Genomic DNA, 96990 nt, shown 5'->3' on the forward strand with positions numbered 1-96990 from the left:
GCTCGTTGTTCAGTTTTCAAAGAACAATTTTTCAACAACGCGGTATATCATATCACGTTATCGAATTCAGTGTCAAGCTTTATTTTCCATCGAATTTCTATATGATATTCAGCTTTTCGTCCGAACCGCTTGTCTCTCGCGGCCGGAATAAGAATATACCATGGATTCTAATTCAAGTGCAAGCATTTTTTTAAAATTTTATTCATTCCAAAATATTGAAGCATGTCCAACACGGCTTCTTAACACGGTAGGATGGATGATTCGTAAAAAAACAAAAAACTGCGTAAAATAACGCCGTTGGCCGTTAACAGCCCACAAAGCATTGCTCGCAGGAGGTGAACCAAATGTCCAAGCAGCAAGGTCATGCGAATAAAAACACGCAAACCAAGTCTTCCGATAAGAAAGGCAATTCCTCCGGCAACAACCACTAATTAAAAAAGCAGAGATCTTTGCGCAAAGATCTCTGCTTTTTTTACAAGTCGTACTTGCTTCCATTAAGGGCGGACTTCATATACATGAAAATAGTATCATCTTCCGAAATAAACCCTTACATTAATGGAGGTTAAGCCTGAGGATGCCATTTCCAAGCAGTTCGCAATTCGTTCCCTTGAAACAAAACAATATAAACGTAGTTGATCCCGTCCGTGACGTTAACCCGGATGAAACAGACATTGTAGGAGATGCCCAGTTTCCCGCAGCTTACTATGCGTATGACGGAACCAACGTTTATTTTCGCATACGCCTAAACACGGACCCTAGGTTCAAAACCAGCTTCCGCAATTTCGCTTGGGGCGTATTGTTCGACACCGACAACAACCCGGCTACTTACGAATGGGAACTCGTCGTAAACGGATTGGACAACGAGGTACAGCTGATCGTGAACACCGTCAAGCTGCCAAATCTGCTAACCGACCAGGCGGAAGGAACCGACGGCAAAGGAAAGCCAAGCTTCAACGAAGCGATTTGCAATTTCGATATCGCAAGAGCCCAGCCCGCTGATGACGGCTCCCAGCTAGGCAGCGCAACCAATTATTTTATCGATTTCTTTGTTCCCGCACAAACGTTATTCTCCCTCCTTGGCATTTCCGCTCAGACTTCCATTCGGTTCTTGTTTTTTACAGCAACGAACAATAACAACTTCAATAAAGACTTTATTGGAGTCGGCCAAACCTTAAGCACATTATTCTGCGATCCGGTTACCATTGCCGGTGGAGACGTGCGGGCGAAGCTGACCGTCACGCAAACCGTACTTCCTTCCGTTTTCCCCGTCGTCGCCGGCCAGAGCTCAAACTTCACGGGAACAATTAACGTTGCAAATACGGGAAGAAGCCAGGCAACTACGATTTTTCTCCAGGCGCCATTCTTGTTCGATAAGCCCATTTCTTTATCCGTCGCGCAAAAAACGCAAGGTACTACGGCATACAATATTACAACAAATACATTAACCTGGTACATCGGCAACTTGGCCGCAGGAGCGGCAGCTTCGCTGACCTATCAAGCCTCCGGTCAATTCAATGCGGCTGGCTCCAGAACGGTTGATTCCAAAACGGTCACCGCCGTCGACAGCTTTACCGGCGGCACGATCGATACGCCAGTATCTTCGGCTGCGGTATCCGTTGTCGCTCTTGGCGGGGTAACCGGTACAATCATCGACAAGTCTACCGGCTTGCCGCTTACCGGGGTAAACGTCCAAGCCACGGCTGTACCCGCAGGCACAAATACCGGTCAGACTACTTCAAATGGCGGAGGCGTATACGGCCTTCCCCAGCTTCCTGCCGGAAGCTACAATCTCGCCTTCAGCCTTAATGGCTATCAAGCCGCTGCGGCAGCAGCAACTGTTATCGCTGGAGCCGTTCAAACCGTAAACATCACTCTTGTACCGATTCCGGCTGTCGTCCAGGGTACGATAACGGCTTCCGGCACCGGCGGTCCAATTGCCGGCGCGGTTGTGAGTGTTACGGATTCGATTGGCGTGCTGACAACCCAGACTGTTACGAACGCCGCAGGTTCTTACGTCGTAAACGGATTGACTCCCCGGTACTACCGGGTTAGCTTTTCCGCCGATCAATATCAGGCACAAGACTTTCCCGTTACCTTATCGGTTGCCGAGAACCGGATATTAAATGCCGCGTTAGCGCCCAATCCGGGAACGATCACCGGAGCAGTCACAAACGCGCAAACAGGAACACCATTACCCGGCGTGCTGGTTGAAGCTCTCGATAATCGCAACAGCATATTGGCATCCGCTACCACCGATGCCGCGGGCATTTATACGATTGCCTCGCTGTCTCCCGCGACAAATGACAGGCTTCGATTATCCGCCGATACTTTCGTGGCGCAGGTTATCGGTTTTTCTATAGCCGCAGGACAAACCAAAACCGTAAACGCCGCTTTATCGCCCGTCGCTGGAGCACTGTCCGGTACCATTACGGATGCCGTAACGGGGGCACCGCTCGCAGGAACAAGCATCCGGGTCTTTACCTCGGAAGGCATCACGCTTCAAACCACCTCCACGGCTGCAGACGGAAGCTATACGATTCCTTCGCTAGCGCCCGGCTCCTATTCCATAATCATCGCCGAGGAAGGTTACGCGGGCCAGACGATTGGGGCCATGATAAAAGCCGCTTCTACAACAACGCTTAATGTCGGGCTTGAGCAGCTTGCCGGCGCAATCAGCGGACGGGTTACGGATTCAGTAACGGGGGCATCCGTTCAAGACGCGATTATCCGGGTCTTTTTAAATAATATTATCGTGGTCAGAGTAGCCACTCTGGAAGACGGGTCTTATGATATCGGGAATTTGGCTCCCGGCGTTTATTTTGTCACCATTAGGGCTGACGGGTACGGCGGACAATCCTTTAGCGTAACGGTCAATCCAGGCCAGACGACCACCGAGAACTTTATTCTATTCCCTATTCAGGGTTCGCTTACAGGTACGGTAACAAACGCTGCGGGCAATCCTATTGCCGGCGCGATCATCTCGCTTAATGTCAACGTTGCTGGAGGCGGCTTGCTTCTTACCCGCTTTGTGACCCAAACGGACGGCACTTATCTGGTCGAAAATTTGCTGCCATTGCAATATCTCGTAACTGCGGCTGCCACCCCTTATCAAAGCACTTTCCAAAGCGTTGCCGTTGTGGCGGACACCCGCTCGGTTCTCAACTTCGTGCTAGAACCAAATCCCGGCTCCGTTATGGGAACCGTTGTTGATTCAAACGGAGTGCCTGTAGCAGGAGCGGCTGTCGCGATCAAGATGCTGTCAGGAACAGGCGTTGTTATCGCTACTATTTTCTCCGATTCGGACGGACATTTCCTGGTCAGCACCCTTACTCCAAGTATTTATACCATTCTGGCATCTGCCGCCGATTTCCAAACGGCATCCGCTACTCTGGGCGTTACGTCGGATCAGACTGCCAATGTCCGGTTGGTTCTTTACCCGGATCCGGGAAGCATCGCCGGACAAATTACAGATGCGGTCACAGGCTCAACCATATTAGGCGTAGCCGTAACCCTCACCGACAGCAATAACTTTCTCGTTGCTTCATTAATTGCGGATACAAAAAGCGGATACCAATTCGACGGCCTGCCTCCGGGCAGCTACACGGTAGCCGTTCACGCTCTGAATTACGAGGGAGAAGTGCTGGGAGGCATCGTTCATTCCAACTCCATTTCACCAATCAATTTTACCCTTCAGCCAAATCCCGGCACCTTGGCAGGAGAAGTCTCGCCGGCCATAGGCGGCGCAGTCGTTCAATTGTTCAACAATAATAACATTCTTATATCTTCCGTCTTCACACGGCCAGACGGGACCTTTACTTTTATCGGGGAAAAAATAGGCTCATATTATGTGACGGCGATTGCCATGGGCTACTCCTCTCAAGCTGCAGGAGCTTCCATTCTTAGCGGACAGACGACCCATGTAACGATTAATCTCTCGCCTAACCCCGGTCAAATATCCGGCACTGTCATTGATCCTGCGGGCAATCCGATTCCGACAGCTGTCGTGAAAGTACTAAACAGCAATGAATCCGTCCGCGGAATCGGTCCGACGCAAGGAGACGGCAGCTATGTCATTGATGCAATACCTGCTGGGACTAAAACAGTCATTGCATCCGCTCCAAACTTCAGCACCCAGGTACAAGGCGCATTTGTGGACCCCGGCGAAATCGTAAACGGAGTTAACTTCGTGCTTACGCCGGACCCGGGCACACTTAGCGGACAAATCACCGATCAGTCAACAGGGTTAGTAATACCTGGCGCAAGCGTCGAAATCCGGCTGAGCGAGGCTACCGGCCTCTCGATTGCCTCCGCAACCACAACGCCATTCGGTAATTTCCAAATAAGCGGGCTGCAGCCCGGTTCGTATACCGTTATTGCCAAAGCCAATCATTATGCAACCGGCGCACTCGGAACATCCGTCGAAAGCAACGGATTCTCTTTGGCAAACTTGGCATTAAGTCCATTATTCGGCGCAATTAGCGGTACGGTAACCGATACGGCAGGCCATCCAATCGGAGCAAACGACACAAGAATAAAGCTCTACTCCAAAGACGGCACCTTGATTGAGACTATATTCGTCGAGGTAGACGGAACCTTTCTCATTAACGGCGTATCGGCGGGTGAATATGTCCTTTCGGTATCTTCTCCTTTCTTCGAGACGGAAACCATCGGCCTTACGGTTAGAGCAGGCACTACAACCTCCGTACAGATTCAACTAACACCGCAGACCGCGACAGTAATCGGGACGGTTAAAAATAGTGCCACCTCAGCTCCAATTAGCGGCGGCCTTATCATTCTTACCGATATTGACGGACTTCCCGTTGATACGGTCTTTACCGATGATACGGGCAGCTTCACGATTTCGGGCGTCCCTGCTGGCAACTTAGTCATCTCGGCTGTGGCATCCGGCTTCGGGACCGGAGTATCGGCCGTTGTCACGCGAAGCGGCCAAACTTCCGTTACGGGTCTGCAGCTTACCCCGCTTCCGGGCGCAGTCGCAGGCTTCGTCAGCGATCTGACCAATGGAGCCAACGTAGCGGGAGCTGAAATCCGGATAACCGACGCTTCTACAGGCGCAGTGGTCGGTACCATTCTTAGCGATAACGGCGGAGAATACGCATTCCCGGCATTAGCTCCGGGCAGCTATAAAGCAATCGCCAATGCACCCGGCTACGCTGCCGAGTTTGGCGGATTTACTATAGCTTCAGGCGAGACTACCCGCTACAGCTTTGCCCTGCAACCATTGCCCGGACGGTTAATAGGCAGCGCGATAAATAAGCAAACCGGTGCACCGCTAGCCGGCGTTACGGTCCAATTGCTTCAATACAACAACTTCGGGCCGCCTCTATCTACGTTGTTAACCGACAATAACGGTCAATTCGATCTTGGCGAAGTAGCCGCCAGCAATTACGCATTAACCGCTTCGCTGCAAGGATTTACAACCCAGCAATCCTCTACCCTTGTTAAGCGGGGGGAGACAACGATCGTCACTTTTGCGCTTGTTCAAATAAAAACCGGAGTCGGCGGTACGGTAACTACCGGTCCGGGACGCCAGCCGCTCCCAAACACCTCCGTCACCATCGTCGATAACAACGGCGTAACCGGAGGCAACGGAATAACTGACAGCAACGGCGAATACGTTGTGCCTAGCATTCCGGCCGGTGAGCAGACCATTGTGGTAAGCCAGCCATCCGCGGGTACGTCAACAACGGCCATTCCGGGGCAGCTCGGCCAGACGCAAACCGCTAACGTTGCCATATCGGCAGTTGACCAATCTTTCCCTATAACGGGTATCGTCACGAGCAATGTCGATGCCGCTCCAATACCAGGTTCCGTTGTTCATGTATTGGATGCTTCGACGAAAATAGCGGTTCAAACCGCCATTACGGATCTTAATGGTTCTTACACGACAAACCCTGTTCCGCCAGGCACGTACAACGTTACGGGAACTGCGCCTTCGTACGGCTCTGCAGCAACTTCGCTGACGACTAATGCAACCACTATTTCAAGAGCAGACCTTACGCTAAGCGCAGCATTCGGAACGCTTCGCGGCACGATCAGAGATACTTCGGGCAACCCGCTGGATTTGGCGCTCGCCGAGATTAATACGGCCAACCGTGAATTGATCCGGCAAATCATCAGTAACAGCAGCGGTCAATACGCCTTCTCCAATATTGCGGCAGGCATGCCAACAGCGGAATTTTCCTTCCCGGGCAAGCAAACCGCGGTACGCATGCCAACGATCCTCGACGGCCAGACCACAATCTTGGATATCACTCTTATTGACGAAGAAGAGGAATAGCTGGAGAAATTAACCAGCGGTTCCTGCGCATTTGAATGTTCTTCCGATCGCTGTTGCCCCCGAATTTCTTCATTCCAAACCGCTTTAGCGGTTGAAATTGGGGGCAAAGGCGAACACTACCGTTTCTGTTATGGAGAGGAAACAAAAAAGGACCACGGAAGTTAATCCGTGGTCCTTTTTGCTGCACTGCCTCATAATAAGCATCCTGTTTCGGTGGGCCGGAAGGTGACGCATCACCTCACGAGATAACCATCCCCTCCCCAACTAGCCTCCGATTATCGATTATCCACTTTCTCCGGATACATATCATGATTAAACAGCCGCTGCTCGGCCATTTGCTCGTATTTGGTACCCGGCTTGCCGTAGTTGCAATACGGATCGATCGAAATGCCGCCGCGCGGCGTGAACTTGCCCCATACCTCGATGTAACGAGGCTGCATCAGCTCGATCAGGTCGTTCATAATAATGTTCATGCAGTCCTCATGGAAATCGCCATGGTTGCGGAAGCTGAACAGGTACAGCTTGAGCGACTTGCTCTCGACCATTTTTACATCGGGAATATAGGAAATATAAATCGTCGCGAAATCCGGCTGGCCCGTCATTGGGCACAGGCTTGTGAATTCCGGACAGTTAAACTTCACGAAATAATCCCGGTAAGGATGTTTATTATCGAAAGCCTCCAGCACCGCAGGCGAATATTCCATCGGATAACGCGTTCCCTGATTGCCCAGCAGGCTGATTCCTTGCAATTCCTCTTCGTTTCTTCCAGACATTGAATTGTCTCCCTTCTTCCTAAACACCGCGTTTGTTGCCCCATACCAGGGCATGTAGCTGCGGAAGCACTCTAACGTTCGTCATATCTTCGCGTTTCATAACTTGTTCAATAAGCCATTCATAGCGTTCAATCAGCTTGGCCGCCAGCTTCCCGTTATCTCCCTCAATCAAATCGTCATTGCCCGTCTGCACAAAAAAAGTCACGTCCGGGTAACGGTTATGCACCTTGGCGGCATAAGCCAAATCCTGTTCATCAAATACAACAACCTTCAAGCTGAAAGGGTTACTTCCACCTAAAAGCTTCTCAACGATTTCGTCAAGCACTTCCCAATTCGTCGTCATGCCGGAGCTTGGAGGCTTCGGCGACAAGGTCAGCTCGTCAATAGCTAGAAGCCAATCCTGCCAACGGCTGCCTTGCGTCTCTACCGCAACGCGAACGCCGTCGCGATGAAGGGCATCCACCAGCTCATCCGCATTTTTCAGCAAGGCCGGATTGCCGCCCGACAAGGTCACATGGGAAAAGGTATTCCCTCCGAGCTCCCGGAGCTCGCCTACAATCTCGCCTGCTGTCAGCATGCGGATATCGTCTTTCCCCGTTCCGTCCCATGTAAATGCGGAATCGCACCACGAGCAGGAGTAATCGCAGCCTGCGGTACGGACGAACATCGTCTTTTGCCCGATAACCATTCCTTCGCCCTGCACGGTTGGCCCGAATATTTCCATGACCGGAATACGTTTCTCAGCCATGGCTTGCCGCCTTCTTCGGACGGTAAATGCAGTAGCTGGTTGGCGTCTCTCTCAGGAAAACCTGTACGCAGGTTGCCTTATTCGGGGTTTCGTCGAGAAAAGCTTGGACAATCTCGTAAATCGTCCGGGCAACAACCTCAGTGGTTGGAAAACGGTTCGGGTCGTTATTGTCAAATACGTCTGTATGATCATTCAAATACGTATGGTCAAAGCGGTTATGAATAAGCTTCTTCACCGCTGCGAAATTCACCAGAAATCCGGACGAATCGAGCTCATCGCCGGCAATCGTCACGTTAGCGAAATACGTATGCCCGTGCACGCGCGCGCAATGTCCCGCTTCCTCGGTAGGAATGGAATGCGCTGCGGCAAACTGCATGTCTTTGTTTAATTCATATTGAAAGGAATGCTGGACGCTTGGATAAATTTGCTGAATCATTCCGCTTTCCCCTCCTCTTTGGAGGCCAAGTAACGGTTCAGCCCCTGGCTCCGCAGCTTGCAGGCCGGGCATTCTCCGCATCCATCCGCAATTACGCCGTTATAGCAGGTTAATGTCTTGGTCCGTACATATTCAAAAGCGCCAAGCTGGTCAGCCAGCTCCCAAGTCTCGGCTTTATCTAGCCACATCAGAGGCGTCTCGATCACAAACGGGTAATCCATCGACAAATTAAGCGTTACATTAAGCGATTTGATAAAAATATCCCGGCAATCCGGATAACCGCTGAAATCCGTCTCGCATACGCCGGTTACGATCGCTCTTGCTCCGATCTGCTTCGCAAGCACCGCCGCAAAGGACAGGAACAATAAATTCCGGCCGTCTACAAACGTAGTCGGCAAGCCGCCTTCCTGATGCTCGATCTCGATATCCGAGCGGGTCAGAGCGTTAGGTGTCAGCTGACCCAGCAGCGACATGTCAAGCACATGATGCCTTACCCCTAGCTCTTCGGCAATCTGCGCGGCGCATTCCAGCTCGAGCGCATGTCGCTGCCCGTAGTTGAAGGTGACCGCTTCTACCTCTTCGTAGCGTTCCAGCGCCCAGAACAGACAGGTTGTGCTGTCTTGCCCGCCGCTGAATACGACTACCGCTTTTCCTTTTTTCATCTTCCTTCTCCTCCCTTAAATGAGGGAGAGACCCTTCGAACAAAACCCTGTACACATGTCTCAAAACGAAAAAAATGGAATCAGAATAGATTCCAGTTCTTAGTTTTTTATAGAGGGAGTTCGCGAACCTCTCCTGAAGCTTCTGCTCCAGCATTTATTCGAATGTACCTACGTACTATACCATATCTCTAGTTATCCGGCTATATGCCAATTAATCGAAATCCTTGTGATGCCATTCGTCTTCCGGCAAGCCAAGATCTTCGCCAGAGAAACGCTGCTCGCGGAACGGATCGGCATAATTATGGAAGCCGTTTCTTTCCCAGAAGCCCGGACGGTCTTCCTTCATGAATTCAATCCCCCTGATCCACTTGGCGCTCTTCCAGAAATACAGATGCGGAACAAGCAGCCGCAGCGGCCAGCCATGCTTGGCGGTCAGCTGTTCACCGTCGAAGCTGTGCGCCAGCAGGATGTTGTCATGCAGCAGATCTTTAAGCGGAAGATTCGTCTCGTAGTCCTGATCGGCGTGGATCATGACGTATTTGGCTTCCGGATTCACTTGAACCAGCTTCATCAGATCCGTGAATCGAACGCCTTCCCATTCGGTATCCAGCTTCGACCAACGGGTAACGCAATGAATATCGTTCATCTGCTTTATCTGAGGAAGAGCCATCAATTGCTCGTATGTAAACACCTTTTCCTCTTCCACTTCGCCAAATACGCGCAAGGTCCATGTGGACATATCGTACTCCGGCACTTCCCCTTCATGCAGGATCGGGAAGCGGTCCGTCGTTGTCTGACCGGGCGGCACGCGATGAGCCAGCTCGGGAGCGACATTCGCCTTGAGTGAAGGAGCTTTCTTCAAACGTTCCGCTTTCTTGCTTGTGTTCATGTTGTTAGCCTCCTGAAAGAATGATCACCCTAACAGCTGAGAGTAGGCCGTTCGCGATGATTCTTGCTTCGTAAGCCTAAGCTTATGTATTTCCATTCTACTATAGCATGCAATCCGTGACTTGCGCCTTTCGGCTATTGACACCAATTTGTAACAATGATAATATTTCCATACAATTCCGAGTGGATTAATCAAATTAATTTATTCTATTTATTTCAATGGAGGTTTTGAATGATGAATGTACGGAACAAATGGATCCTTTCCGGATCGCTGGCATTATCCCTTCTTTTCTCTGCCGCCTTGCCCCTGTCCGCAGCCCAAGCTGCGGCAAGTCCAACAGTCTTGCAATCTTCTACTACATCTATAACAGAATACGAGCAGTTCTTGCAAGAGAAATTCGGCATTGCTTTCCAGCAAGGAACGGTTACAAAGGGACAATTCATTCAGCAAGTAGCCAAGGTGCTTCATCTCGGGGCTGCCAAATCCCAACCGGTCTTCAGCGATCTTGGAGCCGACAGTCCTTATTATTCATCCGCAGCGGCATTATATGAGCAGGGGATTATCACTTCTCTAAAAATCGAGGCCGATAAGCCGCTCCAAGCAACCAGCGCGCTTTTTATCGCCGTAAAAGCAGCCGGCCTGGCCGAGCTTGCCCATTCTTACCCGCAAAGCAAAACAACCGACGCGCTGAAGCAAATCGGCTACTCGCCTGCAGGACTTAGCCTGTCCGCCGCGCAGGAGCTTGCGGCTGCCGTACATAGCGGACTGCTTCCTTCCTCCTTCTATAAAGAAGTGAAAGGAAAAGCCGCATCGGCTGATCTGGCGGAAGCCCTTCTCGTACAGATCCTTTCCATTAAAGGAGAGTATAAGCATTATATCGGTTATACTTCCGATGCCGATATCTACGGCAAGCTGGCGGATGCCTACAACACCTCCGATATCATTCAGTCGCCTGAGCTCCAAACGGTAGTGGATACGGCCCTTAAGCAAAATCTCGTTACCGGCTACAATCTGAAGGATAACCGTTTCGACGCCAACTTCGTCGATTCGCTCACTCTTACATACGGCCACGATAACCTGAAGCATGCGGTTCAGCTGATCGGCTTGCTCCGCAGCGAAGGAATCCGTGCCAAAGTACAGTTCGAGCCTAAAACTTCCGCATTCATTTATTTGAAGGAGTGGGGCGAGCCCGTTCAAACGGAGAACTATAAGGTGGTCCAAATCGAGAACGGCAATTACATCGCTTACGCCAAAGAATACGATCTGAAATTCGAATTCGCGAATGCCGCGGACAAAGCCCGCTTCCAGCCGGTTATTCTGCAATACGCGAAGAAAAACAGCGAGGACCAGACCGGCCTTATCGCCAGCTCATGGTGGCAGCCGCTCTACTATTCCGCAACCAAGCTGGATGACTATATCCAAATCACAAACAACAAAATTACAGGAGCAGGCCACTATTACGCGCAATCCTTCTCGTTAAACGAGCCGTCCGCCGCTATTGCGGAAGGATTCAAAAAACTTGGCACTGGCCTCGACATCCAATCCTATCCGATTTGGGTCGACAAACCATTCTTTAATTATCTGAACGGCGAATCCCTATGATCCTATAGTAAAAAATATGGACTGTCCCATAGCCATCTGGCTGCGGGACAGTCCTTTTATGATCATTTATTCTTCCGATGCATCGCTCTTCGGATCCAGATTCGCTGCCATCCGGATGAAGATATCCGTTGCTTTATCAATATCGTCAAGCTCGAAGCCGTCATACAGTTTAAGCATAATACGCTCGCGCATTTCCATGACATGATCCACCAGCTTGCGGCCTTCGTCGGTTACGCTTAGCATAACGATACGACGGTCGTACTCGCTCCGCGAACGCTCCACGTAGCCCAGGTCGATCAGGCGATCCGAAATTCCCGTTACGGCGCCGCTTGTAATACGAAGCCATTCTGCCATGGCAGATGCCTTCTGGGGTCCATGCTGCGCAAGAATAATAACCATCTTGCCTTCCGTCATCCCAAGGCCGTGAACATTAAACCGGTTATATTCCGCGTTAATCAGCCTGCGCAGCTTGCGGAAAACGTCATCCATCTCTCTTAGTTTAAGAAGCTTCTCCTGATCCAGATTCATCCATCCACCCTCGCTAATACATTCATATCTATAAATATACCGTGTTTTGAACGCATAGCCAAGTCCAGCCCTAAGAATTAAGCAAACCAATCGATTCTTTGCTGAGTACGATCTTCCTTGCGCCTTGCCAGAGAAAGCGCATAGCCTCTTGCAGCGGCCATGCCGCGGTAGACGCAGCTGCAGCGACAAGACCGTAACGGTGAGTGTCGGACAGTCCCATCACAACCGGATGCGAGCCGTATTCAGGCATTTCCTGAATAAGCTCTTTCATGGACGCAATCTGCGAAGCCGTTAATCGATCGGTAAACAGGCAAAAGGTCGCCATATGCGTCATCTCCTCCCAACAGCCGGGAGCCGCAAGCTTATGTTCGCTAGGCACTATCCGTTGCCGCTGGGCGAATATCAGCTCATCCTTGCAATAAACGGACAAGCTGTTCCGAAATTCTCCGTATTGGAACTTCTCTTGGCGCAGCGTACGTCCCGGACAAAGAATATCCGCCTGCATCCACACGGCTCCGGATTCCAAATAGACATTGGTTTCGCTGCGCAGACTGGCGTCCTTAAACAGCATAACCGGCTCCGGCATATGTTCAATAACGGCTTCTGGACCAAGCCGGAAGGTTTGACAAATCGAGGACCCCACCTCCCCGCCATCAAGCGGACTAGGATGAACCTTCATATAAGACTGGGTCGTGATATAAGCATGTGAGAAGCCATGCGCCTGCCATTCCATTTCGTACCGGTCCCCGACCAGCAGACCGGGAGAAGAATCCATAACGATTACAGCCAACTGGTCTTGAAGCGGAAAACTCTTGGCGATCTTAATGGGCGAGGTATGATACTTATCCGAGAGCCGTGTTGCACCTTCCTTAAAATGAAAGGAAGCGCGCAGCACAGAGTTCCGTACCGCGCGCTCTTCCCGTAAATCTGCAGCCATTCCTAATGCTTATGAGGCATGGAGCCGAGCTGCACGATATGGGTGTGCGCTTCACCCCGCGCATGCGCAAGCTCATGCTCCAGCCAGCCAACGATTTCGGCTACCCCATCGCCGCCAAACATGTTGGAAAAGACAAACGGACGATCGCCCCGCATCCGCTTCGAATCCGCATCCATCACTTCCAGGCTTGCACCGACATACGGGGCAAGGTCGATCTTGTTAATCACGAGCAGATCCGAACGCATAATGCCAGGGCCGCCTTTGCGCGGAATTTTTTCCCCTTGGGCAACGTCGATAATATAGATAAAGAGATCCACCAGCTCCGGGCTAAAGGCAGCTGCCAGATTGTCGCCGCCGCTCTCGATAAAGATCAGGTCCAGCTTCTCGAATCTGCTCTGCAGCTCTTCAATGGCTTCGAAGTTCATCGACGCATCCTCCCGGATAGCCGTATGCGGACAGCCGCCCGTCTCTACTCCGAGAATCCGTTCTTCGGGAAGCACTCCCGTATTTACGAGAATCCTCGCATCTTCCTTTGTGTAAATATCATTCGTAATAACGGCCAAGCTGTATTTCTCGCAAAGCTCCCTCGACAGCCGCTCCACCAACGCGGTTTTGCCCGAACCAACCGGACCTCCGATTCCGATCCGAACCGGACGCGATCCATCGATAACCGGCTTCTCCCATTCTTTATGCGTATGACCTTGACCTTGGCACATTGCAATTCCCCGCTTTCTCATTATGGTTATGACATAAATAAACGCGAATACAAACCCTCATGCCGGATCATGGCAAGCTCTGCCATCGGCATATTCGAATACGCCTCCTCGGGTTCCATCGACATGGCCAGCTCCGTTGCTTCGTCTATTCCTAACGACAACCTTGCGATAAGCGATTGCCCCTCGGTCTGCCCGATGGACATAAGCCTTAGGGCGCTGTTCACGCATGTAACCACGCAAGTGTACAAATAGCCTTGAATAGCCCGTTCTTCCTCTACGCCAAGCCGCCAGCAGATATAACCGTGTACAAGCGGATGGGTAGCCTGACATTTCCTATGCCGCAAAGCTTCATTGAATAACGACCAATCAAGCTGAGGATGAATGGCAGCGGCAAGCTGCAGCAGACGGCGCCCCATCTTCTCCATGCCAACTCTCGTCTCTACCGCAATCCGCTGTACATGCACAAGCCGCTCGACGGCAAACAACCGGTTCCAATCATCATGCGGAGCATCCCTGTATACAGCCCGGATGATCATTGCATCCGAGGTTGCCCAGCTTTGCCGCATCATAACCGAAGCATATTCATATAGCTGCGAGCTATGAACGATCCGCCCTTCCTGCACCATCGTCTCGAGACCAAACGAGTGGGAAAACCCGCCGATCGGCAGGGCAGAGTCCAACAGCTGCTGCATGGCGAGCCAAGCCGCGGAATTACCCATCAGCTAACCGCCCTTCCTTAGAATAAAAAGTAACGCTGAGCCATCGGCAGCGACTTCGCCGGCTCGCAGGTCACAAGCTCCCCATCCACCGTTACCCTGTAGGTCTCGGGATCAACCTCGATCAAAGGCGTTGCGTCGTTATGAATCATGTCCTTCTTCGTAACGGACCGGCAGCCCTTTACCGGCTCGATCCGTTTCTGTAGACCAAGCTTCTGTTCAATGCCGTTGTCAAACGCCGCCTGCGAGACAAACGTAATCGAGCTGCCGTATACGGCCTTGCCGAAGGAAGCGAACATCGGCCTGCCGAATACCGGCTGAGGGGTTGGAATGGACGCATTGGGATCACCCATTTGAGCGTAGGCAATACTGCCGCCCTTCAGCACCAAATCAGGCTTCACGCCAAAAAACATTGGCTGCCAGAGCACCAGATCCGCGAATTTGCCGACTTCGACCGAGCCAACCAAATGCGAAATGCCATGCGTGATGGCCGGGTTGACCGTATATTTCGCCACGTAACGCTTGATACGAAAGTTATCGCTTACGGTATCGGGCGACAGCGGCCCTCGCTGCCGCTTCATTTTATCCGCCGTCTGCCAAGTCCGTATAATCACCTCGCCAACTCTCCCCATAGCCTGGGAATCCGAGCTGATCATGCTGAAGACACCGATATCATGAAGAATATCTTCCGCCGCTATCGTCTCCGGCCGGATCCGGGAATCCGCGAAAGCCACATCCTCCGGTATGCGGCTGTCCAGATGATGGCAGACCATAAGCATATCCAGATGCTCTTCTATGGTATTGATCGTAAAAGGCCTTGTCGGGTTGGTGGAGGATGGCAGCACGTTCAATTCCCCTGCCGCTACGATAATATCGGGAGCATGACCGCCGCCCGCGCCTTCCGTATGGTATGTATGAATCGTGCGGCCGCCAATCGCTCTAAGCGTATCCTCCACGAATCCCGCTTCGTTCAGCGTATCCGTATGAATCGCAACCTGAATGTCGTATTGATCGGCTGCCTTGAGGCACGCATCAATGGCCGCCGGAGTGGTCCCCCAGTCTTCATGCAGCTTCAGCCCAATCGCTCCCGCTTCAATCTGCTCGATTAACGGAGCAGTAAACGAAGCATTCCCTTTGCCCGTAAAACCAAGATTCATCGGAAACTGCTCTGCAGCTTCCAGCATTCTGCGCATATGCCAGGCCCCCGGGGTAACGGTTGTTGCGTTTGTTCCCGTCGCCGGCCCCGTACCGCCGCCTATCATCGTAGTGACGCCGGAAGAGAGAGCCGTCTCGATTTGTTGGGGACATATAAAATGAATATGCGCATCTATGCCGCCAGCCGTAATGATCTTCCCTTCGCCCGCAATCACCTCGGTACTTGCGCCAGCTATCATGCCGGGCGTAACCCCGTCCATAATGTCCGGATTGCCTGCTTTGCCTATCCCGACAATAAAGCCGTCTTTAATTCCGATATCAGCCTTCACGACTCCCCAATGATCGATAATAACGGCATTCGTAATAAGAGTATCAAGTACACCTTCATCCCGAAGAGCGCCGCTTGATTGTCCCATGCCGTCACGGATAACCTTACCGCCGCCAAACTTGCACTCATCGCCGTAAACGGTATAATCCTTCTCGATTTCGGCCCATAGCTCGGTATCCGCCAGCCGTACCGCATCCCCTGTCGTTGGTCCAAACATGGCCGCGTATCTATGCCTGTCAATGACGCTCATTCGCCTTCTCCTTCCCATGCGTTGAGACGCGCGCGGACTTCCTCCGGCAGCTTGCCGGCTTGCGCCTTGCCTTGGGATAGTCCGTTTAACCCGTAGGACAGCTTCGAACCGCCAAGCTCAACCAGCGTAACCGGTTTTTCTTCTCCCGGCTCGAACCGGATCGCCGTACCGGCAGGAATATGAAGCCTCATGCCAAAGGCCGCTTCGCGGTCAAACGATAAAGCCCGGTTTACTTCAAAAAAATGAAAATGAGAACCTACCTGAACGGGGCGATCGCCCGTATTCACAACGATCGATTTCACCGTCCGGCGTCCGGCATTCAGTACAATGGAGCCAGGCTTAATCCTGTATTCTCCCGGTATCATTTAAACTTCCCTCCTTGGCCGCGCCAGCTTAGCTGGAGATGGGGTGGTGAATCGTAACCAGCTTGGTTCCGTCAGGGAAGGTAGCCTCCACTTGGACCTCGTGAATCATTTCCGGAATTCCGATCATAACGTCTTCACGCTTTAAAACCTTTGTTCCGTATTCCATTAATTCCGCTACGGTCTTCCCGTCACGGGCGCCTTCCATAATCTCCGAGGTAATAAGCGCAACGCTTTCCGGATAATTTAGCTTAACTCCCCGGTTCAAACGTCTCCTGGCTAAATCGGCCGCAATGGTAATTAGAAGCTTCTCCTTTTCGCGTTCAGTTAGCTGCATGCTACCACCTCTCCCAAGTGTATTAGTTTCATTATAGACAGCTGTCTGTTTGAAGTAAATGGAATTATGTTAGGTAATATTACATAAATATGATCATTTCAAATAGATAAGCTCATTCACACAGACATAACTCTCCAAAACATGACATGAACTTGTCGAATTAACGGTTAATATGTAGAAAATAAATAAAACAAAAAACCCGCTGGAAGATTCGCTTTCATCAAGCGCCCTTCCGCGGGTTTTATTTTTGCTTATTACTTATTTTTTCGCTACATATTTACGGATGTCGAATGCTACGGCTACAACGATGATCGCGCCTTTGATGATCAGCTGCCAGTAAGGGCTCACTCCGATGTAAGTCAGACCGTAGTTGATTACCGTAAAGATCAATACGCCTGCAATAACGCCTTTCACGCGGCCAACGCCGCCTGTTGTGGATACGCCGCCGACTACGCAGGCCGCGATCGCATCAAGCTCGTACATGTTACCGTAGTTGTTTGTCGCGCCGCCGGTGCGAGCTGCTTCCAGAACGCCGGCCAGACCGTACAGAGCGCCGGCAATACCATAGATCCACATGAGACATTTCGCTACATTAATACCGGATACGTGAGCGGCTTGGATGTTGCCGCCGATCGCGTACATGTTTTTGCCGAGAGTCGTCTTGTTGAAAACAACCCATACGATAAACGCTACGAAAATCGCGATCAATACGATGTAAGGCAGAGACCAGTCACCGCTGCCGATCGAACCCGTGCCAAGCTCGCTGAAATCTTTGCGAAGACCGCCGATTGGCTGCGATTGGTTAGGCGGCATATCGAAATACAGGGAGTTCGCGCCGTATACGGCAACCATTGTACCCAGCGTTGCGATAAATGGCGGAACGTTAAATTTCGATACGATTATACCGTTGATCAAGCCGACAATGAGACCTACAACGACCGCAATCAGGATCGGAAGAATCAAAGGCAGATGCGGCAGGTTCGGGAAAAACTTGTTCGCGTAATCCGCGCTTTGCAGCATCGATGCGGATACAACCGCCGTCAAACCTACTACGCGGCCGGCCGACAAGTCCGTTCCCGCCGTAATCAGGATAAACGCTGCGCCTAAAGCGATGATAAGACGCGTCGACGATTGGACAAGCATATCCCGGAATGTCGTAATGGACAGGAAGTTCGTGTCCATAATCGTAATGGCAGCGATGAGAAGGATCAGAACGATCCAGATCGCGTTTTGTGAAAATATACTTCTAGCTCTTGAACCTTTTGTAGCTTCCATGAGTTGTTAATCCTCCTTCAAATCCTCATCATTAGCCCGTCTGAGCGGCCAGCCTCATAATGCTTTGTTCTGTCGCGTCTTTGCCGTCGAGGATACCCGTTGCGCGGCCCTCCGACATAACCATAATCCGGTCCGACATACCAATAAGCTCAGGCATTTCAGACGAAATCATAATGATGCTCTTTCCTTGCTTCGCAAGCTCGATAATGATCTGATAAATCTCGTATTTGGCGCCGATATCGATTCCGCGGGTCGGCTCGTCCAGGAGCAGAATGTCCGGATCCGTCAGCAGCCAGCGTGCGAGAAGCACCTTCTGCTGATTACCGCCAGACAGGTTGCGGATCAGCTGGTTGACCGACGGCGTCTTGGTTCTGAACTTCTCGACGCCTTTCTTCGCTTCAACGTGCATTTTCGATTCATTCAAGAAGCCAAAAGGTCCTCTGTACAGACCCAGGTTGGCGATCGCCGTATTCTCGGTGATGTTGAGCACCGGGAAAATACCGGTTACGCGGCGTTCCTCCGTCAGAAGCGCGATTTTATGCTTTTTCGCATCGATCGGAGATTTGATCGTAATTGGCTTGCCGTCTTTGTAGATCGCGCCGGATTTCACGGAACGAAGTCCAAACAAGGCTTCGATCAATTCGGTACGCTGAGCGCCGACAAGGCCGCCAACCCCGAGAATTTCGCCTTTGCGAAGCTCAAAGGATACGTCTTTGAAAGAATGAGGGAGTATGGAAGTGAGGTTCTCCACCTTGAGCATTACCTCTCCCGGCACGTTCGTGCGTTCCGGGAAACGCTCCGACAGATCGCGGCCTACCATGCGCTGGATGATCATGTCGATCGTCAGCTCTTTGGATTCCCAAGTTCCAATGTATTTACCGTCGCGCATGATCGTTACGTCATCGGAAATACGCAAAATCTCTTCCATTTTGTGCGAAATATAGATGATGGCTACGCCGCGTGCACGCAGCTTGTTAATAATCGCGAATAAATGTTCAACCTCGTTGCCCGTCAAGGAAGAAGTAGGTTCATCCATGACGATAACTCTCGAGTTGAACGACACGGCTTTCGCAATTTCAAGCGATTGAATTTTGGACACCGACAATTCGCCGACAAGCTGGTTCGGATCAATGTCCATGTTCAAATCTTCAAACAATGCGACTGTGTCTTTGTACATCTTTTTATGGTCAATAAACCGTAACGGACGAACGCCCGTCATCGGAAATCTGCCAAGCCAAATGTTCTCCATTACGCTGCGCTGAGGCACCGGATGAAGCTCCTGGTGAATCATGGATACGCCGCTGTTCAAGGCGTCCTTCGAGTTTTTGATATCTGCTTTTTGTCCGTTGAGGAAAATCTCGCCCGCGTCCGGATGATAAATCCCGAACAAGCATTTCATCAGCGTTGATTTGCCCGCGCCGTTCTCGCCCATCAAGGCGTGAACCGTACCCGGCCGAACCTTCAGCGTTACGTTGTCAAGCGCTTTAACGCCAGGGAACGTCTTCGTAATATTGTTCATCTCAAGCAAATAAGGATGCTGCTCTGCCATTAATATAGCCTCCTTTAATCCGGCTCCCATCCAAGAAGCAAGGTACAAAAAAACAGGGGGCGACGGAAGTGCGGTTGTCGCTCCCTGTTTTCGTTTCGTTATTTGTATTTTTCTGAAGCTTGTTACTGTCTATGCAATTACTTAGCGGACTCTTGCGTTACTTTTTGGTAAGGAATCCACACGTATTTGCCATCAGTGATGTCGTAACCCGTGTTTTCTTTGGTAGGAGTTTCGCCTGCTGCAAGAACCTTCATCAGCATAACCGTAGCTTTACCTTGGTTGTCGGCATCGTTCAGAACCGTACCAAGCATCGTGCCGTCTTTCAGGGCTTGCATTGCAGGGTCCGTTGCGTCAACGCCAACAACCGGCATTTTCTTGTCGCCTTTAAAGTAGCCTGCCGCTTTCAGAGCTTCGATTGCGCCGAGTGCCATGTCATCATTGTTTGCGATAACCGCTTCGATCTTGTCGCCATGGGAACCAAGGAAGGCTGCCATTTTCTCTTGACCTTTAACGCGGTCCCACATTGCCGTATCTTCAGCCAGCTTTTGAACCTTGATGCCTGCATCTTCGATCGCTTGAACGGAGAACTTCGTGCGAAGCTCAGCGTCTTGGTGACCCGGTTCGCCCTTCAGCATGACGTATTGCAGAACGCCGTCGCCGTTTTTGTCGGCTTCAGGATGCGACTTCCAGTAGTCGGCGATGATTTCGCCTTCCATTGTGCCGGACTCTTCCGCTTTCGCGCCTACGAAGAACGCTTTGTCCCATTTCGCAAGGTCGTCTGCAAGCGGTTCGCGGTTGATGAACACGACTGGAATGTCCGCTTTTTGAGCTTTGTCGATAATAACGCCCGCTGCCGTACGGTCAACCGGGTTAATCGCCATTGCTTTTACTTTTTTCGTGATGAACAAGTCAACTTTATCGTTTTGAGTCGGCTGGGAGTTTTGGCTGTCAACGATATCCACCTTAACGTTACCCTCAGCTGCTTTGCTGATCGAGTTCCGCACGCCGCTCATAAATGTATCGTCAAATTTGTAAATCGCTACGCCTGTTTTAGGAAGGCTTCCGCCGCCGGTGCCGCCGTTATTCGAGTTCGAGCAACCTGCTGCCGTAAGTGCCATTGCTCCCGCTACGAGAGCCACTGTCCATTTTTTCATCTCTGTAATACCCCCCGAGTGAATTAAGTAATGCGAGCTTGCCGTATTGCTTGCTTGCTGCATCCTTATTATGTCGAAATTTGAAATGGATTCGAATCTAATATTCTCATCTTTTTTATTAATATTCTCATCAGTTTCTAATCACTGAACGACGGGGAATAGAAGCTTCTGGTTATCCTTCCAAAACATGTTTTTCTTGTCGATCAGCTTGTTCTGAATTTCGACCCGGGATGGGACTTTATGGCCAAGCGCGGCTTCCATTGCATATTTCATTCCGAGGTACCCCATACTGAAAGGGTTTTGCACGATAAGCTTTTGCAGCTGATTCTCCTGCAGCAGCTCCAGCAGCTCCGGCGAGCTGTCAAAGCCGATAAGCTTAACCCGATTCCCCGCCTGCTCGTTCCTCAGCTCCATGGCAGCGCCAATCGAAGCTTCCGTATTCAAAGCGATAATGCCGTCGAGGTGCCGCTTATGCAGCTCCTCTGCTACCGTCTGGCTGCAAATATCTTGTTCGCCGCTGCATGTCACCTGGTCAACGATACGGATATTCGGGTATCTGGAGGCAGCATCAAGAATACCTTGGGCTCTTAGCCTGCCGTTAATCCCCCCGGCTGCATGGGCGATAATGGCGATATCACCTTGCCTTCCGAGCTGATCCGCCAATTCGCGGAGTGCTTGCCCGCCTGCCTCGTAATTATCCATGCCGATATACGATCTCGTCTTCCCCGAAGTAAGCACGCTGTCGATGGCAATAACCGGTATATGCCGCTCTGCGGCTTCCTTCAGGAATGGCGCGAAAATCTCGTCATCGCTGGCGGCAAGCACGATCGCATCGGGTTTTGTTGCAAGCGCCTGCCTAGCGGCCTGCATCTGCCCGTCGGCGTCCGTTTCATCGTAAGAAGCGGTCGTGTACATCGTAATGCCGAATTCCTTAACCGCCGCCTGGGCGCCAAGCATGACATTTTGCCAATAATCACCTTCGCTTGACCGTAAAATAACTTGAATCGTTATATCCGAAGGTTTCTGTTTCCGTTCCAGAATTCCAGGGTTGAAAGCGGAAATAAGCAGAACGAGGGCTGTCACGGCGAGTAATATACTAGCAATCATCCGTTGTCTCCGGTTCATTCTCCCTGCTCCCTCCCTTCCGCCTGCTTCAGTTCCATAGCCGGGAATCGAACCGTAACAATTGTTCCTTCCTCAAGCTCGCTTTCGAAATGCAGGCCGTAAGCCTGACCGTAAAATAGCCGAATCCGTTCCTGTACGTTCATAACGCCTACTCCCGAGCCCTTGGAGCTGGTCACATGGCCGGCATTGACCTGCTTCAGCCGCTCCTCGCTCATGCCAAGACCGTTATCATTTACTTCAATAACGATATCCTGGCCATCGAGCTTGGCAGACACCCGTATATGGCCTTTGTCTACCGAAGGCTCGATGCCGTGGACAAGAGCGTTCTCGATAAGCGGTTGAACGATTAGTTTCAGAGTGGCGTAACGCAAGACGGCGTCATCGGCCTCAATGGAAAAATCAAATTTGTTCTTAAACCTCATTTGCTGAATAACGAGGTAATTCCGGGCATGCTCTAGCTCATCGGCGATCGCAATGACGCTTTTCCCTTTGCCGAGACTAATCCGGAACAGCTTCGATAAAGAAGTGATCATCGTGGTCACTTCTTCGTTCTTGTTCATCCCTACCATGCGAACAACCGAATTAAGCGTATTGTATAGAAAATGTGGATTAATCTGGGCTTGCAAAGCCTCAAGCTCATAGGTGCGTTTGCTTTCCTGCTCCGTCACGATCTGCCTCATCAGCTTCTTGATCGTGCCGATCATGATGTTAAACCGGTCGGCCAGCTGCCGGACTTCAAGCGGACCTTCGCCAACGGCCGTCTGTTCAAAATTGCCGTGCTCCACATTTTTCATGGACAGCTCAAGCTGCTTGATGGGCTTGGATATGCGCCGCGAGACGATGCTCGAGAGCAGCACAACAATCAGAATTAATGCAAGAAGGAGCTGAAACATGGATCTGTTCAGCTCCGAAATGGAAGTCATGGCTTCATCCTTGTAGGACACGCCTACAACCTTCCAGCCTACGTTGCCGATTGTCTGAACACTGATGATTTTGGTTGCGCTGGAGGTTTTGTCGATAAAGCTGCCATACGTATGTTTGAGCGCGAGCTCAACGTTCTCGTTTTTTAGTCCGGCATAAATAAGCTGCAACTGGGGGTGATAAACAATATTGCCCGCCGATTCATCCAGAATGTAGACATAACCTTTCTCGCCGAGACTAACTCTGTCGGACAGCTCGTCTATCGTGTTGAAATTAACGTCAAGCAGCAGAACGCCTTGGATCGGCTTGCCGTTATGAATCATCGTAATACTCTTGCTAAGCGAAACGACCCATCTGAACTGCTCCTTATACAGATTTTGCACATGCGGCAGCGAGATGGACAAATGGTTGGGCGTATCCAGCGCGCTTTGGAACCAGCTTTCCGCGGTGACGTCCAAAGCGCTCTTCAACGTAACGTCGGGCAGGTCCATGACAAGCTGCCCTTTGTCATCGAACAAAGCAAGGGATACCGTATCCGCGCGGGTAGACAGCATCGTCGCCAGCTGGCGTTGGAGACTCTCCGCGTCCACGTCGCCGCTTTGCGTAATCGTGTGGTACATCATGTTGAACAGATCGGATGTCGCCTGCACGTTATTTTCCAGACTGTAGCTGACCTGGTCGACAATCTGCTGCGAATTGCGGAAGGCGTTCTCCTCCGCCGTAGTGGCAAACCGGCTGTACAGCACCGTGCTTACGACAACGATAATAACGACCGAGAACAGGATGAGGGAGACCGATAAAATGTATTGAATGCTTCTGCTATTCCCGCTTTTCATCTGGACGACTCCGTTAGGCCGCTGCGGTATTCCTTGGCGGATACTCCCGCGTACTTCTTAAAGCAAAGACTGAAATAGTTCGGGTCGGCAAAGCCAACCTTCTCCGCGATCTCGAAGGTTTTCAGCTCCGTCGTTCTTAAATATTCCTTCGCCGCTTCCATGCGCAGTTGCAGCAGGTATGCGCCGTAGGTCATCTTCACTTCCTTCTTGAACAAGCTGCTGAAATAGCCCGTGCTAATATGAAGATGCGCGCAGACAACGTTTATCGAGAGCTCGCGGTCGTTGAAATGGCTTCTCGTGAATTGAATCGCTTCCTCTACGATATGCTTATACGAATGCTGCCTCCGGCTCGCAATTCGGCTTCTTACTTTGCCGCAAAGATCGGTGAACCAGGCTTTGGTTTCATTAAGCGTATTCAGCTTCTGATATTGATCCAAGATGCCCACCGCAAAGATAGGGTCGTTGTCTTTGCCGTCGTCAATCATTTTGGACAGCTTGATAATAGCCGTTACCATCTCGAGCAAATAATGCTCGAAGGTATGCACCGGTACCGGCGCCTGTACGCGCGCGAGATCGTCAAACAGCTCATCGATGACGTCGGCCAGCTCCTGCTCCGTTCCCACCTTGATGGACCTGACCAGGTTCTGTTCTTTCCATTCGTCAAAGATCAGCTTCTCCTGCATGCGCTCTTCCATATCGTCGATGCAAATAATTTGATTAATCCCGAGAATTCTGCGGTAATCAAGCGCCACCTCTGCCGCCTCATACGAATACTTCAGGCTGCGGATATCCCGAGTGAACGTCCCTACTCCAATCATGACGGGGAGCTTCAGAAATCGTTCGATGCTCTGCAAAATTTCCTTCAGCGCATCCTGGGTCGCTTCCATCACTTCATCGTCCCGGCCATCCGGACTAACCGTAAATAGAACAACTTGATCCTGGTGGATAAATACTTTGCCCAGCTTATGCCTTGTCCAAATCTCGCCCGCAATGTTCGCAATGGAGAATAATTTCAGATCAAGGTCTTTTATGGAGGAGACCGCATGAAGAGGATCAAGCTCCTCCTCCGGCTTGTCCGAATGAAGAACAGAGATCACCGATACGACATAACCTTCTCCGTCCAGCTCCAGTCCGTATTTCTCCGCTTTCTCTCGGATGCTTGCTAACGACTGATGGCGGGTGATCAAGGAAGAAAGGAATTTTTCCCGGACAATCGGCAAGGTCATGCGGTAATGCTCCCGCAGAAGCTCGACGTTGTTCCGCATCTCCCTTTCTTCATCCATCCTCTGCTTCACTTGAAGCACCGTTTCCGTCAATTGGCTCCCCGAAAAAGGTTTCAGCAGGTAGTTTTCCACTTGCAAATTAATGGCCTGCTTGGCATATTCGAATTCGTCATGCCCCGTCAAAATAACGACGCGGGTAATCGGATACATTTTTTTCACCCAATCGGCAAGCTCGAGGCCGTTCATATAGGGCATGCTAATATCGGTAATGAGCACATCCGGCTCCATTTTTTCTATAAGCTCTGTCGCTTCTTTCCCGTTCCCGGCGGTTCTAACCTCGGAGAAGCCGCAGCTCTCCCAATCAATCTCCATCATTAGACCTTCCGTTACTTCCGGTTCGTCATCAACGAGCAGCAATTTATACATGATGTCTGTTTCCTCCTTCATCAAACCCGTACTCATTTTGCCACAAATAAAAAGACGATAACATTAAATTTGTCGAAAATTGTAGGCAGTTAGAGCGTAATGACCATAATAAGCCTTATTTGCTCTGTTTTACAAGCATTTACGGCCTATCGCGGCTTCTGCTCTTGTAGCCAAGGTTTATCCGATATGATAAACTCAAAGGTATGACATTACATGGGAGGGACTAGCATGGCGCCTAAGAAAATGAGATCAGACATGATTAAAAAAGGATTTGACCGCGCACCTCACCGCAGTCTTCTGCGGGCAGCAGGCGTAAAAGAAGAAGATTTCGGCAAACCGTTTATCGCGGTTTGTAACTCTTATATCGATATTATTCCAGGTCATGTCCATTTGCAGGAGTTCGGCAAACTGGTTAAAGAAGCAATTCGCGAAGCGGGCGGCGTGCCGTTCGAATTCAACACAATCGGCGTAGACGACGGTATCGCGATGGGTCACATCGGGATGCGTTATTCCCTTGCTAGCCGCGAGATTATTGCGGACTCCATAGAAACAGTAGTTAACGCTCACTGGTTCGACGGTATGGTCTGCATTCCTAACTGCGACAAAATTACGCCCGGCATGATGATGGGTGCCCTTCGCGTGAACATCCCAACCATGCTCGTAAGTGGCGGACCAATGAAAGCCGGCAGAACTTCTGACGGCCGCGCAATCTCCCTGACTAGCGTATTTGAAGGCGTTGGCCAATATATCGCTGGTACGATTGATGAAGTAGGTCTTACCGAACTAGAACAATTTGGTTGTCCGACTTGCGGATCTTGCTCCGGAATGTTCACAGCTAACTCCATGAACTGTCTTGCGGAAGGCCTTGGCCTTGCAATGCCAGGTAACGGTACGATTCTTGCTGTATCGCCTGAGCGTAAAGAGTTCGTTAAAGAATCGGCTCGCCAGTTGATGAAACTGATCGAACTTGGCATTAAACCACGTGACATTGTTACAAAAGAAACTATCGACAACGCATTTGCTCTTGATATGGCTTTGGGCGGTTCAACTAATACCGTTCTACACACGCTTGCAATTGCGCATGAAGCTGGTATCGAATACCCAATCGAACGCATCAATGAAATTGCAGAACGCGTTCCGCATCTTGCGAAAATTGCTCCAGCATCCGATTACCATATCGAAGATGTTCATGTTGCAGGCGGCGTAAGCGCCGTTCTTAATGAGCTGCTTAAAAAAGATGGCGCATTGGATGGCACGCGTTTAACGGTTACTGGTAAAACACTTCGCGAGAATGTTGAAGGCTGTGAAATTCTAGATACGGATGTTCTCCGTACGATCGATAACCCGCATAGCGAACGCGGCGGCTTGGCTGTATTGTTCGGCAACCTGGCTCCGGGCGGCTCGATCGTTAAAGTCGGCGCTATTGACAAATCGGTTGGCGGCTACCATAAAGGTCCTGCAATCTGCTTTGACTCCCAAGACGATGCACTGGCTGGCATCGCCGGCGGCAAAGTGAAAGAAGGTCATGTTGTCGTAATCCGCTACGAAGGTCCTAAAGGAGGTCCTGGCATGCCAGAGATGCTTGCTCCAACTTCGCAAATCGTTGGTATGGGTCTTGGCACTAAAGTCGGCCTGATCACCGACGGTCGTTTCTCCGGCGCATCCCGCGGCATCAGTATCGGCCACGTTTCTCCTGAAGCGGCAGAAGGCGGCCCGATCGCCTTCGTTCAAGACGGCGACATCATTGAGCTTGATATGAACAATCGTGGAATTAACCTGCTGATCAGCGACGAAGAAATGGAAAAACGCCGCGCCGCATGGCCTGGCTTTGAACCAAAAATCAAACGCGGCTACCTGGCTCGCTACTCGCATCTCGTTACGAATGCAAGTACGGGCGGCGTAATGAAGATGTAGTTCGCAGAATTGAGTGTAAAGCAGCTCCTTTTGGGGCTGCTTTTTTTGTGGGAGTTTAGCAGCACTCCGCAGACGTATATCTCTTCCGATCGCTGTTGGTTCCGGATTCCTTCGAATCAACTTGTTGCAAGTTGGAATCCGGTAACCAAAGGCGAACGCTTCGCTTCTCCAGAGATATACGTCTGCTCCGTTGGAGCAAACGACAGCAGCAGAGGCGACGTCGCTGACTCCATTCTGCTCCTTTTTGGGAGGAATGGGATGCACCTGTGCCTGATGACCCGGCACAGGTGATTGTTTGGCTGACAGCTTTTTAAGCTGTCGTGCCTTCAGTCTGGAGAAGCAGCCTAAAGCAAACCTAAACCAATCCTAAACCTAAAACCTAAACCAAACCTAAAAAAACCACCTCAACCACCCAAACATCCCAACACCTACTAAGACCAAAGCTATCCACGTTCCAAGCAACACTTGCACCTGATCTTCTAAGTTAAGCTGATGCACTGCAGTTGCAGATACCGTCCTCCCCAATACTACAAATTAAACTGATATGAGCAGCATCTCCACAACGTTTACATAGAACACATCAACCTACCCGGCTACCTTCTCTCCCATTGCTTAACGATGTGCGGCATCGTTAAGGTGATTCAAATTGGCGGGAATAAGCGGCCTAACAATATTGCATATAGTTAGGAAGGCGGGAAATCGGGGAATTTCGCTGAAACAGCTGATTTCGGGCTGGCTTTACGATGTGCGGCATCGTTAAGGTGATTCAGTATGTTGGGAATGAATAGCTTAACGATATGACATATCGTTAAGCTAGAAGAGGGATAACAAAGCCTGGCAGTCGTTGACTGCCAGGCTTTGTTTAGTTTAGATAACGGATGGATTGCTGTCCATTTCGGAATCATCCGTATTTTCGAGGGAAGGTGCCGACTTTGCCGCCGCTACTTCCTGATGAAGCTTGGCGCCTTTAGCCGTGGAAGCATGCGCTCCGTTTACGGCAAACATCAGAAGCTGATCCAGCGGCATCAACAGCATATGCGGCTTGATGGAATCCCGCTTTGCTTTGCCTCTTGCGTTGCGCTGTTTATTGGTAAGAACGCTGGCAAGGATTTTTAGATATATCCGCGTTGTCCGCGCGAACATGCCGTCCGGCAGCGGCTCCACCTGGAAGCCTAACCGGTCAGCGCCGCGATGGATCATGGTCACGCCATAAATCGAGCGCACCCCCTCTACTTCCGGGTCCTTGGCGAGCGTTCTCGCAAGCTGCGGCAAAGCCTGTTCCATTTCCCGGAGCAGCCGAATTCCCGTCGCTAACGGCGAGCCCGATTGCAAAGCAATCGAAGACAGCATCTTATTGTCAAAATGAAGCTCAACGATTTTGTCGCCGTGCCTCAAGAAGCCGTTATCCGCCAGCTTAACCGGCTCCCCATGGTACTTGATGACACGGTAATGGAATGCCGCATTCTCGCCCCCGACCGTTTTCAACCGGAAAACCACGTGGTACAGCTTCTCGTAGAGCAGCCATGCTCCAACCAACGCATTCTTCATTACAGACCGTTTCGGCGTTTTCTCTGTCAATTTCATCATCTCCGCTATGCCGACAAATCGAAAGCCCCGCTTCGTCGCTACTTCCATATAAGCTTCAAGAGCAAGCAGCATATTCGCCGGTGCCGTTGGATCCGCGCCTGGCGTACGGCCGCAATCATGCAGCAGCAGTACTTCTCCGGGACGCATCTTCTTCATCATTTTCTGCTTGAGATTCTCGGCGCCAAGTTTAACGTTCCAATCCCCGAAAATGGCCGACCACAAGATGATTTGCATCTTATTGCGGTTCATGAAATCAAAGACGTTAACAATCCCCCATGGCGGCCGATAAAAAGCGGAACGAATCCCGACGGCCTCCCGTATTACGTCTGAGGTACGATCGATCTGACTGCGAACCGTCTTTGGCCTCATAAACCAGTTGGTCTTATGAACATAATTATGAATACCGATTATATGTCCTTCCTCATGCATTCTCCGCAGTATTTCCGGATGCTTCTCTGCATGTGAGCCTACTACAAAAAAAGTGGCTTTCGCCTTATAACGGGCAAGCAGATCAAGCAGCTGGGGCGTATATTCAGGATCCGGACCATCATCGAAGGTTAAAGCGATATCGCTTGTGACACGGCCTTTCTTGAATACGCGAAATCCGAAAACACGGCTGATTAGCGCAGGGATAAAGGCATACAAGGACAAGAAGTAAAATGCCCAAAGCAGCAATTGTAACATTTTCTATACCCCACCGTTTATGAAAGTTAAAACACGATACCTTTAATTGTACCATATGAGCATTAATTATAGGCATCGTTTTAAAAATTATAGTACAATCACAACAGGGATTTGATTCCTGTACGAGAGGAGATTATTGTATGCTTCCGTTTTACAAGAAATACTGGCGTACCGCATTCGACATAGCGCTTATTGCCCTAACGGTGTATCTGGTTATGTTCGCCTTCAGCTATCTGTACAAGATCGCGACGCCTATTTTCTTTGCCTTTGTCATTTATCTGTTTATCGAACCGCTGGCCAAGCGGCTGAACAAAATCGGGATCAAAAAATCGATCGCTTCCGGCATATCCGTGCTGGTGTTCTCCCTCATTATTATTGGCCTTTTTTCCGGACTAGCCTATATCATTACAAGCCAAGGCGCCGACTTCATCAAGGTGAAATTGCCGCAGTACCAAGAGCTGTTCAAGGAGCAGGTGCAGGATGATTCCAGCGTGTTCCAGCAAAAGCTTCAAGCTCTGCCTCCTGAATGGGTCGAAAAAATCACCGAGTACATTAACGGAGCAACGGAATATTTGCCGAAGCTGGCCAATATTATTTTCACCGGTCTGATCGGATATATTTCCTCGTTCTCCACCTTTATATTCAACTTCGTTATCGGGATTATTCTGGCCTACTTCCTGAGCATTGAGATTAAAGTATGGAAGATAACCGCCAACAATAAGACGCCCCATACGTTCAAGAAAGCTTTCTTCTTCCTTAGAGAAAATGTATTTAAAGGTATCGGAGCTTATGTGAAGGCTCAGGCAAAAATGATGAGTATTACGTTCCTCGTTATTTTCGCGGCGCTGCTTGTTCTGAGAGTCGAAAATGCATTCGCCATCTCGTTAACGGCTGGGATCTTCGACGTATTGCCGCTTCTTGGCGTTAGTACGCTGTTTATTCCCTGGATCATTTATTTGTTCCTGGTTGGTCAAACGACGCTTGCCGTATGGCTGTCCGTGCTTTTGGTAGCGGTCGTGCTGACGCGTCATATCGTAGAGCCGAAAATTACGGGCGATACGCTGGGCGTATCCGCCTTCACGATGTTGTCCTGCATGATCGTATCGCTGCATTTGTTTGGCGTAGCGGGCGTAATTCTGTCGCCAATCATCATTATTCTGATCAAGGCGCTGTACGAGCAAGGCTTCTTCCACCGCTGGATCCGCACGCCGCAGGGCGAATATGACGTCAATCCGTTCCCGGCTGCCGCCGAGGAGGAAATCGACGGCAAGCAGCCTTCAACGGGAGTATAAAGCGAGAATGTCCATGACGCCGCGAAAAAGCTCCGTTGCCTGATTGCTGCTATCAGGCGGACGATTCTCCGCCAGCACCGCAACCGCATAACGGGGCTTTTGGGCCGGACCGTATCCCGTGAACCATTGGTTCACGCGGGGCGCTCCGGCCCTTATGATTTCGGCGGTGCCGGATTTGCCGGCTACCGCCCACAGTCCTTGGCGGATCGACCGGCCTGTTCCATGGTCGACAACCGCCTCCATGCCGTGAAGCAGCTTGCGCGCGGTGGCCGGACGAATTCGGCCATCCGCCGCAGGAGCGCTCTTCGCGGGGATAGTCACCATCCGCTGGCCGTTGGCATAGCGGATTTCCCGGACAAGGCGCGGCTCCATCACGCGCCCGCGGCCCAGCAGCGTGACGACCAAATTCGCCGCCTGCAGCGGCGTCATCAATACATCGCGCTGCCCAATGGCGGATTGCGCCATTACGCCGCCATCCGTATTGACGCCGGCCACAGCCGGGAATAGCCGCCCGGCTTCCTCTTCCTGTAGCAGCCGGAGGGGATGACGGAACGGCCCAAAGGCCCGTTCCGAATGCCACCCGGCCTGCTTCCCAATTCCCAAAGCGGTTGCCGTACGCTGCAGCTGCTGCGCGCTTAACCGTTCAGCGATTGTCGCGAATACGATATTGCAGGACTGCGCGAGTCCCTCCTGCAGCGTAAGCGTGCCATGCCCGCCCTCTTTCCAGCAGGACAAGCCGTATTTGCCGTATTCCCCGTTGCAGGTAAACCGCTCCTTCTCGTTTGTCACTCCAGCTTCCAGAGCGGCAGCTTCGGTTACCAGCTTAAAGATGGAGCCGGGCACGGCCGCCTGAATCGCATGATTGGCCCACTCCTTCTCGTTATCCAGCTGCAGCGGCTCCATCTGCGGCCTGGATATCATCGCCACAATATCTCCGTTTTCCGCGTCCAGAACAACAACCGCCCCTTCCTTAAGCGGTTTGGCATCGATATAGGCCTCAAGCCTGTTCTGCAGCTCAAGATCAAGCGTGGTCTGAACCTGTAGCGGATAATACGGATTTCCGGGCCCCGTAACGCGGTAATTAAGCCCCAGCAACGGCCCCTTGTTGCCGTCCGTAAAATAAGAGACCGATGTAGCGCCAGCGCCATGCAGCAAATCATCCAAAGACTTTTCAAGACCCGAACCGCCTATCAGCTCGTTGATTTTCCGTTTGCCCGATTCAAGCTCCTTCGCATACGCCAGCTCTAGATGCTCCGGATGCTGGCTGATATACCCAAGCGCCTGCTTGGCGGCAAATGCCGATAAATAACGGTTCCGGTATGGCAGAGCTCTTACTCCGTTCAAATGAAGCAAAGCCAGCTTCTGCAGCTGTTTGTCCGATAAGCGATAAGGAAGCTTGTCCTTCCCCTTATGCCAGAAGGACGGCTCCCGCAGCTCCTGCCACCAGCTTACCAGCTGTCCTTCCGTTACATTCAGCATCGCGGCAAGCTGCCGCACATTCTGATGCCACTTTTTCTCCGTTTCGGCATCTTCAAACCTCATATTCACGGGAAATAAGGCAATCGTATAATACGTCTCGCCGGTGATTGGCTTATTATATCGGTCTACGAAATCTCCCCGGCCTGAATCCAATATAAGATTCCGTTCCCGCTGCATAACCGACATCCGCTTCCAGCTTGTCCGGCTCATGGCAGCAGCGGCATTCTTATGCCCGAAACCGGGAGTCAGCTGCAGCCAAGCAAGCCTCGCAATAAACCCGGACAAAATAAATACGAATAATAACCCGATTACAGCAATACGTCTTCTCATGTAAGGCGCCTCCAGTCATTAGACATTATCACCTTACCGGAGCACAAAAAAACCGTCCAAAAGGATCTTTGATCCAATTGGACGGCTTACGATTAATCGATTTTGAAACGGGACAACGAATCCTTGAGACCGCGGGATACGGCATCTAGCTTCTCGGACAGGTTAACCAGCCCGTTGCTAATGCTAAGCTGCTCCGTGCTAAGCGACGCGACTTCTTCGGAAGTCGCCGAGGACTGCTGCGCAACGGCACTTACATTCCCCATCGCTTCCGTTAACACCGCTTGCGATTGATCCAGCATGGTGACCGAATTCGTTACCGAATCCAGCTTCTGCACGAATTGTCCCATCTGGTTCTGTACCGTGAGGAAGAGCTGGTTCGCTTCTTTAACTGAACCAATCTGCTCTTGGAACAACGGATACGCATCGGACAAAACCGTAACCGTCTCTTCGATCTGCGTCATGATCGTCTCCGTAATCTGGCCTACGACATCGATCGATTGACGGGATTGATCCGCCAACTTGCGAATCTCGTCGGCTACGACCATAAAGCCTTTGCCAGCCGCTCCGGCGCGCGCCGCTTCGATGGTCGCGTTCAGCGACAGAATGTTCGTCTGCTTCGTCAGATTGTTTAATACATCCAAAATTTTTACGATCGAACCGGTGCTCAGCTTGAGGCTATCTACCTTCTCTACCATGGAACGAGTCATTTCTTCCGTCATGCCCGTCTTCTGAATAAGAAGCCCCATGTACGCCGTACCTTGCTGGCTTGCTTTCTCCACTTCGCCGGCGGATTCTACCATATGGCCGGTTGCTTCCATAACCGATTTCATTTGATGATTGATATTGCCTGTCAGATCGCTGCCTCTTTCCGCCTCAACAGCAAGGCTGGATGCGCCGCTTGCGATTTCTTCCGTCGCAACGGAAATCTCTCTTGCCGAAATCGCCGTCTTCTTCGACACATCGGTCAGCTCGCCAGCCGTAGACAAAACATCGTCAGCCGACTGGGTTGTTTGCTTCGCAAGCGCCGTAATCTGTGTCATCATTTTGTTGAAGCTGTCGCCAAGCTGACCGATCTCATCCTGGCGTTTCTTCATATTCGAACGAACCGTCAAATTGCCGCGTTCGCCTTCATTCATCAGATTGCGCATCGCCATTAGCGGCATTGCAATGGTCCGGATAACAAGCATGCCAATGGCAATTGCGATAAACATCGCAACCAATGCAATCAGCCAGGTCATTTTGTTAATAACGCCTGCGTCTTTCACCAGTTCGTTAACCGGGATTGTTCCGACCAGTCTCCAGCCTGTTGTATCCAGCGTCTTGAATACGGACAGAACCTCTTCCCCGTCAGTGGATTTTTCTTTCAGCGATCCTTCCTCATCAATATTCAGTTTAACGACGTTGCCTTTGCCGATAAGACTGTTATCCGGAGATGAGATGTACTTATTATCGCTGTCCACTAGGTAAATGCTGCTGCCTTTGCCAAGCGATACGTCTTCATATTGGCCGCGGATATCCTCGAGGTTAAGCTCGATCAGTAGGATATACGAGGCCGCATTCGTTGTCGTGTTGTTCATCTGCCTGCTGAGACCAATCGACGGCAGCTTGTCCGATGTGCCAAAGCCCGTTGGCTGCGTTTCAATCCAGTTCACGCCGCCTTTAGAGGTTTTCGTCTTCTCGAACCAATCCGATTTCATCAGATCGGGAGCAACGGCCACGGAGGCCGTTCCGTACGTAATAACCGGTAGTTTATCGTCCAGCGGCAGCAAATAGGCACCGATAATGGCCTTGTTGGCCATCACCGCGTTTTGCAGACGGTCTCCCAAATTCTTCTCCGCCTCAAACAAATCAAAGGCTTCCGTGCTCTCCTCCAGGGTAGAAACAAGCTTATGGAATTCTTTATCGATCATGATCTGCATCGACAGATCCTCGTATGTCTTCAGAATAATATCCAGGTTCGCCGAAGCCTGTACAATGGTCTCGAAGCTTGCGCTTGAAACTTTGTCCTCAACGATACCTTTCGCTTTCGAATAGGCCATTTGACCCACAACCAATACGCACGCGATAATGCTGACGAAAATAATCAGGAATAGCTTTGTACCTACCGACTTTAACGGGTTGGAGAAAATGGATGTGAAAGTCTGCGTTACTTGCTTCGTTGTTTGTGCGGTAACCGCCTGCGCTTTTGATTGCGCTTTCATATTTTGCGGCTTCTCTTTAACTTTTTTAGGTTTGTCCGTTTTCTTCATGCAAGACACCGCCTCTTTATCGTTATGTAATTTGTCTGCTGGATCGGTCTAGTTCTATTACCCTATATTGGTATGTACAGTCCTATTATTTTATATCGGTCGGAAAATGTCAATTGATTAGTAGATTTGAACAACTATTTTTTCCCAATAAAAAACAAGGAAGGACAAATGTCCTTCCTCGTCGAGATTTTCCACCCTATTTCGCAGCCGTTTGATTGCTCGTTTCGATATTTTTCAGATGCTCTTTATACGTTTTGGCATAGAGATGCGTCTGCGAGCCGTCCTTTTTGGTGACGTAATAGAAGTAGTCGTTTTTCTCCGGATACAAAGCCGCTTTAATCGAAGAGAGACTTGGGCTTGCAATCGGACCCGGCGGCAGTCCGTCGATCTTGTACGTATTATAAGGACTGTCGATCTGCAGATCCTTCTCGTATAACCGTTCCTTTGGCTTATCCAGCAAATACTGAACGGTCGCATCGATCTGGAGAGGCATTCCTTTCGCCAGACGGTTATAGATGACGCCGGCCACAACCGGCCGCTCCTCATCGACAACAACCTCTCTCTCGATCAAGGAAGCAATCGTGAGCAGCTGATGAAGCGTCAGCTTGCGCTCGGCAAGGACATCCGTCCAGCCCTCGGGCAAGGTGTTCAGCTTCGTGTCCAGCTCCGCCATCATTCGCTTGAGAATATCCTCTTCCGTACTCCCCTTCTTCAGCTCATAAGTCTCCGGGAACAAATACCCTTCCAGCCGGTGATGAAGCTTGTCGTCGGCAGGTATCGATTTTACGGACTCCGCGCCTTCCCAGCCCGGGGCGGAATCCGCAAGCGCCAGAAATTTAGCCTTGTCGATCAGCTTTTCTTCCGACAGTTTGTCGGCAATCTGAAGCAAAGTGAAGCCCTCCGGAATCGTGAACCGGATCATGGCCTCTGCTACCGTATCCCCGCTGTTCAGCTTTGCGATGATCTCGTCATTCTCCATGCCCGGGCTTAGATCATAAACGCCGGCCTGGAAATGCGAGCCTTCATTCTTGGCCTTCAAGTAATATTTGAACAAAAAAGAATTCTTGATAATGCCATGCTTTTCCAACGTATCGGATACCGCGAACGCCGAAGCTCCCTTTGCGATTTCAATCCGGACGGGTTCGCCCGAAGCTGTCGGCTTTAACCCGTTCCAAACATACAAAAAGACACTCCCCGCTCCAATAATAAGGAGTGCCAGAAGTGATAAAACGACCCATAAGGCAATACGGCCTGCCGAGGGTCCTGATCTTGAATGCTGCTGTCTCGATTGCACCAACCGCGTTCCTCCTAAAAAGAATTATCACACAAACTATATTTCATCAGATTCATCCATTTTCCGACAATAATTTCCTTCGAAAGCCTGAGAAAAAGAGCGGTGGGAGCCGCTCTTCTCAACTTGCGTATGCAATTAAGGCATTTCGTCGTTTGCGAACAGAAGATCATCGTAAGCTTCCGCCGCAAGTTCCCACTCATCATCGTCCTCAATCGTTTCAAGCTGGGGTTCGCCGTTATCGGTCAGGATGACGCGGAACAGCTCAACCTCCTGCTCTTTCTTCATGTCAGGCGACTGCAGAGCGGCATAGACGTACGGGCCAAGCAGGAACTCCGCTTTGATCTCGAACTTGTCGAGACTTCCATGCTCGGAGACCAGCTCGATTACATTCCCGAACACTTCCCGAAGCCGCTCTTGCGGAACCGGAATAATGCGCTCGTCATCTGCCATTAATTTTCCTCCATCTCGCCGAGAAGGGTGTTGAAGGTTTCTTCAACCATATTCCACTCTTCTTCGTCTTCGATCGTATACAGCTTCAGGTCGTCGCCTTCTTCTTCGTAACGGAAAGCGTATACTTCATCTTCCTCGTCATTTTCGCTTGCAAGCGGAACAACCATCATATATTTCGAATCAGAGCCATCCACTTCAAACTTCATGATGACTTCGAATTCTTCTTCGTTGCCGTCTTCATCCGGAATATAAATAATTTCCGGTTCTTCGAACTGCAGGTCATCCTTTGTCATCGCAACCCTCACCTTTTCGTTTTAGAATCGAGATAATTTTGCAAAATAAGCGTTGCCGCCATTTTGTCTATTACTAGCTTTCGCTTCTTCCGGCTAACATCCGCCTCAAGCAAAGTCCGCTCGGCGGATACCGTTGTCAGCCGTTCATCCCAAAGGTGAACAGGCAAGTTTAGTGTTTGCTGAAGCTGCTCTGCGAATGCCATACTTATCTCGCCGCGGGGGCCAATCGTATTGTTCATATTTTTCGGCAGTCCCACAACGATTTCCGTTACTTCATGCTCTTTCACCAGCTCGGCAATCCGATCCATTTCGCCGCCGTCCCTGCGCCTGTGAACGGTTTCCAGTCCCTGCGCAGTCCAGCCGAACGCGTCGCTGACCGCAACTCCGATGTTGCGGTCACCGTAATCCAAACCCATTGTCCTCATATCCGGCTCCCAATTCTTATTTCTTGTTGTTCAGATAAAACCGGACAAGCTCTTCAATGAGTTCATCACGTTCTTTCTTGCGAATTAAGCTTCTGGCGTTGTTATGCCGTGGAATGTAGGCGGGATCTCCGGACAGCAAATACCCAACAATCTGATTGATCGGATTGTACTCTTTCTCCAGAAGCGCCTCATGCACCGTAAGCAAAATGTCTTGTGAGGAAGATTCGCCTTCCGCCTTCACATTAAACTTCATCGTGTTGTCCATGGAATTCATCGCCAGCACCTCGCTTTCCAACCGCATTTATTAACTAGTTTATTACATTTACACTGCTATCATATCACATTTGATTGGTTAAGAACCAGTTCTTCGGCAAGTTTCAAAGCTTCGTCCAGCTTCGAAGCGTCTTTGCCGCCGGCTTGTGCCATATCCGGACGTCCGCCGCCGCTGCCGCCGCAATGCGCAGCCGCTTCTTTGACGATCTTGCCGGCATGGAAGCCTTTCTTCACCAGGTCGGCGGATACGGCTGCAACCAGGCTTACTTTGTCCTCTTGCACGGCGCCGAGGATAATAACGGCCGAAGGCAGCTTCGCTTTCAGTTCGTCCGCAATGCCGCGGAGAGCATCCATGGTTGGCGCGCTGACTTTCGCGCTCAATACGGTTACGTCGCCAACCGTCTTCGCGCTTTGCTCAAGGGAGCCTGCTTCGATGCGGCTCAGCTTCGCCTGCAGCGATTCATTCTCGCGGCCCAGCTCTTTCACTTGCGCGAACAGAGCTTCAATCCGTTTTGGAACATCGTTGTTGTTTGCTTTAAGAAGCGCCGAAGCCTGCTTCAAGAGATCAAGCTGACCTTCCATATAGCCGTAAGCATGGCGGCCGGTTACCGCTTCGATGCGGCGTACGCCGGAGCCGATGCCGCTCTCGCTTACCAGCTTGAACATACCGATCTGGGACGTATTCGCTACGTGGCAGCCGCCGCACAGCTCGATGCTGTAAGTGCCGACTTGCACGACGCGCACAATGTCGCCGTACTTCTCGCCGAACAAGGCCATAGCGCCCATTGCTTTTGCTTCCGCAATCGGCTTGCTCTCGATAACAACGGGAGTTCCAATCCAGATTTGCTCGTTGACCTTGCGCTCGATTTCAGTCAGTTCTTCAGGCGTGATGCTGCCGAAATGGGAGAAGTCGAAACGCAGACGGTCTGCTTGCACCAGCGAGCCTGCCTGATTAACATGGTCGCCAAGCACTTCTTTCAATGCCTTGTGCAGCAAGTGAGTTGCCGTATGGTTCTTGATGACATCCTCGCGTACCGAACGGATTACGACCGCTTCCACGGTCTCTCCCTTACGAACGGTTCCGGAAGCAACCACGGCATGATGCACGCTTTGGCCATGCGGCGCCTTCGTGACGTCTTCAACCTGCAGCGTAAATCCGTTGCCTACGATCGTGCCTTTGTCGCCGATTTGACCGCCGCTTTCCGCATAGAACGGAGTGCGGTCGAGCAGCACAAGCACGCGGCTGCCTTCGCCTACGAGGTCTACCAGCGAATCTTCATGGACGATAGCTGTGATTTGAGCTTCTGTTACCAGTTCATTATAGCCAACAAATTCACTTTTAACCGTAAAGTCGGCCAGCGGACCGCCCTGCACGTTCATGCCGCCCGTATCCTGGCGGGCTGCACGTGCGCGTTCGCGCTGTGCTTCCATCGCGGAGTCAAAGCCTTCGCGGTCAACGGTCATGCCGTTCTCGGAAGCAAAGTCCTCCGTCAGGTCGAACGGGAAGCCGTACGTATCGTACAGGCGGAATGCGTCCTCGCCGCCGATCTCCGTTGTGCCCGCTTTGCGCGCCGCCGCAACCAGATCGGACAGCATTACCAGACCTTCGGACAACGTTTCGTGGAAACGTTCCTCCTCCGTACGGATAACGCGCTCGATAAACTCGCGTTTGTCGACAACCTCCGGATAGTAGACGCCCATAATCTCGCCAACAACCGAAGTCAGTTCATAGAGGAACGGACGGTCGATGCCGATTGTTTTTCCGTAACGCACCGCACGGCGGAGCAAACGGCGGATGATATAGCCGCGGCCTTCATTGGAAGGCATAACGCCGTCGCCCACCGCAAAGGCAACCGTACGGATATGGTCGGCGATTACTTTCAGCGCAACGTCATGGTCATCATTCACATGGTATTTCACGCCCGCGATTTCGCAAGTACGTTCAATGATCGGAATGAACAGATCCGTATCGAAGTTGGAGTCCACATCCTGCAAGATGGAAGCGAAACGCTCGAGACCCGCGCCCGTATCGATGTTTTTGTTCGGAAGCGGCGTGTAGCTGCCGTCTTTGTTATGGTTGAACTGGGAGAATACAAGGTTCCACACTTCGAGGAAGCGCTCGTTCTCGCCGCCAGGCCAGCATTCCGGATCGTTCAGGTCGCCGTATTTGTCGCCGCGGTCATAGAAGATTTCGGTACAAGGTCCGCATGGGCCTTCGCCGATATCCCAGAAGTTCTCGTCCAGCTTGTAGATGCGCTCAGCCGGAAGGCCGATTTTCTCGTTCCAGTACTTGTACGCTTCTTCGTCTTCCGGATAGACCGTAACGGAGAGGCGGTCGGGATCGAAGCCGATCCATTCTTTGCTCGTCAGGAACTCCCAAGCCCAAGTGATGACTTCTTCCTTGAAGTAGTCCCCGATGGAGAAGTTGCCCAGCATCTCGAAGAACGTATGGTGGCGGCGGGTTTTGCCGACATTCTCGATATCGTTCGTACGAATGCATTTTTGCGAATTCGTGATGCGCGGATTGTCGGGAATGACGCGTCCGTCAAAATAAGGCTTGAGCGGAGCCATGCCCGCATTGATCCAGAGCAGCGACGGATCGTTGTGGGGCACAAGCGATGCGCTTGGCTCGATATGGTGTCTTTTGCTTTCGAAGAAGGAAAGCCATTTTGAACGAATTTCACTTGCTTTCATTGTTTTACGCCTCCGTTTAACATTGAGCTGTACGCACTATGAGAAATTTCGAGCCTTTGGCCACTGTTGTTTTTGAATTTCTTGAACGATATGTACAAGGTTGAAATTCAAAAACAAAGGCGGGCGCTACCGCTCCAAAAGCTTCAAATTTTCTCTCCGTGCAGAAAGCTCTGATTTTTTAAAAAGTGTCTAAAACATGTTTTGAAACATAAAAAAGTCCCTGTCATAAGACAGGGACGAATTTAATATCGCGGTACCACCCTGGTTATTGCCCGAATGCACGCTTGACGCCGCATTCAAAAGCAATCTCCTCGTATGGACGATAACGGGTCCTCCCGGTGAAGTTCGTTCACACTCCGAAAGTAGCTTTCGGCCATTCTTCGTCCCAAGAGCTCTTACAGCCGACGCCCGAAGGCGAAGAAGCTCTCTCTCTGATTGACGGGCTATGGCTTACTTCCTTCCATCAACGCTTTGCATGTAATAGTTGCTGCAACTGTCTAAAGTATATCGGCCAACGCGACGTCTGTCAAATGGTCTTTCGCCTGACGTAATAAGCGAAGATATGCTGGACGATCACTTTAAGCGCCGCAAAGATCGGAACCGCCAGAATCATTCCGACAATGCCCGCAATCTCTCCACCGACCAGCAAAGCGAAGATGATCGCCAGCGGATGAATATGGAGCGTGCGCCCAACCACCTGCGGGGACACGACATTGCCCTCAAGCACTTGGCAAGCCATGTTGACGATGACGACAAACAGCACCATTTTCATCGAAATCGTGGACGCAACGAGAAGGGCCGGAGCCGCGCCAAAGAATGGACCCAAGTACGGAATAATGTTCGTAACCGACACAATGCTGGCGAGCAGCAGCGGATACGGAAGCCCGATAATGATGTAGCCGATATAAGCGAGTATGCCAACGATGATGCAGACGATAAATTGCCCCCGAATGTAGCTACCGAGCGCCGTATCGATATCCTTGAGCAGCCTGACGGTATGCTTGCGGTGCGACTTCGGAACGTAGGTAATAACCGTCCGCTCGAACAAATCGAAATCCTTCAATATATAAAATGCCAGGAACGGGATGATAAAAGCGATAAATACCGCATTTACGACAGACCCGATATTGTTGATGAAATGGGATACCGTATCCGACAGCTTCTTCTCCATCTGATAAATGGACTTGTTCATCCCGTCCCGGATGCTGTCCGGAAGGAAGGATGTATTGTTCAAGTCGCTCACGAGGCTTTCCGCGCGATAGGTCAGATCGGGAACATGGCGGTTCAACTCGTCCATCTGTTCCTTGAACATCGGGATCACGTTAACCAATATGACGGCGAGCGCCGCGCAAAACACGGCATAAATCAGCAGTACCGCCGCGGTCCGGGGAACCTTCCGCTCATGCAGCATCGTCACAACCGGATTCAGCACGTAAGATACGATCATTGCGATAATAAACGGGGCGAGGATCGACCTCAAGAACACGTAAAGATGAATAAAAATAGGCTTTACCAACAGCAGCAGATACAGGGCAAGAAGCCCCATAATGATATAAACCAGCCACACAAACAGACGGCTCTTCGTCAACCGTTCCACCGTCTTCACCCCCGCTTGTTTCATTCCCGTAAGCCATAGATTGACAGAGCAATCTGCTTCAGTATATGTACAAGCGCTCCTTTTCATCCATAAATGCCTAATTCGTATTTATTCCGCCACGATCCACTTCATCTGCAATAAGCGTCCTTCTTGGCATTCCCTTTGTTTCGGTTGGATTTGAACCTATAAAAACAGCAAAAAGGACGGCCCTAAGCCGTCCTGAAGTCGTCACCCGATCTATGAAACCGCTAATTGATTTGAATTTGCGGCATTTCCTCTTCAAAGAATAAATCGTCGAGCGAACTTAACGTTCCGTCCTCTTCCACTTGATAGACCGACATCTTCTCACCGTTCACCGTCAGCTCTATGAAGCAGCCCCAGCAGTAGAACTGATGGGAACCGATTTTACCAATATCCTTTGAATTGCAATTGGGACATCTCATCATCTTTCATTTCTCCCTATTTATCGAATTGGAAGCTGCGACAGGCTCCAATTCCGCTTCACTGACAGCAGGAACGATAATCGCGTCTTCCCCGAGCAGCACGGCATCCGGATCATCCGGGGCCTTCAGCCATTTGCGCCCTTCCATCAGATCCGATATAAAGCCATCCGTAAGCTCATAGCCTACTATTTGTGTACCCTGAAACGGGTAAAAATAAACATCGGATACTCTTCCTAGCTGTATGCCTTGCACCGTTACGACAGGCAATTCCTTCAGCTTTACCACGCCGGTCTCAAAAGAACGTCCGATTTCGGCCGCTTTAACCGGCTTTATGGCGGATTCCCTTGATATAAATACCGCGTCTTCGCCGCAGGTTAATACTTCTGCCCATTCCACGGTTTTAACCGATGTCGCAAACCATTTTGCGCCTTCTACGATAAGACCGATTAACCGCCAATGTTCATCGAACCAAGCGTCCTTGACAAAGCCGACATGCTTGCCGGAATGAATGACAAGCACCGGCAGCCCGATTAATTGCTGGAGTTTGATCATGGCGTGCTCGGGGCCTCCTACTGATTGGTACGGATCCGCTCCACGATTGTCGCGATTTTGAGTGCAGCGTCTTCCAGTTCCTCCACAGTATTCCCCAAACCAAAGCTGAATCGTACAGCCGAATTCAAACGTTCCTCCGGAAGGTTCATTGCCTTCAGCACATGCGACCTTTCGAGCGAACCCGACGTACAGGCGGAACCGCTAGCCGCGGCAATGCCTTCCATGTCGAGATTCATAAGCATCGTCTCCGTATCAATCCCGATAAAGCTGATATTTACGATATTCGGAAGATAATGCTCCGCGTTTCCGTTTATAACGATCTCCGTTTTCCCGGCCAGCGCGGCTTTCAGCTTGTCTACCCATTCTGTACGAAGCTTGTCCAGGAAAAGTTTCTTGTTATCCCGATCGTTCACACAAATTTCAACAGCTTTAGCGAAACCGGTAATGCCGGCGACATTTTCCGTCCCCGGTCTCCGCTTTCGCTCCTGCGACCCACCGTGAGCGATAGGCTCAAACGGCGTGCCGTTTGCCAAATATAAAGCGCCTACGCCCTGCGGACCGTTTATTTTATGCGCGGAAAAGCTCATCAAATCAACCGGCAGCTCGGACAGCCGGTACGCAGCCGTGCCAAAGGATTGGACGGCATCCACATGGAACAATATGCCATGGGCATGAGCAAGCTCGCCAATCTCTTCGATTGGCTGCAAGGTGCCGATTTCGTTGTTGCCGTGCATAATGCTGATAAGCCCCGTGGTTGGCCGAATCGCTGCGGCAATCTCGTCCACCGAGACGCGGCCTGTCTGATCTACCGGCAGGTACGTCACTTCATAACCTGCCTCGGCTAACGCCTCGCAGGTATGCAGGACGGCATGATGCTCCGCGCTTGATGTAATGATATGGGTTTTGCCCTTCTTCCTCATCGCCGCTGCTGCGCCGATAATAGCCGCGTTGTCGCTTTCCGTTCCGCCGGAGGTGAAGATCAGCTCGGAAGGCTTGCATCCGAGCGCGGCCGCGATCAAATCGCGGGCCCGGTTCACTCTCTGCTTCGCCGCGCGCCCGAAGGCATGCATGCTGGACGGGTTGCCGCCGGCCCCCGTCATCACTTCCAGCATCGCTGCGGCTACATCCGGGTGCATCGGCGTTGTAGCTGCGTGGTCAAAATAATACTTTTGCATACGAATCCCTCATTAAATATAGAACATATAGCTGTCGGCAACGCCGGCATCCTGGTAGTTCACCAGATCGGCCAAGGTTGTCTGATCAAGCACGCTTGCGATACTGTCGCGGATGCGCAGCCACAAATCGCGTTTGGCCGGGTCATCCTCTTCCGTGAAATCTACCGGGGAAATCGGGCCTTCCAATATACGAATCACGTCACCGGCCGTAATCGTCTCCGGTTCCTTGGACAAGATATAACCGCCATAAGCGCCGCGAATACTTTTTACGAGTCCGGCATTGCGAAGCGGTGCAACCAATTGCTCCAGGTAGTGTTCGGAAAGCTGATTGCGCTCGGCAATGCTCTTAAGTGAAATCGGACCTTCGCCGAATTTTCCCGCAAGCTCCATCATAATGGTGAGGCCGTAACGGCCTTTCGTCGATATTTTCATATTCGGGCACCTCTCTTAAGTAGTAGTTGTTCCAATCGATAGCGCGTATGTTAGCGTATTGTTTGTTATAATTACGGGTATTCCCATATCATATCTATGTTAACACAACCTTTTGCGACATGCGAGAAAAGGATTGACTTTTCATGAAAAAGTTTCTCGACTATGTTACAATAGTACGAAGTCCGTTCGCGGAGAGCAACTCTTGCGAGACGGTCTTAGAAGTGTGAAGAACAAGGTGGTGCGCGTGATGGTCAAATCGAAGCAGGAAACACGCGTCGTTGTCGGGATGTCCGGCGGAGTTGACTCCTCCGTAACGGCTCTGCTGCTCAAGCAGCAAGGCTATGACGTGGTTGGCATATTTATGAAAAACTGGGATGACACCGATGAATTCGGGCATTGCACGGCGGAAGAGGACGCTGAGGATGTGCGCCGGGTTTGCGACCAGATCGGGATCCCTTATTATACCGTAAACTTTGAGAAGCAGTATTTCGATAAAGTGTTTACTTATTTCCTCGATGAATACAAGCGCGGCCGGACGCCTAATCCGGATGTGATGTGCAACCGGGAGATCAAATTCGGGGATTTCCTCAAAAAAGCGAACGAGCTAGGCGCCGATTATCTGGCAACCGGCCATTATGCCCGGGTTGAACGGAACGAAGACGGCGAGACAAGGCTGCTCCGCGGCGTTGACGGCAATAAGGATCAAACTTATTTCCTGAGCGCTTTGAATCAGAAGCAGCTCGAGAAAGCCATGTTCCCGATCGGGCATCTTCCTAAGCCGGAAGTACGCCGCATTGCGGAAGAGGCGGGTCTGTATACCGCGAAGAAAAAAGACAGCACCGGCGTTTGCTTTATCGGCGAGCGCAACTTCAAGGAATTCCTGAGCGGTTATCTGCCTGCCCGCCCCGGCGATATGGTTGATATCCGTACCGGCGAGGTAAAAGGACGACATGACGGCCTCATGTATTATACGCTAGGCCAGCGTCAAGGCCTTGGAATCGGCGGATCCGGCAACGGCGAGCCTTGGTTTGTGGCTGACAAGGATCTGGAGCGCAACATTCTTTACGTTGTGCAGGGCGAATCCCATCCAAGCCTTTATTCCACGGGACTTACGGCAAGCGGCATGAACTGGATTGCGCCTCATCGACCGGAAGGCACCTTCCGTTGCACCGCGAAGTTCCGTTACCGCCAGCCGGATCAAGGCGTAAGCGTAACGCTGCAAGCTGACGGCACGGCGGAAGTTGTATTCGACAATCCGCAAAAGGCGATTACGCCTGGGCAAGCCGTTGTTTTATACGATGGCGATCTCTGCCTTGGCGGCGGCACGATTGATGTCGTTCACAAGATTGATGAAGCCGCGTTTGAAGCATTGGCCAAATAAATGAAGCAAGCCCCCTTGCCCGAATGGACAAGGGGGTTTATTTTTTCCTCATGAATGTCCCTCCGCTTTTCCTTCCGGACCGTATCTTCCTTTCCATACGCCCTGCTGCGCCTGCATGTTGAGCTTATGCAACAGAACGCGCGAAATCCGCAAGTGATCCGTTTCCTCGATAATAAACGCATATTCCCCGCCATAGTCAATCCGCTGCCCGCTTGTTGGCGGAATTTCGATCTGGGAGTATATCCAGCCGCCAATCGTATCGTAATTGTCGCTTTCGATATCCATGCCGAAATAGCTGTTCACTTCCTCGATCAGCATCATCCCGCTGATGGAGTAGACCGAATCGTCCCGTTTCTCGATCTCCGCCCGCTCTTCGTCAAATTCATCCTGAATCTCTCCAACTATCTCTTCCATAATGTCTTCCAGCGTAACGAGACCGGATGTCCCTCCGTATTCATCGATGAGCATGGCGATTTGCGCTTTTCTCTTTTGCATCAGGATAAGCAGATTGCTGATTTGCATCGAATCGGGAACCGTCGTAATCGCCCTTGTAATCTGCCGGATATCGGTCAGGCTATGCGTCGTGTCCTTCAGCAAGTCTTTTATATGAACGAAACCGATAATATTGTCCTTGTCATGATCGCAGACGGGATATCTCGTATGCATCTCGTTTAATGCGATAGCCTTGTTGTCTTCCAGAGACAGATGAACATACAGGCAGACCATCTCCGTGCGCGGAATCATAATCTCTCGGGCATTGGTCTCGGCAAATTCAAATATATTATCGACAAGAGTCAGCTCCGTATTGTTGATCAGTCCGCTCTTATGGCTCTCCTGCATGAGAATGCGGATTTCTTCCTCCGTATGGGCGGAATGCTGCTCGGATGCCGGCTCGACGCCAAGCCGCTTCAGGAGCTGATTCGCCAGACCGTTCAATACCCAGATAAACGGATACATCAGCTTGTGGAACATGACGAGAGGCGTTGCGGTAAGCAGGGTTACGGTTTCCGCCTTGCGGATAGCCAGCGTTTTGGGGGCGAGTTCACCGAGGACAATATGGAGAATGGTAATAAATAAAAAGGCGATGATGAAGGAAATCGAATGAATCCACACCGGATTGCCCCAGCCAAGCGCGAGAAACCACGGCTCGATCAAATCCTTGATCGCCGGTTCCCCTATCCAGCCAAGACCAAGCGAGGCCAGTGTAATCCCCAGCTGGCACGCAGACAAATAGGCATCGAGATTGCCCGTCAAATGCGAGGCAAGCTTCGCCCGCATATGACCCTCGGCCGCCAGCGTTTCGATCCGGGTGCCCCGGACCTTGACCATGGCGAATTCCGCGGCAACAAACAGACCGTTCATAAACACCAGAAAAACGATAAGAACCAGCTGCATAACCATCGGAAGCGGATCACTCAATACAGTCCCCTGCAGCCGTGCGACCTGCACAGCAGCAGGTGCACCTCCTTCGAGAAGGGAATTTGCGATTCTGTAAAGATACGGTAATTTAAGTTTATTCCGCGTAAACCTTGCATTATGACGATTTATTGCCTTCGAATATTGTTCAAAAAGGCAAAGTCGAAACGAATGCCCGATCTGTTATAATGACATCAATTCATCCAATAAAACAAAGGGGAATTTTCTGATGAAACGTATCCTTTTTATTTGCCTGGCCGCCTTATTCTTGGTGCCGGGCATCGCAATGGCTCATTCCAAGATTACCGTATCCACCCCTGCCAAGGAGGAGACCGTTACCGTCTCTCCTGCCGAGATTTCCATGACCTTCAACACCGATATCGAAAAGCTGAGCCAATTCAAGCTGCTCGATGAATCCGGCAAAGAGGTTCCGACCGGAGATATTTCCGTAAGCAAGGCGACCATGAGCGGTTCGGTGACAGAACCCCTGAAGAATGGGGCCTATACGGTAAAATGGACGATTATCGGCGCTGACGGTCATGCGGTTGACGGCGAATACGCCTTTACGGTTAATGCCCCGGAAGCAACGCCTTCTCCAACGCCGGAAGCCGCGGCAACCCCGGCTGATTCGTCTCCGTCTCCAAGTGCCGAAGTTACGGAAGCACCGGATGCAAGCGCATCCGCGGATGATAACGCCTCCGAGGAGCCTTCTCCTTCGGATCCGGCAGAGGACGCTAAGGCTGAGTCCGGCAATAACAATGGTGTCAATGCCGCGGTTTGGGTAATTGCCGGCGTGATTGTGATTGCAGGGGTAGCTATCGTGATCCGGAGGGGCCGCAAATGAGTTACGTCAGCGAGGCTCTGCTCTATGTCTGCTTCGCCATCCTGACCGGAACGTTTATTCTGCGGGTCGTCCCGGAACAAAGACGTCCGGAGATACATATTCCGAACTGGCTGCCACTCGTTTGCGCGCTTGCGATTCCGGTACTCGAATACGTGCCTATTCATGATTCCGCGGTGCTGTTTGCCAAGGATACGGACGTTACGTACGGCGAGATGGTGAAAAGCATCCTGCTGGAGCTGAACAACGGCAAGGCCTGGATCTGGTCGGCTGTGGCTTCCGTCGGCCTTGCTTTTCTGCTTGGCCTGCCCTCCTTCCGCAACGATAAGCATATGCCGAAGGTCAGCTTGTTCATTATGTTTCTGTTAATTCTCTGGATTGGTTATGCCAGCCATGCGACTTCGCTTTACGGCACCAAGGGCTGGCTTGTCCACTCCGCGCATTTCCTGGCCGTAACCGTATGGATTGGCGTGCTGTTGATCGCCAGCTGGTTCTCCGCGAGCAGCCGCAGCTGGGAGGCGTTCCTGGCCTGGTTCTCGCCGCTTGCCATCGGCTGCATGCTGATCGCTTTTATCGCCGGCATTACGCTTATGACCTTTACTACGCCGCAGTACGTCAATTCGTGGATGCTTCCTTACGGGCAAATGCTTCTGCTGAAGCATTTGCTCCTAGCGCCGCTGCTTTTATTTGCCTATACGAACGGCTTCGGCTACCGGAACAAGCTTAAGGAGTCAAGCGGCTTTAACCCCCTCCCGTGGCTCAGAGCGGAGAGTATCATCGCAATGCTGCTCTATATCGTCACAGGAGTGCTGGGTCAGCAGACGCCTCCCCATAACGTGAAGGAAACGCTGCAAGGGGTATCTCCTTCCAAGCTGTTCACGACCGTCTACAACGGACATTTCAGTCCCGATCTGTCCCTGAAGCTTTCCATCGGGCTGGACAGCATTCTTATGCTTGCCGCGGCTCTCGTCATGATCTACGGACTCATTCAGATGTACAAGGAAAACAAAATTTTACCGGCTTTTGTTATGGGGCTGCTGACGACGGTATTTGGTTACTTTGCTCTCATGTTCGGTATTGGTTAATGGATAGAAAAAAGCGCCGCTTCGTCATGGAAGCGGCGCTTTTTCGTCCTATTATTTTGTAAGCGTAATGCCATAGTTTTCAGCAAGCTGATCCAGCATCAGGTTAGCTGCTTTAATGCCGCCGGCCGTATTCCAGATCGCGTCGTCCACCCGGTAGGCATGGCCTGCTTTTACCGCGCTGAGACCTTTCCAGATCGGATCGTTTGTCCACTCCTGCTCTTGAGCGGAGCCCTTGCCGTCACCCGTATCGTAAGTGAAGTAGAAGATCCGGTCCGCATCCGCTTCCGGCAGGCGCTCCTTCGTGATTTCGTCGGCAAACGTTTCCTTCGAATTCAGCGTCATCTCATTGCGTGCCAATCCGATCTGAGCCGCGATTACGCCGGAGAAGGTATCCGTATGATAGACGCGCGTTTTTCCGCCCATGAAACGGACGAACGACACGGTTTCCTTCAATTTGTCTCCGGCTTGCGCTTTGAAATCTTCAATGCGGGCGTCAAAGTCGGCAATCAGCTTGTTGCCCTCTTCGGTTTTGCCAAGCGCTTCGGCATACAGCTTGAAATTATCCTTCCATGCGCCGCGAAGCGTTTCAGCTTCCACCGTTGGCGCGATAGCTTTCAGCTGTTCATAGATTTCCTCATGTCTCATTTTGTTCGCGAGAATAAGATCCGGCTGCAGTCCGGCGATAAGCTCCAAATTCGGCTGGCCTTCTTCGCCTACCACTTCCACGCCTTCCATGTCCGCCGCGATATGGTTGTACCACGGGTTGCCCGTAAACGATTTGACAGCGCCAACCGGCTTTACGCCAAGCGCCAATACGGCTTCCGTTCCTTCATTCGTAAGAACCACAACCCGCTTCGGCGTGCCTTTAATTTCGGTTTCGCCCATTGCATGCTTCACGATACGGGTCTCGTTCGAAGCGGCCTGCTCCGGATTACCTGCTTGGTTATTGGATGTATCTGTACCTGCGTTATTGTTGGAATTCGATCCGCAGCCTGCTGCCAGAACAGCGATAATCATTGTACAAAGCATCAGCCAAATCATTTTCTTTCCGTTAAAACGGTTCTTCATGTGAATGAGTGCCCCCCGATGATAATATTTCTCACTTGGACAATATAAAAGAAAACCGCTACATAGTCAACATAAATTTGATAACGATTCTCATATTCATTGACAGGGCAATAACTCCTCTATTAAAATTCACTAGGTACATAAATATAATAAGTTGCCATCCGAGATAAAGGAGTTCGCAAACAGCCATGAGACTAACAGGATTCATACTATCTCTCCTGCTCCTTGGAGCAGCGATTATATGCAGCATTGCCTTCGGCATAACGGATATCCCGCTTGCAACGGTATTTGATGCCATCTTTCATTATCAGCCCTCTAACCAAGAGCATTTGATCATACAGACGGCAAGGGTTCCGCGGGCTCTAGTCGCAGCTGCTGCCGGCGCCAGCCTGGCTGTCGCTGGCGCCCTGATGCAGGTCGTTACGCGCAATCCGATAGCTTCGCCAAGCGTATTCGGCGTCAATTCCGGAGCTTCCTTTATGGTTGTTGTGGCATCCGGCTGGCTTGGCATTAACGGCATGCAGCCCCTTACACTTCTTGCCCTGCTCGGCGCGGCAATCAGCGGTGCAATCGTATTCGTCCTTGGCAGCATTGGGCGTGACGGTATGACGCCAGTCAAAATCACGTTGGCGGGCGCTTCGATCGCCGCATTCTTCGCGTCGCTCACCCAGGGCTTTATGCTCTCCAGCGGCAAAATGTTCGATCAGGTGCTGGTCTGGCTTGTCGGCTCGGTTGCCGGCCGCGACATGCATATGCTTGTCAGCGTGCTGCCTTACATGGCGGTTGGCCTAATCATTGCCATGGCACTTTCCCGTCATTTGAACGTTCTTGGCATGGGCGACGATATTGCCCAGACGTTGGGCCAGCGGACCCCTGTTGTCAAATGGCTCGCTTCCGCAGCGGTTATTCTGCTGGCGGGCGCATCGGTTGCCGTTGCCGGCCCGATTGCTTTCGTGGGTATCATTATTCCGCATATCGTCCGTTATTTCGTTGGCGCGGATTATCGCTGGGTTATCCCTTATTGCGCCGTTCTTGGCGGCGTGTTGCTGGTAGCAGCCGACATCGGCTCCCGCTACATCGCAATGCCGCGAGAGGTGCCGGTGGGCGTGATGACCGCCGTAATCGGAGTACCTTTCTTTGTCTATATCGCCAGGAAAGGAAGACAGACATCATGAGCAAATACAAGACGGTCCGGCTGAGCAGCCCCAAGCTGTCCTATCTTCTCGAACGCAGAGCATTATGGACAACGCTCATTTTGCTCCTGCTCTGCGCTGCGGGCGCCATTATAAGCACCGGAATCGGCAGCCAGTTCATCTCGCCCCTTGACGTGGTCAAATCGATCATCGGAAAAGGGAGCGCCATGCATGACGTTATCGTATTAAAGCTCCGGCTGCCTCGCATCGTAATCGCCATGCTTGTTGGAGCGGCCCTGGCTTCGGCTGGCGCCGTGCTGCAGGGACTGATCCGCAATCCGCTGGCTTCGCCCGATGTTACCGGGATAACGGAAGGCGCGTCCCTCGGCACGGTCTTGTTTCTCTTTTTCCTTGGCGGCCGTGTCTCCGTCCATTGGATGCCCGTAGCCGCCATTCTCGGCGCTTACGCGGTTACGTTTATTCTCTATATTCTGTCCTGGAAAAACGGCGCTTCGCCGCTCCGGATGGTTCTCATCGGAACCGGATTGTCGGCTGCGTTCAAGTCCATCTCTTACATGTTTATTATTTCCAGCCCTTATTTCCTGGCAAATCGGGCGATGACCTTTATGACGGGCAGCATCTACGGTTCGTCCTGGGCGAAGGATGTTTATACGCTGCTTCCATGGCTGATTGTCCTGCTTCCTGCCACGTGGCTCATGGCCCGCCATATTAATGTACAAGCGCTTGGCGATGAGGTTGCCGGCAGCGCAGGCGCTCACGTGCAGAAGCACCGGTTTATCCTGCTGCTCCTAAGCGTATCGCTGGCAGGGGCTGCCGTTGCGATTGGCGGCGCGATTGCCTTTATTGGCCTGATTGCCCCGCATATGGCGCGGAAGCTTGTCGGCTCGTCCTTTGGCGGACTGCTGCCTGTCAGCGCTTTGATTGGCGCTATTTTATTGCTTGTATCCGATCTGATTGCCCGAACCGTCTTCGCTCCGCTGGACATACCGGCCGGCGTCTTCACCGCGGCTATCGGCGCGCCGTTCTTCTTATTTATGTTATATCGCCACCGCAACCAATAACGAAGCTGGAGGAAGTCAACCATGAGCATGCTTGAAGCGAAAGGAATCTCCCTTTCTTACGGCGGAGCATCCATATTTGAACAATTAAACTTAGCCATCCCCGATGGTAAAATAACAGTCCTGATCGGAAGCAACGGCTGCGGCAAATCCACGTTGCTGCGAGCCCTGTCCAAGCTGCTGAAGCCAACCAAAGGCGAAGTAACGCTAGGCGGCAAGGATCTGTCGTCCATACCGGCCAAGGCGGCCGCCAAGCAGCTTTCCCTGCTCCCGCAAGGCCCTGTTGCTCCGGAAGGACTTACCGTGCTGCAGCTTGTGAAGCAGGGCCGTTATCCTTACCAGACCTGGCTGCAGCAATGGTCGAAGGAAGACGAAGAAGCCGTGCAATCCGCCTTGCGCGCAACAGGCATTGAAGAGCTGGCGGAGCGTTCCGTCTCCTCCCTCTCGGGCGGGCAGCGGCAGCGCGCCTGGATCGCCATGACATTGGCGCAGCAGACAGGCATTATTCTGCTTGACGAGCCTACCACGTATCTGGACCTGACTCATCAGATTGAGGTGCTTGATCTGCTCCAGGAAATGAACGAGCGGGATGGCCGGACCATCGTTATGGTTCTGCATGACATTAACTTGGCCTGCCGGTACGCCGATCATATTGCAGCCGTGAAGAACGGTGCCATCTATTCGCAAGGGGCGCCTTCCGAAATTGTTGACGCTTCGATGATCGAGGAAGTGTTCCATCTGAAATGCGATGTCATTCGGGATCCGCTGTACGATACGCCGATGATTGTGCCCCATGGGCGGAAAAAGCGAAGTAATGACGAGGGGTAACATGACGGAGGATAGTGAATTGATCGCCATGGACAGGTATATCTCCTTCAGCCGCTGTTGTTTTCCCTTTTCCTGATCTCAGCTTTTAAGGGTTGAAAAGGGAAAACAAAGGCGGACGCTGCGCTCTTCAGAAGATATACCTTTACCCCGGCGCCATTCGCTTTTTAAAAGAAAAAGATAAAAACAAAAAGGACCTCTTGCTGGGTCCTTTTTACATACAAAAAATAAGGGTTGATGTAGGTATGAATTTGATTAATAATGAAGATTGGACGTTTTTTGCAAATACAAAATATGTATATTTATGCATACAATCTATTTTGAAAAGGATTATTACATATGAATTCTCGAAGGCAACTTCTTTTTTTAGTAACTTCCTTTACTATACTGAGTATTTTAACATGCTCAAAACTCGTTCTGACTTACTACTCCACGGGGAACGCAACGCAAACGACTTTGGCGAAGCAGTATATAACCATTGCGCAAGATATGGCGGCCGGACTGGACAAATCGGCGTACGAACATTTTCTTCAAACCAAGCAGCCGGATCCCTCCATCATTCAGTATCTCGAGGAGTACCGCTCCCGGATCCATGCTCTGTACGTTTATACGCTGCTCCTGGATGACACGGATGTCGCCAAGGTGATGTTGTCGGCGGTTCCAACCGAGTCCGAACTGCTACCAATCGGCTCTCCTTGCACGGTGCCGCCTAAACAGGTCAATCAGGCGAAAGACGGATTGGAGTATTATACCGGCATCATACAGGATAAGACGCATGGCGTCTATTTGTCCATAGGCGTGCCTATTGTCAGCGAGTCCGGGAAGCTGCTTGGCGTTATGGCCATCGATATTGATGCCAGCCAGCTGGAATCCATCAGCCAAGAGGTTATTAACAGCAACAAAGTTGTCTTCACCATCGACATTCTTTTTGCCGTCATTTTGCTGCTCGCCTTTTTTGTCCTTAGAAAATGGCACAAAACCCGTTTGAAGCAGGATCTTTACGAATCCGAGCAAATGTATATTTCCGAGATGGGGAAAGTCATCGATTCCATCAAATCCAGCCGTCATGACCGAATGAACCATCTTCAGGTGCTTCACGGTTTACTGACGCTGAAGAAGTACGACAGGGCAACGGAATATTTGAAGCAGCTGGCAGCCGACTCCAGGGCTCTTGATCTGTCGATGAAAATCAATAATCCCGTTATTCTGATCTTGTTCCAAAGCAAATGGGAGCTGGCGCAATCCAAAGGCATAGAGATGCAGTTTGAGACCGATACCGATGAATACAGCAAAATCGAATCGATGGATCTGGTCAAAATATTCTCGAACCTGCTTGATAACGCCATTGAAGCTACCGAGATTTATGAGGGCAAGCTGCCGCGGCGTATTCTGGTGACCTCCCGCTCCAAGGGTGTCAAAAACGTCTATACGGTAGAAAATCCGGCCATATTGCATGCGAAGGATCAGAAGAATCTGTTCCACACCGACGGATATACGACCAAAGCGAATCCGAACGCCATGCGCGGCAACGGGCTGTCGATTATCGCAAAGACGGTTCATAAATATAACGGCGATATCCGCTTCCGCTACGAAAACGAAACCGTCAAGATTCAAATTACGCTCTAAGCAAAGAGGATCTTCCGCCGGAAGGTCCTCTTTGCGAATTATTTGCCTCGCTTCTCCGGGTACCTCACGATAATGTCCCACGTACTGTATTGTCGTATCCGAATATAATGAATAACAACTGTCATTAAAGACACTACTCCGGTAAAGGTATATATCGCCGTGCTCTCATCGTTTTCAGCGGAAGCCCAAGACCCCAAACCGTATATTAAACAAATAAGAGTTAAGATAGAGCCTGCTAGTATATAGGCGAATCTTCTGAATCTCGACCTTTTCATCTTAGTCATAAAATATTGGTAACAAGTTTCGCATATAACTGTTTTTCTTTTTCCAACCAGCTGTAAACATTCTGGGCAGTAGTCTTTCCCGCAAAAAGGGCAAGTTGTTGCATATTCCTTTTCATCATGCACAAAACAAGTTTTCAGGATGATATCCCCTTATTATAAAAAATCTCCGTTTCGTAATGACAGTATATCTTTGATCCTATTCGTTGTCTGTCGAATAATGTAAAATAACAGGAAAGGACCTTCCGCCGGAAGGTCCTTTCCTGTTATTTTTTCCGCTGCCGGAGCTCCTGGTTCTGGCGAATTTTCCCTTCCATCCCCTGCTCGGTCGCTTTGTAGATCGTTACGCCCTTTAAGTTGTCCGGCAAATATTGCTGATTCACGTAATGGCCGGGGTAATCATGCGGATACTTGTAGCCCTCGTGGCCAAGCTGCTGGGCGCCTTTGTAATGCGTATCCCGCAGATGAAGCGGCACTTCCGCTTGTCCCGCCCCCTCGATAACGGACATCGCTTTGCCGATCGCAACCGCTGCCGCATTCGACTTCGGACTTTCGACGGCAAACAATATGGCCTGGGCAATATTGTACTTCGCCTCCGGCCAGCCGATCTTATGATACGCATCCATGGCCGTTACCGCCTGCACCATCGCCTGCGGATTGGCAAGACCGATATCCTCGCTGCAAGCCACGATAAGCCGCCGGAGGAAGGTCATCGGATCCATGCCAAGCTTCTCGACCGCATAGAGAAACCAGAACAAGGCGGCATCGCTCGAGCCCCGGATACTCTTGTGGAACGCCGACAGAACATCATACTGCGTAGACGTATCCGCCCGGACGGTTGGCTTCCGGATCGATTCCTGCGCAACCTCCATCGTAATCCGGACCGAACCGTCCGGCTCCGAAGGGGTTGTGACCGCTGCGAGCTCCAGTGCATTCAGCGCGCGGCGGATATCGCCGCCCGCCATCTCCGCGATATGCTGAAGCGCCTCTTCCTCGGCGTGAAGCGTCATAAAGCCAAGTCCGCGGTCCCTGTCCGTCAAAGCCCGCTTCATGGCCTCCAGCGCATGCTTTTCATTAAGCGGCTCCAGCTGGAACAGCGTTGAGCGGGACAAGAGCGCCCCGTTCACATGATGGAACGGATTCTCCGTCGTTGCCCCGATAAATATAATGATCCCCTGCTCTACGGCCGGCAGCAGCGCGTCCTGCCTGGACGTGTTAAACCGGTGAACCTCGTCGAGGAATAAAATCGTTTTTTTGCCGTACATCAGCTTGTTTGTCTTCGCCGTGTCAATGACTTCCCTGACATCCTTCACCGACGCGTCTACCGCGTTTAGCTTGACGAACTCCCCTGCCGTACGTTTCGAGATAATATTCGCGAGCGTCGTTTTGCCGCAGCCCGGAGGGCCGTACAGCAGGATCGACGATACCTGGTCGCCTTCTATCGCCCTGCGCAGCAGCTTGCCCGCTCCAATGATATGCTCTTGCCCGATATAGTCATCCAGCGTCTCCGGCCGCATTCGGTCGGCAAGCAGTCTTGCCCGCGGCGTCTCCGCCTCCTGATAGGAGAATAAATCCATTATGAAGTCACAACCTTTTTACCTGCATAAATGCGTTACTATGATGATAGCATACTCGCACATACGTTCGCCACCATCCGGAAATGGGACTGTTGCCATATTTTTTTGTTAAAACCTAGTTAATTTGTAGGTATTACTATAATATTTCACTACTAAAGAGCCGATATAAATTGCAGGAATATATTTCCTTTGTCATGCCGCGCAAAGCGGATGGCAAGCCACGAGAGGGAACTTAAAGAGATAAAAAACATTAGACAGAGAGAGAGGATAAGGAGAGTTGTGTTTTGTTCAAATCTGTGAAGAGCGAATGGGAATTAGCGGTGTTCAACAGCATTTGGGTCTCTGTATGGGAGGAAAAGGGCTATGAGCTCGAGCATGCGGCACAGGTCGTCGAACGGTACCTGGCTGTAGCCGAGGACGGACAATGCGTAGGAACGTCCGAAATTAAGCCTTACCTGCCCGGCCTTAACGAGATCGATACGGTCGCTCCTTTCAAACAGCATTTCAAAATCACCGAAGACCCCACCCGCGTAGCGGAAATCGATAAAATCGCAGTCTTACAGCATTATAGAGGACAACAGCCGATCTCGGATTTATTATCATCCGCCGTATATTGTGCCGAGAAGTACAATTTCCGCTACTTTATATCGCTGCTGGAGCCCGTATTCTACCGTGCTCTACGAATTACTTTCCGCGTTCCGATGGAAAAGGTTGGCGGCAAAACGTTCTATAAGGGAGATGACGTCATTCCCGTCATTTTCGACATGGAGTCCATCTACCGCAATAAAGAACAATACAACTGGCTGGTCTATCCGGCCGCCTCGCCTGCCAGATCTGCCAGCAGAGCTATGTAAGCCTTATAAAACCACTGTGTAAAGGTAGAGATCACGACTATGACCAAAGATCAGCTTATACTCGACAAACGGAATCGTTTATTTGTAAAAATTTTATGGGGACTGCTTGCTCTAGGCCTTCTTGCCGATCTAGGAGCAGGTCTCGGGACGGATATGATTGTTCTGCTGGCTGTCGTTGGCCTTATCAGCTGCGGGCTGGCAACCTTTATGACTTACAAACGGATTATGGTCCAGTACATCATGTACGTCGTTCCGGTCATTCTAACCGCCTTAACGGTGCTGCTGATCGTATCCGATCCGCATCCGATTATAAGTACATATTTCCTCGTCTACGTTAATATTGCCGTCATGACGCTTTACGCGGATTATAAGCCTATCATCTTCACCGGCGTTCTCGGCATGGGCGTCAGCACGTACATTTTCCTGGATTCCGATTTGCAGCAGCAATTATTCCCGAATGATTCTCTGCTCTACCTGTTCTTATATCTGATCTTTGCGACGGTCGCGCTCTCCTTCTCCGCGAAATTCAGCCAACGTCTGCAGTCCGATGTTACGAGCGAGCGGCGCGAAGCGCTGGAAGCGAAGGAACTTACCGAGAAGGTCGTCGAGAAGCTGAAATCGATGATTCTTATTCTTGGCGAATTCAGCAACGAGCAGAAAGGCACGGTCGAATCGACCGGCCAGATCTCGCGCGAGGTCACTACTACCTTTGCGGAAATGTCCGCCTCCATTGAGAAGCAGACTAGCATGGTGCTTAACGTCAGCGATTCTGCCCACACGATTGAAACGGCCGTCTCCCAGCTTCGCGAAGGCTCAACGCAATTGCAGCAATATTCCGCGGATACGGCCGTGCTTACCGTGGAAGGCAATGAGCTGATCCGGACCTTAACAACGGATGTGAACAGCGTCAAGGCGATTATCGCCCAGACCGTTTCCCTGATGGAGCAGTTGATTGAGCAGAACGAGCAGGTAAGCTCGATCGTTGGCTCGATCCGGGAGATTTCCGAGCAGACCAATCTTCTGTCCCTGAATGCGGCAATCGAAGCTGCCCGCGCCGGCGAGCATGGCCGAGGTTTCGCCGTTGTTGCCGGCGAGGTTCGCAAGCTCGCTGATAACGCGAATATTGCAGCCGGCGAAATAACGAGCATTCTGAGCACCATCCATACGTCGGTTACGGCCGTAAGCGAGCAGGTGCATCTCGGTCAGCAGGCTGTGGATACCAGCTACGAAGCATCGCAAAAGGTAAAGAGCATTATCAAGCGGATTAACAGCAATACCGAGCAGGTTAAGCAGCAATCCGATACCGTTGGCGAATCCTCCAAACAGCTGTATGACCAGTATTCCTCCATTTCAGGCGAGATGACGGGCATGGCCGCCATAACCGAGCAGAATATGGCATCCGTTGAAGAGGTTTGCGCCAGCATGGAAACGCAAGATGTGAAGATCGGCCATCTCGTGGAAGGTTACGCGCAGCTCGATGTCTTGATCTCCGAGCTTAAGCAATTAGTTGAACCAACAACCAAATAACGTGAACGACAAAACCGCGAGCGGATTCCGCTTGCGGTTTTTGTTCGTTTAACAGCCCCGTCCATTAATGACTTCTCATAGTAAATCGACAAAAAAATACAAAGCTTGATATAATGATTCAACATACATAGTTGCAGGTGGGCGGAATACTTATATGAGTTTATTTAAGCTGGATTTCTTGAAGAAAAATAAGAGACAAGAGGATATCCCGATTCTTTCCGAGTTGTTTAATACGTCCTTGTTTGATCATCGGTCAGACATCTTTCTGCTATTCGATCATAACGGACGGCTGACCGAAGCGAACCAGGCCTTTACGAATACATTAGGTTACTCTTTGGAGGAGTTCAAGCAGCTGACTTACGGCTCGCTTTTACCCGAGAATCAACGGCAGCGTGCGAAGGAGCACTTTCAAAAGCTGCTGCTTGGCGAAATTCAAATTTTCGAAATCCGCGTTCTTCATAAAACGGGCCAATTCATCGACTTGACGGTTACCGCTTTCCCAAGAAAGATGAACGATCAAATCGATGGTTTCTACGCCATTGCGAAGGATCTGTCGGATATCAAATTAATGGAGCAGAGATACATTTCCCTGTTAAAAAATATGTTCAGCGCTGCCTTTATCATCGATTTGCAAGGCAACGTCCTTGACGTGAACGATGCGGCCGTTAAATTAACCGGCTACGGCAAAGAGGAGCATGTCCACTTTAGTCAATTCATTAAGCCTGGGGACCTTGAGCAAGCGATGGCTTATAACCAGAGGGCTCTTGAAGGCGAAACTCTGTCTTTTCAAATTGCCATTCTTCACAAAAACGGGCATAGCGTTGATGTCATCACGACCCTCTCCCCCATTTTTATGCATGAGCAAATTACGGGCATCATTGGAATAAGCAACGATATCTCGGACGAAACAAAAAACAAGCAATTATTTCAGATTAACAAACAACGCTACGAATCCCTATTTGAACAGAACCCCGATGCGATCTCTTATTTTGATTTGAACGGCAACTTTATGGATTGCAACCCAGCGCTTGAAAATATATTAGGCTACTCCAGAGAGGAATTATTGTATTCCAGCTATAGTCACTTGATTGCCGAATATGAAAGGGATAAAGCCCAATTCTATTTCGATCAGGCGCTGCAGGGCACGGTCCAGAGCTACGAACTGGAATGCCTGCATAAGCAAGGTCATCTCGTTTACATGAAACTGACAAAGCTTCCTATCACGGTTGACAACCGTATTGTCGGGATTTATTCCATCGCCAAAGATGTCACAACAAGAAAACAAGCCGAGAATGCCCTCATCGAAGCCGAATCCAAATACCGCAGCCTGGTGGAAAAATCGATTGTTGGCGTCTATATTATTCAAAAGAATATCATCTTGTATGCCAATCCCCATCTGATAGACATGCTTGGTTATAAAGAAGCGATTATCGGAATGAGCATTTGGGACATTGTGTATCCGGACGACTACTCGTTTGTAAAACGAAACATTCAAATCCTGTATAACGAATCGGATGCCATCCGGCATCCTCTCCGCGTGTTAACGGCGGAAGGGAAAATGCTTGATGTCGAGACGTATTCCAACCGGATCATGTATCAAGGCTGCCCTGCCGTCATTGGTACCATCCTTGATGTAACGGAGCGGAAACGGGCCGAGGAATTGAATGCTTTTCTCGCCTATCACGACTCCTTAACCGAGCTGCCCAACCGTAGAAAGTTCGAAGAGATACTGGAGAATACCTTGGAGACAGCCAAGATAACCCGCCGTCATTTCGCGGTCATGTATCTTGACATGGACCGCTTCAAATATATCAATGACTCATTAGGGCATGCCGTTGGAGACCAACTGTTGATTGCCTTTGCCAAACGGCTGCAGGAACAGATCAGGGAGAACGATTTTGCGGCAAGAATGGGCGGCGATGAATTTACCGTTATTCTTCCGCATATCCGGGACAATAACAGCGCGATCGAGGTCGCGAGGCGTATTATCGAGAGGACCCGAGAGCCCTTTTATATCGAGGATTACGAGCTCTTTATTACAACGAGCGTAGGAATCAGCATCTATCCTAACGACGGGGACGATTCCTCCACTCTGATGAAAAACGCCGACTCCGCTCTTTATCGGGCTAAAGACCTTGGTAAAAACGGTTATCAGATTTTCACCTCCTCGATGAACGTGCAGACCTACAAAATCTTTACGCTCGAGAAGGATCTCCGCAAGGCTATTCAGCGTGACGAGCTGGAGATGTATTATCAGCCCAAGGTGAATATCCATACGGGCGAAATCGTTGGCGCGGAGGCGTTAATCAGATGGAATCATCCTGAGTGGGGACTGATAGCTCCAAATGAGTTAATACCGATATCGGAAGAAACCGGATTAATCGTGTCGCTTGGCAATTGGGTTAAGCGTACGGTATGCCGGCAAAACAAAGAGTGGCAGCTTGCGGGTCTAAAACCTATTCCGATCTCGATTAATGTAACGGCAAAACGGTTTCTATCCAAAGATATTTTGGATGCCACCCGGCAGATATTGGCCGAGACCGAGCTGGAACCCCGTTACCTGGAGATTGAAATTACGGAATCCTCGCTGCTTGAAAATGCGGAAACGGTCATGCATACCCTTGATGCGCTGAACAAGCTTGGCGTTACCATCTCGCTTGACGACTTTGGAACGGGCTACTCTTCCTTATCCTATCTGAAACGATTCAAGCATGCGATCAACATTCTGAAGATTGACCGGTCGTTTATTCATGACCTGCATCAAGGCAGCGACGATAATGCTATTATTAGCATGATTATTCAACTCTCCCTGCATATGAACATGTCGGTTGTCGCGGAAGGGGTAGAGACCGAGGAACAGCTTCATATTCTCAAGCTTTTGAAATGCGATCTGGTTCAAGGCTATCTGTTCAGCAGACCCGTGCAAGCCGAAGCGTTTGCCGAATTGCTAAAGCGCAGATTCCTGACTCCCCTTATCAAAGGAGTCGATGCCCCATTCGAGAACAGACGGGCTTATTTCCGGGTTCATCTCCCTCACCCTATCAGTGCTTTAATGACCGTCATCGAGATAAACGGAAGAAGCATTGAGCTTGGCAAAACGGAAATCGTCATCGAAAATGTAGGAGCCGGAGGCTTGCGATTCTTGTCTTCCATTCAGCTTGCCGTCCATCCCGGAATTCTGTTAGAGATAGAAGCTCAGCTTCTCTACAAAACCTTTAAGCTATACGGCAAGGTTGTCTGGCTAAAGGAGCTGGAACCCGGCATTTATCAATACGGCTTGGAATTCCACATCGATGGCCATGAACGAACGCCGTTAACCCGCGTTCTCCACGCGTTATCCGCGCAGCTTATGAAGAACCCGATTGTTCCCGGCTGCAGATTCATAAAAGAAGACAGCATTCAATATCTTCGTGCCTTCTCCGACCATCGCTCCTCCCTCTAATCCCAAAAAGAACCGCAAGCGAATCCCCGCTTGCGGTTTTCTTTCTGCCCCCTCCCCCGCAGGGTCTTTGGCACTGCCTTTTTCTTATTGATGCTGTGGGATTGGAAGAAAAGTATCGTCTGGAGGAGCGCAGCGCTTGCCTTTGCTTGTGCTTTGCCACCTCTGAATATTGTTCATGCAAAGCACAAGCAACAGCAACCGGAAGAGGATACTTTTCTGTAAATCCCACCCCAGCATCAACAAAAAAAGAAAGGCTGCCCAAAAGGACAGCCTTCCCTCTATACTTCAATTCCATGCTTCGCCAAAAGATCCTGCACCACTACGCTTACCATGATAAGCCCGGCAACCGGAGGCACAAACGCGTTGCTCGCGGGCGGCTGCTTCGCTTTGCGGATCTCCGGAGCATTCTCCGGCACGATGCGCTGCGTCACGTCCTCGCGAGGCTTCTTGGGCAGCTCGTCGGAGAAGACCACCTTCACGCCTTTCTTAATGCCGTCCTTGCGCAGCTTCGTGCGTACCACGCGCGCGATAGGATCCGTATGCGTCTTCGAGATGTCCGCAACGGTAAATCTCGTCGGATCCATCTTGTTCGCGGCACCCATGCTGGAGATGATCGGAATTTTCCGCTCCAGGCATTCCTTGATCAGATGGACTTTATACGAGATTGTGTCCGAAGCGTCCACGACATAATCAAGTTCATAAGCAAACAGCTGCTCATACGTCTCTTCCGTATAGAACATCCGCAGCGAGATGACATCGCATTCCGGATTAATCAGCTTAATCCGGTCGCGCATCAGATCAGCCTTCGGTTGTCCAACCGTTGTGGTGAGCGCATGAATCTGGCGGTTCACGTTTGTAATATCCACAACATCCTTATCGATAAGGATGATCCGGCCCACGCCGGTCCGGGCAAGAGCCTCGGCCGCGATGGAGCCTACGCCGCCGATGCCAAGCACGGCGACGGTACTCCCTCTCATCACGTCGAGGCCTTCCGGACCGATCGCAAGCTCGGTGCGAGAAAATTGATGCAGCATAATTCGTTGCCGCCTCCTAAAAAGAATTGTCACCTAAACAGCCTTATGGCTATTCGTGATGATTCTTACATCGAAAGCATAAGCTTAAGCTTGCTTGTTGCCTGCAGCAGCCGCTTCCGGCTTAGGCTTCAGAACAGTGCGGATATGAAGCTGCTCAAGCTGCGACAGCTCGACCGGAGACGGTGCGTCGCAGAGCAGGTCGGTTGCGCTTGCCGTTTTCGGGAATGCGATGGTCTCGCGCAGGTTCGTGCGGCCTGTCAGCAGCATGACGAGACGGTCGAAACCGAATGCGATACCGCCGTGCGGAGGCGTACCGTAATCGAATGCGTCAAGCAGGAAGCCAAACTTCTCATGCGCTTCTTCCATGTTGAAGCCAAGCGCGCCGAACATTTTCTCCTGAATATCGCGTTTGTAGATACGCATCGAGCCGCCGCCAACTTCGTAGCCGTTCAGAACGATATCGTAGGCTTGCGCGCGGATTTGTCCCGGATCCGTCTCGAACAGGTGCAGGTCTTCTTCCTTCGGACGCGTGAACGGATGGTGAACCGCTACGTAACGTTTTGCTTCTTCGTCCCACTCGAGCATAGGGAAGTCAACAACCCATACGAACTTGAACTTGGAGTCGTCGATCAGACCGAGCTCACGGCCGACTTTCAGACGCAGGTTGCCCAGAACGTCGGCAACGACTTTCGCTTTGTCGGCGGAGAATGTCAGGAGGTCGCCCTCTTCAACGTTCAGACGCTCAGTCAAAGCCGCGATTTCTTCAGGCTTCAAGAATTTAACGATTGGACCTTTCCACTCGCCGTCTTTAATCGTGATCCATGCCAGGCCTTTACCGCCGTAACGGGCAGCGAACGGCTGCAGATCGTCAAGCTCTTTGCGGCTCCAGTGGCCGCAGCCTTTTGCGTTGAACGCCTTCACGACGCCGCCGCTTGCCGCAACGCTTGCGAACACTTTAACGTCGCTCGTCGCAACGATATCGGTAATATCTTCGATTTCCATGCCGAATCGAAGGTCAGGCTTGTCGGAGCCGTATTTGTTCATTGCATCCGCGTAAGTAATGCGTTGGAGCGGAAGCTCAACCTCTACGCCAATCGTTTCGCGGAACAGGCGCGCAATCAGCTGCTCCATCATGCCGAGCAATTGATCCTGCGTCAGGAACGAAGTCTCGATGTCGACTTGCGTGAATTCCGGTTGACGGTCAGCGCGAAGGTCTTCGTCACGGAAGCAGCGGGCGATTTGGTAGTAGCGCTCAATACCGCCGACCATCAGCAATTGCTTGAAGATTTGCGGGGATTGCGGCAACGCGAAGAATTCGCCTTCGTGAACGCGGCTTGGTACCAGGTAATCGCGAGCGCCTTCCGGCGTGCTTTTCGTCAGGATTGGCGTTTCAACGTCGATAAAGCCTTCACCGTCAAGGAAGTCGCGGAATACTTTTGCCGCTTTCGAACGTAGCAAGAGCGTTTTGTGCATTTCCGGACGGCGCAGGTCGAGGTAACGGTATTTCAGGCGAAGCGATTCGTCTACTTCAACGCCGTCTTCGATAGGGAATGGAGGCGTCTTCGCAGCATTGATCACTTCAATCTCCGTCACGCGGATCTCGATTTCGCCTGTTGCCAGGTTTTTGTTGACCGTCTCCGCATCGCGTTCTACAACCGTACCTTTAACAGCCAGTACGAATTCGTTACGCGCACGGTCGGCGATTGCCAAAGCTTCGCCGGAGAAATCAGGGTTAAATACGGTTTGCACGATACCTGTACGGTCGCGCAGGTCGATGAACAAGACACCGCCAAGGTCACGGCGGCGTTGTACCCAGCCGTTTAGTGTTACTTCTTCGCCAATGTTGGCTTTTGTTAAGGTGCCGCACTGATGAGTTTTCAGCATCATAATGGATGTAACTCCCCTTTATAATTAGTTGGATTTCAGTTCCGAAGCCAGACTTGCAAGCGCCACTACGCGCTGCTCGCCTGTTGCCATTTCCTTTAAGGCAATCTCGCCGCGCGTCAGTTCGTCATCGCCGAGAATAGCCGTATACCGGGCTTGCAGACGGTCTGCCGATTTCATCTGCGCCTTCATTTTACGGCCCAGATAATCGCGTTCCGCGCGGATACCGGAGGTGCGCAGCTCGTAGACCAGTCTTGTTACTTCCCGTTCTGCCGCTTCGCCCAGCGCTACCACGTACACGTCAATCTGATGCGCGTTGTCCAGCTCGGCTTGTTGATGCTCAAGCAGCATAATCGTGCGTTCCAGGCCAAGGCCAAGTCCTACGCCCGGTTGATCCGGTCCGCCGATCTCGGCTACAAGTCCGTTATAACGGCCGCCGCCGCCAATCGTATCGATAGCGCCGATCCCTTCCGCCTTGTATTCGAAAGCGGTATGAGTGTAATAATCGAGGCCGCGAACAAGTCTTGGATTAATCGAGAATGGAATGCCCATATCCGTCAGGTACGTTTTTACCTTGTCGAAGTGGATATTGCATTCCTCGTCCAGGCTGTCGAGAATCGATGGCGCCTCTTCAAAGCGGGCCTGATCGGTCTTGCAGTCGAGTACGCGCAGCGGATTGCGCTCCATGCGGGACTGGCAGTCCTTGCAGAGCTGCTCGCGCATCGGCATAAGGAAAGCAAGCAGCTTCTCCCGGAAGGCTGCGCGAACCGCGGGCGTGCCAACCGAATTGATCTCCACGCGGACGCCCTTTAGTCCTACCTCCTTGTAGAAGGTATACCCCAGCGCGATAACCTCCGCGTCAATCGCCGGATCCACCGATCCAAGCGCTTCGATCCCGAATTGGTGGAACTGGCGGTAACGGCCGGCCTGCTGGCGCTCGTAACGGAACATCGGTCCGATATAATACAGCTTTGAAACATCCGGTTCGCCGTACAATTTGTTCTCGACGTACGAACGAACAACGCCCGCCGTTCCTTCCGGACGAAGCGTAATGCTGCGATCGCCGCGGTCCGTGAAGGTGTACATCTCCTTCTCCACGATATCCGTCGTTTCGCCTACGCCGCGTTGGAACAGCTCCGTAGCTTCGAAGATCGGCGTACGAATCTCGCGGAAATTAAAACGTCGGCAAATGTCGCGGGCTTTCTGCTCCGCATACTGCCAGCGCTCAACTACTCCAGGCAAAATATCCTGCGTGCCCGGTGACTTTTGAAAAGCCATTGCAAACCCTCCTAAAAAGAATTTTCGCGTCTTTTGCGGTAATTCTTGCCTCGTAAGCATAATCCTAAAGAATTGTCGCGTCTTTTGCGATGATTCTTGCCTCGTAAGCGTAATCCTCATAACAACTCTTAATCACGCAAAAAACTCCCGCCCCTAACGACATGCCGTTAAAGGCTAATCGTTAGGGACGAGAGTTGAACTCCCGTGGTGCCACCCATATTCCGGACAATGCAGTCCGCTCATTAACGGTTAACGCCCGTTACACGCAGATCGGCTAGTGGCAATGATCTTGCGGATCATTCGTTCACCGTCTGTTCTCCGGAAGGTCGCTTCATCCTGTCACCATAAAGACGCTTGCAGCCTTGGCGCCTCTCTCTGGGTACGTGCACGGGATTACTTTGTTCCATCAACGAATCAAAATTTATATACTGAGTCCTAATTCTAACCGTGTCGACAAAATAAGTCAATAGTCAATCACATTTCATCAGTATGCCTCTTTGCGGACAAAAAAAAACCTGCAGCCATCGTTGCAGGTCCAGAAATTATATTTTTAAAAAGGGGGTCGAGACTTATTATAGGATAGCGATGTTAAAAAACCGTTATAAACTCATTACAGTAATGTTACAAAATAGTAAGCGGTTCATTTACGAACATTCGCTTTTGAAGAAAAAAAGCTGCCCGGCAAGAGCAGCCTTTCGCTTATGTTCCACTTACATGCGTCCGCCGGGCTCACGCCGGTTCGAAGGGAATGCGAAAAATTCCTCCGCCGTCTCCACCTGTTCCTCCAGCCTCGACATCACGATCGCTTCGCGGCGATCCGTATGAAGAAGTCTGCGGGAGGCCCGCTCCACGCCTTGTTCCTTCCGGGATTGATGCATAAGTTAAGCTCCTTCTGCCAACAGATACTTGAGGCCGATTAAGCCATGCCTGTCTCTATTGTTGCCAGCCGGAGCCTATCTTACCCGCTATTTACTGCTTGCTGTCGATAATTAATGTCACGGGTCCCGAGTTCACGAGAGCGACATCCATCATCGCGCCGAAACGGCCCGTCTCAACGATCAGGCCTGCCGCGCGAAGCTGCTCGTTGAACCGATTGTACAGCGGTTCCGCCAGCTCCGGACGCGCGGCAGCCATAAAGTTCGGACGCCGCCCTTTCCTGCTGTCCCCGTACAACGTGAACTGCGAAATCGATAAAATCTGTCCGCCGACGTCAACGACGGAGAAGTTCATTTTCTCATTCTCGTCCTCGAAGATCCGCAGACCCGCTACCTTATCCGCCATCCAGCGGATATCCTCTTCCGTGTCTTCATGCGTGATTCCGACGAGAAGCATGAGACCGTTATCGATTGCCCCAACGACTTCCCCGTCGATGGTTACGCTTGCCTGCTTGCTGCGTTGCACAACTACCTTCACTGCGGGTAAACCTCCAACTAGCTGTTCATAATGCGCTGAACGGAGTAAACATCCTGAACGCGTTTGATTTTCTCTACTACCGAGGACAAATGATCAATATTACGGATAAGCACGGTCATATGAATCATCGCCATTTTGTTCTTCACCGAACGGCCCGTAACGGCCGAAATATTCGTCTTGCTCTCGGACACGGCCTGCAGAACTTCGTTCAGAAGTCCCGAACGGTCATGTCCGGTTATCTCGATATCTACGCTATAGTTGGATTCAATCGAATCCTCCCACTCCACCTCGATGACGCGGTCCGCCTCTTCACCTTCCGAATTGAACGGAATGTTCTGGCAGTCCATCCGGTGAACCGACACGCCTCTGCCGCGGGTGATATAACCGATAATCGTATCTCCCGGAACCGGGTTGCAGCATCGCGCAAAGCGGACCAGCAAGTTGTCGATTCCTTTTACCGTTACGCCGTTGGTCGGACGGTTCTTGCGGTGGCCCGGAGATTTCATCTCCTTCGGCTCGGAGGTCAGTTCAATCAGATTGGATTTCTCCGCCTCCTTGCGAAGCTTCTCCGTCAGACGCGTACAGATCTGGGCAGCCGTAATGCCGCCGAATCCGATAGCCGACATCATATCTTCGATATCGTTGAAATTGAACTTGTTCGCCACTTCCTGCAGCTTGTCGTCGCTCATCCAGGCAGACGGCTCAACGCCCAGGCGCTTCAGCTCTCGCTCGAGCAGATCACGGCCTTTGGCCACGTTCTCTTCCCGCTTCTCGCGCTTGAACCATTGGCGGATCTTGCTGCGCGCGTGGGAAGATTGCGCGATCTTCACCCAGTCCTGGCTAGGACCGTAGGAATGCTTCGACGTTAAAATCTCGATAATGTCGCCGGTCTTCAGCTTATGGTCAAGCGGTACAATCCGACCGTTGACCTTCGCGCCGATCGTCCGGTTGCCGACCTCCGTATGGATCCGGTAGGCAAAGTCCAGCGGTACCGAGCCGGCAGGCAGCTCAATGACTTCGCCGCTTGGCGTAAACACAAATACAAGATCGGCGAAAAAGTCCATCTTGAGCGATTCCATAAATTCCGAGGCGTCGCGCGCTTCGTTCTGAAGCTCCATAATTTCGCGGAGCCAGGACATTTTGTCCTCGAAATTGTTGTTTGGGACAATAGTCCCTTCCTTGTAAGCCCAATGGGCTGCGATACCGTATTCGGAGGTGCGGTGCATATCCCAGGTACGGATCTGCACTTCCGTCGGCTCCCCGTTTGGTCCGATTACCGTCGTATGCAAGGACTGGTACATGTTAGCCTTCGGCATCGCGATATAGTCCTTGAACCGTCCCGGCATCGGCTTCCACAACGTATGAATAATGCCAAGAGTGGCATAACAATCTTTAATATTGTCTACGATAATCCGGATCGCCATCAAATCATAGATCTCGTTAAACTGTTTGTTCTTGACGGTCATTTTCTTGTAAATGCTGTATATATGCTTCGGACGACCCGAAATATCCCCGTCGATACCCATTTCTTCGAGCTTCTCTTTGATCCGTCCGATTACATCGGAGATAAACAGCTCGCGCTCCGCCCGCTTCTTCTTCATCAGATTCGCGATCCGGTAGTATTGCTGCGGATTCAAATACCGCAGAGCGATATCCTCCATCTCCCATTTAATCGCGGAAATACCGAGACGATGAGCAATCGGGCAAAAGATTTCCAGAGTCTCGTAGGCGATCCGACGCTGTGCTTCCTCGGACTGGAACTTCAGCGTGCGCATATTATGAAGGCGGTCCGCCAGCTTGATCAGAATAACCCGGATATCCTGCGCCATCGCCAGGAACATCTTCCGGTAATTCTCGTTCTGCTGCTCCTCCTTCGAACGGAACTTGATCTTCTCGAGCTTCGTAAGTCCGTCGACCAGCATCGCGCAGGTTTCGCCAAAATTCGCGCGGATGACCTCAAGGTCAACTGTCGTATCTTCTACCACATCATGCAGCAGCGCTGCAATAATCGACAGTACGTCCATTTGCATATCCACGATAATTTCCGCAACGGCAACAGGGTGAAGAATATAAGGCTCACCCGATTTGCGCACTTGTCCGTGGTGGGCTTGGTCCGCAAATTCATAGGCTTCCCTGATGCGTACAAGATCCTGTTCTTTTATATAGGCCGACGCCTTTTCGATTAACTGCTCTATGCCCATGAATTGTCCTTTCCGAACGCTTGACTCCGATTCGCGCATTTTCCGAGTTTTCTTAATATTATGCTGGAAGTAGGCATCCGCGTCAACCTGCATCCCTCACCAAATTTCGCGCGGGGAAGCTAAACGGAATCGGCCGGAATGCGAATATGAACACGCGTGCCTTCACCTTCCGCACTCTCAATCGCCACGCCAAATTCTTTGCCGTAATAAAGCTGGATCCTCTCATGTACATTACGGATTCCGTAGCCTACGCGTTCCGCTCCTTCTCCGCTAAATATATGGAAAATCGTCTCCTGAGGCATACCATTGCCGTTGTCCGCAATAATCAAATGGACAACCTCCCCCTCCAGATAGCCGCTCACGTGCATATCAATCTGGTCTCCGCGCCAAGCATGCTCGAGCACATTCTCAACAAAAGGCTGAACGATCAGCTTGACGGTCGTGAGTTCGACAATTTCCGGGGAAATATTATAGTCGATTCGGACCCTGTCGCCGTATTTAATCTGCTGGATGTCCATGTAAGCCCGAACCTGCTCGATTTCCTTGCCGATTGGTATAATGGTCTGGCCTTCATTCAAGGACAACCGGTAAAACTTGGCCAGATTCATGACCATCTGATGCTGCTTTTCGACCTGCCCGAATTTTGCCAGCCGGCTGATCGAGGAAAGCGTATTATATAAAAAATGCGGATTGATCTGCGCTTGAAGCGTCTCCAGCTCCGCCTCTTTCTTTTTCAAATTTGTCGTGTAGACCTCTTCAATCAGGTTTTGCGTTCGTTTGCCCAGCTCATTAAGCGAAGACGCAATCGTCGTAAATTCATCGTTTCCACTGTAATGAATCCGCCGCTGAAAGTCTCCTTGACGGAAGGATTGAAGTACGGACATCACCTTTAACACCCGCCGTGAAAACGTTCTCGAGACAAACGTCGCGACCAGCAAAATCAGTACGCAGCTCGCGCTGCAAATAATCAGCGTCAACAGCTTGACCTTTTGCGTATCCTTCTCTAACACCGAGGATGGAACCATTGCCGTGAGACTCCAATTCAGACCGGGAAGCGGCTGCCGGATAACGAGATAATTTTTGCCTCTCCCCTCATCCCACAATTGCTCCGTCGACTGCTCGGTTGCTCCCGATGCATACAAAATATTCCGGCTGCCATCGGTAATAAACAGGGTGCTGCCTGCGCCAATCTTGCGGGAATCCACGCTCTGGAACAAATCGGACAAATAGACGCTGATTCGCATAAAGCCGATCTCTTTCGGCTTGGCCGACTCCAGATCAACTAACCTCCGGAGAAGCGATATCCGGTTATAACGATCGTCATCCTCAATCTGTTTCCACTGTTTCGTCTCTCCGTATTGCTCGGCGGGGTATGATTCGTACCAGGGCTTCTGCGTAATCCGATTCAAATGAAGCAGGTCGAAGAACTTGCCCTTCAAGGCAAGAGGATCGATATTTTTGCTGTCGTAGTAAACCTCCGGCAATGTCTCATTGCGCAAATAAACGGTCAGCCACATGCTGCGGTTCGTCGATTCGATGGTCTGCCGGAACTTCGGAAGCAGCAGCTTGGTTGTTGCTTCATAGCTGACCCAGCCTTCCTCGTAGTGCAGCAGCTGCTTCGACAAGGTTGTATCATAATAGAGAAGATCGGATAAGCGGACCGTATCCTCCAATTTATAGACGACGTTATCTTCGATTTGCTTCAACGTTCCTTTAATGGTGTTCGTCGTATTCGAACGGATCGAATCCGTCATGATGTCGCTGGCGAAATAGCCCAGCAGAAAGATTGGAATAATGATCAGCATCATATAAGAGATCAGCAGCTTGATGCCAAACGGAATAAACTTGCGGGGATGATTAGTGCCTGTAAGCGGCGATTGCGTCATATTAGCGGTGTCTCCTGAATTCGATTGGCGTCATGCCGAAGGTTTCTTTAAACTGCCGGCTGAAATAAGGCATGTAGCGGTAACCCACCTGGTCAGCGACCTCATATATTTTTACCTTCGGATCCTTCAGCAGCTCTCCCGCCCTCTCCATCCGCATCGTAATGACATATTCGCTAAAGCCTACCCCCATCTCTTCCTTGAACATCAGACCCAAATAATTAGGGGAAAAAGCGAACCTGTCGGCCACTTCCTTGAGCGTAAGGGAACGGTTCAGATGCTCCTTCATATAGGCGGTTACTTCCAAAATAAGCTTCGTATGCTTGCCCGGTTCAACGGTATCGGTCTGAGGCAGCGGCTGATATCGGGGAGCCGTACGTTTGGCAGCCTCCCGCCATTGCCTTTCTTCTTCCTGCTTTCTCGATACTTCATCCAGCTCCTTGGTCACGTGAACCAGCGCGTCAACGAGCTCGGAATCGTCCATCGGCTTCAGCACGTAACTGTATGCCCGAAGGGACAAGGCTTGCTTAACGTAATGAAAATCCTGATACCCGCTGACGAAAATCACTCTAAGCCCCGAGCAGCTTTCGGTCTCCTGCGCCTTGCGCGCAAGCTCCAGTCCGGACATGCTGGGCATATGCACATCCGTAACGAGAATATCGATCTCCCCGTCCTTCAATACCTCGTAAGCGTCAAAGCCGTTGTTGACGGCTGCCACAACCTCAAGCCCAAGCTCGGTCCAGGGAATAAACAAACGCATGCCTTCCAGGTCAAGCACTTCGTCATCCGCAATCAACACTTTATACATGAGGCATCTTCCCCCGTTCACGCAGAGTGGTTAAGCCGTGAAACGGCAGAACCGCCCCTATGCATAGGGACGGCGCCGACCGCTTGACCAAATTATACTCCAGCATTAGCCTGGATGTTAATTGCCTTTCATGCTTTTTAAGTTTTCCTGCCATTTCGTTGTCTTGTAAGCAAGCAGCTTGTCGTAGCCAATTGCTTCGGCATCCTTCTGCGCTTTGTCGAGGATCGCAAGAACCTCTTCATCGCTCTTCGCGTACAGCGCTTTTGCTCTTGCTTCCTTGTACAGCTCTTCGAAGGTTTGAGCGATAATGCCTTCCTCGGAATCAGGAGCCGGCGCAAGGTTGATGAATTCCGTAGCGTTCTTCTGCGTTTTCCACGTAATCGCATTTTGCCAGCGCGCTTCCCATGACTGCTGCTCTTCAGGCAAGGTCAGCTCGAATTTCATTTTGGACGTATCGATAAAGACGGTGTTGCCGTTCCATTGGAAGTTAACCGTTGCATCCATCATTTTCGTGCGGCCTTCCACGTCGGAGGTGTAAGCATCCGTAAAGATTGGGGAACCGTCCGCGTCCGTGCCTTTCCAATAGATGCCTTCAGGACCCCAGAACAAGGTGCGCGTGCCTTCAGGACCAGTCAAATAATCGAGGAAGGCGAAAATTTTCTCCGGATCTTTAGCCGATTTGGTAATGACGCTTACGTTCCAGCCCAGCTGCGTGTAAGTGCCTGCCCAAATTTTATTCTTATCGAGTCCTGCTTTATGAACCGGCCACACCATTATGTAACCGGAATTCGGATCCTTCTTCTTCAGCTCGGCGTCGCCAACCGCGCCGTATTCCGTTGGGCTAGCGCCGGCAAATACCGCGGCCGTTCCGTTATAGGCCTGCTCCTTTACTTGATCCTTCGTTTGCGTCAGGGCATCCGGAGACATCAGCTTTTCGCGGAACAGCTTGCTTGCGAACTGCATCGACTCGCGGAAGACCGGATCAAGGAACAGCGAGGTGAGCTTATCGCCGGTAGGCACGGCACGGTTCGAAACATACGCCGGCGAGTAATCCTCACCAAAGGCCGAATACAACACGTCAAGTCCTTGGCCGTCAATCGCCAAATCCGGGTTAAACGGCGTTACGTTCGGATATTTCTCTTTGACCATTTTCAAATAGTTGTAGAAATCGTCCGTTGTTTCGAGAGCCGGCTTGCCGAGCTCCTCATAGATCTTTTTATTCAAAAGGTAGCCGGCGTTGCCGTTAGGCTGGGACGTATACCAGTTCGGGAACTGATAAATCTTGCCGTCCTTCGAACGCAGCATGTTGATCGCCTCTTCGCCAACCCACTTCTTGAAGTTCGGATATTTATCGAGATAATCGTCAAAAGGAACCAGCATGCCCGCTTCGCGCAGCTTCTCTACATCCGCTCCGCGGTCCATCCAGATAACATCCGGAAGGTCGCCGGAGGCAATCATGGTGTTCAGCTTCTGTGCGGCATTGCCGCCCGATTGAACCGGCGTAATATCGACCTTCATATTGTCCTTAATCCATTTGGTTGCTTCATCCCCGCCCCAGGCTGGCATCGAATACCAGTCGTAATGCCCGTAAAAAGAAAACTTCAGCGGCTCGCTGCCTAGCTTCCATGCTCCCGAATCGCCAGCCGTGTTCGCAGGCGACTCGCTTTCAGCCGGCTTTTGGCTGTTTGTCGCTGCCGGTTCGTTGTTTGTCTTGTTTCCGTTACCGCTGGAGCATCCCGTCATTGCCAAAGTGATCGCCATTACGCTTGCTAGTCCAATCGTTGCCGATTTCCTCCATCTGCTCATCTTCATAATACCCCTCTCTCCCATGCTTTTAATTATGTTCAGCGGAAGCGGATTTGTCGATCCATGCTGCCGGGCAAGCGTATCCGTTTCACGTTGAAAACGCTGGTTGGACGCAAGCTCCCTATTCCTTCAAAGAGCCTACCAATACCCCTTTTACGAAATACTTCTGCACGAACGGATACACGGCGATAATCGGAATGGTAGCCACCATCATCGTAGCCATCGAAAGCGACTTGCTGGTCACGCTTTTCATCGAGCTGAGCCTGCTCTGGGATGCGGAATCCAGCTGCGAGAACTGTTCGCTCATAATATTGGAATTCAGAATCTGCTGCAGCATCGTCTGAATGGGAATAAGCTTTTCCTTCGTAATGTAGAGACTTGGGTAAAACCAATCGTTCCAGTGCCCCACCGCCGTAAATAAGGCGAGCGTAGCGATAACGGGACCGGATAGCGGCAAAATGATGCGAAAGAATGTTGCCCAGTAACCGCAGCCGTCGATTTGCGCCGATTCCTCGAGACCTTTGGGAAGTCCCTGGAAGAAGGTCCGGAATATAATCATGTTCCATACGCTGATCAACCCCGGAATGATAAAGACAAGAAAGTTATCCATAAGGCCGAGACCGCGGATTAACAGGAACGTCGGGATAATGCCCCCGCTGAAGTAGAGCGTAACAATGCAGGCGATCATATAAAACTTGCGGCCGATCAGCTCGCGCTTGGTCATGCCGTAAGCGAATATGGCGGTAAACAGAATAGAGCAGGCTGTGCCAATCACCGTCCGCATGACGGAAATATAAAATCCGTTGATAATCCGTTTGTCCTGGAAAACGATTTCGTAGTTATCGACCGTAAAAGCCCTCGGCCAGAAGGTCACGCCTCCAAGCGCCGTGTCCATCCCCTTGTTAAACGAGATTACCGCGGCGTTCCAGAACGGATAAAAGGTAAAGAAGGCGATAACGGTCAGGCTGATATAAACGAAGATCGATAAGCTTCTATCGCTTAAGCTGGATTTGATTCTCATACGCGGGCGGTCCTCCTTGTGCGATTATGTGCTTGCCTTACCATAAGCTGTTGCCGGTTCTTCTTGCCAGCAGATTGGCAAAGGTGAGCAAGCCAACGCTGATAACGGCCTTGAACAAACCAACTGCCGTCGCATAGGAGAAGCGCTGTCCGGTTATCCCCGTTCTGTACACGTACGTATCCAGCACATCCGATACGTCTCTCAGCACCGGATTAACGCCGAGCAGGAGCAGATCCTCAAAGCCTGCGCTAAGCAGGTTTCCGATTGCGAGAATAAGGAAGATGATGACGACGGGCATAATCGTTGGAATCGTAATCATAAAGATTTGCTTGAACCGGCTTGCTCCGTCGATGGAAGCGGCTTCGTACATGTTAGGGTCAATGCCGGCAATCGCGGCCAGGTAGACGATAGAGCTGAAGCCGATCTCCTTCCAGACTCCCGTCGTTACGATAATCGTCCAAAAGTATTCCGGAATGGACAGGAAGCTGATCGGTTCTTTGATGAAATGCACGGACTGGAGCAGAATATTCAGGCTGCCGTTCTCCACCGACAGGATCGACATCGCAAAGCCCGACACGATAACCCACGATAGGAAATGCGGCAAATAGCTCACTGTCTGTACAACGCGCTTAAAGTACATGTTCTTTACTTCGTTCAGCATAAGCGCCAGAACGATTGGCGCCGGGAAGCCGAATAAGAGCTTCAATACGCTGATGATGATCGTATTTCGCATCACCCGTTCAAACTCCGGCGCATGGAAGAACATTTCGAAATGTTTTAGCCCCACCCAAGGGCTGTCCATAAACCCTTTAAAGATGCTGTAATCCTGGAACGCGGTCAATACGCCGTACATCGGTATGTAACTGAATACGAAAATGAGCAGAAGCGCCGGAATAACCATCAACTGCAAATCCCATTGCTTAACGAAGCGTACCAGCTTGGATTTGCGCTTTAGCGCTTGTTGTTTCTCTGCAACGGCTACGGTGATCTCTGTCATTCGTTGTCCCCCCAAAAAGAATGGCAACACGTTTTTGGTTGCGATTCTTGCTTCGTTAAGCTTCAGATGGAAGCAAGTGCTCTTGCTTTTATTTTAGAATTAGAGAAGGTTCGTTTCTATTTGCCAGACCAACGAAAAATGATACATTTCAATTGATTAATGTTATTTTTCATAACACTCCATTCCGATGTATGCGGTTGCATTTTAAGCCCGGAAAATGAATCCGTTTCCACCTCACATCTCTTGAAAGGTGTATGAAATCAAAAAAACTGCCCCTTACGCTCACGCGTCAGGGACAGTTAAGGTAAAGACTTGATTTTAGTATGTTACGAGGGAGAACACTTCCACGCCTTCCAGCTTCTCGCGGCCCGTCAGGTAGGACAACTCGATCAGGAACGCGGCGCCAACCACTTCGCCGCCCAGCTGGCGGACAAGGTTCATCGACGTCGCGATTGTACCGCCGGTAGCAAGTAGGTCATCCGCAATAAGTACGCGCTGACCGGGAGAAATCGCGTCCTTATGCATCGCTAGGCTGTCATTGCCGTATTCCAGGTCGTAGCTGGCCTGAATCGTCTCGCCGGGCAGCTTGCCGCTTTTGCGGATTGGCGCAAAACCAACGCCAAGCGCCGTAGCAAGCGGAGCGCCAACAACAAAGCCGCGCGCTTCCGGTCCTGCGATAATGTCGATTTTCAGATGCTCAACCGCTTTGCGGATATCCTCGATAGCAGCACGGTATACGTCGCCATCCTTCAGAAGAGTTGTAATATCTTTGAATCTAATGCCTGGTTGCGGAAAATCGGGAATCACCCGGATGTAGTCTTTGAAATTAATATCGCTCATTCTCTTGTTCAATCCTTTCTCTACTTCCCATATCAATTATGCCATTACTTCGTTTGGAACATACGGCGAACGCAGCCTTTCGGCTTCGCGTTTCGCCTCTTGATACCTTTGCGACGTACCAAGATCACGCTTTTGCGGCGCTTCGGCAACAACGAAATGAGTGCCGTCTACCGCAATAAAGCCAAGCTCGAGGAATACCTCCAGCATGACGGTTATCATCTGCTCCGGCCAGCCGCATTGCCCGGAAAGATAGGCTTCGATTCCTTTTGCCGGAATACGCTGTTTCCTTCGGAGCAGCTGGTATACCTGTCCGAAGTGCTCCCGTTCAGGGAATCTCGCAAGCGCTCCCCCGAAATACAAATCATGAATATGAAGTTGGGCTTTGCGCTGGCCGTTCCATTCGTTAATCGACAGCTCGCCGACGAGATCAACGGGCAGACCAGTCTGCAGCTGATTCGACAGCTCTCCCAATCCGAATCCTACCGCATCCAGGGAAGCACGCCCGCTTCGGAGCGACAGCTTCAAATGCCTGGCATCCTTGCCCATCGTTCGATAGTCGGACAGCTCGGCGGATTGCAGCAGCAGCCTAGGCGAAGGATTGCCCGCTCCAAACGGCTCAAGCAAAGCAAGCTGGCCGATCGTATGGACGCTTGCGTCCCCAACCGAACAGACCAGATCAATAGCCGTCTTCGGAATCCAATCCTGCTCCGTCATCCATTCCATCGCCAGCTCGCCTAGCTTCTGCTCGAATGCAGGCAGCTGATCGCGGTGAAGGCTCATGCCGGCCGCCGCCTGATGACCGCCGTAATGGTCCAGCAGCTCGTCGCATTCGGTTAACGCGGCATGAAGATCATAGCCTTCAATGGATCTCGCCGACCCTTTGCACATTCCGCTGTCCGGATCGATGCCAAGGATAATAACCGGCTTGTAATAGCGCTCCAGGATCTTGGAAGCAACAATTCCGATTACGCCAACGTTCCAGCCTTCTCCAGCCAGAACGATGACGGCAGGCTCGGGTCTCGCTGCCGCTTGCGCAGCGTCCCGTTTCCCCTGCCACTGTTGTTCGGCTTCCTTCACGATGCCGTCTACGATTCGTTGTCTTTCCTTGTTGAGCACATCCAGCGAAGATGCTACCCTTATGGCCTCGTCGTAATCGCCGGTCGTCAGCAGCTCTACCGCGCGCTTCGCATGATCCAACCGGCCCGCGGCGTTAATGCGCGGCGCCATGCCAAAAGCAACAATCGTGGACGTCACTTGATCCAGCTCTATCCCGCATGCTTCCGATAAGGCGCGGAAGCCGGTATTGCCGGTATTTTGCAGCCGGGCGAGTCCAGCACGGACCAATACCCGGTTCTCATCGGTGAGGGGCATAATGTCCGCAATCGTGCCAAGGCTGACAATATCCGTCCATTCCATTGGAGGACGCCCCATAAGAGCCGTCGCCAGCTTAAAGGCTACCCCAACGCCGGCCAAGCCTTTGAACGGATAAGGGCAATCCTCCCGCTTCGGATTAACAACGGCAACCGCATCCGGAATCCGCTCCGGCGGTTCATGATGGTCGGTCACGACGATATCAATGCCCAGCGACTTCGCATATTCTACCTGCTCGTAAGCGCTGATGCCCGTATCAACCGTTACGATTAGACGAACGCCGTCAGCCGCAGCCAGATCAATCGCCCCGGTGTTCAGGCCGTAACCTTCCAAAGCGCGATGCGGAATATAATAATCAAAGGAATAACCTAGTTCGCGGAATACATGAATCAGCAGCGATGTACTGGATACCCCGTCCGCATCGTAATCCCCGTAAATCCGAATGAATTCGCCGTTATCCGCCGCCTGCCGAATCCGGTCAACGGCTTCTTTCATGTCCTTCAGCAGATACGGGTCATGCAGCCGGTCTTCCCCTCCCCGCAGGAAGGTTTCCGCCGCTTCCTTATCCTTATAGCCTCTCTGAACAAGAAGCTTGGCAACAAGAGGAGGAATTCCGAGCTGTGCCGACAACCGTTCCGCCTGCTGCTCATCCTCTTTATTCCAAGGCGCCAAATTCCAGCGTGTTTTTGCCTGTATCACGCTAAAGTTTCAACCCCTTTCCATTCTATTGCAGAAGCGTTGGCATATGCTCCTGGTTCGGATCATGATTCGATTTGTAAGGATAACCGGGATCATAAGGCTCTACATGGATCGTCACGTCCGTTACATGGCCGAACCGGGTAAGCAGCAGCTGCTTCGTCCGCTTAGCAATTTCATGGCCTTCCAATACGGAAATACGCGGATTTACGCTGATCACGATATCGGCAACAACGTAATGCCCTTGTTCCTTGGCTTGAATCGATTCCACGGTAATAACTCCTTCTACCCGCTGAATCAGCTGCATCAATATTTCCGTGTCTTCGCTTTGGATCTCGGCCTTTGCGTCTTTTCTTACAAATCCGGCGATCGTGCGATAGCCGCTTAACATGACAATGACTGCAATCACAATTGCAGCCGCAGGATCCAGATAATACAAAGCCGGCAGCGCCGCAGCCTTCCCAAGCATGGCTCCCCCTGCTCCAACAAGCGCCGCAAGCGAGCAATACAAGCTTGAGCCGCGCTCCTTCTGGGAAAAGAACATCTCACGAACAAGCAAACTAAGGAGAATGGCGGCAAGCGCGGTCCAGTGCGGCGGTTTATCGACCCCTTCCGCAATGGAGCGAATGGCGGAAATGCCAATCTCCAGGCTTGTAATCAGAAAAAACACGGCCAGGAAAACTTTCGTCAGCGCTTCAGTCCGGAGCATCGCGGCCGTTTTCTTGCTTCCCTCCTGCTTACCGGACAACAAAGCAAAAGCGGCGGCACATTCTGCCGCCGTACGGAAGGCATCGGCGAGCAGCGATTTGCTGCCCGCGAGTCCGCCTACTATGCCTTTAAACAACGCCAGCGCCGCAGTTCCCCATAAGCCCGCCTGTTCAGCCGGCTTTGCCTTCGCATATCGTTGTTCGGTTGACATTTATGCCTCCAGCGTGGAATGGAACGCCGGTAATGGAACAAGCCAGCTTCCATTCCACTTTTTCATAGAGTATTTTTCTATATTTGAAGCTAAAGCTTATACCGCTTTTTTAGCCGCCGCTTTCGTAGACGGCTTTTGCTTGCTCTTCATAACCATCCACAGCGGAGCCGCGATACAGATCGAAGAATAAGCGCCGCTCGCAAGACCAATCATCTTCGCGAGAGCGAACAGCTTAATCGATTCGCTGCCGAAGATGAACAGGCACGTAGCGATAATGAGAACGGCGAGTACCGTGTAAATGTTACGCGCCATCGTTTGCCACAAGCTTTGGTTCACAAGATCGCCGATTTGGTCGGCATTTTTTGTTTTGGCAAATCGAAGATTTTCGCGGATCCGGTCGAAGATAACGATCTTGTCGTTAATCGAGTAACCGATCGTTGTCAATACGGCCGCGATAAACGGCAGGTCAACCTGAAGACGGAAAATCGAGAACATCGTAATAACGACAAAGGCATCATACAAAATCGCAATGTTGGCCGCAAGCGCCATACGCCATTCGAAGCGGATCATTACGTAGAGCATAATCGCTACGCTCGCGATAATAACCGCGTAAATCGCTTTGACGCCAAGCTCCTGCGCCATATCAGGCGAAACTACGTTAACCTCGGAAGAAACATTATCACCGTATTTGGCTTTGAAAGCATCCTCAATGGCCTGTACTTTCGGCTGTTCGAGAACATCGTCGAACCGAGCCGAGACCCGGTCGCCGTTTGTGCCTCCAACCGTAGGCGTAATGTCGGAATAGCCTTGCTGGGACAAAATATCCTTGGCTTCCGCCTGGGTAATCTTTTTGCCTACGAGAATATCCATATTAGTACCGGCCTTGAAGTCAACCCCGAAGTTCATGTGGAAGATGCTGACCATCAAAATGCCGACAATCGTCAAAATAGCAGAGAACAGGAAAAACTTGTTGCGGTGTTTAATAAAGTCGAATCGAACCTTTGCATTATAGAGCACGGATTTCTGCCTCCTTCACGCCGTAGTAGCCAGGTTTAGTAAAGAGGTTACTGCGGATCAGCAAGTGAATCAGCAGACGCGCCAAGAAGATGTTGGTCACGATACTTACGAGAATACTGAAAATCATCGTCAGGGCAAAGCCGCGGATCGCGCCGTTACCGATGAAGTACAATACGACGCAAGAGATGATATTCGTTACGTTCGCGTCCATAATGGTACGGAACGAGTTTTTCGAACCGGCCTTCAGGGAAGACAGCAGGCTCTTGCCGCTGCGAATCTCTTCCTTGATCCGTTCGTACATAATGATATTGGCGTCAACCGCCATGCCTATACCGAGTACAAATGCCGCGATTCCCGGTAAGGTTAACGTAGCGTTCATGAGCTCAAACACGACAACGAGCAGCCAAGTGTAGGAAATAACCGTAATACCGGCTACAAAACCAGGAACGCGGAACAAGATGATCAGCAAAATCAAAATAATAATCGTGCCGATGATACCCGCGCCCACCGTATCTTCAAGCGATTTTTGACCAAGCTTTGCGCCAACGCTTTGCGTATAAATTTCGGTAAGTTTCAGCGGCAATGCGCCGAGATTGATCGTATCTTTCAGCTTGTTCGCTTCATCCAGGGTATAATTACCCGAGATTTGGGCCGAACCGCCTGTAATTGGATAGTTAACATTCGGGCTGGACAGCAATTCGTCATCCAAGTAAATCGACAACGTTTTGCCCGTCAGCTTGGTTGTTACATCTTCGAACTTTTTAGCGTCTTTCAGTTTGATGGTAATCATCGGATTACCCAATTGGTCAAACTCGACTTTGGCGCCGTTCTGCACGAAGTCGTTGCCTTGCAGCTCAACCGTGCCGTCCGGACCGCGGAATGTCAGATTAACCGGCTTTTTCAGCATTTCTCTGATTGCCGTTTCATCCGTAACGCCTGGAATTTTCACGCGGATCCGGTTGCTTCCTTCACGCGTAATTTCAGGCTCCGTCGTACCCGTGGAGTCAATCCGCTGCTCCAGGCTATGCGCCGTTTCTTTCAGCGACTCGGACGTTACCTGTTCGCCGCCTTCAAGTGGTGAGGCTTCGTACAATACCTCGAATCCGCCTTTCAAGTCAAGACCGAGCCGGATATCTTTGACAAGAGCCGGGCTCGTCCATGCGATAGCGCCAAACATGATGACAACGACCGCAAGGAAGGCAGTTAATCTCTTCCAGTTCATACGTACATAGTCCCCCTTAAGATCTCAATATTCCTATTATACTTAGGTTGTACTTGCGTGTAAAATTGCACGACAAAAAAAAGAAAACCCTTCCGTTAGAAATGGTTTCCCCGAAAAGCGCTCAGCGTCATAAAGTTCATAAATTTTGTCACCTTTAAGGACAAGATATCGTTTACGATCTGATGAAGCTCCGGCTGACCGGTCTTGCTATACTTCTCGCTTACGCATTCCCAAATCTCTTTCCCCGTTACATGTTCATATCCGATGAGATGAAATTCTTCCGCCTTGCTGTTGCACAGCTGTTCGATCGCGCTGTTCAGATCCTCATCTCCCACGGCTGTCTCCTCCTTCTGGCCTTGCAAATGCCTATCCCGATAGTGATAACTGTCCTCCTACCTATTCGCTACCGCTTGTCGATTTTCCTGCTGAATCTTTTGAATTGATAAATTTGGATGATTCATGATTCGGACATGCCGCGCATAAAGATGTACGGATACAATAGGTGGGATTATTGAAGAGATGAGGGCGACGAATGACGAAGCAAACGTTTATAAAAGGGGCTATGATTCTGCTGGCCGCCGGCATCATTAACCGGCTGCTCGGTTTTGTTCCGCGTATTGCTCTCCCGAGAATTATCGGAGCGGAAGGCGTCGGGCTGTACCAGCTCAGCTACCCGTTCTTGACGGTTATGCTGACCGTTATAACAGGCGGCATTCCGCTAGCCATTACCAAATGGACGGCTGAAGCCGTATCTCGCGGCGACTCTACGCGGGTCAAACAAATTTTCCGGACAGCAATGGGCCTTACAATCGTACTAGCTATCGTGATGACGGCTGCGCTGCTCCTCTTCGCGAAATGGATTACGACCCATCTGCTAACCGACTCCAGGGTCTATCAGACGTTTATGGTCATGACGCCTCTGATGCTTATCATAGGAGTTTCCTCGGTCTACCGGGGCTACTTCCAAGGCATGCAAAATATGATACCGTCCGCTGCCTCGCAAATCATTGAAACCGTCATCCGCATAATCGGCTCTCTAGCCTTTGCTTCCCTGCTGCTTCCGCGAGGGATCGAATGGGCTGCTGCCGGCGCCATGCTTGGAGTTGTCGCGGGAGAGATTGGCGCTCTAGCCGTTCTTCTCTGGACATATGCGAAGGAACGCGGGAAGTCCAATTCCGCTCCAAAACATGCATCCGATGATCTGCCCGAAAAAAATACCCCGGTGCTTCGCCGCTTGCTTGGCCTGTCCATTCCGGTTACCGGAAGCCGGATGGTTGGCTCCTTGTCTTATTTGCTGGAATCGATTCTAACCGCCCGGAGCCTTGCTGCCGCGGGAATTGCAACCGGTGTAGCCACTGCCCAATACGGCGCGCTGCAAGGGATGATCATTCCGCTGCTGCTCCTGCCAACGGCGCTAACCTTCTCGCTTGCTTCCTCCCTAGTTCCTTCGTTATCCGAAGCGGCGGCCAAGGGAGACAAAGCATCAATCCATATCCGCATGCATCAATCGATGCGGCTGGCTCTTGTTGCGGGAGCTCCGTTTGTTGTCGTGATGTGGCTGTTTGCCGAACCGATCTGCCGTCTGCTCTACAATCAAGCAGATATTGCTCCGATGCTCCAGCTAATAGCTCCAATCGGCATATTCATTTATTTGCAAGCTCCCCTGCAGGCTGCTCTTCAAGCTTTGAACAAGCCCGGAACAGCGCTGATGAACACGTTTATCGGGGCTGCCGTCAAACTCGTTCTGATCGTTATGCTTGCCTCAAAGCCCGAGCTTGGCATTTACGGCGCACTTATCGCGATTAACGTCAATATCGTGCTCGTTACGGTCCTCCACGGCATCAGCGTATTGCGCTTTATTGGCTTCCATATGCAGGTTCTCGATTTCGTAAAGGTTGGAGCAGCCATGATCGTTATGGGCGCCGCCGCCAGATGGATGATGAACACCCAGCCATTATCGCTCGAATGGATCAATCTGATGCTGGCCTGCATGATCAGCGGAATCCTGTATCTGCTCTTAATGGTCTGGATGAAAATAATCGACCGCTACGATATCGCCCGCATCCCGGTTCTGGGACAATGGTTCAAATGAGACGCTGCAAGAAAAAGCCGTGCTGCCTTGACCGGAAGCGCCCCCCTGTTCAAAATACGGCAGGGAGGCGCTCCGGCTAGGAGCGCGGCTTTTTGTCGCAATCGATAAACAGCTTTCCTTTATGGTCAATCGTGCACAGAAAGACTTCCTTGAAATCATGCACGCCCTGTTCCTGCAGCACATTTTTTAGCCAGAATCTGGTTTTATCGAGCTTGGCCAAATTCTCATCCTGAACTTTGCCGTCCATGATCAGCGGGATCGGCAGCATTTCGAACCGGAATCGGGCAGGCGTCTGGGATTGAGGCTTTAGAACAGGCTCGTCAGCAGCCGTCTTTGCCTGTTGCTCTTTTTGCGGCTCCTCTTGTTCCTTGGTCTCCGCGTTTTCTTTCTCGACAACCGATAATTTGCCCGTCGTCTCGAGAATCGCAAACTCGACATCCGCCACGTTGGTGATCTTATTTTCCCTTAATTGAAGCAACAAATCGTCCAGATTATAGCGCTGCTTGCGCATGACATCCCGGTTAAGCTTGCCTTTCGCAATGATGAAGCTTGGTTTCCCGTCAAACCATAACCTGAGCTTGCGGTTTTTCAAAGCAATAAACGCAATGCCCACCTGAACGATTAACAATACGACCATGGGCAAAATGCCTTCCCACATGGAACGGTCTACATCTTCGATGACGATAACGGCAATCTCGGCGATCATGACGGAGATTACCAGGTCAAACACGGAAAGCTTTCCAATTTCCCTTTTTCCCATAAAACGCATGATCAGAAATACGATGAAGTAAATCAATACGGTTCGGAGCAGCATGCTCCCATATTCCATCCTAACCGCCTCCTCGTTTTTGTCATGCCAGCTTCGGAACAGCACGTAAAGCTATTCTGGCCTTCAGCCTGACACATCATGCGATAAGCGGAGTAACGAATTTATGGGTAAATAACCTATGGCAACACAATAAAATAGATATATATGGTGGATATAACAAGGGCAAGCAGCGTTAACGGCGCTCCGATTTTCAGGAAGTCCACGTAGCTGAAGCCTTTGCCTTCCCGCATGGCCAGACCCGCTACAACTACGTTTGCCGATGCCCCGATAAGCGTTCCGTTGCCCCCTAAACAAGCGCCAAGCGATAGCGACCACCATAAAGGATTAAGATCATCGGGATTGGCAATGTTCATCTGAACTCCCAGATCTTGAATAAGCGGAATCATCGTCGCCACAAACGGGATATTGTCTATCGTCGCGGAAGCGATACCCGACACCCATAAGATCAGCATAGAGGTCTTGGTCATATCGCCGGAAGTAATCTGCAGCGTGACATTGGCCAGATCCGATATGATGTTCGTCTCCACGAGACCGCCAACAAGCATAAACAACCCGATAAAGAAAAAGATCGTCTCCCACTCCACCATGTCAAAGGCCGCTTCAGCGTCCTCCCGCTTCACCCCGATCAACATAAGAAGCGTGGCACCGCCCAAAGCAATCGCTGCCGCTTCAACGTGAATAACCGAGTGTAGAACAAAGCCGGCAATCGTCAGCAGCAGGATGGTTAAAGACTTCATCATCAACTTGCGGTCCGTGATGTAATCCTCCGCTTTTAAGTCCATAAGCTCTTGCTTTGATTCGTCGGTTACAATGAGCTTTTTCCGATAAATCCAGACAAGCAGGGCGATTGTGACAACCAGGATAACAAGAATAACCGGCGCAAGGTTTACAAGAAAATCATTAAACGTTAAATTCTCGTTCGCGGAACCAATCATGATATTAGGCGGATCGCCAATCAAAGTAGCCGTTCCTCCGATATTGCTCGACAAGATTTCAGCCAGCAGGAATGGCACCGGCGTGATTTTCAGTATTCGGGTAATCGAGAACGTAATCGGAACGATCAGAAGCACGGTCGTTACATTATCGAGAAAAGCCGAACCGAGACCCGTAAGCAAAGACAGGATAATAAAAATTTTAACCGGGTCGCCTTTCGCGGTCTGCGCCGCTTTTACGGCTGCATACTGGAACACGCCAGTCTTATTCGCAATGCCAACCAGGATCATCATCCCAATCAACAAGAAGATGGTTCCCCATTCGATGTGTTCGGTAAAAGCCAGCTTAATATCCAATACGCCAAGCACAATCATGATGACCGCACCAAATAAAGCAATGACGGTACGGTTTATTTTCTCCGTAATGATGATGGCATACGTTATGAGGAAAATCACGACAGCAGCCGTTACCTGCCAGGCAGCAGGATGGTAAATCTGTTCCAAACCAACAACTCCTTGTTTCAGCGATTCAAACAATAAAGCACATTATACAAAAAAGTTGCAAATATCGTCCAGTCGCGCCAAACGACAGGTCTAATCGGGGCAGCTTGACCATAAGGTGTACTAATAGTCTTGTACAAGGGGGGAATAAGATGAATTCGATCAAATCGATCGCCCGGCCGCCGCGTATCGGCTCTCCGCTAATTGCAGGCGTTATATATTCGATTATTTGGCTTGCTATAGGCGCACTGTTGCTTTCGTGTTTGCTTTACTTCAGCAATATGAAAGAAAACAACCTGCCTCAGTACTCGCTTGCCGTCCATGGCTTCTCCGCTCTGGCCGGAGGTTTCGTGTCGGGCAAACGCTCCGGCATGAAAGGCTGGTATCATGGCGCCCTGCTTGGCCTCATTTACGGCATTACCGTGCTGACCATCGGTTTTCTGGCAGCCAACAGCGGTTTGTCCGGCAAAAGCGCCATTATGCTGCTTGCTGCTATGCTGGCTGGCGCCTTTGGCGGAATGATCGGGGTTAACCTTAAGAAATAACGGTAATGAATAACGATGCCTCTGCACATACTACATGCATGCAAAAAAGAAGCTGACCCTAAGATCAGCTTCTTTTCATTTCGCATTATTCCGTTGCTGCCGGTGCGCTGTTCAGTACGGAGCTGATTGCGCTGCGGTCGAACGTCATCTTAGTCGTATCGTTTACGCGAAGTACAACCGTGTCGTCCGTAAGTTCAACGATTGTGCCTTGAAGGCCGCCAATCGTTTGAATTTTATCGCCCTTCTTCAACTGGCTGAGAAGCGAGTTCCGCTGTTTCGTTTTCTTCTGTTGCGGACGGATAAGCAAGAAATAGAACACCGCAAACATCAGAATAAAAGGCCAAATCATCTGGAAAATATTCGTGCTGCCTGCTGCATCTGCTGCTAGATATGTCGTCATGGAAATTCCCCCCTTTCCCTAAAATCTAAGCTTAAAAGCCCTTCTCGTTATCAAACAGTCCATACTTCGTGAAAAACTCGTCGCGGAAATCCAGAAGCCTGTCTTCCATAATCGCCTGACGCACATCACGCATGAGCTGTAATAGGAAATGCAAGTTGTGATAGGTCGTAAGCCGGATACCAAACGTCTCGTCCGCTTTGAGCAGATGACGGATATACGCTCTCGAGTAGTTTTGGCAAGTGTAGCAGGAGCATTCCGGATCAAGAGGACCAAAATCCTCAGCGAATTTGGCGTTGCGTACAACAAGACGGCCTTGGCTTGTCATCGTTGTCCCGTTGCGGGCAATACGCGTCGGCAATACGCAGTCGAACATATCGACACCGCGGATCGAACCTTCGATCAATGCGTCCGGCGAACCAACGCCCATCAGATATCTTGGTTTGGTTGTTGGCAGCTCAGGTACCGTGTAATCAAGCACTTCATACATCAAATGCTTAGGCTCGCCTACACTTAGTCCACCAATAGCATACCCCGGGAAATCCATGGAAGTCAAATCCTTCGCGCTCTGGATCCGCAGGTCTTTGTACATGCCGCCCTGCACGATTGCAAACAATCCTTGGTCATGCTTGCGGGCATGGGAATTAAGGCAGCGCTCCGCCCAGCGCGTCGTGCGCTCAAGCGATTGCTTCACGTAATCATAATCAGCCGGATACGGCGGGCATTCGTCAAAGGCCATCATAATATCCGAACCAAGCGCGTTCTGGATCTCCATCGCCTTCTCCGGAGAAATAAACAATTTGTCCCCATTCAGATGGGAGCGGAATTGAACGCCTTCTTCCGTAATTTTGCGCATGTCGCTTAAGCTGAATACTTGAAAACCGCCGCTGTCGGTCAGAATCGGACGGTCCCAGTTCATGAATTTGTGAAGGCCTCCTGCCCGGCCGACAATGTCATGGCCAGGGCGAAGGAACAAATGGTACGTGTTGCTCAAAATAATTTGAGCGTCCATCGTTTTTAATTCTTCCGGACTCATCGTCTTAACGGTTGCCTGGGTCCCAACCGGCATAAACGTTGGCGTCTCGATAACGCCGTGCGGAGTGTGGACTCGTCCAAGACGCGCGCCGGACTGTTTGCAAACTTTAATTAATTCATATTTTACAGCCACTAGTCATTCTTCCTGTCTATTTGAATTATCGTGCTTGCGCAAGCTGGTGCTAATAGATAAACATGGCGTCGCCGAAGCTGAAGAACCGGTATTCTTCACGGACAGCTTCCCCGTAAGCCTTCATTATCGCATCCCGTCCGGCCAGTGCGCTGACCAGCATAACAAGCGTCGATTTCGGCAAATGGAAGTTTGTCAGCAGGGCATCTACCAGCTTAAAATCGTATCCCGGGAAAATAAAAATATCCGTCCAGCCGTTGCACGCCTCAATAGGTCCGCTTTCAAACCTTGCGGCTACCGTCTCTAGCGTTCTCGAGGAGGTTGTGCCCACAGCTATTATACGGGCTCCCGACGATTTGGCTTCATTTATTATTTCGGCATTTTGTTCATCCAGCTCGTAATACTCCGAATGCATCTCATGCTCTTCAACTTTATCAACGGACATCGGCCGGAAGGTGCCCAAACCGACATGCAGGGTAATATAGGCAAGCTTAACCCCTTTGTCGACCAGTTGCTGCAGAAACTCCTTCGTGAAATGAAGCCCTGCCGTCGGAGCTGCCGCAGAGCCTTCATGCTTGGCGTATACGGTCTGGTAGCGTTCTCTCTCCTCCAGCCTCTCCTTGATATAAGGAGGCAGAGGCATTTCCCCTAGACGGTCGAGCAGCTCCTGGAAGATGCCCTCGTACTGGAAGCGGATCGTCCGTCCTCCCATATCGCCTTCATCCTCTACTACCGCACGGAGAAGAGGTTCACCGCTTCCGTTGTCGCCGAACCACAACTCGGAGCCTACCTTTATGCGCTTGGCCGGCTTGGCCAAAGTCTCCCAGCGGTCGCCCTCCAGCTGTTTCAGAAGCAACAGCTCGATCTTCGCGCCTGTATCGGGCTTTACTCCTGTGAGACGGGCCGGAATGACGCGCGTGTTGTTCAGAACAAGCACATCTCCCGCTTTCATATACTCGGCGAGATCCGTAAAGGTGCGGTGGGCGATTTCGCCCGTCTCTTTGTTAAGCGCCAGAAGTCTGGATGCCGTACGGTCCGCAAGAGGCGTTTGGGCAATCAGATGTTCGGGCAGTTCAAAATCAAACCAATCTACATTCATGAATCAATCATTCCTTAGCGATGGTTACATCTTTATAGTAGTATTGCAAGATATAAGAGTAGTCATACCCTTGCTGCGCCAGACCTAATGCTCCGTATTGGGATAATCCAATCCCGTGGCCATTCCCCGATCCAACAAAACGGAAGGAAGGATCCTTGGTTGTCGCGCGGAGCTGGCTGTCTCCGTTCATAACCATAACGTTGCCGTCCGCCTGCGTGACTTTGCCGCCTGCCTGAATCATATAGACGGGCTGCGCGGAAGAAGTCTTCGTGCGGGTCGAGCCGTTAGCCCCAAGCATGGTCACCTTCGCCGTCTCGTCTACCTTAAATAACGTGCTTGGCAAACCGCCAAGCGCCGAACGAAGCGCATCTGGATATTTTACATTGTAAGCCTGTCCATTGACAAGCAATTGGGTAACGCGGCCGGATGGCCCCGTTGTTCCGACATGCAAGGAAGTGATCGGCCCCGTAACGCTCGCCTGCTTCGTCATCGTAGCGAGAAGCTCCGCGGACGTAAACGGACCTTTCACCCAGGACATCGCGTTATTCTCGACCGCTTTGTCCAGAACGGCAACAACCGTTCCTTTATTCACTTGTCCGACTAACGCAACGGAATCTTCCACCTTCGGATTTTTCCGCACCTTGGAGCCGTCCGTATTCACGGTCATCAGCTTAACGCCTGCCGCATTCGTCTGACCCGAATCGGTCAGCAGATCTTCGCGGATATAACCGGTCGCGTTGTTCGGAAGAACAACGCGGTACCAGGCATACAAGCCTTTCTCCGAAGAGCTGTCCGTCGGGCTGGAAACGCTCTTCAGGTAGGCAACGGAATTGCCCCAAATTTCCGAAGCATCGGCCGTTTTGCCGCCGCCGTTCGACGAGAACAAAGCCTCAATAAGCTTGCCGTTGTACAGCATCACTTCGCCGGCCGTCTCGTCCACCGCTTGAATGGTAGCAGGCTTCTCGGTTACGGTGCCTTGATATTCCTGGCTGCTTACGGTATCCACCACATTGGCGATTTGGAAGCCTGAACCCTGGTACAACGCATACGTGCGTGCCGCTACCGCCTGGGCTTTAAGCGCTTCAAGCGGCCATGACGCGATCATCTCTCCGCCTACTACCGAATACAAGTATTGCTCGAACGGCAGCTCGTTAACGACGGCCAGCTTGCCGTTAAATTCGCTAACCTCGAATTGCCCCCGGTAAGTCCGGCCGCTGCGCTCCGTCAGCTTGATCGCGCTGTCGCCGGCCGGCATGATCCGTACCTTAGCATTATTAACCGGGAACGCGTAAAGCGTAACCGGGCTGTCAGCTTTGCCGCTTAATGTATGGTCGTTGCGTTCCAGAAGATAAGCGGAATCGTCCGCCGTCTTCAGCCCGCTGCCCGCTGCGCCGGCTGCCGTCTTCACGACGTTAAGCTCGGCCGAGCTTGCTGCAGCGCCAACAAACACGGAATAACGAGGATTTGCGCTTCCGTCAGTCTTGCGTACGCCTACGAACGCATCCACTCCCGCTGCGCTAAAGGCATCGGAAGCTTTTACCGCCTCCGCTTCGGAAGCGTAGGTTGTTGCGCTTTCCAGATGGAACGGCCCTTGAATAACCGCTTTAGCGCTGCCGATAAGCTTGCTGATCGTGCTGTCCGCCGACCATTTGTTCATGGCCGCCGTAGCATCTGCCGCATTGCCGTATGTACCTTCCGCTACCTGATAAACCGTCTTTCCTTTTTTCTTCAGGGACGTAATAAAGCCGCTCCCCGACAAGGCCTGCAGCCTCTTATAAACGGCGAGAGCCGTATCAAAGCTTTCCGTCTCGATTACTTTTACCTTGTAGTCGTCCTTCGCAATCCGGGACTGCACATTCGCCCCGGTATTAACCCACGGTACCGTACCCGAAGGATCGCTCATGCCTATCGTTAAACCGCCGGCGGAAGAAAATGTAGCCGCAGCCGTGTTTGCCTGATATTTCCCCGGCAATTGCAGATAGATAGCAACACGGATCGTATCAAGCTGCGGAACGGCGCCAAGCGAAGGCTTGGCCCACCAAGTCGATACAAACAAAAGTCCGGCGATCGTAAGCAGAGATAACCGCTTAAACGACCATCGTTGAAATTTCATCAATGATTCCCCTTTCCCTTCTCATGCTGCGAAGGCAAGCTGCACCCATTCACGGAGCAGCTTTGCTCCGTACGTCCAAACCAGTCATATCGACGTTTCGCAATGTATCGGTACAACCAATCGCCAATCCGGCTTAAGCCGGGCATGCGGTAAAGCGAGGCAAGCAAGCGGAAGCCTTTTATGGTGCGCAAAATCCGGACAACGCCGTCAGCGCCGGCATACAGCCGGCCTTTTTCGTCTGCCACATGCATCTTCTCGTATAAGTCCGCTTCGGCAGCCTTCTCGATTCCCGGGACACGATTTTCCGCGTCGCCAAGCGATTGAATAGGCACAAAAATCAGATCCGCGTTGGAACGGAGCTCTTGCAGCTTCTTGACCGTGCCCATGCACAAGTTGCAGGTTCCGTCGTATACGACATACAGCTTTTCCCGCTCGCTCCTCATCTTCCTCACCTCTCCGGTATAGGCATGCCGAGATGACGGTAGGCCTGATCCGTCGCGATCCTGCCGCGAGGCGTCCGCTGCAGAAATCCGATCTGCATTAAGTAAGGCTCGTAGACATCCTCAATCGTCTGGCTCTCTTCGCCAATGGACGCGGCAATCGTATCCAGGCCGACCGGACGGCCGGCGAACGTCGTCATCATGGCCAAGAGCATCTTGTGGTCGATACTATCGAGACCCACAGGATCGACTTGCTGCAGCTCCAGCGCGGACTTCGCAATCTCGTGCGTAATGATGCCGTCTCCGCGCACCTGCGCGTAATCGCGTACCCGCTTCAATAGACGGTTCGCGATACGCGGCGTTCCGCGGGAACGCATCGCGATTTCTTCCGATGCTTCTCCGATAATGGCAATGTCAAAAATTTCAGCCGAGCGGGATACGATGTAAGCCAGCTCATCCACCGTATAGAACTCCAATCGGCTGATGACGCCGAACCGGTCGCGCAGCGGCGCCGACAGGAGACCCGCTCTCGTCGTCGCGCCAATCAGCGTAAACGGCGGCAGGTCGAGACGGACGGATCTGGCGCTTGGCCCTTTGCCGATCATAATGTCCAGCGCGAAATCCTCCATCGCCGGATAGAGCACTTCCTCTACCGTCCGGTGAAGGCGATGGATCTCGTCAATGAACAGCACATCGCCCTCCTGCAGATTGGTCAGCAGGGCGGCAAGGTCGCCGGGGCGCTCGATTGCCGGACCCGAAGTTGTGCGCAAATTAACGCCAAGCTCGTTGGCGATGATGTTCGACAGCGTTGTTTTCCCGAGCCCGGGAGGCCCGTACAGCAGAACGTGGTCCAGCGCTTCCTTCCGCATCTTGGCTGCGTCTATATAAATCTTTAAATTTTCCTTCGCTTTGGACTGCCCGATATATTCGGCCAGATACCGGGGGCGCAGGCTTAACTCCATGGCCTGCTCATCCATCATCAGGTTAGCGGATATTATCCGATCTTCCACCCTCGCTCAGCTCCTTTATGTTAGCCTTTAAACAGCTGCTGCAAGGCACGTTTCATTAATGAATCCACCGTTTCGTCCGCGGTCACCGAAGGAGCCAGGGCGCTCCATGCCTTATCCAGCTCGGCAGCCGTATAACCAAGCGCGGAAAGCCCATCGCGGGCTTCTTCCCAAGCGGTTCCGGCGCCTTGCTGCGCGCTTGCCGCGGAAACAGGCTGATGAGGCGCAAGCCCCGCTGCGGCGAGTAGCCCGGCATCCGTGGCAAAGCCGGCCAGCTTATCCTTAAGGTCGAGAATCATGCGCTGGGCAGTCTTCTTCCCAATGCCCGGAAGTCTCGTCAGGAATGCGATATTCTCCTGCTGGATCGCCCCGATAACCGCATCCGGACGCCCGCCTGCCAGTATGCCAAGCGCCACTCTAGGACCGATGCCCGACACCTCGAGCAGCTTTCGGAACAAGGTCTGCTCCTCCCTGGACTCAAAGCCGTACAGAAGGATCGCATCCTCGCGGACATGATGGTGAATGTAAATGGTGACGGCATCTTCCTTGCCCGCAAAGGCATACGGATTAGGCGTAAACACCCGGTAGCCGACATCCCTGACATCTAAAACGACATATTCGGATTCTACATGAGAAATAAGTCCGCGTAAAAAATCGATCATCGAAGCACCTCGTTAATTTTTTGCGACAACCCCGAAGAATGGGCATGACAAATCGCTACCGCTAGCGCATCCGCCACATCATCCGGCTTCGGAATGGCCGACAGCTTAAGAAACATTTTGACCATTTCCTGCACCTGGCGCTTCTCTGCTTTCCCGTAACCCACAACGGCCTGCTTCACTTGAAGCGGCGTATACTCCGCTACCGGCAGCCCCCGCTGGGCGGCAGCCAGAATAATAACCCCTCTCGCCTGCCCTACGGCAAATGCCGTGGTTACGTTACGGTTGAAGAACAGCTTCTCCACGGCGACGGTATCCGGCTTATACTTATCCATGAGCGCAACCGCCGAGTCGTAAATCTGTACAAGCCTCTCCTCCTGAGGCGTATGGGCAGCCGTCTGAATGCAGCCGTATTGGACCGGCTTCAGCTTATGGCCATCCTTATCGATAAAACCAAATCCCGCGATCGCAATGCCGGGGTCTATACCAAGAACGCGCAATCCGCCAACTCCTTTGCGGCAGTCATTACCGCTTCTTATCCGTCCATTATAGCAAAAGATGGACCGTATGAGAACACGCGTTTGAGATCGCCGCCGGGAGGCGCCTATGAAAAAACCTTCCGCTGAAGAACGCGGAAGGTCATGGTCCGATTAATAAGTCGGCTTCATCACTTTTTGGTTGGCGGGTATGGCAAAATCGCTGTAGGTGGACAAAACGCTGTTATATTCGTCCATATCGGTTATCTTAATCCCTTCGGACAAACGGTCTACCTTATCCTGAGGCAGGCTGCTTTCCATATATTTCACGTCCAACTGAAAAAAGGTCTTTACGACCTTCTCTTTTTTGGGAGCTCCCTCAAAGAGAGAAAGGTAGCCTTGTTTATCCAGCCCTATATAGATATTGCCTTTGCAGGATTGCGAGAAATCTTCAATCACCTGCTCAAGCAGGACGGTCTGACCGTCCTGCGACAGCATCGCCGTCCATTCCGGATGAGACACCAGCATGCGTATCACTTCAGCGGAGGTCAATTGGCCAAGCGGCTGCGTTTCCTCCCCGCAAATATATTGGCGGTGCAGCTGAACGGCGAGCGGCTCCTCACGCTCCTGTAAAATACGGATTAGACCGGGATTACCTTCTCCCGGTTCCTTAACGGCTGCCCCTGCCGCAGCGGCAGCCGGCGTGACGCAAGCAGCTTGTATGAGCACTGTCGCTCCGATTAAGAATGATCCTAAAGTCCACATCGGACGCCGCCCCCGTCGCAGTCTTTTTTTCAATTGCTTCCATAAGCTGAACCTCATCATCATAATAATAGCCCCTTGTATTTCTTTTTGACCTAGTTTAACTCAAAGCTTCCAATAATATGTACGCATAAAGCGAAACGGCTATAGACGTAGATTTTTAGTAACAGCAAACAGCCTCCTGCCTTTAAAAAGGCAAGAGGCTGTTCTAGATTATGCATTAGCGATTAATCCAAGGCCTGCTGTTGCGATCTGTTTTTTTCGACGATTTTGGAGTAACCGCACGAATTTTAGCCACTTTGCGCGGCTTTGTTTTTTTGATTACCGCTTCGGTTACCGCTTCAATCAATTCTTCTTCCGTACGTTTGCCTCCGCATCCGCATGGATCGTTCTGCGCGCCGGCCGTTTGGCCAGGCCAGTAGGAATAAGGACTAAAGCCTTGAGTGCCGGCTACTTGATTGCCGTAATAGCCGTAGCCTGCCGGGGCGGCATTTGGTCCAAGCGCAAGCGGCGATACATTAGATCCAAGCGCGGCTGGGGATACGTTGGAACCAAACGCTTCCGGCGATACGTTAGATCCAAGCGCGGATGGAGATACGTTCGAGCCTAACGCTTCTGGCGAGAAATTAGACCCAAGCGCGGATGGAGATACGTTCGAGCCTAGCGCTGCAGGCGAGAAATTAGATCCAAGGGCGGCTGGGGATACGTTCGAGCCTAGCGCTGCAGGCGATACATTTGGTCCCATTTCCGCCGGCGATACCATGCCTGGATGACCGTAGCCGTAGCCGTAATCCGGGCCAACGTTAACCGGGGATACCATTCCGCCGTAACCATAGCCATATTCCGGCCCCATATTTGCCGGAGATACGGCTCCCGGCCAACCATAACCATACCCGCCTACAGGACCCGTCATTTCAGGACTGACGGCTGTTGGAGCACTATTTTCCCCGAGTGCGGCCGGCGATACATTCTCTGGACCAAAGCTTGCCGGAGATACCGCACCAGGCCAGCCGTAACCAGGTCCCATCTCTGCCGG

79 protein-coding genes, 1 pseudogene and 1 riboswitch are annotated in these 96990 nt (G+C 51.3%); of the genes and pseudogenes, 16 read left to right on the top strand and 64 right to left on the bottom strand.

The window, feature by feature from the left end:
* Positions 1 to 574: 574 nt before the first annotated feature.
* Positions 575 to 6301 carry a carboxypeptidase regulatory-like domain-containing protein gene (locus CFI03_RS10950; protein WP_248757436.1) on the top strand — a complete coding sequence of 1909 codons (5727 nt, stop codon included), beginning with the start codon at positions 575 to 577 and terminating at the stop codon, positions 6299 to 6301.
* A gap of 275 nt (positions 6302 to 6576) precedes the next feature.
* Here the strand turns inward: CFI03_RS10950 and queF are convergent, their stop codons facing one another.
* From queF to CFI03_RS10975, 5 genes are all read right to left on the bottom strand, one after another.
* Positions 6577 to 7074 (bottom strand): preQ(1) synthase, encoded by a 498-nt coding sequence (gene queF, locus CFI03_RS10955; RefSeq protein ID WP_015845875.1) that lies wholly within the window; start codon positions 7072 to 7074, stop codon positions 6577 to 6579.
* 19 nt (positions 7075 to 7093) lie between these two features.
* Positions 7094 to 7822, bottom strand: a complete 729-nt coding sequence (gene queE, locus CFI03_RS10960; RefSeq protein ID WP_248757437.1) for a 7-carboxy-7-deazaguanine synthase QueE — start codon at positions 7820 to 7822, stop codon at positions 7094 to 7096.
* Positions 7815 to 8258 (bottom strand): 6-carboxytetrahydropterin synthase QueD, encoded by a 444-nt coding sequence (gene queD, locus CFI03_RS10965; protein WP_248757438.1) that lies wholly within the window; start codon positions 8256 to 8258, stop codon positions 7815 to 7817. Before queD ends, queE begins: the two co-directional genes overlap by 8 nt.
* On the bottom strand, positions 8255 to 8920 hold the full coding sequence (queC, locus tag CFI03_RS10970) for a 7-cyano-7-deazaguanine synthase QueC (protein ID WP_127494424.1): 666 nt from the start codon (positions 8918 to 8920) through the stop codon (positions 8255 to 8257). The genes queD and queC overlap by 4 nt, the downstream gene beginning before the upstream one ends.
* 93 nt (positions 8921 to 9013) lie before the next feature.
* Positions 9014 to 9057: riboswitch (PreQ1 riboswitch) on the bottom strand.
* A gap of 74 nt (positions 9058 to 9131) precedes the next feature.
* On the bottom strand, positions 9132 to 9809 hold the full coding sequence (locus CFI03_RS10975; RefSeq protein WP_248757439.1) for a sulfite oxidase-like oxidoreductase: 678 nt from the start codon (positions 9807 to 9809) through the stop codon (positions 9132 to 9134).
* A gap of 231 nt (positions 9810 to 10040) precedes the next feature.
* On the opposite strand from CFI03_RS10975, the gene CFI03_RS10980 reads away from it, so the two are divergent.
* Positions 10041 to 11411, top strand: coding sequence for a hypothetical protein (locus tag CFI03_RS10980; RefSeq protein WP_248757440.1), 1371 nt, complete (start codon positions 10041 to 10043; stop codon positions 11409 to 11411).
* A gap of 66 nt (positions 11412 to 11477) precedes the next feature.
* On the opposite strand, the gene CFI03_RS10985 is transcribed toward CFI03_RS10980, so the two are convergent.
* The 13 genes from CFI03_RS10985 to CFI03_RS11045 form a co-directional block, all read right to left on the bottom strand.
* A complete protein-coding gene (locus CFI03_RS10985; RefSeq protein ID WP_248757441.1) occupies positions 11478 to 11939 on the bottom strand; it encodes a MarR family winged helix-turn-helix transcriptional regulator in 462 nt (153 codons plus the stop codon).
* 70 nt (positions 11940 to 12009) lie between these two features.
* The gene (locus CFI03_RS10990; RefSeq protein ID WP_248757442.1) at positions 12010 to 12876 is read right to left on the bottom strand and encodes an urease accessory protein UreD; all 867 of its coding nucleotides are present in this window, start codon (positions 12874 to 12876) and stop codon (positions 12010 to 12012) included.
* A gap of 2 nt (positions 12877 to 12878) precedes the next feature.
* Complete coding sequence (ureG, locus tag CFI03_RS10995; protein ID WP_127494432.1) at positions 12879 to 13592, bottom strand: urease accessory protein UreG; 714 nt, start codon at positions 13590 to 13592, stop codon at positions 12879 to 12881.
* Between the two features lie 26 nt (positions 13593 to 13618).
* Positions 13619 to 14311: an urease accessory protein UreF gene (locus CFI03_RS11000; protein WP_248757443.1), complete on the bottom strand. Its 693-nt coding sequence runs from the start codon at positions 14309 to 14311 to the stop codon at positions 13619 to 13621.
* 17 nt (positions 14312 to 14328) lie between these two features.
* The gene (gene ureC / locus CFI03_RS11005; protein WP_248757444.1) at positions 14329 to 16041 is read right to left on the bottom strand and encodes an urease subunit alpha; all 1713 of its coding nucleotides are present in this window, start codon (positions 16039 to 16041) and stop codon (positions 14329 to 14331) included.
* Positions 16038 to 16406: an urease subunit beta gene (locus tag CFI03_RS11010; RefSeq protein WP_248757445.1), complete on the bottom strand. Its 369-nt coding sequence runs from the start codon at positions 16404 to 16406 to the stop codon at positions 16038 to 16040. Before CFI03_RS11010 ends, ureC begins: the two co-directional genes overlap by 4 nt.
* Positions 16407 to 16434: 28 nt before the next feature.
* Positions 16435 to 16740: an urease subunit gamma gene (locus tag CFI03_RS11015; protein WP_248757446.1), complete on the bottom strand. Its 306-nt coding sequence runs from the start codon at positions 16738 to 16740 to the stop codon at positions 16435 to 16437.
* A gap of 258 nt (positions 16741 to 16998) precedes the next feature.
* Entirely contained in the window at positions 16999 to 18015 is a 1017-nt protein-coding gene (gene mglC, locus CFI03_RS11020; RefSeq protein ID WP_127494442.1) for a galactose/methyl galactoside ABC transporter permease MglC, read from the bottom strand.
* A gap of 31 nt (positions 18016 to 18046) precedes the next feature.
* Positions 18047 to 19564: a sugar ABC transporter ATP-binding protein gene (locus tag CFI03_RS11025; RefSeq protein WP_248757447.1), complete on the bottom strand. Its 1518-nt coding sequence runs from the start codon at positions 19562 to 19564 to the stop codon at positions 18047 to 18049.
* Positions 19565 to 19701: 137 nt separating this feature from the next.
* Positions 19702 to 20718 (bottom strand): galactose ABC transporter substrate-binding protein, encoded by a 1017-nt coding sequence (locus CFI03_RS11030; protein WP_127494446.1) that lies wholly within the window; start codon positions 20716 to 20718, stop codon positions 19702 to 19704.
* Between the two features lie 141 nt (positions 20719 to 20859).
* Positions 20860 to 21843, bottom strand: a complete 984-nt coding sequence (locus CFI03_RS11035) for a substrate-binding domain-containing protein (protein ID WP_248757448.1) — start codon at positions 21841 to 21843, stop codon at positions 20860 to 20862.
* Positions 21840 to 23600, bottom strand: a complete 1761-nt coding sequence (locus CFI03_RS11040; RefSeq protein ID WP_248757449.1) for a cache domain-containing sensor histidine kinase — start codon at positions 23598 to 23600, stop codon at positions 21840 to 21842. Before CFI03_RS11040 ends, CFI03_RS11035 begins: the two co-directional genes overlap by 4 nt.
* Positions 23597 to 25249 (bottom strand): response regulator, encoded by a 1653-nt coding sequence (locus CFI03_RS11045; RefSeq protein WP_248757450.1) that lies wholly within the window; start codon positions 25247 to 25249, stop codon positions 23597 to 23599. The genes CFI03_RS11040 and CFI03_RS11045 overlap by 4 nt, the downstream gene beginning before the upstream one ends.
* Positions 25250 to 25492: 243 nt before the next feature.
* Between CFI03_RS11045 and ilvD the strand changes: the two genes are divergently transcribed.
* Complete coding sequence (gene ilvD, locus CFI03_RS11050; RefSeq protein WP_442956010.1) at positions 25493 to 27163, top strand: dihydroxy-acid dehydratase; 1671 nt, start codon at positions 25493 to 25495, stop codon at positions 27161 to 27163.
* An 867-nt stretch (positions 27164 to 28030) separates the two neighbouring features.
* Here ilvD and CFI03_RS11055 read toward each other — a convergent pair.
* The gene (locus tag CFI03_RS11055) at positions 28031 to 29434 is read right to left on the bottom strand and encodes a polysaccharide deacetylase family protein (protein WP_248757452.1); all 1404 of its coding nucleotides are present in this window, start codon (positions 29432 to 29434) and stop codon (positions 28031 to 28033) included.
* Between the two features lie 140 nt (positions 29435 to 29574).
* On the opposite strand from CFI03_RS11055, the gene CFI03_RS11060 reads away from it, so the two are divergent.
* Positions 29575 to 30726, top strand: coding sequence for an AI-2E family transporter (locus CFI03_RS11060; protein ID WP_248757453.1), 1152 nt, complete (start codon positions 29575 to 29577; stop codon positions 30724 to 30726).
* Here CFI03_RS11060 and CFI03_RS11065 read toward each other — a convergent pair.
* From CFI03_RS11065 to cymR, 13 genes are all read right to left on the bottom strand, one after another.
* A complete protein-coding gene (locus CFI03_RS11065) occupies positions 30712 to 32535 on the bottom strand; it encodes a peptidoglycan D,D-transpeptidase FtsI family protein (protein WP_248757454.1) in 1824 nt (607 codons plus the stop codon). The genes CFI03_RS11060 and CFI03_RS11065 overlap by 15 nt on opposite strands.
* 92 nt (positions 32536 to 32627) lie before the next feature.
* Positions 32628 to 34784 carry a methyl-accepting chemotaxis protein gene (locus CFI03_RS11070; RefSeq protein ID WP_244935565.1) on the bottom strand — a complete coding sequence of 719 codons (2157 nt, stop codon included), beginning with the start codon at positions 34782 to 34784 and terminating at the stop codon, positions 32628 to 32630.
* A gap of 196 nt (positions 34785 to 34980) precedes the next feature.
* Positions 34981 to 36078 (bottom strand): endolytic transglycosylase MltG, encoded by a 1098-nt coding sequence (gene mltG, locus CFI03_RS11075; RefSeq protein ID WP_248757481.1) that lies wholly within the window; start codon positions 36076 to 36078, stop codon positions 34981 to 34983.
* Positions 36079 to 36213: 135 nt separating this feature from the next.
* Positions 36214 to 36528: a DUF1292 domain-containing protein gene (locus CFI03_RS11080; RefSeq protein WP_127494459.1), complete on the bottom strand. Its 315-nt coding sequence runs from the start codon at positions 36526 to 36528 to the stop codon at positions 36214 to 36216.
* Complete coding sequence (locus CFI03_RS11085) at positions 36528 to 36821, bottom strand: DUF1292 domain-containing protein (RefSeq protein ID WP_015845905.1); 294 nt, start codon at positions 36819 to 36821, stop codon at positions 36528 to 36530. Before CFI03_RS11085 ends, CFI03_RS11080 begins: the two co-directional genes overlap by 1 nt.
* Positions 36822 to 36829: 8 nt before the next feature.
* Positions 36830 to 37246, bottom strand: a complete 417-nt coding sequence (ruvX, locus tag CFI03_RS11090) for a Holliday junction resolvase RuvX (RefSeq protein WP_127494461.1) — start codon at positions 37244 to 37246, stop codon at positions 36830 to 36832.
* A 16-nt stretch (positions 37247 to 37262) separates the two neighbouring features.
* Positions 37263 to 37520: an IreB family regulatory phosphoprotein gene (locus CFI03_RS11095; RefSeq protein WP_015845907.1), complete on the bottom strand. Its 258-nt coding sequence runs from the start codon at positions 37518 to 37520 to the stop codon at positions 37263 to 37265.
* 59 nt (positions 37521 to 37579) lie between these two features.
* A complete protein-coding gene (alaS, locus tag CFI03_RS11100; RefSeq protein ID WP_248757455.1) occupies positions 37580 to 40213 on the bottom strand; it encodes an alanine--tRNA ligase in 2634 nt (877 codons plus the stop codon).
* 526 nt (positions 40214 to 40739) lie between these two features.
* The gene (locus CFI03_RS11105; protein ID WP_248757456.1) at positions 40740 to 41810 is read right to left on the bottom strand and encodes an AI-2E family transporter; all 1071 of its coding nucleotides are present in this window, start codon (positions 41808 to 41810) and stop codon (positions 40740 to 40742) included.
* Positions 41811 to 42058: 248 nt separating this feature from the next.
* The gene (locus CFI03_RS11110) at positions 42059 to 42256 is read right to left on the bottom strand and encodes a hypothetical protein (protein ID WP_015845916.1); all 198 of its coding nucleotides are present in this window, start codon (positions 42254 to 42256) and stop codon (positions 42059 to 42061) included.
* Positions 42257 to 42259: 3 nt separating this feature from the next.
* The gene (locus tag CFI03_RS11115) at positions 42260 to 42805 is read right to left on the bottom strand and encodes a PRC-barrel domain-containing protein (RefSeq protein ID WP_201009013.1); all 546 of its coding nucleotides are present in this window, start codon (positions 42803 to 42805) and stop codon (positions 42260 to 42262) included.
* 17 nt (positions 42806 to 42822) lie between these two features.
* A complete protein-coding gene (locus CFI03_RS11120; protein ID WP_248757457.1) occupies positions 42823 to 43980 on the bottom strand; it encodes a cysteine desulfurase family protein in 1158 nt (385 codons plus the stop codon).
* 12 nt (positions 43981 to 43992) lie between these two features.
* Positions 43993 to 44412, bottom strand: a complete 420-nt coding sequence (gene cymR, locus CFI03_RS11125; RefSeq protein ID WP_015845919.1) for a cysteine metabolism transcriptional regulator CymR — start codon at positions 44410 to 44412, stop codon at positions 43993 to 43995.
* A 202-nt stretch (positions 44413 to 44614) separates the two neighbouring features.
* Here cymR and mnmA point away from each other — a divergent pair, with 202 nt between their 5' ends.
* Positions 44615 to 45793: a tRNA 2-thiouridine(34) synthase MnmA gene (gene mnmA / locus CFI03_RS11130; protein ID WP_283094499.1), complete on the top strand. Its 1179-nt coding sequence runs from the start codon at positions 44615 to 44617 to the stop codon at positions 45791 to 45793.
* A gap of 48 nt (positions 45794 to 45841) precedes the next feature.
* Here mnmA and CFI03_RS11135 read toward each other — a convergent pair whose 3' ends face one another.
* The gene (locus CFI03_RS11135; RefSeq protein WP_248757483.1) at positions 45842 to 47194 is read right to left on the bottom strand and encodes a hemolysin family protein; all 1353 of its coding nucleotides are present in this window, start codon (positions 47192 to 47194) and stop codon (positions 45842 to 45844) included.
* Between the two features lie 244 nt (positions 47195 to 47438).
* Here CFI03_RS11135 and CFI03_RS11140 point away from each other — a divergent pair, with 244 nt between their 5' ends.
* Both CFI03_RS11140 and CFI03_RS11145 read left to right on the top strand, forming a co-directional pair.
* A complete protein-coding gene (locus tag CFI03_RS11140; RefSeq protein ID WP_248757458.1) occupies positions 47439 to 48053 on the top strand; it encodes a copper resistance CopC family protein in 615 nt (204 codons plus the stop codon).
* Positions 48050 to 49135: a copper resistance D family protein gene (locus tag CFI03_RS11145; protein ID WP_248757459.1), complete on the top strand. Its 1086-nt coding sequence runs from the start codon at positions 48050 to 48052 to the stop codon at positions 49133 to 49135. The genes CFI03_RS11140 and CFI03_RS11145 overlap by 4 nt, the downstream gene beginning before the upstream one ends.
* Positions 49136 to 49186: 51 nt before the next feature.
* On the opposite strand, the gene CFI03_RS11150 is transcribed toward CFI03_RS11145, so the two are convergent.
* Positions 49187 to 50203 (bottom strand): ABC transporter substrate-binding protein, encoded by a 1017-nt coding sequence (locus CFI03_RS11150; protein WP_248757460.1) that lies wholly within the window; start codon positions 50201 to 50203, stop codon positions 49187 to 49189.
* A 188-nt stretch (positions 50204 to 50391) separates the two neighbouring features.
* Here CFI03_RS11150 and CFI03_RS11155 point away from each other — a divergent pair, with 188 nt between their 5' ends.
* From CFI03_RS11155 to CFI03_RS11170, 4 genes are all read left to right on the top strand, one after another.
* Complete coding sequence (locus CFI03_RS11155) at positions 50392 to 51378, top strand: FecCD family ABC transporter permease (protein WP_248757461.1); 987 nt, start codon at positions 50392 to 50394, stop codon at positions 51376 to 51378.
* Positions 51375 to 52418: a FecCD family ABC transporter permease gene (locus tag CFI03_RS11160; RefSeq protein WP_201007656.1), complete on the top strand. Its 1044-nt coding sequence runs from the start codon at positions 51375 to 51377 to the stop codon at positions 52416 to 52418. Before CFI03_RS11155 ends, CFI03_RS11160 begins: the two co-directional genes overlap by 4 nt.
* Positions 52419 to 52439: 21 nt before the next feature.
* Positions 52440 to 53243: an ABC transporter ATP-binding protein gene (locus tag CFI03_RS11165; protein ID WP_248757462.1), complete on the top strand. Its 804-nt coding sequence runs from the start codon at positions 52440 to 52442 to the stop codon at positions 53241 to 53243.
* Positions 53244 to 53696: 453 nt separating this feature from the next.
* Entirely contained in the window at positions 53697 to 54866 is a 1170-nt protein-coding gene (locus CFI03_RS11170) for a GHKL domain-containing protein (protein ID WP_248757463.1), read from the top strand.
* Positions 54867 to 55413: 547 nt separating this feature from the next.
* Here CFI03_RS11170 and CFI03_RS11175 read toward each other — a convergent pair.
* Complete coding sequence (locus tag CFI03_RS11175; protein ID WP_127494500.1) at positions 55414 to 56724, bottom strand: replication-associated recombination protein A; 1311 nt, start codon at positions 56722 to 56724, stop codon at positions 55414 to 55416.
* 284 nt (positions 56725 to 57008) lie between these two features.
* On the opposite strand from CFI03_RS11175, the gene CFI03_RS11180 reads away from it, so the two are divergent.
* The 3 genes from CFI03_RS11180 (at position 57009) to CFI03_RS11190 (ending at position 62547) form a co-directional block, all read left to right on the top strand.
* Positions 57009 to 57578: a GNAT family N-acetyltransferase gene (locus CFI03_RS11180; protein WP_248757464.1), complete on the top strand. Its 570-nt coding sequence runs from the start codon at positions 57009 to 57011 to the stop codon at positions 57576 to 57578.
* A gap of 39 nt (positions 57579 to 57617) precedes the next feature.
* The gene (locus tag CFI03_RS11185) at positions 57618 to 59105 is read left to right on the top strand and encodes a methyl-accepting chemotaxis protein (protein WP_248757465.1); all 1488 of its coding nucleotides are present in this window, start codon (positions 57618 to 57620) and stop codon (positions 59103 to 59105) included.
* Between the two features lie 154 nt (positions 59106 to 59259).
* A complete protein-coding gene (locus CFI03_RS11190; protein ID WP_248757466.1) occupies positions 59260 to 62547 on the top strand; it encodes a PAS domain S-box protein in 3288 nt (1095 codons plus the stop codon).
* A gap of 278 nt (positions 62548 to 62825) precedes the next feature.
* Here CFI03_RS11190 and CFI03_RS11195 read toward each other — a convergent pair whose 3' ends face one another.
* From CFI03_RS11195 to CFI03_RS11275, 17 genes are all read right to left on the bottom strand, one after another.
* A complete protein-coding gene (locus tag CFI03_RS11195; RefSeq protein ID WP_127494508.1) occupies positions 62826 to 63581 on the bottom strand; it encodes a tRNA threonylcarbamoyladenosine dehydratase in 756 nt (251 codons plus the stop codon).
* 84 nt (positions 63582 to 63665) lie between these two features.
* A complete protein-coding gene (gene aspS, locus CFI03_RS11200) occupies positions 63666 to 65468 on the bottom strand; it encodes an aspartate--tRNA ligase (protein ID WP_248757467.1) in 1803 nt (600 codons plus the stop codon).
* A 24-nt stretch (positions 65469 to 65492) separates the two neighbouring features.
* Entirely contained in the window at positions 65493 to 66743 is a 1251-nt protein-coding gene (hisS, locus tag CFI03_RS11205) for a histidine--tRNA ligase (RefSeq protein WP_248757468.1), read from the bottom strand.
* A gap of 710 nt (positions 66744 to 67453) precedes the next feature.
* Positions 67454 to 67621: a hypothetical protein gene (locus tag CFI03_RS11210; RefSeq protein WP_015845938.1), complete on the bottom strand. Its 168-nt coding sequence runs from the start codon at positions 67619 to 67621 to the stop codon at positions 67454 to 67456.
* Between the two features lie 91 nt (positions 67622 to 67712).
* Positions 67713 to 68156 carry a D-aminoacyl-tRNA deacylase gene (dtd, locus tag CFI03_RS11215; RefSeq protein WP_248757469.1) on the bottom strand — a complete coding sequence of 148 codons (444 nt, stop codon included), beginning with the start codon at positions 68154 to 68156 and terminating at the stop codon, positions 67713 to 67715.
* 17 nt (positions 68157 to 68173) lie between these two features.
* Positions 68174 to 70357, bottom strand: a complete 2184-nt coding sequence (locus CFI03_RS11220; protein ID WP_127494517.1) for a RelA/SpoT family protein — start codon at positions 70355 to 70357, stop codon at positions 68174 to 68176.
* A 119-nt stretch (positions 70358 to 70476) separates the two neighbouring features.
* Positions 70477 to 72243 (bottom strand): sensor histidine kinase, encoded by a 1767-nt coding sequence (locus tag CFI03_RS11225; protein ID WP_248757470.1) that lies wholly within the window; start codon positions 72241 to 72243, stop codon positions 70477 to 70479.
* Position 72244: 1 nt separating this feature from the next.
* Positions 72245 to 73048 carry a response regulator transcription factor gene (locus tag CFI03_RS11230; RefSeq protein ID WP_127494521.1) on the bottom strand — a complete coding sequence of 268 codons (804 nt, stop codon included), beginning with the start codon at positions 73046 to 73048 and terminating at the stop codon, positions 72245 to 72247.
* A 117-nt stretch (positions 73049 to 73165) separates the two neighbouring features.
* On the bottom strand, positions 73166 to 74860 hold the full coding sequence (locus tag CFI03_RS11235; protein ID WP_248757471.1) for an extracellular solute-binding protein: 1695 nt from the start codon (positions 74858 to 74860) through the stop codon (positions 73166 to 73168).
* Between the two features lie 115 nt (positions 74861 to 74975).
* On the bottom strand, positions 74976 to 75875 hold the full coding sequence (locus CFI03_RS11240) for a carbohydrate ABC transporter permease (RefSeq protein ID WP_127494525.1): 900 nt from the start codon (positions 75873 to 75875) through the stop codon (positions 74976 to 74978).
* Positions 75876 to 75912: 37 nt separating this feature from the next.
* The gene (locus CFI03_RS11245) at positions 75913 to 76872 is read right to left on the bottom strand and encodes an ABC transporter permease (RefSeq protein ID WP_248757472.1); all 960 of its coding nucleotides are present in this window, start codon (positions 76870 to 76872) and stop codon (positions 75913 to 75915) included.
* A gap of 318 nt (positions 76873 to 77190) precedes the next feature.
* Entirely contained in the window at positions 77191 to 77703 is a 513-nt protein-coding gene (locus CFI03_RS11250) for an adenine phosphoribosyltransferase (protein ID WP_127494695.1), read from the bottom strand.
* A 45-nt stretch (positions 77704 to 77748) separates the two neighbouring features.
* Positions 77749 to 79782: a single-stranded-DNA-specific exonuclease RecJ gene (gene recJ, locus CFI03_RS11255; RefSeq protein WP_248757473.1), complete on the bottom strand. Its 2034-nt coding sequence runs from the start codon at positions 79780 to 79782 to the stop codon at positions 77749 to 77751.
* A 25-nt stretch (positions 79783 to 79807) separates the two neighbouring features.
* Complete coding sequence (locus tag CFI03_RS11260; protein WP_248757474.1) at positions 79808 to 80698, bottom strand: cation diffusion facilitator family transporter; 891 nt, start codon at positions 80696 to 80698, stop codon at positions 79808 to 79810.
* Positions 80699 to 80794: 96 nt separating this feature from the next.
* A complete protein-coding gene (secF, locus tag CFI03_RS11265; RefSeq protein ID WP_201007644.1) occupies positions 80795 to 81715 on the bottom strand; it encodes a protein translocase subunit SecF in 921 nt (306 codons plus the stop codon).
* Complete coding sequence (gene secD / locus CFI03_RS11270; RefSeq protein WP_201007643.1) at positions 81705 to 82937, bottom strand: protein translocase subunit SecD; 1233 nt, start codon at positions 82935 to 82937, stop codon at positions 81705 to 81707. The genes secF and secD overlap by 11 nt, the downstream gene beginning before the upstream one ends.
* Before the next feature lie 95 nt (positions 82938 to 83032).
* Positions 83033 to 83272 carry a post-transcriptional regulator gene (locus CFI03_RS11275; protein ID WP_127494535.1) on the bottom strand — a complete coding sequence of 80 codons (240 nt, stop codon included), beginning with the start codon at positions 83270 to 83272 and terminating at the stop codon, positions 83033 to 83035.
* Positions 83273 to 83469: 197 nt separating this feature from the next.
* Between CFI03_RS11275 and spoVB the strand changes: the two genes are divergently transcribed.
* Positions 83470 to 85029 (top strand): stage V sporulation protein B, encoded by a 1560-nt coding sequence (gene spoVB, locus CFI03_RS11280; protein ID WP_248757475.1) that lies wholly within the window; start codon positions 83470 to 83472, stop codon positions 85027 to 85029.
* Positions 85030 to 85105: 76 nt separating this feature from the next.
* On the opposite strand, the gene CFI03_RS11285 is transcribed toward spoVB, so the two are convergent.
* Both CFI03_RS11285 and CFI03_RS11290 read right to left on the bottom strand, forming a co-directional pair.
* Complete coding sequence (locus CFI03_RS11285; protein ID WP_248757476.1) at positions 85106 to 85858, bottom strand: YetF domain-containing protein; 753 nt, start codon at positions 85856 to 85858, stop codon at positions 85106 to 85108.
* A gap of 116 nt (positions 85859 to 85974) precedes the next feature.
* A complete protein-coding gene (locus CFI03_RS11290; protein ID WP_248757477.1) occupies positions 85975 to 87294 on the bottom strand; it encodes an ArsB/NhaD family transporter in 1320 nt (439 codons plus the stop codon).
* A 149-nt stretch (positions 87295 to 87443) separates the two neighbouring features.
* Here CFI03_RS11290 and CFI03_RS11295 point away from each other — a divergent pair, with 149 nt between their 5' ends.
* A complete protein-coding gene (locus CFI03_RS11295; RefSeq protein ID WP_248757478.1) occupies positions 87444 to 87836 on the top strand; it encodes a TIGR04086 family membrane protein in 393 nt (130 codons plus the stop codon).
* An 85-nt stretch (positions 87837 to 87921) separates the two neighbouring features.
* Here the strand turns inward: CFI03_RS11295 and yajC are convergent, their stop codons facing one another.
* From yajC to CFI03_RS11345, 10 genes and pseudogenes are all read right to left on the bottom strand, one after another.
* Positions 87922 to 88236: a preprotein translocase subunit YajC gene (gene yajC / locus CFI03_RS11300; RefSeq protein ID WP_201007639.1), complete on the bottom strand. Its 315-nt coding sequence runs from the start codon at positions 88234 to 88236 to the stop codon at positions 87922 to 87924.
* A 31-nt stretch (positions 88237 to 88267) separates the two neighbouring features.
* Complete coding sequence (gene tgt, locus CFI03_RS11305; RefSeq protein ID WP_132307261.1) at positions 88268 to 89401, bottom strand: tRNA guanosine(34) transglycosylase Tgt; 1134 nt, start codon at positions 89399 to 89401, stop codon at positions 88268 to 88270.
* A gap of 49 nt (positions 89402 to 89450) precedes the next feature.
* Positions 89451 to 90497, bottom strand: a complete 1047-nt coding sequence (gene queA / locus CFI03_RS11310; protein ID WP_248757479.1) for a tRNA preQ1(34) S-adenosylmethionine ribosyltransferase-isomerase QueA — start codon at positions 90495 to 90497, stop codon at positions 89451 to 89453.
* Positions 90498 to 90504: 7 nt separating this feature from the next.
* Positions 90505 to 92610, bottom strand: a complete 2106-nt coding sequence (locus CFI03_RS11315; protein WP_248757480.1) for a SpoIID/LytB domain-containing protein — start codon at positions 92608 to 92610, stop codon at positions 90505 to 90507.
* On the bottom strand, positions 92610 to 93053 hold the full coding sequence (locus CFI03_RS11320) for a thiol-disulfide oxidoreductase DCC family protein (protein WP_201007637.1): 444 nt from the start codon (positions 93051 to 93053) through the stop codon (positions 92610 to 92612). The genes CFI03_RS11315 and CFI03_RS11320 overlap by 1 nt, the downstream gene beginning before the upstream one ends.
* A 5-nt stretch (positions 93054 to 93058) precedes the next feature.
* Positions 93059 to 94060 (bottom strand): Holliday junction branch migration DNA helicase RuvB, encoded by a 1002-nt coding sequence (gene ruvB / locus CFI03_RS11325; protein WP_127494555.1) that lies wholly within the window; start codon positions 94058 to 94060, stop codon positions 93059 to 93061.
* 20 nt (positions 94061 to 94080) lie between these two features.
* Entirely contained in the window at positions 94081 to 94719 is a 639-nt protein-coding gene (gene ruvA, locus CFI03_RS11330; RefSeq protein WP_201007636.1) for a Holliday junction branch migration protein RuvA, read from the bottom strand.
* On the bottom strand, positions 94716 to 95216 hold the full coding sequence (gene ruvC, locus CFI03_RS11335) for a crossover junction endodeoxyribonuclease RuvC (RefSeq protein ID WP_015845963.1): 501 nt from the start codon (positions 95214 to 95216) through the stop codon (positions 94716 to 94718). The genes ruvA and ruvC overlap by 4 nt, the downstream gene beginning before the upstream one ends.
* A gap of 150 nt (positions 95217 to 95366) precedes the next feature.
* Positions 95367 to 95957: a BofC C-terminal domain-containing protein gene (locus CFI03_RS11340; RefSeq protein WP_164775442.1), complete on the bottom strand. Its 591-nt coding sequence runs from the start codon at positions 95955 to 95957 to the stop codon at positions 95367 to 95369.
* A 217-nt stretch (positions 95958 to 96174) separates the two neighbouring features.
* Positions 96175 to 96990, bottom strand: a pseudogene (locus CFI03_RS11345) (hypothetical protein); the annotation flags it as partial.

The organism is Paenibacillus sp. ATY16 (assembly GCF_003399985.2).
GTDB lineage: Bacteria > Bacillota > Bacilli > Paenibacillales > Paenibacillaceae > Pristimantibacillus > Pristimantibacillus glycanilyticus.

What these genes read in the sequence shown, in the direction of transcription:
- CFI03_RS10950 (WP_248757436.1), top strand. Translation starts at nt 575, where the DNA reads ATGCCATTTCCAAGCAGTTCGCAATTCGTTCCCTTGAAACAAAACAAT.
- queF (WP_015845875.1), bottom strand. Translation starts at nt 7,074, where the DNA reads ATGTCTGGAAGAAACGAAGAGGAATTGCAAGGAATCAGCCTGCTGGGC.
- queE (WP_248757437.1), bottom strand. Translation starts at nt 7,822, where the DNA reads ATGGCTGAGAAACGTATTCCGGTCATGGAAATATTCGGGCCAACCGTG.
- queD (WP_248757438.1), bottom strand. Translation starts at nt 8,258, where the DNA reads ATGATTCAGCAAATTTATCCAAGCGTCCAGCATTCCTTTCAATATGAA.
- queC (WP_127494424.1), bottom strand. Translation starts at nt 8,920, where the DNA reads ATGAAAAAAGGAAAAGCGGTAGTCGTATTCAGCGGCGGGCAAGACAGC.
- CFI03_RS10975 (WP_248757439.1), bottom strand. Translation starts at nt 9,809, where the DNA reads ATGAACACAAGCAAGAAAGCGGAACGTTTGAAGAAAGCTCCTTCACTC.
- CFI03_RS10980 (WP_248757440.1), top strand. Translation starts at nt 10,041, where the DNA reads ATGATGAATGTACGGAACAAATGGATCCTTTCCGGATCGCTGGCATTA.
- CFI03_RS10985 (WP_248757441.1), bottom strand. Translation starts at nt 11,939, where the DNA reads ATGAATCTGGATCAGGAGAAGCTTCTTAAACTAAGAGAGATGGATGAC.
- CFI03_RS10990 (WP_248757442.1), bottom strand. Translation starts at nt 12,876, where the DNA reads ATGGCTGCAGATTTACGGGAAGAGCGCGCGGTACGGAACTCTGTGCTG.
- ureG (WP_127494432.1), bottom strand. Translation starts at nt 13,592, where the DNA reads ATGTGCCAAGGTCAAGGTCATACGCATAAAGAATGGGAGAAGCCGGTT.
- CFI03_RS11000 (WP_248757443.1), bottom strand. Translation starts at nt 14,311, where the DNA reads ATGGGTAATTCCGCGGCTTGGCTCGCCATGCAGCAGCTGTTGGACTCT.
- ureC (WP_248757444.1), bottom strand. Translation starts at nt 16,041, where the DNA reads ATGAGCGTCATTGACAGGCATAGATACGCGGCCATGTTTGGACCAACG.
- CFI03_RS11010 (WP_248757445.1), bottom strand. Translation starts at nt 16,406, where the DNA reads ATGATACCGGGAGAATACAGGATTAAGCCTGGCTCCATTGTACTGAAT.
- CFI03_RS11015 (WP_248757446.1), bottom strand. Translation starts at nt 16,740, where the DNA reads ATGCAGCTAACTGAACGCGAAAAGGAGAAGCTTCTAATTACCATTGCG.
- mglC (WP_127494442.1), bottom strand. Translation starts at nt 18,015, where the DNA reads ATGGAAGCTACAAAAGGTTCAAGAGCTAGAAGTATATTTTCACAAAAC.
- CFI03_RS11025 (WP_248757447.1), bottom strand. Translation starts at nt 19,564, where the DNA reads ATGGCAGAGCAGCATCCTTATTTGCTTGAGATGAACAATATTACGAAG.
- CFI03_RS11030 (WP_127494446.1), bottom strand. Translation starts at nt 20,718, where the DNA reads ATGAAAAAATGGACAGTGGCTCTCGTAGCGGGAGCAATGGCACTTACG.
- CFI03_RS11035 (WP_248757448.1), bottom strand. Translation starts at nt 21,843, where the DNA reads ATGAACCGGAGACAACGGATGATTGCTAGTATATTACTCGCCGTGACA.
- CFI03_RS11040 (WP_248757449.1), bottom strand. Translation starts at nt 23,600, where the DNA reads ATGAAAAGCGGGAATAGCAGAAGCATTCAATACATTTTATCGGTCTCC.
- CFI03_RS11045 (WP_248757450.1), bottom strand. Translation starts at nt 25,249, where the DNA reads ATGTATAAATTGCTGCTCGTTGATGACGAACCGGAAGTAACGGAAGGT.
- ilvD (WP_442956010.1), top strand. Translation starts at nt 25,493, where the DNA reads ATGAGATCAGACATGATTAAAAAAGGATTTGACCGCGCACCTCACCGC.
- CFI03_RS11055 (WP_248757452.1), bottom strand. Translation starts at nt 29,434, where the DNA reads ATGTTACAATTGCTGCTTTGGGCATTTTACTTCTTGTCCTTGTATGCC.
- CFI03_RS11060 (WP_248757453.1), top strand. Translation starts at nt 29,575, where the DNA reads ATGCTTCCGTTTTACAAGAAATACTGGCGTACCGCATTCGACATAGCG.
- CFI03_RS11065 (WP_248757454.1), bottom strand. Translation starts at nt 32,535, where the DNA reads ATGAGAAGACGTATTGCTGTAATCGGGTTATTATTCGTATTTATTTTG.
- CFI03_RS11070 (WP_244935565.1), bottom strand. Translation starts at nt 34,784, where the DNA reads ATGAAGAAAACGGACAAACCTAAAAAAGTTAAAGAGAAGCCGCAAAAT.
- CFI03_RS11080 (WP_127494459.1), bottom strand. Translation starts at nt 36,528, where the DNA reads ATGGCAGATGACGAGCGCATTATTCCGGTTCCGCAAGAGCGGCTTCGG.
- CFI03_RS11085 (WP_015845905.1), bottom strand. Translation starts at nt 36,821, where the DNA reads ATGACAAAGGATGACCTGCAGTTCGAAGAACCGGAAATTATTTATATT.
- ruvX (WP_127494461.1), bottom strand. Translation starts at nt 37,246, where the DNA reads ATGAGGACAATGGGTTTGGATTACGGTGACCGCAACATCGGAGTTGCG.
- CFI03_RS11095 (WP_015845907.1), bottom strand. Translation starts at nt 37,520, where the DNA reads ATGAATTCCATGGACAACACGATGAAGTTTAATGTGAAGGCGGAAGGC.
- alaS (WP_248757455.1), bottom strand. Translation starts at nt 40,213, where the DNA reads ATGAAAGCAAGTGAAATTCGTTCAAAATGGCTTTCCTTCTTCGAAAGC.
- CFI03_RS11110 (WP_015845916.1), bottom strand. Translation starts at nt 42,256, where the DNA reads ATGATGAGATGTCCCAATTGCAATTCAAAGGATATTGGTAAAATCGGT.
- CFI03_RS11115 (WP_201009013.1), bottom strand. Translation starts at nt 42,805, where the DNA reads ATGATCAAACTCCAGCAATTAATCGGGCTGCCGGTGCTTGTCATTCAT.
- CFI03_RS11120 (WP_248757457.1), bottom strand. Translation starts at nt 43,980, where the DNA reads ATGCAAAAGTATTATTTTGACCACGCAGCTACAACGCCGATGCACCCG.
- cymR (WP_015845919.1), bottom strand. Translation starts at nt 44,412, where the DNA reads ATGAAAATATCGACGAAAGGCCGTTACGGCCTCACCATTATGATGGAG.
- CFI03_RS11135 (WP_248757483.1), bottom strand. Translation starts at nt 47,194, where the DNA reads ATGGTTATGCAGCTGGTTCTTATCGTTTTTCTGGTGTTTATGAACGGT.
- CFI03_RS11140 (WP_248757458.1), top strand. Translation starts at nt 47,439, where the DNA reads ATGAAACGTATCCTTTTTATTTGCCTGGCCGCCTTATTCTTGGTGCCG.
- CFI03_RS11145 (WP_248757459.1), top strand. Translation starts at nt 48,050, where the DNA reads ATGAGTTACGTCAGCGAGGCTCTGCTCTATGTCTGCTTCGCCATCCTG.
- CFI03_RS11150 (WP_248757460.1), bottom strand. Translation starts at nt 50,203, where the DNA reads ATGAAGAACCGTTTTAACGGAAAGAAAATGATTTGGCTGATGCTTTGT.
- CFI03_RS11155 (WP_248757461.1), top strand. Translation starts at nt 50,392, where the DNA reads ATGAGACTAACAGGATTCATACTATCTCTCCTGCTCCTTGGAGCAGCG.
- CFI03_RS11160 (WP_201007656.1), top strand. Translation starts at nt 51,375, where the DNA reads ATGAGCAAATACAAGACGGTCCGGCTGAGCAGCCCCAAGCTGTCCTAT.
- CFI03_RS11165 (WP_248757462.1), top strand. Translation starts at nt 52,440, where the DNA reads ATGAGCATGCTTGAAGCGAAAGGAATCTCCCTTTCTTACGGCGGAGCA.
- CFI03_RS11175 (WP_127494500.1), bottom strand. Translation starts at nt 56,724, where the DNA reads ATGGATTTATTCTCCTATCAGGAGGCGGAGACGCCGCGGGCAAGACTG.
- CFI03_RS11185 (WP_248757465.1), top strand. Translation starts at nt 57,618, where the DNA reads ATGACCAAAGATCAGCTTATACTCGACAAACGGAATCGTTTATTTGTA.
- CFI03_RS11190 (WP_248757466.1), top strand. Translation starts at nt 59,260, where the DNA reads ATGAGTTTATTTAAGCTGGATTTCTTGAAGAAAAATAAGAGACAAGAG.
- CFI03_RS11195 (WP_127494508.1), bottom strand. Translation starts at nt 63,581, where the DNA reads ATGCTGCATCAATTTTCTCGCACCGAGCTTGCGATCGGTCCGGAAGGC.
- aspS (WP_248757467.1), bottom strand. Translation starts at nt 65,468, where the DNA reads ATGATGCTGAAAACTCATCAGTGCGGCACCTTAACAAAAGCCAACATT.
- hisS (WP_248757468.1), bottom strand. Translation starts at nt 66,743, where the DNA reads ATGGCTTTTCAAAAGTCACCGGGCACGCAGGATATTTTGCCTGGAGTA.
- CFI03_RS11210 (WP_015845938.1), bottom strand. Translation starts at nt 67,621, where the DNA reads ATGCATCAATCCCGGAAGGAACAAGGCGTGGAGCGGGCCTCCCGCAGA.
- CFI03_RS11220 (WP_127494517.1), bottom strand. Translation starts at nt 70,357, where the DNA reads ATGGGCATAGAGCAGTTAATCGAAAAGGCGTCGGCCTATATAAAAGAA.
- CFI03_RS11225 (WP_248757470.1), bottom strand. Translation starts at nt 72,243, where the DNA reads ATGACGCAATCGCCGCTTACAGGCACTAATCATCCCCGCAAGTTTATT.
- CFI03_RS11230 (WP_127494521.1), bottom strand. Translation starts at nt 73,048, where the DNA reads ATGTATAAAGTGTTGATTGCGGATGACGAAGTGCTTGACCTGGAAGGC.
- CFI03_RS11235 (WP_248757471.1), bottom strand. Translation starts at nt 74,860, where the DNA reads ATGAAGATGAGCAGATGGAGGAAATCGGCAACGATTGGACTAGCAAGC.
- CFI03_RS11240 (WP_127494525.1), bottom strand. Translation starts at nt 75,875, where the DNA reads ATGAGAATCAAATCCAGCTTAAGCGATAGAAGCTTATCGATCTTCGTT.
- CFI03_RS11245 (WP_248757472.1), bottom strand. Translation starts at nt 76,872, where the DNA reads ATGACAGAGATCACCGTAGCCGTTGCAGAGAAACAACAAGCGCTAAAG.
- CFI03_RS11260 (WP_248757474.1), bottom strand. Translation starts at nt 80,698, where the DNA reads ATGTCAACCGAACAACGATATGCGAAGGCAAAGCCGGCTGAACAGGCG.
- secD (WP_201007643.1), bottom strand. Translation starts at nt 82,937, where the DNA reads ATGAACTGGAAGAGATTAACTGCCTTCCTTGCGGTCGTTGTCATCATG.
- spoVB (WP_248757475.1), top strand. Translation starts at nt 83,470, where the DNA reads ATGACGAAGCAAACGTTTATAAAAGGGGCTATGATTCTGCTGGCCGCC.
- CFI03_RS11285 (WP_248757476.1), bottom strand. Translation starts at nt 85,858, where the DNA reads ATGGAATATGGGAGCATGCTGCTCCGAACCGTATTGATTTACTTCATC.
- CFI03_RS11295 (WP_248757478.1), top strand. Translation starts at nt 87,444, where the DNA reads ATGAATTCGATCAAATCGATCGCCCGGCCGCCGCGTATCGGCTCTCCG.
- yajC (WP_201007639.1), bottom strand. Translation starts at nt 88,236, where the DNA reads ATGACGACATATCTAGCAGCAGATGCAGCAGGCAGCACGAATATTTTC.
- queA (WP_248757479.1), bottom strand. Translation starts at nt 90,497, where the DNA reads ATGAATGTAGATTGGTTTGATTTTGAACTGCCCGAACATCTGATTGCC.
- CFI03_RS11315 (WP_248757480.1), bottom strand. Translation starts at nt 92,610, where the DNA reads ATGAAATTTCAACGATGGTCGTTTAAGCGGTTATCTCTGCTTACGATC.
- CFI03_RS11320 (WP_201007637.1), bottom strand. Translation starts at nt 93,053, where the DNA reads ATGAGGAGCGAGCGGGAAAAGCTGTATGTCGTATACGACGGAACCTGC.
- ruvA (WP_201007636.1), bottom strand. Translation starts at nt 94,719, where the DNA reads ATGATCGATTTTTTACGCGGACTTATTTCTCATGTAGAATCCGAATAT.
- CFI03_RS11340 (WP_164775442.1), bottom strand. Translation starts at nt 95,957, where the DNA reads ATGTGGACTTTAGGATCATTCTTAATCGGAGCGACAGTGCTCATACAA.